Annotated in this window: 92 protein-coding genes, 1 tRNA gene and 15 pseudogenes (2 of these 108 only partly in view); 65 read left to right on the forward strand and 43 right to left on the reverse strand. The window is 66.3% G+C overall.

What is annotated here, in order from left to right; all coding sequences use genetic code 11:
- A protein-coding gene (glgP, locus tag G6N54_RS26210) for an alpha-glucan family phosphorylase (protein ID WP_163793343.1) crosses the window boundary here: on the forward strand, window positions 1-2,536 show its 3' portion. The gene continues 80 nt to the left of window position 1, outside the view; only the last 2,536 of its 2,616 coding nucleotides appear in the window; its start codon lies off the left edge, out of view; it ends in the stop codon at window positions 2,534-2,536.
- Here glgP and G6N54_RS26215 read toward each other — a convergent pair.
- Both G6N54_RS26215 and G6N54_RS26220 read right to left on the reverse strand, forming a co-directional pair.
- A complete protein-coding gene (locus G6N54_RS26215) occupies window positions 2,533-4,575 on the reverse strand; it encodes an ATP-dependent DNA helicase (RefSeq protein WP_163794991.1) in 2,043 nt (680 codons plus the stop codon). The two genes, glgP and G6N54_RS26215, sit on opposite strands and share 4 nt — an antisense overlap.
- Before the next feature lie 7 nt (window positions 4,576-4,582).
- Window positions 4,583-5,947, reverse strand: coding sequence for a nicotinate phosphoribosyltransferase (locus G6N54_RS26220; RefSeq protein ID WP_372513300.1), 1,365 nt, complete (start codon window positions 5,945-5,947; stop codon window positions 4,583-4,585).
- On the opposite strand from G6N54_RS26220, the gene clpS reads away from it, so the two are divergent.
- The 8 genes from clpS to rdgB all read left to right on the forward strand — a co-directional run bounded on the left by clpS (window position 5,946) and on the right by rdgB (window position 11,853).
- Window positions 5,946-6,251 carry an ATP-dependent Clp protease adapter ClpS gene (clpS, locus tag G6N54_RS26225; RefSeq protein WP_163793348.1) on the forward strand — a complete coding sequence of 102 codons (306 nt, stop codon included), beginning with the start codon at window positions 5,946-5,948 and terminating at the stop codon, window positions 6,249-6,251. The two genes, G6N54_RS26220 and clpS, sit on opposite strands and share 2 nt — an antisense overlap.
- 26 nt (window positions 6,252-6,277) lie before the next feature.
- Complete coding sequence (aosR, locus tag G6N54_RS26230; protein WP_163793350.1) at window positions 6,278-6,871, forward strand: oxidative stress transcriptional regulator AosR; 594 nt, start codon at window positions 6,278-6,280, stop codon at window positions 6,869-6,871.
- A complete protein-coding gene (locus G6N54_RS26235; protein ID WP_163793353.1) occupies window positions 6,868-7,905 on the forward strand; it encodes a P1 family peptidase in 1,038 nt (345 codons plus the stop codon). Before aosR ends, G6N54_RS26235 begins: the two co-directional genes overlap by 4 nt.
- A gap of 125 nt (window positions 7,906-8,030) precedes the next feature.
- Window positions 8,031-8,699 carry a rhomboid family intramembrane serine protease gene (locus G6N54_RS26240; RefSeq protein ID WP_179969127.1) on the forward strand — a complete coding sequence of 223 codons (669 nt, stop codon included), beginning with the start codon at window positions 8,031-8,033 and terminating at the stop codon, window positions 8,697-8,699.
- Window positions 8,696-9,511: a glutamate racemase gene (murI, locus tag G6N54_RS26245; protein WP_163793355.1), complete on the forward strand. Its 816-nt coding sequence runs from the start codon at window positions 8,696-8,698 to the stop codon at window positions 9,509-9,511. The genes G6N54_RS26240 and murI overlap by 4 nt, the downstream gene beginning before the upstream one ends.
- Before the next feature lie 71 nt (window positions 9,512-9,582).
- Window positions 9,583-10,368, forward strand: coding sequence for a cyclic nucleotide-degrading phosphodiesterase (locus tag G6N54_RS26250; RefSeq protein ID WP_163793357.1), 786 nt, complete (start codon window positions 9,583-9,585; stop codon window positions 10,366-10,368).
- Window positions 10,369-10,423: 55 nt separating this feature from the next.
- Window positions 10,424-11,203, forward strand: a complete 780-nt coding sequence (gene rph, locus G6N54_RS26255; protein ID WP_163793359.1) for a ribonuclease PH — start codon at window positions 10,424-10,426, stop codon at window positions 11,201-11,203.
- A 2-nt stretch (window positions 11,204-11,205) separates the two neighbouring features.
- A complete protein-coding gene (gene rdgB, locus G6N54_RS26260) occupies window positions 11,206-11,853 on the forward strand; it encodes an RdgB/HAM1 family non-canonical purine NTP pyrophosphatase (RefSeq protein ID WP_179969128.1) in 648 nt (215 codons plus the stop codon).
- A 16-nt stretch (window positions 11,854-11,869) separates the two neighbouring features.
- On the opposite strand, the gene G6N54_RS26265 is transcribed toward rdgB, so the two are convergent.
- Together G6N54_RS26265 and G6N54_RS26270 are read right to left on the reverse strand one after the other, a co-directional pair.
- Complete coding sequence (locus G6N54_RS26265; RefSeq protein ID WP_163793362.1) at window positions 11,870-12,220, reverse strand: DUF3817 domain-containing protein; 351 nt, start codon at window positions 12,218-12,220, stop codon at window positions 11,870-11,872.
- A complete protein-coding gene (locus G6N54_RS26270; protein ID WP_163793364.1) occupies window positions 12,217-12,609 on the reverse strand; it encodes a hypothetical protein in 393 nt (130 codons plus the stop codon). Before G6N54_RS26270 ends, G6N54_RS26265 begins: the two co-directional genes overlap by 4 nt.
- Window positions 12,610-12,760: 151 nt before the next feature.
- On the opposite strand from G6N54_RS26270, the gene G6N54_RS26275 reads away from it, so the two are divergent.
- The 5 genes from G6N54_RS26275 (at window position 12,761) to mbtN (ending at window position 18,193) form a co-directional block, all read left to right on the forward strand.
- Complete coding sequence (locus G6N54_RS26275; protein WP_163793366.1) at window positions 12,761-13,888, forward strand: ferredoxin reductase; 1,128 nt, start codon at window positions 12,761-12,763, stop codon at window positions 13,886-13,888.
- A gap of 11 nt (window positions 13,889-13,899) precedes the next feature.
- Window positions 13,900-15,132: a fatty acid desaturase family protein gene (locus G6N54_RS26280; protein ID WP_163793368.1), complete on the forward strand. Its 1,233-nt coding sequence runs from the start codon at window positions 13,900-13,902 to the stop codon at window positions 15,130-15,132.
- 67 nt (window positions 15,133-15,199) lie between these two features.
- Entirely contained in the window at window positions 15,200-15,448 is a 249-nt protein-coding gene (locus G6N54_RS26285; protein WP_163793370.1) for an acyl carrier protein, read from the forward strand.
- Window positions 15,448-17,022, forward strand: a complete 1,575-nt coding sequence (mbtM, locus tag G6N54_RS26290; RefSeq protein ID WP_163793372.1) for a long-chain-fatty acid--ACP ligase MbtM — start codon at window positions 15,448-15,450, stop codon at window positions 17,020-17,022. Before G6N54_RS26285 ends, mbtM begins: the two co-directional genes overlap by 1 nt.
- Window position 17,023: 1 nt before the next feature.
- The gene (gene mbtN, locus G6N54_RS26295; RefSeq protein WP_163793374.1) at window positions 17,024-18,193 is read left to right on the forward strand and encodes a mycobactin biosynthesis acyl-ACP dehydrogenase MbtN; all 1,170 of its coding nucleotides are present in this window, start codon (window positions 17,024-17,026) and stop codon (window positions 18,191-18,193) included.
- On the opposite strand, the gene G6N54_RS26300 is transcribed toward mbtN, so the two are convergent.
- Complete coding sequence (locus G6N54_RS26300; protein ID WP_163793376.1) at window positions 18,160-18,792, reverse strand: GNAT family N-acetyltransferase; 633 nt, start codon at window positions 18,790-18,792, stop codon at window positions 18,160-18,162. The genes mbtN and G6N54_RS26300 overlap by 34 nt on opposite strands.
- A 307-nt stretch (window positions 18,793-19,099) precedes the next feature.
- Between G6N54_RS26300 and G6N54_RS26305 the strand changes: the two genes are divergently transcribed.
- The 4 genes from G6N54_RS26305 to G6N54_RS26320 all read left to right on the forward strand — a co-directional run bounded on the left by G6N54_RS26305 (window position 19,100) and on the right by G6N54_RS26320 (window position 24,830).
- Window positions 19,100-19,181 (forward strand) — tRNA-Leu (locus tag G6N54_RS26305).
- Between the two features lie 142 nt (window positions 19,182-19,323).
- Entirely contained in the window at window positions 19,324-21,924 is a 2,601-nt protein-coding gene (locus tag G6N54_RS26310) for an ABC transporter ATP-binding protein/permease (RefSeq protein ID WP_163793377.1), read from the forward strand.
- Complete coding sequence (locus tag G6N54_RS26315; protein ID WP_163793379.1) at window positions 21,921-23,615, forward strand: ABC transporter ATP-binding protein; 1,695 nt, start codon at window positions 21,921-21,923, stop codon at window positions 23,613-23,615. The genes G6N54_RS26310 and G6N54_RS26315 overlap by 4 nt, the downstream gene beginning before the upstream one ends.
- A 138-nt stretch (window positions 23,616-23,753) precedes the next feature.
- Complete coding sequence (locus G6N54_RS26320) at window positions 23,754-24,830, forward strand: phosphotransferase family protein (RefSeq protein WP_163793381.1); 1,077 nt, start codon at window positions 23,754-23,756, stop codon at window positions 24,828-24,830.
- A 6-nt stretch (window positions 24,831-24,836) separates the two neighbouring features.
- Here the strand turns inward: G6N54_RS26320 and G6N54_RS26325 are convergent, their stop codons facing one another.
- The 3 genes from G6N54_RS26325 to G6N54_RS26335 all read right to left on the reverse strand — a co-directional run bounded on the left by G6N54_RS26325 (window position 24,837) and on the right by G6N54_RS26335 (window position 28,967).
- Window positions 24,837-26,687 carry a fatty acyl-AMP ligase gene (locus tag G6N54_RS26325; protein ID WP_163793383.1) on the reverse strand — a complete coding sequence of 617 codons (1,851 nt, stop codon included), beginning with the start codon at window positions 26,685-26,687 and terminating at the stop codon, window positions 24,837-24,839.
- A 268-nt stretch (window positions 26,688-26,955) separates the two neighbouring features.
- Window positions 26,956-27,777 carry a mycofactocin-coupled SDR family oxidoreductase gene (locus G6N54_RS26330; protein WP_163793385.1) on the reverse strand — a complete coding sequence of 274 codons (822 nt, stop codon included), beginning with the start codon at window positions 27,775-27,777 and terminating at the stop codon, window positions 26,956-26,958.
- Window positions 27,777-28,967 carry an acyl-CoA dehydrogenase family protein gene (locus G6N54_RS26335; protein WP_163793387.1) on the reverse strand — a complete coding sequence of 397 codons (1,191 nt, stop codon included), beginning with the start codon at window positions 28,965-28,967 and terminating at the stop codon, window positions 27,777-27,779. Before G6N54_RS26335 ends, G6N54_RS26330 begins: the two co-directional genes overlap by 1 nt.
- Before the next feature lie 108 nt (window positions 28,968-29,075).
- Here G6N54_RS26335 and fabG point away from each other — a divergent pair, with 108 nt between their 5' ends.
- From fabG to G6N54_RS26365, 6 genes are all read left to right on the forward strand, one after another.
- Complete coding sequence (gene fabG / locus G6N54_RS26340) at window positions 29,076-29,828, forward strand: 3-oxoacyl-ACP reductase FabG (protein ID WP_163793390.1); 753 nt, start codon at window positions 29,076-29,078, stop codon at window positions 29,826-29,828.
- A complete protein-coding gene (locus tag G6N54_RS26345) occupies window positions 29,825-31,045 on the forward strand; it encodes an acetyl-CoA C-acetyltransferase (protein ID WP_163793392.1) in 1,221 nt (406 codons plus the stop codon). Before fabG ends, G6N54_RS26345 begins: the two co-directional genes overlap by 4 nt.
- On the forward strand, window positions 31,038-32,231 hold the full coding sequence (locus G6N54_RS26350; RefSeq protein WP_163793394.1) for a CoA transferase: 1,194 nt from the start codon (window positions 31,038-31,040) through the stop codon (window positions 32,229-32,231). The genes G6N54_RS26345 and G6N54_RS26350 overlap by 8 nt, the downstream gene beginning before the upstream one ends.
- Before the next feature lie 11 nt (window positions 32,232-32,242).
- Window positions 32,243-33,436 carry an acyl-CoA dehydrogenase family protein gene (locus G6N54_RS26355; protein ID WP_163793397.1) on the forward strand — a complete coding sequence of 398 codons (1,194 nt, stop codon included), beginning with the start codon at window positions 32,243-32,245 and terminating at the stop codon, window positions 33,434-33,436.
- Window positions 33,437-33,440: 4 nt separating this feature from the next.
- The gene (locus tag G6N54_RS26360; RefSeq protein ID WP_163793399.1) at window positions 33,441-34,130 is read left to right on the forward strand and encodes a GntR family transcriptional regulator; all 690 of its coding nucleotides are present in this window, start codon (window positions 33,441-33,443) and stop codon (window positions 34,128-34,130) included.
- 72 nt (window positions 34,131-34,202) lie between these two features.
- Window positions 34,203-34,571, forward strand: a complete 369-nt coding sequence (locus G6N54_RS26365) for a hypothetical protein (protein WP_163793401.1) — start codon at window positions 34,203-34,205, stop codon at window positions 34,569-34,571.
- Here the strand turns inward: G6N54_RS26365 and G6N54_RS26370 are convergent.
- From G6N54_RS26370 to G6N54_RS26395, 6 genes and pseudogenes are all read right to left on the reverse strand, one after another.
- Window positions 34,568-36,097, reverse strand: a complete 1,530-nt coding sequence (locus tag G6N54_RS26370; protein WP_163793402.1) for a class I adenylate-forming enzyme family protein — start codon at window positions 36,095-36,097, stop codon at window positions 34,568-34,570. The genes G6N54_RS26365 and G6N54_RS26370 overlap by 4 nt on opposite strands.
- On the reverse strand, window positions 36,090-37,655 hold the full coding sequence (locus tag G6N54_RS26375) for a class I adenylate-forming enzyme family protein (RefSeq protein ID WP_163793403.1): 1,566 nt from the start codon (window positions 37,653-37,655) through the stop codon (window positions 36,090-36,092). Before G6N54_RS26375 ends, G6N54_RS26370 begins: the two co-directional genes overlap by 8 nt.
- Window positions 37,645-39,089 (reverse strand): annotated as a pseudogene (locus G6N54_RS26380) (class I adenylate-forming enzyme family protein). Before G6N54_RS26380 ends, G6N54_RS26375 begins: the two are co-directional and overlap by 11 nt.
- Window positions 39,089-39,892, reverse strand: a pseudogene (locus G6N54_RS26385) (enoyl-CoA hydratase/isomerase family protein). The pseudogenes G6N54_RS26380 and G6N54_RS26385 overlap by 1 nt, the downstream one beginning before the upstream one ends.
- Window positions 39,883-40,695, reverse strand: coding sequence for an enoyl-CoA hydratase/isomerase family protein (locus G6N54_RS26390; protein ID WP_163793404.1), 813 nt, complete (start codon window positions 40,693-40,695; stop codon window positions 39,883-39,885). Before G6N54_RS26390 ends, G6N54_RS26385 begins: the two are co-directional and overlap by 10 nt.
- A 41-nt stretch (window positions 40,696-40,736) precedes the next feature.
- Window positions 40,737-41,556, reverse strand: a pseudogene (locus tag G6N54_RS26395) (enoyl-CoA hydratase/isomerase family protein).
- Window positions 41,557-41,686: 130 nt separating this feature from the next.
- On the opposite strand from G6N54_RS26395, the gene G6N54_RS26400 reads away from it, so the two are divergent.
- Complete coding sequence (locus tag G6N54_RS26400) at window positions 41,687-42,364, forward strand: hotdog family protein (RefSeq protein WP_163793406.1); 678 nt, start codon at window positions 41,687-41,689, stop codon at window positions 42,362-42,364.
- A complete protein-coding gene (locus tag G6N54_RS26405) occupies window positions 42,361-43,245 on the forward strand; it encodes an enoyl-CoA hydratase/isomerase family protein (protein WP_163793408.1) in 885 nt (294 codons plus the stop codon). Before G6N54_RS26400 ends, G6N54_RS26405 begins: the two co-directional genes overlap by 4 nt.
- Before the next feature lie 14 nt (window positions 43,246-43,259).
- Here the strand turns inward: G6N54_RS26405 and G6N54_RS26410 are convergent, their stop codons facing one another.
- A complete protein-coding gene (locus G6N54_RS26410) occupies window positions 43,260-44,057 on the reverse strand; it encodes a TetR/AcrR family transcriptional regulator (RefSeq protein WP_163793410.1) in 798 nt (265 codons plus the stop codon).
- 252 nt (window positions 44,058-44,309) lie between these two features.
- On the opposite strand from G6N54_RS26410, the pseudogene G6N54_RS26415 reads away from it, so the two are divergent.
- Together G6N54_RS26415 and G6N54_RS26420 are read left to right on the forward strand one after the other, a co-directional pair.
- Window positions 44,310-44,762 (forward strand): annotated as a pseudogene (locus G6N54_RS26415) (SDR family NAD(P)-dependent oxidoreductase); the annotation flags it as partial.
- 12 nt (window positions 44,763-44,774) lie between these two features.
- Complete coding sequence (locus G6N54_RS26420; protein ID WP_163793414.1) at window positions 44,775-45,782, forward strand: dihydrodipicolinate synthase family protein; 1,008 nt, start codon at window positions 44,775-44,777, stop codon at window positions 45,780-45,782.
- Window positions 45,783-45,868: 86 nt separating this feature from the next.
- On the opposite strand, the gene mbp1 is transcribed toward G6N54_RS26420, so the two are convergent.
- Together mbp1 and G6N54_RS26430 are read right to left on the reverse strand one after the other, a co-directional pair.
- Window positions 45,869-46,087 carry a microaggregate-binding protein 1 gene (gene mbp1 / locus G6N54_RS26425; protein WP_163793416.1) on the reverse strand — a complete coding sequence of 73 codons (219 nt, stop codon included), beginning with the start codon at window positions 46,085-46,087 and terminating at the stop codon, window positions 45,869-45,871.
- A gap of 97 nt (window positions 46,088-46,184) precedes the next feature.
- On the reverse strand, window positions 46,185-46,400 hold the full coding sequence (locus G6N54_RS26430; RefSeq protein ID WP_163793418.1) for a hypothetical protein: 216 nt from the start codon (window positions 46,398-46,400) through the stop codon (window positions 46,185-46,187).
- A gap of 326 nt (window positions 46,401-46,726) precedes the next feature.
- Here G6N54_RS26430 and G6N54_RS26435 point away from each other — a divergent pair, with 326 nt between their 5' ends.
- The 11 genes and pseudogenes from G6N54_RS26435 (at window position 46,727) to G6N54_RS31215 (ending at window position 58,333) form a co-directional block, all read left to right on the forward strand.
- Window positions 46,727-47,587, forward strand: a complete 861-nt coding sequence (locus G6N54_RS26435) for an enoyl-CoA hydratase (protein WP_163793421.1) — start codon at window positions 46,727-46,729, stop codon at window positions 47,585-47,587.
- Window positions 47,588-47,606: 19 nt separating this feature from the next.
- Window positions 47,607-48,809, forward strand: a pseudogene (locus tag G6N54_RS26440) (amidohydrolase family protein).
- Between the two features lie 12 nt (window positions 48,810-48,821).
- The gene (locus tag G6N54_RS26445; protein WP_163793423.1) at window positions 48,822-50,477 is read left to right on the forward strand and encodes an acyl-CoA synthetase; all 1,656 of its coding nucleotides are present in this window, start codon (window positions 48,822-48,824) and stop codon (window positions 50,475-50,477) included.
- Window positions 50,474-51,302 (forward strand): annotated as a pseudogene (locus G6N54_RS26450) (amidohydrolase family protein). Before G6N54_RS26445 ends, G6N54_RS26450 begins: the two are co-directional and overlap by 4 nt.
- A 21-nt stretch (window positions 51,303-51,323) precedes the next feature.
- Window positions 51,324-52,382 carry an acyl-CoA dehydrogenase family protein gene (locus G6N54_RS26455; protein ID WP_163793425.1) on the forward strand — a complete coding sequence of 353 codons (1,059 nt, stop codon included), beginning with the start codon at window positions 51,324-51,326 and terminating at the stop codon, window positions 52,380-52,382.
- A 14-nt stretch (window positions 52,383-52,396) separates the two neighbouring features.
- Window positions 52,397-53,599, forward strand: a complete 1,203-nt coding sequence (locus tag G6N54_RS26460) for an acyl-CoA dehydrogenase family protein (RefSeq protein ID WP_163793427.1) — start codon at window positions 52,397-52,399, stop codon at window positions 53,597-53,599.
- A 182-nt stretch (window positions 53,600-53,781) separates the two neighbouring features.
- The gene (locus G6N54_RS26465; RefSeq protein WP_090604920.1) at window positions 53,782-54,051 is read left to right on the forward strand and encodes a metal-sensitive transcriptional regulator; all 270 of its coding nucleotides are present in this window, start codon (window positions 53,782-53,784) and stop codon (window positions 54,049-54,051) included.
- Window positions 54,052-54,385: 334 nt separating this feature from the next.
- Window positions 54,386-54,817, forward strand: coding sequence for an MmpS family transport accessory protein (locus G6N54_RS26470; RefSeq protein ID WP_163794997.1), 432 nt, complete (start codon window positions 54,386-54,388; stop codon window positions 54,815-54,817).
- A complete protein-coding gene (locus tag G6N54_RS26475; protein WP_232073027.1) occupies window positions 54,814-57,813 on the forward strand; it encodes an MMPL/RND family transporter in 3,000 nt (999 codons plus the stop codon). The genes G6N54_RS26470 and G6N54_RS26475 overlap by 4 nt, the downstream gene beginning before the upstream one ends.
- Window positions 57,803-58,153, forward strand: coding sequence for a hypothetical protein (locus G6N54_RS26480; RefSeq protein WP_163788003.1), 351 nt, complete (start codon window positions 57,803-57,805; stop codon window positions 58,151-58,153). The genes G6N54_RS26475 and G6N54_RS26480 overlap by 11 nt, the downstream gene beginning before the upstream one ends.
- 48 nt (window positions 58,154-58,201) lie before the next feature.
- The gene (locus G6N54_RS31215) at window positions 58,202-58,333 is read left to right on the forward strand and encodes a hypothetical protein (protein ID WP_264078380.1); all 132 of its coding nucleotides are present in this window, start codon (window positions 58,202-58,204) and stop codon (window positions 58,331-58,333) included.
- Between the two features lie 22 nt (window positions 58,334-58,355).
- On the opposite strand, the pseudogene G6N54_RS26490 reads toward G6N54_RS31215, so the two are convergent.
- The 6 genes and pseudogenes from G6N54_RS26490 to G6N54_RS26515 form a co-directional block, all read right to left on the reverse strand.
- Window positions 58,356-59,504 (reverse strand): annotated as a pseudogene (locus tag G6N54_RS26490) (thiolase family protein).
- Window positions 59,501-60,718, reverse strand: coding sequence for a CaiB/BaiF CoA transferase family protein (locus G6N54_RS26495; RefSeq protein WP_163794998.1), 1,218 nt, complete (start codon window positions 60,716-60,718; stop codon window positions 59,501-59,503). Before G6N54_RS26495 ends, G6N54_RS26490 begins: the two are co-directional and overlap by 4 nt.
- Window positions 60,719-60,772: 54 nt before the next feature.
- Entirely contained in the window at window positions 60,773-61,978 is a 1,206-nt protein-coding gene (locus G6N54_RS26500; RefSeq protein WP_163793429.1) for a cytochrome P450, read from the reverse strand.
- 165 nt (window positions 61,979-62,143) lie between these two features.
- Complete coding sequence (locus G6N54_RS26505) at window positions 62,144-62,305, reverse strand: hypothetical protein (RefSeq protein WP_163788004.1); 162 nt, start codon at window positions 62,303-62,305, stop codon at window positions 62,144-62,146.
- Between the two features lie 8 nt (window positions 62,306-62,313).
- Window positions 62,314-62,934, reverse strand: a complete 621-nt coding sequence (locus tag G6N54_RS26510) for a PaaI family thioesterase (RefSeq protein ID WP_163793430.1) — start codon at window positions 62,932-62,934, stop codon at window positions 62,314-62,316.
- Window positions 62,931-63,082, reverse strand: a pseudogene (locus G6N54_RS26515) (cysteine hydrolase); the annotation flags it as partial. The pseudogene G6N54_RS26515 and the gene G6N54_RS26510, both read right to left, overlap by 4 nt.
- Before the next feature lie 93 nt (window positions 63,083-63,175).
- Here G6N54_RS26515 and G6N54_RS26520 point away from each other — a divergent pair.
- From G6N54_RS26520 to G6N54_RS26535, 3 genes are all read left to right on the forward strand, one after another.
- Window positions 63,176-63,442, forward strand: a complete 267-nt coding sequence (locus tag G6N54_RS26520; RefSeq protein WP_163793432.1) for a hypothetical protein — start codon at window positions 63,176-63,178, stop codon at window positions 63,440-63,442.
- Between the two features lie 10 nt (window positions 63,443-63,452).
- Window positions 63,453-64,589, forward strand: a complete 1,137-nt coding sequence (locus G6N54_RS26525; RefSeq protein ID WP_163793433.1) for an alpha/beta hydrolase family protein — start codon at window positions 63,453-63,455, stop codon at window positions 64,587-64,589.
- A gap of 108 nt (window positions 64,590-64,697) precedes the next feature.
- Entirely contained in the window at window positions 64,698-65,765 is a 1,068-nt protein-coding gene (locus tag G6N54_RS26535; protein WP_163795000.1) for a TIGR03857 family LLM class F420-dependent oxidoreductase, read from the forward strand.
- Here the strand turns inward: G6N54_RS26535 and G6N54_RS26540 are convergent.
- Window positions 65,762-67,257: pseudogene (locus G6N54_RS26540) on the reverse strand (acyl-CoA carboxylase subunit beta). The gene G6N54_RS26535 and the pseudogene G6N54_RS26540 overlap by 4 nt on opposite strands.
- Before the next feature lie 86 nt (window positions 67,258-67,343).
- On the opposite strand from G6N54_RS26540, the gene G6N54_RS26545 reads away from it, so the two are divergent.
- Together G6N54_RS26545 and G6N54_RS26550 are read left to right on the forward strand one after the other, a co-directional pair.
- Window positions 67,344-68,366, forward strand: coding sequence for an LLM class F420-dependent oxidoreductase (locus G6N54_RS26545; protein ID WP_163793436.1), 1,023 nt, complete (start codon window positions 67,344-67,346; stop codon window positions 68,364-68,366).
- 11 nt (window positions 68,367-68,377) lie between these two features.
- Window positions 68,378-69,598 (forward strand): cytochrome P450, encoded by a 1,221-nt coding sequence (locus tag G6N54_RS26550; protein WP_163795002.1) that lies wholly within the window; start codon window positions 68,378-68,380, stop codon window positions 69,596-69,598.
- A 4-nt stretch (window positions 69,599-69,602) separates the two neighbouring features.
- Here the strand turns inward: G6N54_RS26550 and G6N54_RS26555 are convergent, their stop codons facing one another.
- Complete coding sequence (locus G6N54_RS26555) at window positions 69,603-70,574, reverse strand: quinone oxidoreductase family protein (protein WP_163793438.1); 972 nt, start codon at window positions 70,572-70,574, stop codon at window positions 69,603-69,605.
- Between the two features lie 145 nt (window positions 70,575-70,719).
- Here G6N54_RS26555 and G6N54_RS26560 point away from each other — a divergent pair, with 145 nt between their 5' ends.
- From G6N54_RS26560 to G6N54_RS26570, 3 genes are read left to right on the forward strand one after another with little or no spacing between them, the layout of a single operon-like run.
- Window positions 70,720-71,346 carry a TetR/AcrR family transcriptional regulator gene (locus tag G6N54_RS26560; protein WP_163793440.1) on the forward strand — a complete coding sequence of 209 codons (627 nt, stop codon included), beginning with the start codon at window positions 70,720-70,722 and terminating at the stop codon, window positions 71,344-71,346.
- Between the two features lie 10 nt (window positions 71,347-71,356).
- A complete protein-coding gene (locus tag G6N54_RS26565) occupies window positions 71,357-72,034 on the forward strand; it encodes a hypothetical protein (protein ID WP_163793442.1) in 678 nt (225 codons plus the stop codon).
- A gap of 2 nt (window positions 72,035-72,036) precedes the next feature.
- Window positions 72,037-73,941: a YhgE/Pip domain-containing protein gene (locus tag G6N54_RS26570; RefSeq protein ID WP_163793444.1), complete on the forward strand. Its 1,905-nt coding sequence runs from the start codon at window positions 72,037-72,039 to the stop codon at window positions 73,939-73,941.
- A gap of 8 nt (window positions 73,942-73,949) precedes the next feature.
- Here the strand turns inward: G6N54_RS26570 and G6N54_RS26575 are convergent, their stop codons facing one another.
- Together G6N54_RS26575 and G6N54_RS26580 are read right to left on the reverse strand one after the other, a co-directional pair.
- On the reverse strand, window positions 73,950-75,107 hold the full coding sequence (locus G6N54_RS26575; protein WP_163793446.1) for a Zn-dependent alcohol dehydrogenase: 1,158 nt from the start codon (window positions 75,105-75,107) through the stop codon (window positions 73,950-73,952).
- Window positions 75,104-76,330: a cytochrome P450 gene (locus G6N54_RS26580; RefSeq protein ID WP_163793447.1), complete on the reverse strand. Its 1,227-nt coding sequence runs from the start codon at window positions 76,328-76,330 to the stop codon at window positions 75,104-75,106. Before G6N54_RS26580 ends, G6N54_RS26575 begins: the two co-directional genes overlap by 4 nt.
- Window positions 76,331-76,512: 182 nt before the next feature.
- Here G6N54_RS26580 and G6N54_RS26585 point away from each other — a divergent pair, with 182 nt between their 5' ends.
- The 6 genes from G6N54_RS26585 (at window position 76,513) to G6N54_RS26610 (ending at window position 82,714) form a co-directional block, all read left to right on the forward strand.
- The gene (locus G6N54_RS26585) at window positions 76,513-76,872 is read left to right on the forward strand and encodes a Rieske (2Fe-2S) protein (RefSeq protein ID WP_232073029.1); all 360 of its coding nucleotides are present in this window, start codon (window positions 76,513-76,515) and stop codon (window positions 76,870-76,872) included.
- A gap of 5 nt (window positions 76,873-76,877) precedes the next feature.
- On the forward strand, window positions 76,878-77,924 hold the full coding sequence (locus tag G6N54_RS26590; protein WP_163795004.1) for an amidohydrolase family protein: 1,047 nt from the start codon (window positions 76,878-76,880) through the stop codon (window positions 77,922-77,924).
- A complete protein-coding gene (locus G6N54_RS26595) occupies window positions 77,921-79,084 on the forward strand; it encodes an amidohydrolase family protein (protein ID WP_163793451.1) in 1,164 nt (387 codons plus the stop codon). Before G6N54_RS26590 ends, G6N54_RS26595 begins: the two co-directional genes overlap by 4 nt.
- Window positions 79,085-79,230: 146 nt before the next feature.
- Window positions 79,231-80,196: an alpha/beta hydrolase gene (locus G6N54_RS26600; RefSeq protein WP_163793453.1), complete on the forward strand. Its 966-nt coding sequence runs from the start codon at window positions 79,231-79,233 to the stop codon at window positions 80,194-80,196.
- A 119-nt stretch (window positions 80,197-80,315) separates the two neighbouring features.
- Complete coding sequence (locus G6N54_RS26605; RefSeq protein WP_163793455.1) at window positions 80,316-81,482, forward strand: acyl-CoA dehydrogenase family protein; 1,167 nt, start codon at window positions 80,316-80,318, stop codon at window positions 81,480-81,482.
- On the forward strand, window positions 81,479-82,714 hold the full coding sequence (locus tag G6N54_RS26610) for an acyl-CoA dehydrogenase family protein (protein ID WP_163793457.1): 1,236 nt from the start codon (window positions 81,479-81,481) through the stop codon (window positions 82,712-82,714). The genes G6N54_RS26605 and G6N54_RS26610 overlap by 4 nt, the downstream gene beginning before the upstream one ends.
- Window positions 82,715-82,721: 7 nt before the next feature.
- On the opposite strand, the gene G6N54_RS26615 is transcribed toward G6N54_RS26610, so the two are convergent.
- The 5 genes and pseudogenes from G6N54_RS26615 to G6N54_RS26635 form a co-directional block, all read right to left on the reverse strand.
- The gene (locus G6N54_RS26615; protein WP_163793459.1) at window positions 82,722-84,686 is read right to left on the reverse strand and encodes a SpoIIE family protein phosphatase; all 1,965 of its coding nucleotides are present in this window, start codon (window positions 84,684-84,686) and stop codon (window positions 82,722-82,724) included.
- Between the two features lie 160 nt (window positions 84,687-84,846).
- Window positions 84,847-85,277: pseudogene (locus G6N54_RS26620) on the reverse strand (anti-sigma factor antagonist).
- Window positions 85,278-85,423: 146 nt separating this feature from the next.
- Window positions 85,424-86,629, reverse strand: a pseudogene (locus G6N54_RS26625) (amidohydrolase family protein).
- A gap of 76 nt (window positions 86,630-86,705) precedes the next feature.
- Window positions 86,706-87,728: a hotdog fold thioesterase gene (locus tag G6N54_RS26630; RefSeq protein WP_163793461.1), complete on the reverse strand. Its 1,023-nt coding sequence runs from the start codon at window positions 87,726-87,728 to the stop codon at window positions 86,706-86,708.
- Window positions 87,729-87,852: 124 nt separating this feature from the next.
- Window positions 87,853-88,212 carry a hypothetical protein gene (locus G6N54_RS26635; protein ID WP_163793463.1) on the reverse strand — a complete coding sequence of 120 codons (360 nt, stop codon included), beginning with the start codon at window positions 88,210-88,212 and terminating at the stop codon, window positions 87,853-87,855.
- A 180-nt stretch (window positions 88,213-88,392) separates the two neighbouring features.
- Between G6N54_RS26635 and G6N54_RS26640 the strand changes: the two genes are divergently transcribed.
- Both G6N54_RS26640 and G6N54_RS26645 read left to right on the forward strand, forming a co-directional pair.
- Window positions 88,393-92,838, forward strand: coding sequence for a cation-translocating P-type ATPase (locus G6N54_RS26640; protein ID WP_163793465.1), 4,446 nt, complete (start codon window positions 88,393-88,395; stop codon window positions 92,836-92,838).
- A gap of 27 nt (window positions 92,839-92,865) precedes the next feature.
- Window positions 92,866-93,273, forward strand: coding sequence for a hypothetical protein (locus G6N54_RS26645; protein ID WP_163793467.1), 408 nt, complete (start codon window positions 92,866-92,868; stop codon window positions 93,271-93,273).
- Here the strand turns inward: G6N54_RS26645 and G6N54_RS26650 are convergent.
- The 6 genes and pseudogenes from G6N54_RS26650 to G6N54_RS26675 all read right to left on the reverse strand — a co-directional run bounded on the left by G6N54_RS26650 (window position 93,270) and on the right by G6N54_RS26675 (window position 100,569).
- Window positions 93,270-94,697 carry an HNH endonuclease signature motif containing protein gene (locus G6N54_RS26650; RefSeq protein ID WP_163793469.1) on the reverse strand — a complete coding sequence of 476 codons (1,428 nt, stop codon included), beginning with the start codon at window positions 94,695-94,697 and terminating at the stop codon, window positions 93,270-93,272. The two genes, G6N54_RS26645 and G6N54_RS26650, sit on opposite strands and share 4 nt — an antisense overlap.
- Before the next feature lie 33 nt (window positions 94,698-94,730).
- Window positions 94,731-96,230, reverse strand: a complete 1,500-nt coding sequence (locus G6N54_RS26655; RefSeq protein WP_163793470.1) for a class I adenylate-forming enzyme family protein — start codon at window positions 96,228-96,230, stop codon at window positions 94,731-94,733.
- A 73-nt stretch (window positions 96,231-96,303) separates the two neighbouring features.
- Complete coding sequence (locus tag G6N54_RS26660) at window positions 96,304-97,239, reverse strand: acyl-CoA dehydrogenase family protein (RefSeq protein WP_163793473.1); 936 nt, start codon at window positions 97,237-97,239, stop codon at window positions 96,304-96,306.
- Window positions 97,236-98,384: pseudogene (locus G6N54_RS26665) on the reverse strand (acyl-CoA dehydrogenase family protein). The gene G6N54_RS26660 and the pseudogene G6N54_RS26665 overlap by 4 nt, the downstream one beginning before the upstream one ends.
- 2 nt (window positions 98,385-98,386) lie before the next feature.
- Entirely contained in the window at window positions 98,387-99,496 is a 1,110-nt protein-coding gene (locus tag G6N54_RS26670) for an acyl-CoA dehydrogenase family protein (protein ID WP_163793474.1), read from the reverse strand.
- Window positions 99,493-100,569, reverse strand: coding sequence for an acyl-CoA dehydrogenase family protein (locus G6N54_RS26675; RefSeq protein WP_163793476.1), 1,077 nt, complete (start codon window positions 100,567-100,569; stop codon window positions 99,493-99,495). Before G6N54_RS26675 ends, G6N54_RS26670 begins: the two co-directional genes overlap by 4 nt.
- 59 nt (window positions 100,570-100,628) lie before the next feature.
- On the opposite strand from G6N54_RS26675, the gene G6N54_RS26680 reads away from it, so the two are divergent.
- Window positions 100,629-101,507 (forward strand): LLM class flavin-dependent oxidoreductase, encoded by an 879-nt coding sequence (locus tag G6N54_RS26680; protein ID WP_163793477.1) that lies wholly within the window; start codon window positions 100,629-100,631, stop codon window positions 101,505-101,507.
- Here G6N54_RS26680 and G6N54_RS26685 read toward each other — a convergent pair.
- Both G6N54_RS26685 and G6N54_RS26690 read right to left on the reverse strand, forming a co-directional pair.
- Window positions 101,470-102,189 (reverse strand): SDR family oxidoreductase, encoded by a 720-nt coding sequence (locus G6N54_RS26685; protein ID WP_163793478.1) that lies wholly within the window; start codon window positions 102,187-102,189, stop codon window positions 101,470-101,472. The two genes, G6N54_RS26680 and G6N54_RS26685, sit on opposite strands and share 38 nt — an antisense overlap.
- Window positions 102,190-102,206: 17 nt before the next feature.
- Window positions 102,207-103,040 (reverse strand): FadR/GntR family transcriptional regulator, encoded by an 834-nt coding sequence (locus tag G6N54_RS26690; RefSeq protein WP_163793480.1) that lies wholly within the window; start codon window positions 103,038-103,040, stop codon window positions 102,207-102,209.
- Between the two features lie 124 nt (window positions 103,041-103,164).
- Here G6N54_RS26690 and G6N54_RS26695 point away from each other — a divergent pair, with 124 nt between their 5' ends.
- Both G6N54_RS26695 and G6N54_RS26700 read left to right on the forward strand, forming a co-directional pair.
- Entirely contained in the window at window positions 103,165-105,555 is a 2,391-nt protein-coding gene (locus G6N54_RS26695; protein WP_163793482.1) for a CaiB/BaiF CoA-transferase family protein, read from the forward strand.
- Window positions 105,556-105,566: 11 nt separating this feature from the next.
- Window positions 105,567-105,758, forward strand: coding sequence for a ferredoxin (locus G6N54_RS26700; RefSeq protein WP_163793483.1), 192 nt, complete (start codon window positions 105,567-105,569; stop codon window positions 105,756-105,758).
- A 57-nt stretch (window positions 105,759-105,815) separates the two neighbouring features.
- Here the strand turns inward: G6N54_RS26700 and G6N54_RS26705 are convergent.
- Window positions 105,816-106,861: pseudogene (locus G6N54_RS26705) on the reverse strand (IS30 family transposase).
- Between the two features lie 331 nt (window positions 106,862-107,192).
- On the opposite strand from G6N54_RS26705, the gene G6N54_RS26710 reads away from it, so the two are divergent.
- Window positions 107,193-107,633 carry a nuclear transport factor 2 family protein gene (locus G6N54_RS26710; RefSeq protein WP_163793485.1) on the forward strand — a complete coding sequence of 147 codons (441 nt, stop codon included), beginning with the start codon at window positions 107,193-107,195 and terminating at the stop codon, window positions 107,631-107,633.
- A 1-nt stretch (window position 107,634) separates the two neighbouring features.
- Here the strand turns inward: G6N54_RS26710 and G6N54_RS26715 are convergent.
- Window positions 107,635-108,933 (reverse strand): annotated as a pseudogene (locus tag G6N54_RS26715) (cytochrome P450).
- 83 nt (window positions 108,934-109,016) lie between these two features.
- Here G6N54_RS26715 and G6N54_RS26720 point away from each other — a divergent pair.
- From G6N54_RS26720 to G6N54_RS26740, 5 genes and pseudogenes are all read left to right on the forward strand, one after another.
- The gene (locus tag G6N54_RS26720) at window positions 109,017-110,123 is read left to right on the forward strand and encodes a Rieske 2Fe-2S domain-containing protein (RefSeq protein ID WP_232073037.1); all 1,107 of its coding nucleotides are present in this window, start codon (window positions 109,017-109,019) and stop codon (window positions 110,121-110,123) included.
- Window positions 110,124-110,132: 9 nt separating this feature from the next.
- Window positions 110,133-111,713 (forward strand): annotated as a pseudogene (locus G6N54_RS26725) (AMP-binding protein).
- A gap of 61 nt (window positions 111,714-111,774) precedes the next feature.
- Window positions 111,775-112,200 (forward strand): nuclear transport factor 2 family protein, encoded by a 426-nt coding sequence (locus G6N54_RS26730; protein ID WP_163793489.1) that lies wholly within the window; start codon window positions 111,775-111,777, stop codon window positions 112,198-112,200.
- A gap of 70 nt (window positions 112,201-112,270) precedes the next feature.
- Entirely contained in the window at window positions 112,271-112,741 is a 471-nt protein-coding gene (locus G6N54_RS26735; protein WP_276056873.1) for an FAS1-like dehydratase domain-containing protein, read from the forward strand.
- Complete coding sequence (locus G6N54_RS26740; RefSeq protein WP_163793493.1) at window positions 112,738-113,184, forward strand: MaoC family dehydratase; 447 nt, start codon at window positions 112,738-112,740, stop codon at window positions 113,182-113,184. The genes G6N54_RS26735 and G6N54_RS26740 overlap by 4 nt, the downstream gene beginning before the upstream one ends.
- 263 nt (window positions 113,185-113,447) lie before the next feature.
- Here the strand turns inward: G6N54_RS26740 and G6N54_RS26745 are convergent, their stop codons facing one another.
- Window positions 113,448-114,914, reverse strand: a complete 1,467-nt coding sequence (locus G6N54_RS26745; protein ID WP_163793495.1) for an aldehyde dehydrogenase — start codon at window positions 114,912-114,914, stop codon at window positions 113,448-113,450.
- Between the two features lie 101 nt (window positions 114,915-115,015).
- On the opposite strand from G6N54_RS26745, the gene G6N54_RS26750 reads away from it, so the two are divergent.
- Window positions 115,016-115,071 carry the beginning of a carotenoid 1,2-hydratase gene (locus tag G6N54_RS26750; RefSeq protein ID WP_163793497.1) on the forward strand. The gene runs 1,297 nt beyond the window's last position, so the window shows 56 of its 1,353 coding nt (coding positions 1-56); it begins with the start codon at window positions 115,016-115,018; its stop codon lies off the right edge, out of view.

Raw genomic sequence — 115,071 nt, forward strand, 5'->3', positions numbered from 1 at the left:
GCGATGGTCCTGGGACAAGGCGACGCAAGACTTGTTCGCGACCATCGATCCCACGCTGTGGGCCAATTGCGGTAGCGATCCGGTGGCGCTGCTGGGCGCGGTCAAGCCCGCGCGCCTCGACGAATTGGCGCTCGACGAGGACTTCTTGCGCTGGCTCGACGAGCTGTCCGCCGACTTGAACGACTACCTGAGTCGGCCGCTGTGGTACCAGCAGCAGCAGGAAGCCGGTGTCGAGATGCCGACCGCTATCGCGTACTTCTCGATGGAGTTCGGCGTCGCCGAGGTGTTGCCCAACTACTCCGGTGGCCTGGGCATCCTGGCCGGCGACCACCTCAAGTCCGCGTCCGATCTGGGCGTGCCGCTGATCGCCGTCGGCCTGTACTACCGCTCCGGGTATTTTCGGCAGTCGCTGAGTGCCGAAGGCTGGCAGAACGAGACCTATCCGTCTCTGGATCCGCAGGGGCTGCCGCTGCGATTGCTCACCGACGCCGCCGGGGATCCGGTGCTGGTGCAACTGTCGCTGCCCGACTCGGCGCAGCTGACCGCCCGCATCCTGGTAGCGCAGGTGGGCCGGGTCCCGCTGCTGTTGCTCGACTCCGATGTGCCGGAGAACGAGCACGATCTGCGTAGCGTCACGGACCGGCTGTACGGCGGCGACCAGGAACACCGGATCAAGCAGGAGATCTTGGCGGGCATCGGCGGGGTGCGGGCAATCCGTGCGTTTACCGCCGTCGAAGGCCTGCCCGCGCCCGAGGTGTTCCACATGAACGAGGGGCACGCGGGGTTCCTCGGCGCCGAACGCATTCGGGAGCTGATCACCGACGCGGGCCTGGACTACGACACCGCCCTGACCGTGGTGCGGTCCAGCACCGTATTTACCACGCACACGCCGGTGCCCGCCGGCATCGACCGCTTCCCGGTGGACATGGTGCGGCTCTACTTCGACGACCATTCCGACGAGGACCTCGACGATCAGGAGCTCGCCTTGCTGCCGGGCGTGCCGCTCGATCGGGTGATCGCGCTGGGCGCCGAGGAAGACGAGACGAAATTCAATATGGCGCACATGGGTCTGCGGCTCGCGCAACGCGCCAACGGCGTCTCGCTGCTGCACGGCCGGGTGAGCCGGACCATGTTCAACGAGCTCTGGCCGGGATTCGACCGTGCCGAGGTGCCGATCGGGTCGATCACCAACGGTGTGCACGCCCGCACCTGGGCGGCGCCGCAATGGTTGCAGCTGGGCCGCGAGCTGGCCGGGCCGGACGACTCGGCGTTCAGCGACCCGGGCGTGTGGCTGCGGCTGCGAGAAGTCGATCCCGGTCACCTGTGGTGGATCCGCTCCCAACTGCGCGCGCTGCTGGTCGACGACGTCCGGCGCCGTCTGCGTCGCTCGTGGTTGGAGCGCGGCGCATCGGACGCTGAATTAGGCTGGATTGCAAAGGCTTTCGATCCGGACGTGCTAACGGTCGGTTTCGCCCGCCGGGTGCCGACCTATAAACGGTTGACGTTGATGCTGAGCGACCCCGATCGGTTGGAACGATTGCTGCTCAACAAGGAACGGCCGATCCAGCTGATCGTCGCCGGGAAGTCGCACCCGGCCGACGACGGGGGCAAGGCCCTGATCCAGCAGGTGGTGCGGTTCGCCGACCGGCCCGAGGTGCGTCACCGCATCGCGTTCCTGCCCGACTACGACATGTCCATGGCCCGGCTGCTGTATTGGGGCTGCGACGTCTGGCTCAACAATCCGTTGCGGCCGCTGGAGGCTTGCGGCACTTCGGGAATGAAAAGTGCGCTCAACGGCGGGTTGAACCTGTCCATCCGCGACGGCTGGTGGGACGAATGGTATGACGGCGAAAACGGTTGGGAGATACCGTCGGCCGACGGGGTGAGTGACGAGGAACGCCGCGACGAGCTGGAGTCCAGCGCCCTGTACGGCCTACTCGAACAGGCGGTGGCCCCGAAGTTCTACGAGCGCGACGAACACGGGGTGCCGCCGCGCTGGATCGAAATGGTCCGGCACACCCTGCAAACGCTCGGGCCTAAGGTGCTGGCTTCGCGGATGGTGCGCGACTACGTCGAGCAGTACTACGTGCCGGCGGCGCAGTCGCTGCGCAAGACCGTCGCCGACACCGGTGAGGGCGCGTTCGGCGCCGCGCGTGAGCTGGCCGACTACCGGCGGCGCGCCGTACAGGCGTGGCCCATGGTCAAGATCACCGACGTCGACTCCACCGGTCTGCCCGATACGCCGGTGCTCGGCTCGAAGCTCACCCTCACCGCGACCGTGCAGCTGGCGGGGCTGGCACCCGACGAGGTCACCGTGGAGGCGGTGGTGGGCCGGGTCGATTCCGGTGATGTGCTGCAGGACCCGGTCACCGTCGAAATGTCTTACACCGGAACGGCCGAAGGCGGCAACCAGGTGTTCTCGACGACGACCTCGCTGCCGGTGGCCGGGGCGGTCGGGTACACCGTCCGGGTGCTGCCGCATCACCCGATGCTCGCGGGCGGCAACGAGCTCGGCCTGGTCGCCCTCGCCGGTTAGCCCGCCTCCGACAGGCCGTCGGTCGCGGTGCGCAGTCGCCGCAGCGCGCCGCGGACCTGCTCGGCGTTGGTGGTCTGCCAAAACGGCGGCAGCGACGCGCGCAGGTAGCCTCCGTAGCCGGCGGTGACCATCCGCGAGTCGAGCACCGCGACCACGCCGCGGTCGGTGACGCGGCGCAGCAGCCGCCCCGAGCCCTGCGCCAGCAGCAGCGCCGCGTGACTGGCCGCGACGGCCATGAAGCCGTTGCCGCCGCGGGCGGCCACCGCGCGCTGCCGGGCACCCAGCAGCGGATCGTCCGGCCGCGGGAACGGGATGCGGTCGATCAGCACCAGCGACAGCGACGGCCCCGGCACGTCGACGCCCTGCCACAGCGACAGCGTGCCGAACAGCGAGGTCTCGGGATCGGCGCTGAACTGCTCGACCAACGCCGAGGTGCTGTCGTCGCCCTGGCACAGCACCGGTGTGGACAGCCGTTCGCGCATGGCGTCGGCGGCGGCCCGGGCGGCGCGCATCGACGAGAACAGACCCAGGGTGCGCCCGCCGGCGGCGGTGATCAGTTCGGCGATCTCGGTCAGCTGTTCGGCCGAGCCGGTGCCGTCGCGGCCCGGCGGAGGCAGATGCGCCGCCACGTATAGGATTCCGGCCTTGGCGTGCTCGAACGGCGATCCGACGTCCAGGGCACGCCACGCTGGGCCGTCCGTTGCCTCGTCTGGTCCTTTGAGTCCCCATGCCGAGGCCATCGCGTCGAAGGAGCCGCCGACCGTCAGTGTGGCCGAGGTCAGCACGGTCGTCGACCGCGTGAACACGTGATTGCGCAGCAAGCCGGCCACCGTCAGCGGTGCCACCCGCAGCACGGGTCGCGGCGAGCCCCGGTTGTCCTCGTGGTCCAGCCACACCACCTCGGTACGATCGGGGATCGCGGGCCCGAAAGACGTCAGGATCCGCGACGCGGTATCGGAGATCTCGCTCAGTGCCGCAATGGCTTCGGCGCGGGCCGCGGCCGCCTTGGAGTCGCTGGTGGTGTCGATGTCGGCGCGCGCCGCGCCGGCCACGTCGCGCAGCGCCCGCAGGTAAGTCGCCAGCTCGTCGTCGAGATGATCGATGCGGCCCGGCGTGGCGTCATGGATCGCCGCCGCGAAGGTCGCGGTCGTCGCCTCCAGTCGTTGGACCAGTTCTGGATTCACCAGTCGGGTGATCCGCCGCGCCGCGACCCCCAGGGCGGCCGACGTCAACTCCGCGGTGGCCACCGACGTCACCCGGTCGACCAGCTCGTGCGCCTCGTCGACGACCAGCAGCGAATGTTCGGGCAGCACTGCGGATTCCGAGACGGCGTCGATGGCTAGCAGGGCGTGATTGGTGACGACGACATCGGCCACACCGGCGCGGGAGCGCGCGCGTTCGGAAAAGCACTCAGTGCCGAACGGGCAGCGCGCCACCCCGAGGCACTCCCGGGCGGAGACGCTGACCTGTGACCAGGAGCGGTCCGGCACACCGGGTTTGAGGTCGTCGCGGTCACCCGAATCGGTCGTCGAGGCCCAGGCGGTGAGCCGTTGCACGTCGCGGCCCAGGGCGCTGGCCGCCATCGGATTGAACAACTCCTCCTGCGGCCGTCCCTCGTCGGCATCCGGTTCCTCGGTTGAGCCTAAAACACCTCCGTGAATCTTGTTCAAACACAGATAATTTCGTCGTCCTTTGAGCAGCGCGAACTGCGGGGGATGGGGCAGCGCGTCGGCCAGCGAGTCCGCCAGCCGCGGCAGGTCGCGGTCGACCAGCTGGCGCTGCAAGGCGATCGTCGCCGTCGACACCACCACCGGTGTCTCGTCGGCGATCGCGTGCACGATCGCGGGAATCAGGTAGGCCAGCGACTTGCCGGTTCCGGTGCCCGCCTGCACCGCGAGGTGCTCACCAGTGTCGAATGCTCGCGCGACCGCGGTCGCCATCTCCAGCTGGCCACTGCGCTCGGTGCCGCCGAGTGCGGCCACGGCGATGGCCAACAGCTCGGGTACGGATGCGGACACGTCGTCGACGTTATCTGCAATCGGGCGCTCAGACCGGAAAGTGCATCGTCGGAATCGCCGGTTCGCCGTGCGCCAATTTCAGGCCCTCCCAGGGCAGGCTGTGCAACCCGGACGCGACCAGCTCCCGGGCGGCGGCCAGGGCCGCGTGTCCTGTGCCGGCCACCACTTCGCCGCCGCGAACGAGCGGCGTGGTCAGCACCCGGGACGGTTGGCTGATCGACGGTGGCCGGCCCGCCGGATGCACGACCTCTTCGGTGATCGTGCCGGTCGGCCGCGACAGTCGCAGCGCTTCCTTGTGGCCGCCCTGGGACACCTTGTGGCTACTGCGTTTCTGTACCGGTATGCCGTCGACTTCGACCAGCTTGTAGACCATTCCCGCGGTCGGCGCGCCCGAGCCGGTGACTACCGCGGTGCCGGCGCCGTAACTGTCCACCGGCTCGGCCCGCAGCGCGGCGATGGAGAACTCGTCGAGATCGCCGGAGACCACAACGCGGGTGCCGGTGGCGCCCAGCTGGTCGAGTTGTTCGCGCGTCCGGCGGGCCAGCACTCCGAGTTCGCCGGAGTCGATCCGCACCGCCCCGAGTGTCGTCCCGGCGGCGGCCACGGCATTGGCCACTCCGGTCGTCACGTCGTAGGTGTCCACCAGCAGCGTGGTGTCCACCCCCAGCGCGTCGACCTGGGCGCGAAAAGCCGCCAGCTCGTCGGGTCCGTCCGCGCCGGTGTGCAGCATCGTGAACGCGTGCGCGGCGGTGCCTTCGGTCGGTATGCCGTAGCGGCGCTCGGCTTCCAGGTTGGAGGACGCGGCGAATCCGGCGATATAGGCGGCGCGGGCCGCGGCGACGGCGGCGTGTTCGTGGGTTCGCCGCGATCCCATCTCGATCAGCGGGCGACCGTCCGCGGCACTGACCATGCGTGCCGCTGCGGAGGCGATCGCCGTGTCGTGGTTGAAGATCGACAGCGCCAGCGTTTCGAGCACCACGCATTCGGCGAAACTGCCGCGCACCGTCAGCACCGGCGAGCCGGGAAAGTACAACTCGCCCTCGGCGTAGCCGTCGATATCGCCGGTGAACCGGTAATCGCGGAGATAACGCAGGGTTTCAGCGTCGAGGAATCGCGCCAACAGCTCGCACGCGTCGTCGTCGAACAGGAACCGTGGCAACGCTTCCAGCAAACGGCCGGTGCCGGCGACCACACCGTAGCGCCGCCCCTCGGGCAGGCGACGGGCGAACAGTTCGAACGTGGTTCGGCGCCCGGCCGTGCCGTCGCGCAGCGCCGCTGCCAGCATGGTCAACTCGTACTTATCGGTCAACAGCCCGGCCAAGGCAGGCTCGTTCATTCCGCAACGGTAACGGCCGGCGGCCGGTGGCGGGTCTCTCGGTATCCTGGAGGCCATGGTTGTTGCGTCAGCGCCTACCAAGCCCGGCACCACCGGGCAGCGCGAGTCCGCTCCAGTCGAGGTCACGGCCAGTCCATGGGTCACCGTCGTGTGGGACGACCCGGTCAATTTGATGACTTACGTGACGTATGTGTTCCAGAAGTTGTTCGGCTACAGCGAGCCGCAGGCCACCAAACTGATGTTGCAGGTGCACAACGAGGGCAAGGCGGTGGTGTCGGCGGGTAGCCGCGAGTCAATGGAAGTCGACGTGTCCAAGCTGCACGCCGCCGGTTTGTGGGCGACGCTGCAGCAGGACCGCTGAGATTCGAGGGGTATCCGGGATTTCCTGTGCGCAAATGGAAGCGGGTTGAGACCGCAGGTGGTCCCCGTTTCCGGTCCTCCTTGGCCCCGCACGAGGCCGATCTGCTCAAGAATCTGGTCGGCGCGTTGATCGACCTGCTCGACGAACGCGAATCTTCTTCTCCCTCAGATGAACTCGAGGAAATCACCGGCATCAAGACCGGTAACTCGGAGCCGCCCGGAGATCCGACGCTGCGGCGGCTGCTGCCAGACTTCTACCGGCCCGAGGGTGAGGGCGCATCGAGCGTCGGAAGCGAAACGCCCGAGGCTCTCAACGCTGCGCTGCGCAGTCTGCACGAGCCGGAGATTATCGACGCCAAACGTGTTGCGGCACAGCAGTTGTTGCACACAATTCCGGACGGTGGCGGACGGTTCGAGCTGAGCGAGGACGAGGCCAACGCCTGGATCTCGGCCGTCAACGACATTCGGCTGGCGCTGGGGGTCATGCTCGAAGTCGGGCCGGAAGGGCCGGAACGGCTGCCCGCCGACCATCCGATGGCCACCCACTTCGACGTCTACCAGTGGCTGACCGTGCTGCAGGAGTACCTGGTCCTGGTGCTGATGGGAAAGCAGGCCGGATGAACGCGATCACCGACGTCGGCGGCATCCGCGTCGGTCACTTCCAGCGGCTGGATCCCGACGCGTCGTTGGGCGCCGGGTGGGCCAGCGGTGTCACTGTCGTGCTGACACCGCCGGGCACTGTCGGCGCGGTCGACTGCCGCGGCGGCGCGCCCGGCACCCGGGAGACCGATCTGCTGGACCCGGCCAACACGGTGCGCTTCGTCGACGCGGTGCTGCTGGCCGGCGGCAGCGCCTACGGTTTGGCGGCCGCCGACGGCGTCATGCGATGGCTGGAGGAGCGCGAGCGCGGCCTGGTGATGAAGGGCGGATTGGTGCCCATCGTGCCCGGCGCGGTGATCTTCGACCTGCCGGTCGGCGGCTGGGATTGCCGGCCGACGGCGGAGTTCGGCTTTCAAGCCTGTGAAGCAGCGTGCGAGGCCGCCGGCGCGACGGCGGTCGGCACGGTCGGCGCCGGCGTGGGTGCGCGGGCCGGCGTGCTCAAGGGCGGCATCGGAACGGCGTCGACGACGCTGCCGTCGGGCGTCACCGTCGGCGCCGTCGTCGCGGTGAACTCCGCGGGCGATGTCGTCGACCGGGCCACCGGCCTGCCGTGGATGGCGGACCTGATCGAGGCGTTCGCGCTGAGGCCACCGCCGGCCGACCAGATCGAGACGCTCGCGCAGCTCCGGTCGCCGCTGGAACCGCTCAATACGACGATCGCGGTGGTCGCCACCGACGCGGCCCTGAGCTCGGCGGCCTGCCGGCGCATCGCGATCGCCGCCCAGGACGGCCTGGCCCGCACCATCCGGCCGGCACACACCCCGCTGGATGGCGACACCGTGTTCGCACTGGCGACCGGGGCGGTCGAGGTGCCGCCACCGGCCGACGCACCCGCGGCGATGTCTCCGGAGACGCGGCTGGTCACCGAGGTGGGTGCCGCCGCCGCCGATTGCCTGGCGCGCGCGGTGCTGGTCGGTGTGCTGGCGGCCGAGTCGGTCGCCGGAATACCGACCTACCGCGACACGTTGCCCGGCGCATTCGGAATAGGGGGCTGACGTGCCGCTGACGGGCGCGGATGCCGGTAGCCTGGATGATGCCGAGGACACTCGAGAAGGGCAGTTACGGGCATGAGCCGCGCTGGCGACGACGCCGAGCGCAGCGATGAAGAGGAGCGGCGCGCATGAGTGGTGCACAGCAGCGCCTACCCGCTACGCATCCGAAAAAGCGGCCCGACTGGATGGTCGGCGGGGCCACCATCCTCACCTTCGTCGCGCTGCTGTACCTGATCGAGCTGTTCGACCAGCTGTCGCGACATTCGCTGGACGCCAACGGCATCAGGCCGCTGGAAACCGACGGCCTGTGGGGGATCGTCTTCGCGCCCGTGCTGCACGCCAACTGGCAGCACCTGATGGCCAATACCGTCCCGCTGCTGGTGCTCGGTTTTCTGATGACCCTGGCCGGCTTGTCCCGGTTCGTGTGGGCCACCGCAATCGTGTGGATCCTGGGTGGCTTCGGCACCTGGTTGATCGGCAACTGGGGTAGCAACTGCGGGCCGACCGATCACATCGGGGCGTCCGGCCTGATCTTCGGCTGGCTGGCTTTCCTGCTGGTCTTCGGGATCTTCGTGCGGAAGCTCAGCGATATCGTCATCGGCCTGGTGGTGCTGTTCGTCTACGGCGGCGTGCTGTGGGGTGCCATGCCGGTGCTCGGTCAATGTGGCGGGGTGTCGTGGCAGGGCCACCTCTGCGGTGCCGTCGCCGGCATCGTGGCCGCGTATCTGTTGTCCGCTCCCGAACGCAAGGCCCGGGCGAAGCGCAAGGCCGGCAACGCGCCGCGGCTCAAGACATGAGTTCAGCACTGGCGCCCGTCGGGGTCTTCGACTCCGGCGTCGGGGGATTGACCGTCGCCCGCGCGATCATCGACCAACTGCCGGACGAGGACATCGTCTACGTCGGCGACACCGGCAACGGCCCTTACGGTCCCCTGACCATTCCCGAGGTGCGCGCCCACGCGCTGGCCATCGGTGACGATCTGGTCAGCCGCGGCGTGAAGGCGTTGGTGATCGCGTGCAACACCGCCTCCGCGGCCTGCCTGCGCGACGCCCGCGAGCGCTACGACGTGCCCGTCGTCGAGGTGATCCTGCCGGCCGTGCGCCGCGCCGTCGCGACCACCCGCACCGGCCGCATCGGTGTCATCGGTACCCAGGCGACCATCGCCTCGCACGCGTACCAGGACGCGTTCGCCGCCGCCCGCGACACCGAGATCACCGCGGTGGCCTGCCCGCGCTTCGTCGACTTCGTCGAGCGGGGCGTGACGAGCGGGCGTCAGGTGCTGGGACTGGCCGAGGGCTATCTGGAGCCACTGCAGCGCGCTCAGGTCGACACGCTGGTGCTGGGCTGCACGCACTACCCGCTGCTGTCGGGGTTGATTCAACTGGCGATGGGCGAAACTGTGACGCTCGTTTCCAGCGCCGAGGAAACCGCGAAGGAAGTGCTTCGGGTACTCACCGAACAGGATTTGCTGCGCCCGCATGACGCGCCGGCGGCCACCCGCGTCTTCGAAGCTACCGGCGACCCCGAGGCCTTCACGAAACTGGCGGCGCGATTCCTGGGGCCCGCCGTCGGCGGCGTCCGGCCGGTGCAACACTCGCCCATCGGCTAGGCCGCAGAGAGATTCTCATCACATCAATCGTGCGATGTTTTTCTCATGGTGGTTCCGGGCATGGCACAGTAGTGCCTGTGCGAATAACCGTGCTCGGCTGCTCGGGCAGCGTGGTCGGTCCGGACTCGCCAGCGTCGGGTTATTTGCTTCGGGCTCCGGACACTCCGCCGCTGGTACTGGACTTTGGCGGGGGTGTGCTAGGCGCCCTGCAGCGCCACGCCGATCCGGGGACCGTGCACGTGCTCTTGTCGCATCTGCATGCCGACCACTGTCTCGATATGCCGGGGCTGTTCGTGTGGCGCCGCTACCACCCGTCGTCGAAGCCCCTCGGCAAGGCGATGCTGTACGGCCCCAGCGACACCTGGTCGCGGCTGGGCGCCGCGTCGTCACCCTACGGCGGTGAAATCGACGATTGCTCGGACATATTCGACGTCCATCACTGGGTCGACGGCGAGCCGGTCGCGGTCGGTGCACTTACCGTGACGCCACGGGTGGTGGCACACCCCACCGAGTCCTACGGCTTGCGGATCACCGATCCCGGCGGAGCGTCGTTCGTCTACAGCGGCGACACCGGGGTCTGCGATCAGCTCGTCGAGCTGGCGCGCGACGCCGACGTATTCCTCTGCGAGGCGTCCTGGACGCACGCGCCCGACCGTCCGCCCGCCTTGCACCTGTCCGGCACCGAGGCGGGCCGGGTCGCCGCGCAGGCCGGCGTTCGCGAGCTGCTGCTGACCCACATCCCGCCGTGGACCTCGCGTGAGGACGTGATCAGCGAAGCCAAGGCCGAGTTCGACGGTCCGGTGCACGCCGTGGTGTGCAACGAGACCTTCGACGTTCGGCACTCCGAACGAGTCTGATTCGACCGACCGGTTCCCCGACGCCCCGCCGGGCCGGGGTGGCTAGGGTGATTGGGTGTCGAAACGAGAAGACGGTCGCAATGACGACGAGCTTCGCCCGGTAGTCATCACCCGGGGCTTCACCGAGAATCCCGCGGGTTCGGTGCTGATCGGATTCGGTGGAACCAAAGTCCTGTGCACCGCGAGTGTCACCGAGGGAGTACCGCGCTGGCGCAAGGGGTCTGGCCTGGGCTGGCTGACCGCGGAGTACGCGATGCTGCCGTCGGCCACCCATACCCGCTCCGACCGCGAATCGGTGAAGGGCCGGCTGTCCGGGCGCACCCAGGAGATCAGCCGGCTGGTCGGGCGCTCGCTGCGTGCGTGCATCGACCTGGCGGCGCTGGGGGAGAACACCATCGCCGTCGACTGCGATGTGCTGCAGGCCGACGGTGGCACTCGCACCGCCGCGATCACGGGTGCCTATGTGGCGCTGGCCGATGCGGTGACCTACCTGTCGGCGGCGGGCAAGCTCTCGGATCCACGACCGTTGTCGTGCGCGATCGCGGCGGTGAGCGTCGGTGTGGTCGACGGCAGGATCCGCGTCGACCTGCCCTACGAGGAGGATTCGCGCGCCGAGGTCGACATGAACGTCGTCGCCACCGACACGGGCACCCTGGTGGAGGTCCAGGGCACCGGCGAGGGTGCGACGTTCCCACGCTCGACGCTGGACAAGCTGCTCGACATGGCGCTCGGTGCGTGCGACACACTTTTCGCCGCGCAGCGTGCGGCGCTGGAGTTGCCGTACCCGGGCGTGCTGCCCGACGGGCCAACCGCGCCGAAGGCGTTCGGCAGCTGACCGTGCCTGATGGTGACGACCCGCCGCGCCCGGCTTCGCCACCCTCGCGATCGTCACGGCTGCTGGTCGCCAGCCGCAACCCCAAGAAGCTGGCCGAACTGCGCCGAGTGCTCGACGGTGCCGGGCTGTCGGGGCTGACGCTGGTGTCGCTCAACGAGGTGGCGCCGTTCGACGAGGCGCCCGAGACCGGTGCGACGTTCGAGGACAACGCGTTGGCCAAGGCGCGGGATGCGTTCGCCGCTACCGGGTTAGCGACCGTGGCCGACGATTCCGGCCTGGAGGTGACTGCCCTCAATGGGATGCCCGGCGTGCTGTCGGCGCGCTGGGCGGGCACCCACGGCGACGACGCCGGCAACACCGCGCTGCTGCTTGCCCAGCTCCGCGATGTGCCCGACGAACGGCGCTCCGCGGCGTTCGTGTCGGCCTGCGCGCTGGTGTCGGGCAGCGGGGAAGTCGTCGTCCGCGGCGAGTGGCAGGGCGCGATCGCCCGGGTGCCACGCGGCGACGGCGGGTTCGGCTACGACCCGGTTTTCGTTCCGGCCGGCTCCGAGCGATCCGCGGCGCAGTTGAGTCCCGCGGAGAAGGACGCGGCCTCGCATCGGGGTCGCGCGCTGGCCCTGCTGCTGCCCGCCTTACGCGAGCTGGCCTAGCCGCGCGGCAGCGAGCTCACAGCCCGTAGCGGGCCTTGATGTCCTTGGTCTGGAAGTGCTCGACGATGATGCCCAGCAGCGGGATCGTGCCGGCCAACAGCACGCCGATGGTCTTGCCGATCGGCCAGCGGACCTTGATGGCCAGGTTGAAAGCCGTGAGCACGTAAGCGAAATACACCCAGCCGTGCACCACTTCGATCCACCGGATCTCGTGGTGGAACGCGAGGTGCGAGACGATCTCGTAGCACAGTGCGATCAGCCACAGACCCGTCGTCCACGCCATGATTCGGTAGCCGAGCAAGGCTGGGCGGATGCGGTCGGCGGAGACGGCTTCGCTGGTCTCGGAGGGTGTCTCGGGCGTGGTCATGCAGTGGTCCTGTTCTGCTTTTCGGCATCGTTGGCTGCGAGCTGCGCTAGGTAAGCGTTGTACTCCCGCAGGGCGGGGTCGTCGGCGGGCTGCTGTGCGGGCGCGGGCCGCTCGGGTAACAGCCCGTCCGGGATCTCGGTGACCGCGCCCTGGTTGCGCGGTTTCGGCGGAGCCTCTTCGTAGCGGACGAAGTTGCGGTACGCGTAGAGGCAGAACCACGCGAACAGCGGCCACTGCAACGCGTAGCCGAGGTTCTGGAAGGTGCCCGACGCCGATTGAAAGCGGGTCCACTGCCACCAGCCCAAGGCCAGGCAGCCGCAGGCCGAAGCGATCGCCAGGACGATCAGCGCGGGCCGGTGATGGCGCCGCCGAGGGGCTTCGCTGGACACCCCTCGACGGTACCGCGCGGGGGCCTACGCAGCGCCGGCCGCCGTCCATTTCAGCGAACAACTGTTTATTGAATGCTGTCGTGGGGAAGCCGACTGACAACCGTGTTCTCAGCCGACGCACGGAAACCTTAATAGACCACAGGGACAAATGATGGGTTCTACCCTGCGCAGCCTCACTCGATGGAGCACGGCGCCGGCAAGGGGCGTCGAGACCGCCAAGTCCTGGGTCAACGTGCCGCGCGGGCTCGCAGCCCGTGCGACCACGCCGTTGCTCCCCGATGACTATCTCAAAATGCTCAACCCGCTGTGGTCGGCTCGCGAACTGCGCGGCCTGATCGTGGATGTGCATCCCGAGACCGCGGACTCGGCAACCGTGACGATCAAGCCGGGGTGGGGCTTCTCGGGTAAGTACCGGCCTGGCCAGTACGTCGGTATCGGGTTGCGGATCGACGGCCGGTGGCACTGGCGCTCGTATTCATTGACGTCTATTCCACGGCGCGACAACAAGAACATCACGATCACCGTCAAGGCCACCCCCGAGGGTTTCTTGTCGACCCACCTGGTGAACGGTGTGGAGCCGGGGATCATCGTGCGCCTGGCTTCGCCGAAGGGGGAGTTCGCGCTACCCGACCCGCCGCCGGCCAAGATCCTGTTTGTCACCGCGGGCAGCGGCATCACACCGGTGATGGCCATGCTGCGGACGCTCAATGCCCGAAAACAGCACGCCGACATCGTGCACATTCACTCGGCACCCAGCGCTGACGACGTAATCTTCCGCGACGAGTTGCGAGAGCTGGACGAATCCCGGGACGGGTATCGACTCCACTTGCAGCTCACCGAAACCGAGGGTCACCTCGACTTCAACGAACTCGCCGACATCGTGGCCGACTGGCAAGAGCGGTCGGCATGGGTATGCGGCCCCACGGCCCTGCTGGACGCCGCGGAAGACGTTTGGAAAAAAGCGGACGCCGGCGATCTGCTGCACATGGAGCGCTTTACCATTGCCGCTACCGATAAGGGCGGCGAAGGGGGCACCGTCACCTTCGCGATTTCCGACAAAGAAATCGAAATCGATGGCGCCACTTCACTTTTGGAAGCCGGAGAAAAGGTGGGCATTCAGATGCCGTTCGGATGCCGGATGGGCATCTGTCAAACCTGCGTGCTGCCGCTGGAGTCCGGGCACGTGCGCGACTTCAGGTCCGGGACCGAACACGGTGAAGGCGACCGGATCCAAACCTGCATTTCCACCGCATCCGGCAACTGCACACTGAAGATCTGAGGGGGAAACTGATGGCAATCACGGACGTAAAGCGATATGCACACCTGAGCGCCGAGGACGTCGAAGCGCTCGGGCGGGAGCTCGACGCCATTCGTGCCGACATCGAAGATTCTCGCGGCGAGCGCGACGCCCGCTACATTCGACGCTCGGTTCAATTGCAACGCGCTCTGGTAGTCGGCGCTCGAATCGTGTTGATGGCCAGCCGCAATAGGTACGCGTGGGCCGTGGGGACGGCGATGCTCGGCACCGGCAAGATCATCGAGAACATGGAACTCGGACACAACATCACCCACGGTCAATGGGACTGGATGAACGACCCGGAGATCCACTCCACCGAATGGGAATGGGATACCACCTCGCCGAGCGTCCATTGGAAGAAGTCGCACAACTTCATTCACCACAAGTACACCAACATCGTCGGCATGGATGACGACGTCGGCTACGGCATCATGAGGGTGACCCGCGACGAACCCTGGGCGCGGTGGATGATTGGCAATCCGATCTACAACCTGTTGCTGGGCACGCTGTTCGAATGGGGCGTTGCGGCACACGGATTGGAGCTTTCGGCGGTCCGTCGGCATGACAAGGCCTGGGCGCAAGTGCGCAAGGACCTGCGGATCATCGCTAAGAAGGTCGGTAAGCAGGTCGGCAAGGACTATGCCGTATTTCCGGCGTTGGCCGGACGCAATTGGAAGCACACCCTGCGGGCCAATATGGTCGCCAACCTGATCCGCAACTACTGGTCCTACATGGTGATCTTCTGCGGCCACTTTCCGGACGGTGCCGAGAAGTTCACGAAAGAGGAATTCCAGAACGAGTCGCAGGGCGAGTGGTATCTGCGCCAGATGCTGGGGTCGGCGAACTTCAACGCTGGGCCCCTGCTGGCATTCATGAGCGGAAATCTCTGCTATCAGATCGAGCACCACCTCTTTCCGGACCTCCCGAGCAATCGCTACGCGGAGATCTCGGTGCGGGTGCGCGAGCTGTGTGAGAAGTACGACCTGCCCTACACCACGGGATCCCTTGGCCGGCAATACATGCAGTCGTTCTGGACGATCCTCAAGCTCGCGTTGCCGGACAAACTGCTCAAAGGGACGCCGGACGACGCCCCGGAGACCAACTCCGAGTTGAAGTTCCGTGTCCGCGAGGGCCTGCGAGAGAGCTTCGTCGACCCTGCGACGGGGCAGCGCCGGGGCCTGCGAACCGCGCTGCGCGAATTGCAGTCCAGTTCGCACGCGGCATGAGTGGCGTAACTCTCAGCTCGGAACCAAGGCTAGCCTTGCCTTAGCTGACCGTGTAAGGTCCCTCGCCATGGCCTCCTCTTCTTCCGCGGTGACCAGTGCGCTGCAAAGCATTCTTCGCGACGACCTCAACGTCGACATGACCCGGGTCACCCCGGAAGCCAGACTGATCGACGATGTCGGCTTGGACTCGGTCGCCTTTGCTGTCGGCATGGTCGCCATCGAGGAGCGGCTTGGTGTCGCGCTCTCCGAGGAAGAGCTCCTGACCTGCGACACCGTCGGCGACGTGGACGCGGCGATCGCGGCGAAAACACCGTAATGAGCGAACTGGCGGCAGCGGTTACGCGGTCGATGCGGGCCGCGACCTCCGAATTGGCCGTCTTCGACAAGGAGACCTCGGGGTGGCACCGGCGCTCCTGGCCGGAAGTGCACGGGTTAGCCGAGGCAATTGGGGCCTGGCTGCTCGACCATGAACGACCCACCGCGGTCGGTCTCGTGGGCGAGCCGACGATCGAGTTCGTCGCCGCGATCCAGGGTGCGTGGCTGACCGGCGCGGCCATCTCGATCCTGCCGGGGCCGGTGCGTGGCGCCGAGTTACGGCATTGGGCGGAGTCGATACTGGCCCGGTTTGCCGAGATCGGGGTCGGTGCTGTCCTGAGCCATGGCTCGCAGCTGGAAAGTCTGCGAGCGGAAGCGCATCCGGGCATCACGGTCGAAGACCTCGCAACCGCGGCGCGCACCCACCGCTCGGCGTCGGGTCTGCCCCACGCGGAATCCACCGGCTACGCCATTCTGCAAGGAACGGCGGGATCGACCGGATCGCCCAAAACCGCGATGCTGTCGCCGGGAGCCGTGCTCAGCAACATGCGCGGAGTCGATCAACGATTCGGCTTCGACGTCTCCCGTGACGTTGTGTCCTCATGGCTGCCCATGTTTCACGACATGGGGCTCACCTGCGTGCTTTCCTCGATGCTGGCCGGGTTGCCGCTGTGGCTGGCGTCGCCGACGGCGTTCTCCGCGTCGCCCTTCAATTGGCTGAAGTGGCTGTCGGAAAGCCACGCGACGCTTACCGCCGCGCCCAACTTGGCGTACAACATCTTGGGCAAGTACGCCTCGCTGGTGTCCGACGTCGATCTGGGTGCCATGCGGGTGGCGATCAACGGCGGGGAGCCGATCGACTGCGAGGGATTTGGCCGGTTCGCAGAAGCCATGGCGCCGTTCGGATTTGACGCCGGTGCACTGGCGCCGTCATATGGCCTCGCCGAGGCCACCTGCGCGGTATCGCTGCCCGCGGCGGGCACGGGCTTGAACTTCGCCATCGTTTCCGACGACACCGGTTCGCGCAAATACGCTGTCTTGGGCCAGGCGGTGCCCGGCATGGAGATACGGGTCGTGTCCGCAGATCGCTATGCCGGCACGGCCGACCGCGAGATCGGCGAGATCGAGATTCGCGGTACGTCGATGATGGACGGCTACCGGGGTCACCCGGCCATCGATCGCGACGACTGGTTCCCCACCGGCGATTTGGGCTTCTTCGATGACGGTGGCCTGGTCGTGTGCGGCCGGGCCAAGGAAATCATCTCGATTGCGGGGCGCAACATTTTCCCGACGGAGATCGAGCTGATCGCCGCTCAAGTCGACGGCGTGCGGGAAGGCTGTGTGGTTGCCCTGGGCACCGGCGAACGATCTGCGCGCCCCGGCCTGGTCGTCGCGGCAGAGTTCAAGGGCGATGACGAGGGCCAGGCGCGCAGCGAAGTGATTCAGCGCATCGCGTCGGTGTGCGGAATCGTGCCGGCCGATGTGGTTTTCATGTCGCCGGGGTCCCTGCCCCGCACCTCGTCGGGCAAGTTACGGCGGCTGGAAGTGCGGCGAACACTGGAGCTGGTGGACTGAGATGACCTCGACAAGCCAGACCGTCTTCGACGCCGAGTATCGGGCGCTACTCTTCGACGCGTTCGACGACCGCGTAATCGAGTGGACGTCGGAAGCCGAAGCACAGCAACGTTTTCCGCGTAAGCTGATCGAGCACTTGGGCGCGAGCGGTGTCTTCTCCGCGAAGTGGACCGACCAGACTCAGCCCGATGTCAACAAGCTCATCGAGCTCGCACTCGCCCTGGGGCAGCTGGCCTCCGCCGGTATCGGCGTGGGCGTCAGCCTGCACGACTCGGCGATCGCACTGCTGCGCCGCTTCGGCAAGTCCGACTACCTGAAGGACATCTGCGAGAAGGCGATTCGCGGCGAGGCGGTGCTCTGCATCGGTGCCTCGGAAGAATCCGGCGGATCGGATCTGCAGATCGTCGAAACCGAGGTTCGTTCGCACGACGGTGGTTTCGCGGTCCGCGGCATCAAGAAGTTCGTCTCGCTCTCACCCATCGCCGATCACATCATGGTGGTGGCGCGCAGCGTCGACCACGACTCGTCCAGCCGGCACGGCAACGCCGTGGTAGTGGCGGTTCCGACCACGCATGTCAAAGTGCAGCAGCCGTACAACAAGGTTGGTGCCGGGCCGCTGGACACCGCGGCGGTCCACATCGATACCTGGGTTCCGGCCGACGCGATGGTCGCGCGGGCCGGCACCGGGCTGGCGGCCATCAGCTGGGGACTGGCGCACGAGCGCATGTCGATCGCCGGCCAGATCGCGGCTTCGTGCCAGCGGGTGATCGGAATTACTTTGGCCCGCATGGTGACTCGGCGCCAGTTCGGCAACACGCTGTTCGAGCATCAGGCGTTGCGGTTGCGGATGGCCGACCTGCAGGCCCGGGTCGACCAGCTCCGCTTCGCGCTGCACGGCATCGCCGCTCAGGGGCGGCTGGATCTGCGCGCGGCCGCGGGGATCAAGGTCACCGCGGCACGGCTGGGCGAAGAGGTCATCGGCGAGTGCATGCACATCTTCGGCGGGTCAGGCTATCTCGTCGACGAAACACCGCTGGGCCGGGTGTGGCGTGACATGAAGCTGGCCCGGGTCGGCGGTGGCACCGACGAAGTCCTCTGGGAATTGGTCGCGGCCGGCATGAAAGCCGACCACGCCGACTACGAGGACTGGGTCGGACGCTCCAACGCGTAGAGCACCATCCGCCGGTTCGGCGCGTCGTGCTCACCGAGCGAACGGCATCCGACGTACTCGCACAGTCGGCGCACCGTGGTGTTGCGGTGATCGGGGTCGAACATGATCCGGCCGCAGCGTGGTTCCTGGGCGAACGCACTGGCCACGATGCGCGGCAGCAGTCGCGGACCGAAGCCACGGTTGACCAGCCTCAGGTCGGCGATGGCCGCATGCAGGCCGATATCGTAGGGATGCGCGTCGTAATGGTGCGAGATCATGTCCTTTGCCGCCCAATAGATCTCGAGGTAGGCGCATTCTTCGCCGCGCAGGGTTGCGATCAACGGCAGCGAATAGGTCCCGTCGAGCTGCGCCTCGATGTGTTGGCGCCAGCGCGCTGCCGGCCAGGCGTATTCCCACGTCTCGGCGAGGTGCGGGCGGTTCATCCACTCCGCCACCATCTCCGCGTCATCGCTTCTCGCGGCGCGCATCTCGTATGGCGGGTCCAGCGCGGGAACCGGAAGGGGGCCAACGCGCCGTACCTGTTCGGACAGGTCCCTGCGTTCGCGCTTCAGTACCTGGGTCGACGCGTGGTCGGTCTGGGCGCTTGAGGCTCCATTCATCGGTTGCTGACCTTACCCGAGCCCCTTTTCGAGGTTAGGTTAGGCATGCCAAATACTGGTGCGACCAGCTCGCTGACTGCTGCCGACGTAGGACGCACCTATCAGCCGCGTCGGGTGAGCGCCCGCGGGGTTCGGTGTGCGCCGCGGGCGAGAACACGCCGGCCAGGGGCGCCGAAGACGCACGCTCGAATGACCGCGGCACGCGTGCAAGATGCCGCCTAACTGTGGTGGTCGCCCGGGGTGCCCGCCGCAGGCCGCGGCAGTGCCGTTTGCCTGGCCGCCGGAGCGGTAATATCGCAGGGCCCAGGCGCGAGTGGCGGAATTGGTAGACGCGCTGGATTTAGGTTCCAGTGTCTTAGGACGTGGGGGTTCGAGTCCCCCCTTGCGCACTCCGGTGTTTCAGCCGCGAATCTCGTGCACCCCACCATCGCGCCTCGACCGCCCGCCGAACTGTCAGCTATGGTAAGGCAACCCTTAGCTCAGGGGTAATTGGTCGTGGCGGACTTCTCCCGCCGCGGGAGAGGACCACCGATGGCACGCGGGTTCCAGGGCGCGATATTGCGTGGCTTCGGCGCACGCGATCACACCGCAACGGTGCTCGAAACCGTGCAGATCGCACCGCATTTCGTGCGAGTCCGGATGGATTCGGCGACCCTGTTCGAGGACGTCGAGGCCGAGCCCGCCGCGTGGCTGCGGTTCTGGTTCCCCGACCCGGCCGGGTCGGATACCGAGTTCCAGCGCGGTTACACGATCTCCGAGGCCGATCCCGCGACCGGTCGTTTCGCGGTCGACGTCGTGCTGCACGAACCCGCCGGCCCGGCGTCGACGTGGGCGCGCACCGTCGCGCCCGGCACCACGATCGCGGTGATGTCGCTGATGGGCTCGTCGCGGTTCGATCCGCCCCGGGAGCAGCCGGCCGGCTATCTGCTGATCGGCGACTCGGCGTCGATCCCCGGGATGAACGGCATCATCGGCACGATTCCCGACGATGTGCCGATCGAGATGTACCTCGAGCAGCACGACGACAACGACACGGCGATCCCGATCACGCAGCATCCGCGGCTGCGGGTGCACTGGGTTCGTCGCCGCGACGAGAAGTCGCTGGCCGACGCGATCGAGACGCGCGACTGGTCGAACTGGTATGCCTGGGCGACGCCCGAGGCCACCACGTTGAAGAACGTTCGCAAGCGGCTCAAGGAAGCGTTCGGCTTCCCCAAATCCGAGGTGCACGCGCAGGCCTATTGGAGCGCCGGGCGCGAAATGGGCACCACGCGCGGCGGTGCGACGCAGACCGTCGACACCCCCGCCGATGCGAGTGTGCCGGAAAGCGTTGCGCCCCAGCCGCAGACATCGCCGACCGTCGTCGACGAAGCCCCGGCGAACCGCGGCAACTGGCGCGCGCAGGCGGCCGGCCGGTTGCTCGCGCCGCTGCGCTCGGCGCTGATCATCTCCGGCGTATTGCAGGCCGTGATCACGCTGGTCCAGCTCGCGCCGTTCGTGCTGCTCGTCGAGCTGGCGCGGCTGCTGATGTCGGGCGCCGACGCGTCGCGATTGTGGGACGTCGGAATCGCTGCCGTCGCGCTGCTGGGTCTGGGCACCCTGCTCGGTGCGGCGCTGACCCTCTGGCTGCACGTCGTCGACGCGCGGTTCGCGAGCGAGCTGCGCTCGCGACTGTTGAGCAAGATGTCGCGGCTGCCGCTGGGCTGGTTCACCGCCCGCGGATCGGGTGCGATCAAGCAACTGGTGACCGACGACACGCTGTCGCTGCACTATCTGGTCACCCACGCGATCCCGGACGCGGTCAACGCGATTGTCGCGCCGGTGGCGGTGCTGGTCTATCTGTTCACGGTCGACTGGCGGGTGGCATTGGTCTTGTTCGGGCCGGTGCTGGTCTACCTCGTGATGGCGTCGGCGCTGTCGATCCAATCGGGCCCGAAGATCGCGCAATCGCAGCGCTGGGCCGAACGAATGACCGGAGAGGCCGGCGCCTACCTCGAGGGCCAGCCGGTGATCCGCGTCTTCGGCGGGGCCGCGGCGTCGAGCTTCCGGCGCAGGTTAGACGAGTATGTCGGGTTCCTGGTGGCCTGGCAGCGCCCGCTGGCCGGCAAGAAGACCGGGATGGATCTGGTCACCCGCCCGTCCACGTTCCTGTGGCTGATCTCGGTCATCGGCACCCTGTTGGTCGTCACCCACCGGATGGATCCGGTCAACCTGCTGCCGTTCCTGTTGCTGGGCACCACCTTCGGCGTCCGACTGCTCGGCATCGCCTACGGCCTCGGCGGTATCCGCAGCGGAATGCTCGCCGCCCGGCGTCTGCAGATCGCACTCGACGAGCAAGACCTCGCCGCGCAAGCACGGCCGGGTGGTGATGCGACGGCCACGGTGGTGTTCGATCGCGTCGGCTTCAGTTATCGTCCCGGGGTTCCGGTGATCCAGGACGTCTCGCTGGAGCTGCGCCCGGGCACGGTGACTGCGCTGGTCGGCCCGTCCGGATCCGGGAAGTCGACGCTGGCGGCGCTGCTGGCCCGCTTCCACGACGTCGAGCACGGGGCGATACGTGTTGCGGGACAAGATATCCGGTCGCTGACAGCCGACGAGCTCTACACACGGGTCGGCTTCGTGCTGCAGGAAACCCAACTCGTGCACGGCACCGTCGCGGAGAACATCGCGTTGGCCGTCCCGGATGCCACCCTCGAACAAATCCAGGCCGCGGCCCGCGAGGCGCAGATTCACGACCGGGTGCTGCGGCTGCCACACGGCTACGACACCATGCTGGGCGTCAATGCCGCGCTATCCGGCGGTGAGCGGCAACGCCTCGCCATCGCCCGGGCAATCCTCGCCGACACCGCAATCCTGATCCTCGACGAAGCCACCGCGTTCGCCGATCCGGAGTCGGAATACCTTGTGCAGCAAGCACTTAACCGGTTGACTCACGATAGGACCGTGTTGGTGATCGCTCACCGCCTGCACACCATCACCCGAGCCGACCAGATCGTCGTGCTCGATCACGGCCGGGTCGCCGAACGTGGCACGCACGAGGAGTTGCTCGCCGCCGACGGGCGGTATCGCCGGATGTGGGATACCGGACGGGGCAGACCGGTGGCCGTGACGGCGCAAGAGGGCCGGCGATGATCCGCACCTGGATAAGCCTCGTTCCGGCGGACAGCCGCCCGAAGGTGACCGGCTACGCGGTGCTCGCGCTCGTTTCGGTCGTCGTGCGTGCCGTCGGTGCGGTCCTGCTCGTCCCGCTGGTGGGGGCGTTGTTCAGCGACGCACCGCAGCGCGCGTTGGCGTGGCTGGGCTGGCTGTCCGTCGCGACGGTGACCGGATGGATCGTCGACGCCGTCACCGCTCGTACCAGCTTCGATTTGGGCTTCGCGGTGCTCGACCAGTCGCAGCACGACGTGGCGGACCGGCTTCCCGGCGTTCGGCTGGACTGGTTCACCGCCGAAAACACCGCGATGGCCCGTCAGGCGATCGCGGCAACCGGTCCGGAACTCCTCGGGCTGGTGGTCAACCTGCTGACGCCGCTGACGACTTCGGTGCTGCTGCCCGCGGTCATCGGGCTGGTGCTGTTGCCCATCTCCTGGCAACTCGGCGTGGCCGCGTTGGCGGGTGTGCCGCTGCTGCTGGCGGCGCTGTGGGCCACGGTTGCGCTGACGCGGCGGGCCGACGCGGCGGCGGGCGAAGCCAACAGTGCGCTGACCGAGCGCATCATCGAGTTCGCGCGGACCCAGCAGGCGCTGCGCGCGTCGCGGCGAGTCGAGCCGGCCCGCAGCCTGGTCGGCTCCGCGCTGGCCGAGCAGCACAGTGCGATGATGCGGCTGCTCGGCATGCAGATCCCAGGCCAGCTGCTGTTCAGCATTGCCAGTCAGCTGGCCCTGATCGCGCTGGCCGGCGCCACCACGGCGCTGACCGTGGACGGCACGCTGACCGTCGCCGAAGCGGTCGCCCTGATCGTCGTGATCGCCCGCTACCTGGAGCCGTTCACCACCGTCAGTGAGCTGGCGCCCGCGCTGGAGAGCACCCGCGCCACCCTCGACCGCATCCGCGGCGTGCTCACCGCACCGACCGTCGCGGCGGGAGCCGGTGGCTTGCCGGACGCCGTGGTCGCCCCGCGCATCGAGTTCGACGACGTCGTCTTCGGCTACGACGGCGCCAGCACGCCGGTGCTGGACGGGGTCAGCTTCGTCCTGGAGCCGGGAAGCACGACGGCGATCGTCGGGCCGTCGGGCTCCGGAAAGAGCACGATCCTGTCGCTGATCGCCGGGCTGCACCAACCGACCCGCGGCCGCGTCGTCATGGATGGCACCGACGCCGCCGACCTGAACGCCGAGGCGCGCCGCGCGGTCAGCAGCGTCGTCTTCCAGCACCCGTATCTGTTCCACGGGACGATCCGCGACAACATCTCCGCCGGCAACCCCGCCGCCGGTGACGACCAGTTCGGCCGGGCCGTCGCGCTGGCCCGCGTCGACGAGCTGATCGGCCGGTTGCCCGACGGGGCCGACACCGTCGTCGGCGAGGCCGGCTCCGCGTTGTCCGGCGGCGAGCGGCAGCGCGTCAGCATCGCGCGAGCCCTGCTCAAGGCCGCGCCCGTGCTTCTGGTCGACGAGGCGACCAGCGCCCTGGACACCGAGAACGAGGTTGCGGTGGTCGACGCGCTCACCGCCGACCCGCAGGCGCGGACCCGCGTGATCGTGGCGCATCGATTGGCCAGCATCCGGCACGCCGATCGCGTTCTGTTCGTCGACAACGGCCGAGTCACCGAGGATGGATCGATCGACGAATTGCTGGCCGCGGGTGGCCGATTCAGCGAATTCTGACGTCAGCAGCACGAGGCCGCCGACTGGCACATAGTTGCTGAGTAAGCCGCCGAATAGGCCATCGCGGGTGGCTCTTGCCGAATGCCTTACAGTTGATCGGTCGGTCAGCTGGTTGAGTCCCGAAGGCGTGGGTTGCTTATGAGTGCTGTGGTGTCGATTCCGCGATACCCCGGCGATGTGACACCCGCCTGGTTATCCGCGGCACTGAGCGAACGAAACCCGCCGGTCGAGGTGTCCGGAGTCGACGTGGTGGCCATCGGCACGGGCCAGACGGGCGCGACGTATCGCGTGACGGCCCGATACGCCTCGGATCCGGGGGAGTTGCCACAGACCTTCGTGATCAAGCTGCCTGCCCAGGACGACACCGTGCGCGACCGCGTCGCGATCGGCTACCGCAGCGAATGCGCGTTCTACACCGCGGTGGCCGACCGTGTACGGGTGCCGACCCCGAGCTGCTTCTACTGCCAAATCACCGACGATGCAATGGAATACGCGTTGCTGCTGGCAGACCAGGCGCCCGCGGTGCAGGGTGACCAGATCGCGGGCTGCGGCGAGCAGGAGGCGCGGCTGTCGGTGGTGGCGCTGGCCGGCCTGCACGGGCCGAGTTGGTGCGACCCGTTCTGGCTGGACCTGCCGGGGTTGGCGTTTCCGCGTCCGGATGACGACATGGCCAAGGGTCTCGGCGAGGTGGCGAAGATGAGCGCCGACATCACCCTGGAAAAGCTGGGTGACCGGATGAGTGCCGAAGACCGCGAGACCTTCACCGCGACAATGGGTGTGGTCGCGCCGTGGCTGTCGACCCAGCGAGACCGCTTCGCGCTGCTGCACGGTGACTACCGGCTCGACAACCTGCTGTTCGACCCGGCGCACACCCGGGTGAGTGTGGTCGACTGGCAGACGCTCGGCGTGGGACTGCCCACCCGGGATCTCGCGTATTTCACTGCGACGAGCCTGAATTCGGAGCTGCGGTCGGCAATCGAGAAGGACCTGGTCGACGACTACCATCGAGCGCTTCTGGGTTACGGCGTCACCGGCTACGACCGCGAAACATGTTGGCGTGACTACCGATTCGGGATGCCGCAAGCGCTGGTGATCTCCGCCCTGGGATTCGCCTTCGCCACCTCCACCGAACGCGGTGACGATATGGTGCTCGCGATGCTCAGCCGCGGCTGTCAGGCCGTCCGCGATCTGGGGACGCTGGATCTGCTGAGCTGAGTCCGGTCAGCGGTTGAACCGGCCGTCGAGATACTCGGCCCGGCAAGCGTTGCGGGCGAGTTTGCCGCTGGTGGTGCGGGGAATCGTACCGGCGGCAACGAGGCGGATGTCGGCCACCCGCACCTGGTGCTCACGTGCGACCGCGGCCCGCACGGCCGCGGCGATCGCTTCGGGATCCGCGCGCCCGACACCCGCGGCGCGTTCGGCGACGATCACCAGCTGCTCGGGCGAGCCGCCGTCGGAAGCGTCGGCCGGAACCGAGAACGCCGCCACGTAGCCGGTCCGGATGGCCGGCGACGAATGACTGACCGTGGTCTCGATGTCGTGCGGGTAATGGTTGCGACCGTCGATGATGACCAGGTCCTTGATCCGTCCCGTCAGGTACAGATCGCCATCGATGTACACGCCGAGATCGCCGGTGGCCAGCCAGTAGCAGTTGTCCGGCGCGCCCTCGGCATGGCTGCCCCGCTCCAGCCGGGACTGCAGCTTGTTGCCGAACGTGCGTTGCGAGTCTTCCTCGCGTCCGAAATAGCCGCGGGCGATGTTGTTGCCGTGCAGCCAGATTTCCCCGACACCGTTATCCGCTAACTCGGCACCGTCCGGGCTGGCGATCACCGCCCACAGGTCACGGAACGGCTTGCCGCAGGAGACGGAGGCGACCGCGCCGTCGACGTCCGGATCGACGACCACGGCGTGCCCGGCGGCGAGCTGAACGCGGTCGAGGTACACCCAGCGAGCCCCGGCGTCAAAGGGGGTACTCGCCACGCCCAGGGTGGCCTCGGCCATCCCGTAGGCCGGTTTGACCGCGGTCGCGGGCAGACCGAACGGTGCGAACGCCTCGGTGAATTTCTCGATGGCCGCAATGGTCACCGGCTCGGAGCCGTTGAGCAGGCCGACCACGTTGTGCAGATCGATGTTGACGCCCTCGGGGGGCAGCCCGCGCTCGGCGGCCAACTCGAACGCGAAGTTGGGTGCCGCCGCGAACGTCGGGCCGTTGGCGGCCTCCGCGCTCAGTTCCTTGATCCACCGGAACGGCCGGCGCACGAACGCCATCGGGTCCAGCATCGTCAGGTATTCGCCGCCGCACAACGCCGGGAACATGATCATGATCAGTCCCATGTCGTGGTACAGCGGTAACCAGCTGACGCTGTGGGTGTTTCGGTGCAGGTCGGCCGCCAGGATCATCTGCAACACATTGGTGCAGACGGCGCGATGCGTGACCTCCACGCCGGCCGGGCTGCGGGTGGACCCCGACGTGTACTGCAGATACGCGGTGTCGTCGGTGCCGATCGTCGGCTCGGCGAACATCGCGGCCAGCGACCCCGGTATCGCGTCGACCGCGATCAATCGTGGCCGCCCGACCACCGGGTGCGCCCGCAGCGATTCGCGCACGGACTCGGCGGCCGCCGTGGTCGTTAACACCACGGTGGGGCGTGCGTCGGCCAGCACCGCCGTCAACCGCTCGGTATGACCGGCCAGGGTTGGCGCGAACAGCGGGACCGCGATATTGCCCGCATGGACGGCGGCGAAGAACGACGCCACGTATTCGAGACCCTGTGGCGCCAGGATCGCGACGCGATCTCCGGGCTTGGCGACCTGCTGCAGACGGGCGCCGATCGAACGGACCTGGGTCCACAGGTCGTTCCAGCTCAGTTCGAGGACTCGGCCGTCCTGCTCTTTGGCGTAGTCGACGAATCGGTACGACGGACGGTCGCCGAACGAGGCGCGGTTCTGATCGAAGAACGAAGTGAGCGTCAAGCCGTCAGGCAGGTGGATCGTGCCGTCGGCGAGAACGTAATCGTTTATGTCAGCCGCTAGTGGCGTAACAGCATCTATCGACAGATGGGGCCGTCCCATGTTGAGAGAATAAGAGGGTTACTTAGTCTTTTGCTCCACCGGGTGGGTGTGTCGCATCCGACGTTCCATAACGATGTGATGTACCTCACATTACGGAACCGCTTTGCCCAGCGGATTTAGTCGGCGACAACCCGCTGCATCGGCCGTTGTCGGCGCGAAATGCGTTGGCGCGGCTCGTCGCTCGCGACGGTCCTGCGGGTGCTTGCCCGACGGCGTCCGGCATCGGCCGTCGGCGTGGTGCACATCATCGGGTGTACTCGGCCTCGCGTCAGTATTGGCTGGACCCCTGATCCACCCGGATCTGTGCCGCGGTCACCTTGCGTGACTCGTCGCTGGCCAGCCAGCAGACGGCGTCGGCGATCTCTTCGGGCTCGGCAACCCAGTCGGGCAGAAACGGGGTGAGGACGTGCGCCAGCTGGGGGTTGGTTTCCATCGCCCTGGCCACCGCCTCGACCATGTCGCCGGAGCCCATCGCCGTGTTCACCGGGCCCGGGTGCACGCTGTTGACCCGAATCGAGTGCTTGCCCAATTCGGCGGCGAAGGCCCGGGCCAGCCCGGTGACGGCGTGCTTGCTCGCGGTGTAGTGCACCATGAACGGCTGCTGTTTCGCGCCGGCCGCCGAGCTGATCAGGATGATCGAGCCGCCGCGCCCGCCCTCGATGATCTTGTCCGCGCCGGCCATCACGGTGTTCCAGGTACCCGTCACGTTGATGTCCAGCACGTCGCCGAAGTTCTCCGGCGTGATCTCGTTCCACGGCTGGGGAGCCGCGACTCCGGCGTTGGCCACGATGATGTCCAGGCGCCCCAGTGTGGCGACGCCGTCCTCGACCGCCTTGCGCAGCGCTGCCAGGTCACGGGTGTCGACGACCGAGGCGACGATGCGGCGGTCTGTCTCCTCGACCAGGCGAACGGTTTCGGCGAGGTCTTCCTCCGTCGCCGGGTCGTAGGGAACGCACGACGGGAGCTTGCCGGCGATGTCGACGGCGATGATGTCGGCGCCCTCCTGGGCCATCCGCACGGCATGGGCGCGGCCCTGGCCGCGCGCCGCTCCGGTGATGAAAGCCACCCGGCCCTCGAGCTTGCCTGCCATTAGCGCTCCTTCGCTGTCGCCCGCCCCGCCGCCTTGACGAGGTTCGACCCGATGATCAGACGTTGGATCTCACTGGTGCCCTCGTACAACCGCAGCAACCGCACGTCGCGGTAGATGCGTTCGACGGTAACGCCGCGTATGTAACCGCTGCCACCATGGATCTGGACCGCAAGATCCGCGACGTTGCCCGCCATTTCGGTGCAGAAGACCTTCGCGGCCGATGGCGCGATCCGGCGGTCCTCGTCGGCGACCCACAGCCGGGCGGCATCGCGCACCAGCGCCCGGCCCGCCATCACCCCGGTCTGCTGGTCGGCCAGCATCGCCTGCACCAACTGGAAGTCGCCGATCGGCGTCCCGCCCTGGGTCGCGGCGGCGGCATAGGCGACCGATTCGTCGAGGGCACGTGTCGCCGCGCCGACCGCGAGCGCGGCGATGTGGACCCGGCCGCGTGCCAGCGACGTCATCGCGGCCCGATAGCCGACGTCCTCGCTGCCGCCGACGAGCGCATCCGGCCCGACGCGGACGTCGGTGAAGTTGACGTCGGCCGTCCACGCGCCTTCCTGGACCATCTTGGCGTCCTTGGCGCCCACCTCGACGCCCGGAGTGTCGGCGGGGACCAGGAAGACGGCGATGCCCGGGCCCTGGTCGTCGGCCGGCCGGGTGCGCGCGAACACCACGAACAGGTCGGCCACAGGCGCGTTGGTGATGAAACGTTTCTGACCGGAGATCACCCAGTCGTCGTTGTCTCGACCGGCTTTGGTCCGCAGACCGGCGGGGTTGGATCCGGTGCCGGGCTCGGTGAGCGCGAAGGAGGCGACGACGTCGCCGGTCGCGATCGACTCCAGCCACCGGGATTTCTGCTCGTCGGTGCCGAACCCGACCAGAACCTGCCCGGCGATGCCGTTGTTGGTGCCGAACATCGATCGCAGGGCCAGCGACGTGTAGCCCAGCTCCATGGCCAGCTCGACATCCTGCGTCAGGTTGAGACCCAGGCCGCCCCACTCCTGGGGAATCGCGTAGCCGAACAGCCCCATCTTTTTGGCTTCGTCGCGAAGATCGTCGGGGACGCGATCCTCGTCGAGGATTTCCTGCTCGCGGGGGACGACGGCGGTCCTCACGAATTGTCTTGTCTGAGCGAGGATCTCACGGAAATCATCGGCCGAGACTTCCGTGAATTCGGCGGTGGCCATTGGCTCCACACTCCTCTCCGTACCCGGGACACCCCGGTCCAGGGCAGGATCCGATATCAAATATGATATTTGCCTGGAGCGGCCCGGTGGTAGCGAAAACAGTGAAGGATGTGGATTCAGGTGTCGTTGTTGACAGGTCAGACGGCGGTAATCACAGGCGGAGCGCAAGGTCTGGGTCTGGCCATCGCGGAGCGCTTCGTCGCCGAGGGCGCGCACGTGGTGCTCGGCGACGTCAACCTGGAGGAAACCCAGGTCGCGGCCAAGCAACTGGGCGGTGACGATGTCGCCGTCGCGGTCCGATGCGACGTCACCCAGTCGTCCGACGTCGAAACCCTGATTCAGACCGCGGTCGAGCGGTTCGGCGGCCTGGACATCATGGTCAACAGCGCCGGCATCACCCGCGACGCGACGATGCGCAAGATGACCGAGGAGCAGTTCGACCAGGTCATCTCGGTGCATCTGAAGGGCACCTGGAACGGCACCCGGCTGGCGGCCGCGATCATGCGGGAGAACAAGCGGGGCGCCATCATCAACATGTCCTCGGTGTCGGGCAAGGTCGGCATGATCGGCCAGACCAACTACTCGGCGGCCAAGGCCGGCATCGTCGGCATGACCAAGGCCGCCGCCAAAGAACTGGCCCACGTGGGTGTCCGGGTCAACGCGATCGCCCCCGGTTTGATTCGCTCCGCGATGACCGAGGCCATGCCGCAACGCATTTGGGATTCGAAGGTCGCCGAGGTTCCGATGGGCCGGGCCGGTGAGCCCAGTGAGGTCGCCAGCGTGGCGCTGTTCCTGGCATCCGACCTGTCGTCGTACATGACCGGCACCGTCATGGAGATCACCGGCGGCCGCCACCTATGAGCGCGCTCCGCGAGGTCGTCATCTGCGAGCCCGTCCGGACGCCGATCGGCGGCTACGGCGGCATGTTCTCCTCACTCAGCGCCGTCGACCTCGGCGTCACCGCGCTGAAAGGGTTGCTCGACCGGACCGGGCTGGCTCCCGATGCCGTGCAAGACGTGATTCTCGGCCACTGCTATCCCAACAGCGAGGCGCCCGCGATCGGACGCGTGGTGGCGTTGGACGCCGGGCTGCCGGTGACGGTGCCCGGCATGCAGGTGGACCGTCGCTGCGGGTCGGGTCTGCAGGCCGTCATTCAGGCGGGCCTGCAGGTGGGCGCCGGTGACAGCGACCTCGTCGTTGCCGGGGGATGCGAAAGCATGAGCAACGTCGCCTTCTACTCGACCGACATGCGCTGGGGAGGGGCCCGCAGCGGCGTCCAGGTGCACGACGGGCTGGCCCGCGGGCGCACCACCGCCGGTGGCCGCCACTACCCGGTTGCCGGCGGGATGCTCGAGACCGCCGAGAACCTGCGCCGCCAGTACGGCATAACACGCCAGGAGCAGGACGAGCTCGCCGTGCGCTCGCATCAGCGCGCCGTGGCCGCGCAGAAGGACGGTGTGCTGACCTCGGAAATAATCCCGGTGACCATCCCCGGTCGACAGGGCGACGACGTGATCGACACCGACGAGCATCCCCGCGCCGACACCTCCGTGGAGTCGTTGAGCAAGCTCAAACCGGTTCTGCGCAAAGATGATCCGGAAGCGACGGTCACGGCCGGCAACTCCAGCGGCCAGAACGACGCCGCGTCGATGTGTGTGGTGACCACGCGGGACACGGCGGTCGAGCATGGGCTGACCCCGCTGGTCCGCATCGTGTCGTGGGGGATGGCGGGGGTGGCGCCCAACATCATGGGTATCGGCCCGGTGCCCGCTACCGAGGTGGCGCTGGCCAAGGCCGGCCTGCAGCTGTCCGACATCGATCTGATCGAGCTCAACGAGGCCTTCGCCGCGCAAGCATTAGCGGTGACCCGCGAATGGAATTTCGGCACTGGCGATTTCGACCGAACCAACGTGCACGGCTCGGGCATCTCACTCGGTCACCCGGTCGGCGCGACCGGCGGACGAATGCTCGCCACATTGGCGCGCGAGCTCAACCGTCGCCAGGCGCGCTACGGGCTGGAGACCATGTGCATCGGCGGTGGGCAAGGGCTGGCCGCGATATTCGAAAGGATTGCCTGACGTGCGACCGCTCAGCGGGATTACCGTCATCGAGATATCCAGCTTCGTCGCCGCTCCACTGTGCGGTGTGACGCTGAATCAGCTTGGCGCACAGGTAATCCGCGTCGATCCGATCGGCGGCGCCTCGGACGTCAAGCGCTGGCCGCTGGCCGCGGACGGCACGTCGATCTACTGGACCGGGCTGAACAGGGGGAAGCGCTCGGCCACCATCGACGTCCGCTCGCCCGAAGGGCAAGAGCTGGTCCAACGTCTGGTCACCGACGGTGACGGCATTGTCGTGACCAACGCGGTGCTGCCCTGGCTTAGCCATGATGTGTTGGCGGCCAAACGTTCCGATGTCATCCACGTGCAGCTGCTCGGGCGCGGCGACGGGTCGACCGGGGTCGACTACACCGTCAACGCCGCCGTCGGCTATCCGCTGGTCACCGCTCCCGCCAACCAGGCCGGTCCGATCAATCACGTGCTGCCCGCCTGGGATGTGTGCTGTGGGCTGTATGCGGCGTTGGCGGTCGTCTCCGCGGTGCACCGCCGAGAGCGCTCGGGCGAGGGCGCGCGGATCACCCTCGCGCTGGAAGATGTCGCGCTGGCCACGGCGGGCAATCTGGGCTTGCTGACCGAGCCTCAGGTGATCGGTACCCAGCGCGAGCGGCTGGGCAATGCCATCTACGGCCAGTACGGCCAGGACTTCACCAGTTCCGACGGGGTGAGGTTCATGGTTGTTCTCTTGACTCCCAGGCATTTTCGCGACATGGTCGAGGTGACCGGAACCGGGTCCGCGCTGGCCGCGCTGGCCGAGGCGCTGGGTGCGGACTTCAACACCGAAGGCGACCGGTACCGATACCGCGACGTGCTGTCCGGGTTGTTCGCCACGTGGTTCGCCGATCATCCTGCCGAACAGGTCACCGCGGCGCTGTCGAAGACCACCGTGCTGTTCGAGCGCTACCGTACCTTCGCGCAGGTGGTCGAAGACCCGAAAGTGACTGACAATCCCCTGTTTTCCCGGCTGGACCAACCGGGCGTCGGCGAATATCTGGCCACCGGGCTGCCGGCCGCGTTCGACGGGGCTCATGCCTACAGCCAGCCCGCGCCCACGCTGGGCCAGGACACCGCCGATGTCCTCGGCCAGCGCCTGGGATTGACGCCCGCCGACATAGAGCGGCTCGCCAGCGCCAAGACGATCGGCTGAAGGGACCGCGCATGACCAGGCTCGCCCAAACCCTCGGGCTGACCGAGATTCAAACCGAAATCGTGACCACGGTACGGCAATTCGTGGAGAAGGAAGTCATCCCGCACGCGGCCGAACTCGAACGTGCCGATACCTACCCGCAGGACATCGTCGATCAGATGCGCGACATGGGCCTGTTCGGCCTGATGATCCCCGAAGAGTACGGCGGGCTGGGGGAGTCGCTGCTGACCTATGCGCTGTGCGTCGAGGAGCTGGCGCGCGGCTGGATGAGCGTGTCCGGTGTGCTCAACACCCACTTCATCGTCGCGTACATGCTGCGCCAGCACGGCACCGACGAGCAACGGCAGCGCTTCCTGCCCCGGATGGCGACCGGCGAAACCCGCGGCGCCTTTTCGATGTCGGAGCCGGAGCTGGGTTCTGATGTGGCCGCGATCCGTACCCGGGCCCGGCGCAATTCCGACGGCACCTACACGATCAACGGCCAGAAGATGTGGCTCACCAACGGTGGCAGTTCCACCCTGGTGGCAGCGCTGGTACGCACCGACGAGGGCGCCGACAAGCCGCACCGGAACTTGACCGCCTTTCTCGTCGAAAAGCCAACGGGCTTCGGCGAAGTCATTTCCGGCCTGCGAATTCCCGGCAAGATCGACAAGCTGGGCTACAAGGGCATCGACACGACCGAGATGATTTTCGACGGGTATGTGGCCAGCGCCGACGATGTGCTCGGCGGTGTCACCGGGCAGGGCTTCTTCCAGATGATGGACGGCATCGAGGTCGGTCGGGTCAACGTGTCGGCGCGCGCGTGTGGAGTCGGGATACGTGCGTTCGAGCTCGCGGTGCGCTACGCGCAACAACGTGAGACGTTCGGCAAGCCGATCGCCGAACACCAGGCCATCGCCTTCCAGTTGGCCGAGATGGCGACCAAAGTCGAAGCCGCGCACCTGATGATGGTCAACGCGGCACGGCTGAAGGATTCGGGCGAGCGCAACGACGTCGCCGCCGGCATGGCGAAATACCTGTGCAGCGAGTACTGCACCGAGGTCACCCAACAAAGCTTCCGGATCCATGGTGGCTACGGCTACTCCAAGGAATACGAGATCGAGCGGCTGATGCGCGACGCGCCGTTCCTGCTGATCGGTGAGGGAACCAGCGAAATTCAGAAGAGCATCATCAGCAAGCGACTACTCGCCGAATACCAGGTGTGAAGCGATGAGAGTTCCGGATTTCGCTGCGCGGCCTCAACTTTCCGAGGACGTCGCGCGGATTATCCGCGGGCGGATATTCGATGGCGCCTACGCCGCGGGGTCTTACGTTCGCCTGGATCAGCTGGCGGCCGAGTTGGGGATCAGTGTGACTCCGGTCCGCGAGGCGCTGTTCGCGTTGCGAGCGGAAGGGCTGATCGCCCAGCAGCCTCGCCGCGGCTTCGTGGTGTTGCCGGTCACCAGTCGAGACGTCACCGACGTCGCAAGCGTGCAGGCGCACGTCGGTGGGGAGCTGGCCGCGCGGGCCGCGGTCAACATCAGTCCCGAGCAGCTGCGTGAGCTCAAGGACCTCCAGGCTCAGCTGGAACGGGCCTATTCCGGCGACGACCACGAGCGGATTGTGCGGCTGAACCATGAGTTTCACCGGGCCATCAACGTGGCGGCGGACTCACCCAAGCTCGCACAGCTGATGTTGCAGATCACCCGCTACGCTCCCGAATCGGTCTTTCCCTCGATCGAGGGCTGGCCGAGCCAGTCGATCAAGGACCATCGGGACATCCTGGCCGCGCTCGAGATTCATGACGACAAACTGGCGCGCGCCGCGATGTCCGAACATCTTGCTGCCGGTGCGGTTCCGTTGATCGATCACCTCGTGTCCCGTGGTGTGGTGTCGGACGAGGGCCGCGCGACCCGTTGACCCGCTTAAGCGGAGCGTGTGCATCTGCTTTGGGAGGTTGTTGCGCAGACCGTCAAGGAATAGGCTGCGGATATGCCCCTCAGGTTCGCTCTGCGCGTGACGGCCGCGTTCGTGACCTGTGCCGTCGTGGTCTCGTTGGCGCCGCCGGCCTTTGCTGACCCGCTCGACCCGATCCCCGGCAACGGCGTCTTCGTCGTCGGTCCCGACATCGCACCGGGCCTGTACCGGACGGCCGGTTCGGCGTCGGTGTTCGGGGTTTGGATCAACAATGTGCCGACCCAGGACTCGATGTGTGCGTGGTTCACCTACAGCACGCCCGACGCGAACAAGGAGCATGTGCTCCAGACGAACATCTCTGTCGGCCCGATGTTCGCGAACATCAACACGTCGGTGAAGGCATTCGAGTCGCAGAACTGCCAACCCTGGACGCGGGTCCCCTAAGGACGGTTCGCTTCGGCCAGCATCTCGCGCAGCCGACGGATGTCGACCTTGCCGGTACCGCCGCGCGGCACGGCGTCCTCGGAGTCCAGCAGTAGCCACACCGTCGGCACCTTGAAGGCGCTCAGCACGGCCCGCGCGGAGTCGCGCACCTGCTCGGCGCTCAGCGCGTGCTGACGGCACACCACCGCCGCGCCCACCCGGTCACCCGCGGCGCCCGGCACATTGGTGACGAAGACGTTGTCGATGCCGTCGACCGTGCGCAGCGCGCGCTCGACCTCGCTCGGGTAGACGGTCGCGCCGCTGACCTTGAACATGTCGTCGGATCGCCCGTGATAGAACAGGAATCCATCCTCGTCGAGATGGCCGAGGTCGCCGGTCGGATAAAAGCCATCGACGGTAAACAGCTCTTCGCGGCTGCGGCCGCATATGCCGCGCAGCGTGTGCGGTCCGCGGAGCTGGATCATGCCGGCTGTTCCGGCGTTCACAGGCTCGCCGCTGTCGGTGTCGACAATGCGAACTTCCATGCCCGCGAACGGCTTTCCGCAGCTACCCCATGCCGACGCGGGCATATCCGTGTCCGCGGGATAGCCGCAGTACGGCCCGAATGTCTCCGTCATGCCGAATAGCGTCGCCCGCGCCCCGGGTTGGGCGCGCTGCTCCGGCGGCAGCAGGGCTTCCAGGCTGCCCGGCCGCAGTGCCGAGAGGTCGACGCCGGCCGAGCTCGCGTGCCGAGCCAGCGCCTCGGCCTGATCGGGCCAGCCGCGAAACAGGTTGACCCGCTCGCCCTCCGGTAGTCGCAGCGTGGTTTCGGGCCGGGGGATCTCTTCGGTGACCAGGGTTGCCCCGGCCAGCAGGGCGGACAGGATTCCGCTGCCGAATCCGCCCACCCAGAAGAACGGCATCGGCAGATACAGGCGGGTATCGGAGCTGATGCACCGTGCCGCGAGACCCGACTGCACGGCACCCAGCGCACTGCCGTGGGAGTGCACGACTCCCTTGGGTGTTCCGCTGCTGCCGGAGGTGAACATGATGACCAGCGGATCGGCGCGGGTGACGGTCGCGGTCATGGCGTCGATGATCTCGCGCGCGCGATCACTCGCCATGGCCTCGTCGAGCTGTCCTGTCGACCAAACCTGGCGCAGCGCGGGCAATTCGGATCGCCGTGGTGCCACTTCGTCCAGATAGCGGTGGTCGCGGAATTCGTCGGCACTCACTAGGAATTGCACGGCCGCGACGCGCAGCTGTGCGACGAGTTCGCCGGCCTGCAACAACGTGCTCAACGGAACCAATACCGCGCCAATGCGGGTCAGTGCCACGGCGACCTGTACCCAGCGGGAGCTATTGGGCATGACCAATCCCACTCGGGTGCCTTTGCCCACGCCGGCCTCGACGAAGGCGGCAGCCAAATCTCGCGTGGTCGAATCGAGTTCGCGGTAGCTGATCCGAGCCGTGGGGTCGATCACCATCGGTTTATCCCCGTCGTGGGCGGCTCGACGCCGCACCAACTGGTCGATGGTGCTAGGCATCGAAGAGCTTCCGCAGTCGCCTCATGTCGACCTTGCCGCTGGACATCAGCGGCACGTCGGCGCGGGCCACGGTGACGAACCGCCTGGGGATCTTGTACACGGACAGTTCGGATTTGAGTCGCTCGCGCAACGCCGCGTCGTCGTACGCCGCGGCACCGTCCGGGCAGACCAATACCGCGGCGACGAGGTGTCCGCGTCGCGCGTCGGGCAGACCGACGACGTAGGCCGGTACCCCGCCGGTGACCTTGGTGATGGCCCTCTCCACCTCGGCGGGCGAGACATTGGCGCCGGCCGTTTTGATCATCGCGTGCAGTCGGCCGACGAAATAGACGAATCCGTCGGCGTCCGTTCGCACCAAATCGCCCGTGTGCAACCAGCCGTCGGCGTCGAAGCACTCTTCCCGCGCACGCTTGTGGTAGCCCTGCATCACATACGGTCCGCGGATGCAGAGTTCGCCGACCTCGCCGATGGCGACTCGTCGACCCGTGTCGGTATCGACCACCATCGTGTCGAATCCGGGTGCGGGCTCGCCGAACGACCCACGTCGCACCTCGGGCTGGTCGGATTCATCGTCGCCAATCAGTACGACGCTGCCGGCCTCGGTCATGCCGAGCATGTTGTGCCGCAGTTCCGGGTCGGCCGGCCTGGTGTCGGGCGCCATGATCGGGTAGAGATTGCCGCGCCGCGTCGACGAGAGATCACGCTCGGCGTAGCTCAGGTGGTCGGCGAGGTGCGCGATGCCGGCCACGAATCCGTTGGTCATGGTTGGCTTTTCGGCTTCCAGCAGGTCGAGTATGGCGCCCGCGTCGGAGGCGTTGGAGCACACCAGTGTCGATCCCGCCACCACGGTGGCGAGCACCCCGAACGCGAACCCGCCGATCCAGAAGAACGGCGAATTGCAGAACAGTTTGTCCGCCGCGGTCAAACCGCGAATCATGTTGAGGTTGCGCTGATGTCCGAGCAGCGCGGTATGTGTGTGCACGACACCCTTGGGGGTGCTGGTGGATCCCGACGTGTAGACGATCGCGAGCGGATCGCAGCCGCAGACGTCGGACTCCATCGCATCCAGGAGTGCGGGATCGACGCTTCCGCCGCGCTCGTATACCGGCCCGTGGGAGATCGCGACGTGGCGCAGTTGCGGGGCGGCGGGGGAAAACACCCGGGACTCGAGATCCGCGTCCGAAAGAATCTCGGCCAGTCGCTGCGCATAGTCGTGGGAGCGAAACGACCTCGCGGCCAACAGGATTTCGGCATCGCTGTCGACCAGCTGCTCGCGCATCTCACGAGCGGTGACGAACGTCGAGAACGGGACCACCACGGCGCCGATTCGCGCGGCGCCCAGCATCGCGATGACGAAGTCGGGGCCGTTGGGATAGAGCACCCCGACATGGGTCCCCTTGCCCGCGCCCAGGGCGACCAGGCCGCGGGCCAGCTCCGCGGACCGGGCATCGGCGTCGGCGTAGCTGATCCGCTCGGCATCGCAGACGAGCAGGGGGTGGCTGCCGCGCGAGCGGGCTTGACGTCGCAGGACTTCGGCGACGGTGAAATCACCGGGCATGGTCGCGCCGTGCCGCTGACTCTTCGAAGAAGCGCCGGATCTCGCCCAGGTCGGCCTTGCCCGACGGGGTGCGCGGGATTGAGCCGACGATCGCGATCTCGGTGGGAATCTCGTAGCGGGCCAGCCGCGTTCGCAGATACCGCACCAACGCGTCGGTATCGGTGACCTCGCGCAGTTCGACCATCGCGACCGGCGTCTCACCCAGCCGGGCGTCGGGCCGCCCGATCACGGCCGCGCCCGCCACCGCGGGGCGGCCCTCCAGCGTGACACGGACGTCGTCGGGCATCACCTTGAACCCGCCCCGGATGATCGCCTGATCAGCCCGCCCGACAATCCAGAGGAAGCCGTCGGCGTCGATGCGCGCCAAATCCGTGGTCCGCATCCACTGCATCGATCGCCCCAGCTGTCCCGGCTTGACCTCCAGCAGCCCGACCCGGTCCGCCTCGAGTGGCGTGCCCGCGTCGTCGACCACTCGCAGCCGCGCGCCGGGGTTGGCCCGCCCGACGCTGCCGCGTTTGGAGGGCCAATACTTCCGGTAGTCGGCCAGGGTCCAGCCCGCCACACCGCCACCGAATTCCGTAGCGGCATAGGAGCTCAAGACGGGAATGCCGTATTTCTCGGTGAACGCGTCGGCGTCGTCGGCCGACAGCGGGGCGGTGCCGCAGGTGACCGCGCGGATGCCCTCCAGGTCGGCCCGCGACAGCTCGGAATGCAACACCGTCCGCAACGCGGCCGGCACCAGCGATACCGCCCGGGCCCGCGCGTTGAGCTCGAAGCGTTCCAGTAACACGAAGGATCTCGCCTCGGTGACACACTGCAGCACTCGGAAGACACCGCCGATGTGCACCAGCGGCGAGTTCATGATCGCAACACCGCGGCGCAGCTCCCGAGGGGGCGGTGCGTGATCGGGCTCCGGACCCAGCACGCTGCGCGCCAGCATGTCGTAGCTCAGGTCGATTCGCTTGGGCGGACCCGTCGTTCCGCTGGTCAGCATTCGCACCGCGACTTCCGTTGCGGCAGTTTGTCCGTCGTAATCGGTCAACGACTGGGCGTGGAGGCTCTCGGAAATCGGTAGGGTCTGCGTGCCGGGGCCGACCAGCGTGGCCAGGTCGTCGGGCTCGCCGACCACCAGGGGCAGTCGCAGCGCGGCGATATCGTCGCGGGTGCGCTCGTCGCCCCGCGCCGGGTTGATGGTGACCACGGTTCCGCCGGCCAGCAGCACGCCGAGGAACGCCGCCACCTGGCCCGGCCGGTTGCGCAGCAGCATCCCGATCGCGGTGTGGTCGCCGTGTTGGGCCGTCTCCGACGCCAGCGCCGGGCCGCATCGCCGATCTGCCCCCACGACAGCCAGCGACCTTCGTACTCGATCGCCGGTGCCCCCGGCTGCAGATCCAGCACCTGCCCGATGCGTCGACTCAGCGGATGACGGCCCATCAGCGGATCTTTGGTTCGGCGCCCTTGCCGTCGGCGGCCCGCTGCGCCGCCAGTTCGGCGGTGCCCAGCGGATTGCCCAGCCGGGTGTAAATCAGCCCCTGCTCGAGCGCGGCGCGGTAGGGCCTGTCCAGCGATTCCCAGATCGCCTTGACGGTGCCCTGGGTCGCCGACGGCGGCTTGGCCGCGATCGCTGCGGCGATCTCATGGGCGCGGCCCCACAACTGACCGGTCGCGACCACCTCGGACACCAAGCCGATCCGCAACGCGGTGTCGGCGCTGACCCGTTCGTCGTTGCCCATCAATGCAATGCGCAACGTCTCGCCCAGGCCGATGCGGCGCATCAGCCCGATCGGCTCCAGCGCGCACACCAGACCGGCCGAGACGTGTGAGTCGAAAAACGTTGCGTCCGCCGAGCAGATGACCACGTCGGATTCGTTGATGAAGTAGAACGCCCCCGCGGTGCACATGCCCTGAACCGCGCACACCACCGGCTTCCACAGCTTCTGCCACTTGGGGCTGAGCAATTCACCGGGATCCTAGTGATTCCACACGTTTTCGGGCTGCCCGTAGGGCGTCTTTATGTCCAGCCCGGCGCTGAAAGCCCGGTTGCCGGCGGCCCGCAGCACCACCGCATGCACCGACTGGTCGAGTTTGACGACGCGCCAGGCCTCGGTCATCTCCTCACACATGGTGCGGTTGAACGCATTGAGCTGATCGGGACGATTCAGCGTGATAGTGGCGACGTGGTCGCCCGCGTCGACGTCGAGGAGAATGGTTTCGAACGACGGGGTACTCAACGGCATTGCCAATTCGGTTGGCGCTTCTCAATGAAGGCCCTCGGCCCCTCGGCCGAGTCCTGGGTCCGTAGCACCCGCTCGCGAAACGTCTCGGCCATGATCTCGGCCTCGTGCAGCGGCACGTTCAGGCCCTTGATGATGGCCAGCCGTGTTCCCCGAACCGCCAGTGGCGCATTGGAGTTCACGATGTCAGCAATCTCGTGCGCCCGCTCCAGCAGGCGGTCGTGCTCGACGACCTCGCTGATCAACCCGAGTTCGTAGGCGCGCCCGGCGCTCATCCTTTCGTGCTTGCCCATCAACGCCATCCGCAGCGCGATCGAGCGGGGCAGCACCCGGGATACCCGCACCATTTCCCGTCCGGCCACCAGGCCGATGCTGACATGCGGATCGAAGAACTGTGCCTGCTCGGACGCGATGACGATGTCGGTGGTGGTGACCCAGTCCATGCCTGCGCCGCAGCACAATCCGTTGACCGCGGTCAGCACGGGCTTGGCCGCCGCGCGAAACGGGGGAGTGCCCTCCTGCGGTGCTTCCCATTGGTCGTAGGTCGACAGGTACGGCCGCTCGTAGATCACCTTGCCGTCCTCGGGGATGGCGCCCACGTCGGCTCCGGTACAGAAGGCGCGGCCGGTGCCGGTGACGATGGTCAGCCACACGTTGTCGTCGTTCTCGGCCTCGTCATAGGCCGACCGCAGTTCGGTGACCATGTGCGGGCTCAGCGCGTTGAGAGCCTGCGGCCGGTTCAGCGTGATCGTGGCGGTATGCCCGTGCACCTCGTAGGTGATCGTGTCGAAGGAGTCAGCAGGCATCCGTATTCCCTTCACACCGGTATGACCGAAAGCCTAGCCGGTCAACGTCCATCGAATTTCGGCGGGCGTCGTTGCCGAAATGCTTCCAAGCCGTCTTTGAAATCGTTTGTCCGACAAGATAATTCCAGGTTGAACAGCTCCTGCGTCATGGACTGGCTCAGCGACGCGTGCTGGCCGTACTGCAGGGCTTGCTTGGCCAGCCCGAGCGCGACGGTGGGACCTTCGGCGAGTCGCGCCAGCAGTCGCTCGACGGGATCGTCGAGTTCGGCCGGGCCGCGAGCCTGGTGAATCAATCCCCAGTCGGCAGCGTCGATCCCGCTCACCTTCTCGCCGAGCAACAGCATGCGCCGCGCGCGCCACCCCAGCCAGTCGGGGCAGCAGCCAGGTGGCACCCGAATCGGGGCTGAAACCCCGTTCGATGAACGGCTCCCAGAACACGGCATCGGTGGCGGCCACGGCGAAGTCGGCGACCAGCGCGAGACTGCAGCCCATCCCGACCGCCCAGCCCCGCACGGTGCACACCACCGGCAGTTGGATGGTTTGCACGAGCTCGATCAACCGGTGAGCGGCGTGTGGAATTCGGCGCACCAGATCACCGGTTCGCGGCCGCTGTCCGCTGCCGCCGTTGGTGGCGACCCAGTCGGCGCCCGCGCAGAAGTCGTCGCCCGCGCCGCGCAGGTGGATCGCGCGCAACGAGTCGTCGGCGGCGGCCTCGGTCAACGAACCGACCAGCGTATCGATCATCAAGTGGGTCAACGAATTACGCCGTCGCGGGCGATCGAGGGTGAGTTGCAGGATCGCGCCATCCCGGCGTGCGGTCACCGACCCCTCGGCGTCGGCCGCATCGGCGTCGTGACTCACCGTCGGATCCGGCCTTTCTCGGCGATACAGTTACCCATACAGTAGGCAATGCGATTGATACGCTGTATAAGTTATCAAGGAAACGCTGCCGACGGAACAACTCCGGTGATACCCGACGGAAGAGGGTCGCATGCCCGATCGCGCACCGGTACGCGCCGATGATGCGAAATTCGGCGAGCCGCCCCTTGCCCAGACGGTGGAGGCCGCCGGCGCGATGCGGCGGCTGAGCTCCCTGCTGCTCTCGCTGGAACATCCGCATCCGACGGTCGACGCGATGCTGGCGAAGTTCGGCGAATGGGAAGCCGAGCTGGCGTTGGTGGCCCCGCGAGACAACGCGCCCCGGATCGGCGACGTCGATGACGATCCGCGCCGGGTATACCTGAATCACGCGACCGATATCGGCGCCTATAACCCGTCCTTTCCCGAGTACTCCTTCGATTACCTCGACGCCGACAAGGCCGAGGGCGACGTGGTCTTCCCGCTCGTCTACGAGGGGCCGCCGGGCCTGGTGCACGGCGGCTTTCTGTGCGTCTTTTTCGACTGCGTGATCCAGCATCACAGTTGCGTGATGGGGCTGTCCGGCAAGACGCGATCGCTGCAGGTGACCTTCCGTCGGCCCACGCCGCTGCTGACCGAGCTGCGTTTCGACATCGCCCGATCGGAGGTCGAGCGCGGCATCGCCTCGACGGCGCGGCTGCGGCACGGCGACGACGTGCTGTGCATCGGCGAGGTCAACACCCTGGCCTCGCAGCCGGACAAGCTGACCGGATACAGATTCGGGAGCGGGCGAAAGGAATCGGCGACATGAGTGCCCCGCACGACGACCGGGTGCTTTTCGAAATCGATCCCGCGCATCGAATCGCGACGATCACGCTGAACAATCCCAAGCAGCGCAACTCCTATGACGCCGCCATGCGCGAGGCCGTCGGCCGCTGTCTGGATCAGGTGGCCGAAGACGACGATCTGACGGTGGTGCTGCTGCGCGGCGCCGAGGGAGTCTTTTCCACCGGGGCTGACATGAACAACGCATACGGCTGGTACGGCGAGAAGGCTCAGGCGCCCGAAGCGGCCAAGCGCCGGCCCAGTCAGCGCAGACGACTTACGGTGGACCGCAAGTCATTTAGCTTCTATCACAACTTCATGGGGTTTCCGAAGGTGACGGTGGGGGAGATCTCCGGCTATGCACTGGGCGGTGGATTCGAGATGGCCCTGATGACCGACATCTCGGTGATCGCCCGCGATACGAAGATCGGCATGCCGGCCACGCGCTTCCTGGGTCCGGCGTTGGGCAGCCTGCACATGTTCTTCCATCGGTTGGGGCCGGTACTGGCCCGCCGCCTGCTGCTGACCGGTGACGTCATCGAAGCGGGTGAGCTCGAGCATCTCGGAATCTTTACCGACACATGTGATTCCGGTGCCGTGACCGCGCGCGCCCGCTACTGGGCCGAGAAGGCGGCGAAGATGCCCGCCGACGGGGTTGTCATCGCCAAGGAGGCATTCCGCCTCGTCGAGCAGAGCCAGGCGTACAACGGTGAGGAAGTCGCGAGCTATCTCTTCCACGCCTACGGCACCAACTTGCAATTCGGGCCGGACGAGTTCAACTTCGTCAAAACCCGGGCACAGCACGGCACCAAGGAAGCATTCCGGCTACGTGACGAGCATTTCCGTGTGCCGAAACCCGAAACATAGCAACCGGATTCGCGCTAGCGGCGCGCGGTCGTCTTGGGTCGCGAAGATGACTTCGTCGCCTTGCGCGGCCGCGACGTTGTCGACTTGGCGGCTTTCGATCCCTCCTCGATCAACCGGCTGGCGTGGTCGAGGATGCAGGTGAGGCCGTACTCGAAATTGGTTTCATCCGGTGCGCCGATTCGGTGACCAATCCGGCTCACCTGGGCGAGCAGCGGGGTCTTTTCGGGGTCGATGGCAACGGTGTCTTCGATGGCGCGCGGGCCGACGTCGGAGGACTGGTTCTTTTCGTACAGCCGTTGCAGCACCACCGAGCCGCGGACGTGCACCGAAACCGCCGAATAGGTGTCGAAGGCGTCTTCGGGCGTGAGGCCGGCCTCGACCAGATTGGAGATCGCCTTCTCCATCTCCACGGCGCCCACTCGGGCCGCCTTGGGGCTCAGCGCGGCGCGAATCAAAATCAGGTCGCACAGAATTGGATTGCCCATGAACGTCTTACGCATCGAGCGCGCGTGATTGCGCAGGGTTTCGCGCCAATCGCTGGCCTCGACATAGGGAGTGGCGAACACATACTTGCTCAGGGCGCGGTCGGTCATCGCGTTGAGCAAGTCGTCCTTCTTGCGGAAGTACCAGTAAATGCTGGTAACGCCGACGCCGAGGTGTTTGCCGAGCAGCGGCATGCTCAAATTGTCGATCGAGACCTGCTCCGCGAGTTCGAATGCGCCGCTGATGATGTCGTCGGGGTTGATGGATCCGCGTTCACGTCTTTGACGCTTATCAGCGGTTGCCTGCTTTGCCACTACGGGCACCTCCATCAAAATGTATCCTGTGCGTACGGTCTGCAACGGTGCCACCGATTGAATCAAATCTACTCGGCAGATATGCTCCCACCTGCGTATATGTAGGCGTGTCGCCATTCTGGCGTGGCCTTCAACCGGCGCCTCGTACGCATTTCCATCTGTTACTGTAATACCTATCGTAGGCTTTTTGGTATATGAAGCTGGACGGGCAAAGATGACCGGACGCAAGCCATTGGCTGCCGCAGCGCATGAGCCGCGGATGTCGCCATGGATCTAGGCCTGGCGAATGCGACAGCGGTAGTTGTTGGTGGTAGTCGCGGTATGGGTTTGGCCGCGTCGCGTTGCCTGGCCGAAGACGGCGCGCGGGTGGCGGTGGTCGGCCGAACTCAAACCTCCCTCGACAGCGCAGTGACCGATCTCACCGACCGTGGCAGTCCGGAGGCCCTGGGATTCGCGGCCGACATCGGTCACTCCGCGGCGGTGGACAAAGTATTCGCCGAAATTTCCGCCCGATGGAACGGCGAACTCAACGTACTGATCAATACGGTCGGCCCGGGAGCGGCGGGCAGCTTCGAAGACCTCACCGACGACCAGTGGCGTCAGTCTGTCGAAGAAGGCGTGATGGGGATGGTGCGCTGCGTGCGCGCGGCGCTTCCCCTGCTGCGTAAAGCGCAGTGGGCACGCGTCGTCGACTTTTCGGCGCACTCGACACAGCGGCAAAAGGAGTGAACTGTGGCGACAGCTGCTGAGGCGCGCACCTGGGCGCGCGGAGCATTGCGCGGAATCGGCGACTCGCTCTACACACCGTTCTGCGGCACCGACGGCGAGGACATCGACTGGGATGCGTACCGGACTCTGGTGCGTTACTGCGTCGGTGATCTCGGGCACCCGATGCTGTGGTGTACCAGCGGAATCGCCGAATTCTGGTCGCTCACCATCGGCGAGCGGAAACGCTTGCTGGAAGTGGCGATCGAGGAAGCCCGCGCCATCAACCCCGACGTCGTGGTGCAGGCCTGTACGGCCGCCACGGCACCCAAGGACTGTCTGGATTTGACGCAGCACGCTGCGCAGGCGGGCGCCGATATCGCCTACATCCAGACCCCGATGATGGAGGCCCACGGGGGCGAAGGCGTGCTGCGATTCTTCAAATACATTGCCGCGCGGACGGATATCGCACTCGGGATGTTCAATTCTCCGTCGTCGGGCTATGTGTTGACCCCGGCCGAAAGCGCCCGGATCTACGAAGAGGTGCCCGCCGTGTGCGCCACCAAGGAGGGCGCCTTCCGACCCGAGGCCAGCCGCCGGCTGCACGAATTGGCGCCCGGTCTGGCGGTATGGGAATGCGACAGGACGGTGTATCGCGCCGGGTGGTTGCGGGCGGGAATCGTCTGCCCGGCCCAATTGGGCACCGCTGGTTATCTTTTCGAGACACCGCAGCGGCGGCAGTTCTCCGAGTATTGGGAACTGATCCTCAACGACAAGCTGCTCGAGGCAATGGACTACGGGCGCGAGTCCGGGATGGACCAATTCGATCTGGACATCGGATCGTGGTGGACCTGCTACCCGGGACGATCCGATTACTTCACTCACTGGGGCGGGGCTTTCAAATACGCCGCCTCGCTGCTGGGCCTGCCGATAGGCGCGTACCCGCATTCGCGGCCTCCGCAGGCGGAATTGCCGGCCGAGGCCAAGGCCCAGATCGAAACGGCATATCGCCGGCTCGGACTCGTCGGCGGGTAGAGACCTGCCGGAAAACCTTGTGCCGCACGCCCACGCGAAGGCCCGGCCACCCAGGGTGACCGGGCCCTGCGCAGCAGGCGCGTTGGCTAGTTTTGCTCGGCGCGCTGGCGTGCCTCGTGAATCTTCGCCTCGGCACGAGCCTTGTCGGCTTGAGCTTCCTTCTTCGTGGCATTGCGCAGCGCCTCGGCTTTGTCCTGCTGCGCCTGACCCTCGGTGATCCAGTCGTTGCGGCCCGCGACGGTGCCGACTACTTCCTTGGCCTTGCCCACGACGTCGTCCACCACGCCTCGGATGATGTCAACCATCGGCGTTTCCCTCCTCCTGCCTAGTGGGTGCCTGACTACCTCTTCCCGATCACCCGATCGCAGAAACCACGATCCGGACGTGGCGCTCGCCACAGAATCAGTGCGCATGCCCGTTGGCAGCGGCGTTCACCGGCGTTTTCGCCGTCGTCGCGGTCGCCTCGGCATCCGCGATGTGCGGCGCCGACTCATCCGTGGGCGCGCGCTCGCCGCTGTTTCGGCGCCGCCGCGCCCACCAGACGAGCGCGATCGCCACACCCGCCGGTCCCAGCGCCAGCAGGAACTGAACACCGGCCAGCGTCGCCTCGATTTTCATTACGGCTGACCGCGCCTGCTTCAGGCGATGCACAACCGCTTTTGCTGTCGACTTCACTAACAAACCCCTCAGCTCCCGGATATCGGCGTTCTGTTGTCGGTAACCCGGGGAGTCGCCATCCCAAACACGGGCTGCGAATTCGTTGCTGGGATTTCCGCAGCCAGTCGCCGTCGCCGATGGGCGTTCAGCATCGGTGAAATTCGCTGTTTGGCCTGGGTTCACGGGGTCGCACGAACAGTTGTGGAATGCAGTACCGATAGGTATACAGTATGGGTACAAAGCCCACTGAAATCCGTCGTCACAAGCATGAGGAGGTGTCGCGGAGAATGTCCGGCAACGACGGTGCCTCCCAGGACTGTCGAGCCGACGATGCGGTGCTCTACGAGGCCACGGACAGCGGCGTCGCGATCCTGACGTTCAATCGGCCGGACCGCCTCAACGCGTGGGGCCCCGACATCGCCGCCGGCTTCTATGCCGGTATCGACCGCGCCGAATCCGATCCCGCCGTCCGGGTGGTCGTGCTGACCGGTCGGGGCAGAGGGTTCTGCGCCGGTGCGTATTTGGGCGCACCGGGCGGCGGGGCGGCGAAGGTCAGCGAATCGATGGAGAATGCCGGGCAGACGAATCTCGCTGACTTGGTCGGCGAACGGCCGCCGCATTTTGTGACCACGTTGCGCAAGCCGGTCATCGCGGCCATCAACGGTGCCTGTGTCGGCATCGGCTTGACCCAGGCGTTGATGTGCGACGTCCGGTTCGCCGCCGCCGGGGCCAAGTTCGGTGCGGTGTTCGCGCGCCGGGGCCTGATCGCAGAATTCGGCATCTCGTGGATCCTGCCCCGCCTGACCAGCATGGGAATCGCGCTCGACCTCTTGCTGAGCGCGCGCACGTTTCTCGCCGAGGAGGCCGCCGAGCTGAGATTGGTCAAAGAGGTGGTGGCGGCCGACGACCTGATGAAGCGTGTCCTGGAGTATGCCGAGGACATGGCCGCCAACTGCTCGCCGGCGTCGATGGCGGTGGTCAAACGGCAGGTCTACGCCGACGACATCCGCGATGTCGTGGACGCGCACAATCGCTCCGAAATCCTGGTGCACGAAGCGATGTCGCGGCCGGATGTCATCGAAGGGATCACGTGCTTTCTCGAGAAGCGGACCCCGCAGTTTTCTGCGCTGCGCCCAACAGACGCTTAGCGCCTCCGAAGGGATGATCATGAGTAGCTTGAGCTACAAGGCGATTGACGTCGACAACCACTACTACGAACCGCTGGATGCCTTCACCCGCCACCTCGACAAGGCGTTCAAGACTCGCGGCGTGCAGATGGTCACCCAAGGCAAGCGCACCTTGGCCGTGATCGGAGGCCGGGTCAACAACTTCATTCCGAACCCGACCTTCGACCCGATCATCGTTCCTGGCTGCCTGGATCTGTTGTTCCGCGGCGAGATTCCCGAAGGCGTCGACCCGGCCTCACTGATGAAGGTCGAGCGGCTCTCCGAACACCCCGAGTACCAGAACCGTGACGCCCGCATCACGGTGATGGACACCCAGGACGTCGAAACGATGTTCATGCTCCCGACATTCGGGTGTGGGGTCGAGGAGGCGCTCAAGCACGACATCGATGCGACGATGGCGTCGGTGCACGCGTTCAACCTGTGGCTCGACGAGGACTGGGGTTTCGATCGGCCCGACCGCCGGATCATCAGCGCGCCGATCATCTCGCTGGCTGATCCGGCCAAGGCGCTCGAAGAGGTCGACTTCGTGTTGGCCCGCGGCGCCAAACTGGTGCTGGTGCGCCCGGCGCCGGTGCCCGGCGTGGTCAAGCCGCGGTCGTTGGGACATCCCAGCCATGACCCGGTGTGGGCGCGGTTGGCCGAGGCGGGCGTGCCGGTCGGTTTTCACCTCAGCGACAGCGGCTATTTGCACATCGCGGCGGCATGGGGCGGCAAGTCGACGTTCGAAGGGTTCGGCGCTAAGGATCCGTTGGACAACGTGCTGCTCGACGACCGCGCGATCCACGACACGATGGCCTCGATGATCGTGCACGGCGTGTTCACCCGCCATCCGGAACTGAAGGCGGTCAGCATCGAAAACGGTTCGTACTTCGTGCATCGTCTGGTCAAGCGGCTGAAGAAGGCGGCTAACACCCAGCCGCGCGATTTCCCCGAGGATCCGGTGGGGCAGTTGCGCATCAACGTGTGGATCGCCCCGTACTACGAGGACGACCTGCCGGAGCTGGCCGAGGTCATCGGTGTCGACAAGATCTTGTTCGGCTCGGACTGGCCACACGGCGAAGGCCTCGAGTCGCCGGTGTCGATCACCGGGGAACTGACCGCTTTCAGCGAATAGGATATCCGGAAGATCATGCGCGACAATGCGTTAGATCTGCTCGGCGCCAAAGCCGTCGTGGCGGCCTAGGCGGCCCCGCCAGTGAGCGAATGGACCGTCGGAGCGGCTTTCGACGCCATCGCCGACGTTATCGGCGACCGCGTGATGACGGTATGCGGGGCCCGTCGCAGCACCTTCGCCGAATCGGCGAGCCGAACCAGCCGGCTAGCAAACGTTTTGAGCGCCAACGGCTTCGGCGTGAACCGCGAGCGGGACACGCTGAACCGTTGGGAATGCGGTCAGGATCGTGTCGCGCTGCTGATGTACAACGACCTGTACCCGGACGCGGTAATCGCGTGCCTGAAAGCCCGGGTGGTCCCGGTCAATGTGAACTACAGCTATTCGCCTCGGGAGATCGCCGACCTGTTCTCCCATGTGCGGCCCCGCGGCATCATCTATCACTCCTCGCTCGGCGCGCGGTGTGCCGAGGTACTGCCGTCGGACGGTGCCGAATTGCTGATCTCGATCGACGACGGCAGCGGTGCAGCCGAACTACCCGGCGCGGTATCGCTGGAAGATGCTCTGGCGCAAGGCGGTTCGGGAAACCCGGCTCCGGGATCGCCGGACGACCTGATCATGGTGTGCACCGGCGGTACCACCGGCCGTCCCAAAGGAGTGTTGTGGCGCCAAGCCGACATGTACGTGGCGTCGATGGCCGCAGCAGATCATGCCAGCGTCGACGAGATCCACGCGAAGGTGCGCGGGGGCGGCCAGGCGTGGTTCGCGGTCTCGCCACTGATGCATGCCGCCGGCATGTGGACCGCGTTCTCGGCGATCATGAACGGATACACGGCCGTGCTCTACGACGGCCGGGGCAAACTCGACGTGCGCTCGGTGTGGCAGACCGCCGAGCGTGAACGGGTCGGCATGATGACGATGGTCGGCGATGCCTATGCCGGCCCGCTGGTCGCCGAGTTGCAACGAGGCACCTACGATCTGTCGTCGTTGTACGCGATCGGCACCGGTGGGGCCGCAACGAATCCGAAGTTCAAGCGTGCGTTGATGGACAAGCTGCCCCAGGTCACCATCATCGACGGCTACGGCTCGTCGGAATCCGGGAACATGGGGTTCGGGCACAGCCAGCGCGGTAAACAAAGTGAGACTTTCGTGCTTCGCGAGGGCGGAGCGGTGGTCTCGGATGATCGCACCAGGTTCTTGGCACCCGGTGATCCCGAGATCGGCTGGGTAGCGCGCAGTGGCCGGATTCCGTTGGGCTACTTCGACGATGCCGACGCCACCGAGCGCACCTTCCCCGAGATCGACGGTACCCGGGTGGTGATCGCCGGCGACCGGGCGAGCATCGAGTCGGACGGGTCCCTTCGCCTGTACGGACGCGATTCGTTGGTGGTGAACACCGGCGGCGAAAAGGTCTTCGTCGAAGAGGTCGAAGAGGTGCTGCGCAACCACCCCGGCGTCGCCGACGCGTTGGTGGTCGGGCGGCCCAGCGAGCGGTGGGGCCAGGAAGTCGTCGCGCTGGTCGCCGTGGCGCCCGAGGCCGGCGTCGTCGACGAAGTCGAGTTGGCCATCCTGTGCAAATCGCAGCTGGCTCACTTCAAAGCACCCAAGGCAATCCTGCTGGTCGACCAGATCCAGCGACTCGGCAATGGCAAACCGAACTACCGCTGGGCCAAACAAACTGCTGCGGGACAGCTTCCGGCTGCCGTGCTGGCCGGCGCCGAAGCAGAAGGATCCGCATGACCGACAAAGCGATTGACTGCCTGGTCAATGTGCACTTCGGTGAGGTCGACTCCCAGCCCACCTGGATGCTCAAGGTCCGCGACGACTATTTCAAGGGCCCACAGTCGATGTTCGCGCCCGCCGACCTGTCCGAGCTGCTCAACGAGATGGATGAGCAGGGAGTGCAGAAGGCCATCCTGATGGACAACCTGGCCAGCCCGTCGACCACCGCACGCAAGTTCGTCGAGGCCAAGCCGGAACGGTTCGCGCTGGCCATGGGGGGCGTCAATCTGCTGCGTCCGGTGGGGCCGTTGCGGGAACTGGCCGCCCTCGTGCGCGACCTGCCGGTCGCGTATGCCGTAGTGGGACCCAGCTTTTGGGGCGACGGCCAGTACCCGCCCAGCGATGCCGTCTACTACCCGTTGTACGCCAAGTGTGCGGAGCTGGGCTTGCCGCTGTGCGTGAACACCGGCATTCCGGGGCCGCCGATCCCCGGCGAGGTGCAGAACCCCATCCATCTCGACCGGGTGTGCGTGCGGTTTCCGGAACTCAAGCTGTGCATGATCCATGGCGCCGATCCGTGGTGGGATGTCGCGATCCGGCTGCTGCTCAAATATGCGAACCTTCGGCTGATGACCTCGGCCTGGTCGCCCAAGCGGTTACCCGAAAGTCTGCTGCACTACATGCGCACCCGCGGCCCTAACAAGGTCATCTACGCGTCGGACTGGCCGGTGTTGCGAATGCGTCGAGTGCTGCCCGAAGCGCGCGCTCGACCTGCCCGCAGAGGTGCTGGGTAACTACCTGTACAACAACGCACAAGAGTTTTTCTTCGGCGACCGAGCCTGAGATACGACAGGAGCAACTGAGATGGACCGCTTCGAGCTGCGCAGACTGGACTACAGCCTGTCCGATCATCATGTGGATCTGCAGAATGCGTACAAGCAATTCTTCAAGACCCACTGCTCCATCGAAACAGTCCGCGCCGCGGAGGCTTCCGGGTTCGACAAGAACCTGTGGGAGCGGTTGTGCGCGATGGGTGCGACGACGATGGCGCTGCCCGAGTCCTGCGGCGGCGACGGCGCGACACTCGTCGACCTCACGTTGGTGGCCGAGGAGATCGGGCGCTGTATCGCGCCGGTTCCGTGGGTCGATCACGTGTGCGCCGCGCGGCTATTGGGCCGCCTCGGAGCCCTGGGCGCCGACACCGCCGGCATCGCGGACGGCGAACAACTCGCGGGGATCGATGCGCGCATCGACGGCGCACCGGGCCTCCGCCTGATCCCGACCGGATCGATCGCCGACCACATCGTCGTTCGCGATGGTGACGAGGTGGCGCGCCTGACGTTCGGGACCCGGCCGACCAAGGTCGACAATCTCGGTCGGCTGCCGATGGCCTGGGTCGATCCGGCCAACGCCGACACCCGCACCGTCGTCGCGAAGGGGCCCGAGGCGATCGCGAACTATGAACTCGCGCTGGATGAATGGCGGTTGCTGACCGCGTCGGCCCTGGTCGGCCTCGTCGAGGAGACGATGACGATCGCGGCCGAATTCTCCAAGACACGTTACACATTGGGCGTCCCGATCTCGACGCTGCAGGCTATTTCGCATCCGCTGGCCAACATGGCCATCACCGTCCAGGGCGGACGCAACCTGGTCCGGCGGGCGGCCTGGTTCCTGGACAACGAACCCGGCGAGCGAGCCGAGTTGGCGCCGTCGGCGTTCGTGTTCATGGCCGAAGAGGCCGCCAAGGCGGCCACGATGGCAGTGCATATCCAAGGTGGGCTTGGTGTTTCGGCCGAAGCTGCAGCGACGGCCTACCTGGTGCGGGCCCGTGGATGGCCGCTCGCGGCCGGGGACCCGGGTGCCACCGCCAAGCGGGTCGCCGAGATCGTGACCGCGCGCGAGAGCGCGGCCGTGGGCGTCTAGGACAGGAGTAACACATGGACTTCTCCCGGGTGGAGCTATCCGACGAGGACACCGCGTTCCGCGACGAAGTGCGTGAACTTCTCAAAACCCTGGTGACCGAGGATGTTCGGCGCCGCGATCGCGAGACCGGTGACAACTTCGACGAGGGCGTGCACCTGGCCCTGGGAGCCGCGGGTTATCTGGCGTGCGAATGGAAACCGGAATCCGATGGCGGATTCACCCGGCTGCGCCGGCGCATCTGGGAACTGGAGAAGCGCCGCGCCCACGTGCCGTGGGTGACCTGGGGCACGACCGCCATGGTGGCGCGCTCGGTCGCGAGATTCGGATCGGCCGAGCTGCAGGACGAGGTGATGCCGCGAGTCTTCACCGGCGAGGTCCGGCTCTGCCTCGGTTACACCGAACCCGAGGGCGGCTCCGACGTCGCGACCTGCAAGACCCGCGCAGTGCGCGACGACTCAGGAGATGGAAGCTGGGTGATCAACGGTTCGAAGATGTTCACCACCGGTGCGCACAACTGCCAGTACGTTTTGCTGATCACCAACACCGCTCCAGATGCACCAAAGCACAAGAGCCTGACCATGTTTCTGGTGCCGTTGGACTTGCCGGGCATCGAGATCCAGGGCATCCGCACTGTCGACGGCGATCGGACCAACATCGTGTACTACAGCGATGTCCGCGTCGACGACAAGTACCGGCTGGGCGAGGTGAACGCCGGCTGGACCGTGCTGCGCGAGCCGCTCAACACCGAGCACGGCGCGGTCGCCGCCGCGCCCGACGGATTGCAGGACACCTCGATCATGATGCACCAGGCTGGTTCGATGTCGACAGCCGTCGACCACGCCGTGGCGGCCGTGACCCGGCAGGATCCCAACGGGCGCAAGCTGGTCGACGATGGTTCGATCGCGTATCGGCTGGGTCGCAGCATCGCCCGCTTGGAGGCGGCGTTGTCGTCGCCGAACATCTACGGGCGGGTGGCCATCGCCCAGACGATGCGCGACATCTCCCCGGACCTGATGGACATCCACGGCGCGGCATCGACACTGCCGTTCGGCACCGACGGGGCCGCCGATGACGGCAGCGCCGAATACGCCTACCGTTTCGCGCCTCTGGTCGGAATCTACGGCGGCACCCTCGAGGTGTTCCGGAACATGATCGGGCAGTACACGCTCGGGTTGGGCAAGCCCAACTACTCACCGCCGGTGAAGCAGGTCTCGTAATTTCCTACCCTGGTGCCGAACGTGCACTGCTGGCGGTGTTGTCCGGCGTGCCCCGCCACCAGTGCACGCTCGGCGACATACGGCGTCCGGTGCCGGGTGTGAAGCCGCGACGACCCGGCGTCCGGAAATACCCCCAGGGGGATAATGCTCTATATTGTGGTGTAACAGGTAAGGGGACGGTAATGGTTGGTGACGAAGACAGTATTGCCGCGGTACTCAATCGGTTGCGCCGTGCGCAGGGACAGCTGGCGGGCGTGATCTCGATGATCGAGCAGGGCCGGGACTGTAAGGACGTGGTCACGCAGCTCGCCGCCGTGTCGCGCGCGCTCGATCGCGCCGGATTCAAGATCGTCGCCACGGGTATGCGCGAATGCACAACCGGGAAAGCCGCAAAGGGCAAAAAGCCGTTGACGGAAGACGAGCTGGAGAAGCTCTTCCTCGCGCTGGCCTGACAAATCCATCGATTAGCGCAGCCGTGTGACGTCCGGACGTCACACGGCTGCTTGCTGCGCGTCAGGGTGTGCTAGGTCCATCCATTGATGTGTCGACGGCGACCGGCGATTGCTATACTATACCCCGTAGGGTATAAATGGCTTCTGATCTGCGGGTGAGCGAGGAGGTTGACGTGCGTGGGGCCCGGAGTTTTCGCTTCCCGCCAGTTGCGCGCGGGTACGGCGCCGTCTCGATGGACCCGAAAGACCATTCAAATCGAGGCCGAACGGCCCTGCTTGCTGCACCGACCCGGCCCGAAACTGATAGCACGCGGCAATGAGAGCGAAGACACCGATGTTGACCTTTCTGAAACGAACGTGGGTACCGATCGTCGTCGTGGTCGCGATCGCGTTCGGCGGCATCGCCGTCGAGCGCCTGCGCGGGGTTTTCGGCTCCGACGCGATTTTCGGGGAAACGGGTCGTAGTGCCGAGCCCCTGGAGCCATCGCACGTCAAGCGGGTGACCTACGAGGTCTACGGACCCAGCGATGCGTCGGGGAGTGTGAGTTACCTCGACAACAAGGCCCAGCCCGAACGGGCGGACTTCACCAGCTTGCCCTGGACCGTGGCGATCACCACGACGGTGCCGGCGGTGCTCGCAAGCGTGGTGGCGCAGGGCAACAGCGACAACATCGGGTGCCGCATCACGGTCAACGGCGAGGTCAAGGACGATAAATCCGCTACCGGGCGCGACGCACAAACATCCTGTTTGGTGAAAGCCGCATGAGCGCCGATAGCGATACTCGTCCGAGATTCATGCGGTTCGTCCGCAGGTTTGCCTGGCCCATCATCATCGGATGGCTACTTCTGACCGTCGCGCTGAATGTGCTTGTGCCGCCGATCGAGTCGGTCGCGCGAAACCACGCGGTGACCATGTCCCCCCAAGATGCTCCGGCGATGATCGCCGCCAAGCGCATCGGTGCGACGTTCCACGAGTCGGACTCCGATAGCATCGTGATGATTGTCCTGGAGAGCGACAAAGATCTCGGCGACGAGGCGCACCGCTATTACGACGGCTTGGTGAAAAAGCTGCAGGCCGATCCTCAGCACGTGCAGCATGTCCAGAACGTGTGGGGAGATCCCCTGACCGCCGCCGGAGTCCAGAGCCGCGACGGCAAGGCCGCTTACGTCCAACTCAATCTGGCCGGCAACCAGGGCAGCACCCTGGGCAACCAGTCCGTCGACGCGGTGCGGAAGATCGTCAATGGGTCAGAGCCCCCCAAGGGGCTCAAGGTTTACGTCACCGGCCCGGCACCGCTGACGACGGACATGAACGAAGCCGCCGACAAAAGCATGTTCAAGATGATGGGCGTCACGGGTGTGGTCATCATGATCGTGCTTTTCATCGCCTACCGCTCGATCAGTACGGTGCTTCTTGTTCTCGTGATGGTCGGTTTCGAGATGGGCACGGCCAGAGGGCTTGTCGCACTGCTCGGGAACAACGAATTGTTGGGATTCTCGACGTTCGTCGTCGCCATGCTGTCTTCGTTGGCGATCGCGGCGGGAACCGATTACGCGATATTTCTCATCGGGCGGTACCAGGAAGCGCGCCAAGCAGGCCAGGATCGAGAAACGGCCTGGTACGCGATGTTCCGCGGGACGTCTCACATCATCTTGGGCTCGGGGTTGACCATCGCTGGAGCTACCTTCTGTCTCTACTTCGCGCGGCTGTCGTATTTCAAGGCGCTGGGCATTCCGTCCGCTCTGGGGCTGCTCGTCGTCGTCGCTGGAGCCATGACCGCCGCACCGGCCGTGGTTGCCGTGGCTTCCCGGTTCGGTTTGCTCGACCCGAGAAGGATGATCAAGACGCGCGGGTGGCGGCGCATCGGCACCGCTACCGTGCGCTGGCCCGGACCGGTGTTCGCGGCCTCGCTGGCCGTCGCAATCGTCGGCATCCTAATCATGCCGAGCATGAAAATCAGCTACAGCGACCGCTACTACATACCCGGAAACCTGCCGTCGAACGTCGGGTACGCGGCCGCAGAGCGCCATTTCAGTGCCGCGACAATGAATCCCGACATCCTCATGATCGAAAGCGGCCACGACATGCGGAACAGCGGCGACATGATCATCCTGGACAGGCTCGCCAAAGACGTCTTTCGTTCGCCCGGTATCGCGATGGTGCAGAGCATCACCCGGCCGTTGGGTGGGCCGATCGAGCACACCTCCATACCGTTCCAGATCAGCGCCCAGTCGATTACGATCCAGCAGAACATTCAGTTCATGAGGGACCGCACGGCGGACATGCTCAAGATGAGCGACGATCTCGGCGCCATGATCGTCTCGATGCAGCGAATGCAGGGCTTGCTTGCGCAGATGAGCGGCGCGACTCATCACATGATCGGCGACATGCACGAGATGCAGGCCACCCTGGACGAGATGCGCGACCACCTGGCGGACTTCGACGATTTCGCGAGGCCGTTTCGCGGCTATTTGTATTGGGAGCCACATTGTTTCAACATCCCGGTGTGCTGGGCTTCCAGGTCGGTGTTTGAGGCGATCGACGGTGTGGACAAGTTCAGCGGGAACATGAGCACGCTGATCAACGACATGGGCGATGTCGACGCGATAATGCCACAGATGCTGGCGCAGTTCCCGCCGATGATCGCCGTCGCGACGTCCATGCGGGGCACTCTGCTCACGATGCACAGCAGCTTCTCTGGTCTGGTCACACAGATGGCGCAGATGACTGATACAGCGAGCGCGATGGGCCAGGCCTTTGACGCTTCCAGGAGTGGCGACTACTTCTACCTGCCGCCAGAAGCGTTCCAGAATGCCGACTTTCAGCGCGGATTGAAACTCTTCCTGTCGCCGGACGGCAAGGCGGCGCGCTTTATCATCACCCACGACGCCGACCCGGCAACCCCGGCAGGCATTGCCGCGGTCAAGCCTGAGCTGAATGCCGCGCATCAGGCGGTGAAGGGCACGACGTTGACCGACGCCAAGTTCTCCCTCGCCGGGACCGCGGCGATATACCGTGACATCCAGGCGGGCTCCCGGTATGACTTGTTGATCGTCGGAATCGCCGCTCTGACATTGATTTTCGTAGTGATGGTGATTATCACTCGAGCCCTGGTGGCGTCGCTGGTGATCGTCGGGACGGTGCTGCTGTCGCTGGGCGCCGCGTTCGGACTGTCGGTACTGGTGTGGCAACACCTCTTCGGCCTGGACTTGAACTGGATCGCTCCGGTGTTCGGATTCATCATCCTGCTGGCTGTGGGATCGGACTACAACCTGCTGCTGGTGTCACGGTTCCAGGAGGAGATCGGGGCGGGGCTCAGGACCGGCATCGTCCGGTCGATGGGGGAGACCGGCGGTGTCGTCACGGCGGCGGGGCTGGTTTTCGCCTTCACCATGATGTCGATGGCCGCCAGCGACCTGCGCTCGATCGGCCAGGCCGGCACCACGATTGGCCTCGGCCTGTTGTTCGACACGCTGGTCGTCCGCTCGCTCATGACACCGTCGATTGCGGCGCTGCTGGGGCGGTGGTTCTGGTGGCCGCACATAGTGCGCCCACGTCCGGCCAGCTCTATGCTGCGGCCTTTCGGACCGCGTCGCCTGGTTCGCTCTCTCCTTCTGGGGGAGGCCGCCGACGCGCCCAAGTGCCAGGAACGTATCGGGGTGGCAAAGACGCCGGTCCCGGCGATGGGGAGCAGTTTTAGGGCCGATGGTCCCTACCGTGAAGACGCAACCGTGCGCCATCATTCGAATCATGACGGATGAATCTGAATTGGAGGCCGGGCGCGGCGCCAGCGCGACGGACCACCTTCATCCCGCTGATCGGCACGACCGGCCCAGCCGGCTTGGTCAGGCCGCTGCCTGGGTACTCATCGCTGCCGGTGTGGTTTTCGTCGTTGCGGTGATTTTCTTCTCGGGCGTCATATTTGGTTGGTCCTCGGGCCGCGATCACGGCTGGGACCGTGATGGATGGCCGATGCATCCCGGGACGACGGGGTGTCCCATGATGGGGCCGGGCGGGATGATGGGCCCGGGCGGCATGATGCGACCCGGCGGCCCGGGTCCGTCCCTGCCGCCATCCGCACCCGTTTTGCCACACCCGTAGCGCGCCGCCTGGGGCATACCCCTGCGGGTATAGGAGTCGCACCCGAACATGAGCGATCACAACCACTATCACGATGTGCTGGATGACCTGAACCCGCGGCATCGTGCGCTGCGGAACATGATCCCGGGCGTGTACCGGGGCTTTGGCGAGGTGAGCAAGGCGGCATTGATCTCTGGCTGAACTCAGCCATCGAATGGTCCCGTCAGGTCGTCAGGATGGTCGCCGCGGCGGTGCCGGGGGCGCCGTACAACTGGGTGAAGCCCACCTTCGGATTTCCGGGCACCTGGCGATCGCCCGCCTCACCGCGGAGTTGGCGGACGATCTCGTGGACCTGTCGCAGACCAGAGGCGCCGATGGGCTCGCCGTTGGCGATCAGCCCGCCGTCGGTGTTGACCGGCATCGGGCCGTTGATCTCGGTGGCGCCGTCGGCCAGCAGCTTCTGCTGGTCGCCGTGCTCGCAGAACCCGCACTCGGCCATGTGGATGATCTCGGCGCCGGCATCGGTGTCCTGCAACTGGATCACGTCGACGTCGCCGGGAGCCACACCGGCCTTCTCGAATGCGGAGCGGGCAGCGTAAACCGTTGGTGCCACGTCCTCTTCGACCGGGGCGCAGGTGGTGTTGACCTCGTAGGCGCCGTAGCGGCGGGTGCGGACTTCCACTGCTCGCAGATAGACCGGCTTGGCGGTATAGCGGTGCGCGATGTCGGCCCGACACATCACCGCCGCCGCGGCGCCCTCGTCGGGCGCGCAGAACATGTACTGCGTCAGCGGATAGTTGAGCATCGTCGAGTTGAGGATGTTCTCTTCGGAGATCGGCTTGCGGCGAAATGCGTTCGGGTTCAAGGCTCCATTGCGGAAGTTCTTGGCTGCCACCTTGGCCAGCGTCTCCTGGGAGATATTGTGGTCGTGCAGCTAGCGGTTGGCCTTCATGCCGAAGAACTGGGTGGTCAGATATTGTCCGTTCTCCGCGTACCAGGTCGGCATGCCCACCAGTGCCGGGTCTTCGGTGAACGCTCCGCGCGGGTGCTTGTCCAAGCCGATCGCGATACCGATGTCGTAATCGCCTAACCGGATCCCGTCGGCGCAAGCCTTGACAGCACTGGCTGCTGTCGCGCAAGCGTTGAACACATTGGTGAACGGGATGCCGGTGAGCCCGACCATCCCGACGATCGCGTCCGGATTGGCGACCGTCCAGCTGCCGCCGGTGGCGAATTGGACGTCTTGCCAAGCGATACCGGCGTCAGCGACCGCGGCGAGGATGGCGTCGACGCCCATCTGCATGGCCGACTTGCCCTCGAATCGGCCGAACGGATGCAGGCCCGCCCCGATGATCGCCACGCCGTTGGTCATGCAATGGCTCCTGCGTTCTTGAGTTCTTCGATGCGGTCCCAATCCATGCCGATCTCCATCAAGACGATCTCGGTGTGCTCGGAGGCCTGCGGTGCCCGGGTGGTTTTCAGCGGCTCGTGGTTGAACTGGACCGGCCCGCGCACGACCTTGAACGGTGCACCACCCGCGGCGACCTCGACCTCGGCGATCATGTCGTTGGCGATGGCCTGCTCGTCGCTGGCCAGGTCGATCAGGCTCTGGAACGGCGCCCACTGGCCCTTCATCGTCTTCAGATGCTGGCGCCAATACTCGAAGGTCTTGACGGCGAAGGCTTTCGCGATCAGCTCGGCGGCCGCGCTGGCGTTCTGAATCAACGGCAGCACCTCGGAGAAGCGTTCGTCGTCGGCGGCTTCGGGGATGCCGAGATGCTCGAAGGTGTCGCGGATCAGGCCCGTGGGACTGATGATGCACAGGTTGATCGTGCCGCCGTCCGACGTCTCGTAGTTGCCCATGAACGGATTCACCGATATCGCGGAGGCAGAACCCGGCATCGGCGTACGCATCACCTCTCCGGTCTCCATGCCTTGGGTCATGCTGGCGCCCGCGGCCCACCAGGCGGTGCTCAACAGCGACACGTCGAGTTCAACCGCCTCCCCGGTGCGTTCGCGATGCAATAGGGCGGCCGAGATGCCGCCGGCGATGAACATGCCGCCGATGGAATCGCCGAATGCGGGAATGCCCTGTCCCAGTGCGCCGCCCAACTCCTCCGGAGTCAACGCATAGCCGATGCCACTGCGGGTCCAGAACGCGGTCCCGTCGTAGCCGCCGACATTGCGTTCGGGGCCCTTGTCCCCGTAAGCCGAACCGCGAGCGTAGATAATGTTCGGGTTCACCGCGCGAATGTGCTCGACGTCGAACTTGTGTGCCTGTCGCTGAGATGGCTTGTAGTTGGTCAGAAGCACATCGGAGGTTTTGGCCAGTTCGTAGATCACTTCCTGACCGCCCGGCGTGGACACGTCGATGCCGACGCTGCGCTTGCCGCGGTTGGGATGCTCCATCAGCGGATGCCGGTCCGGGTTGACCTGAATGCCGCCCATGTTCAGGAAGCCGCGCTGAGTATCGCCGCGCAGCGGGTGTTCGACCTTGATCACGTCTGCGCCCCAGTCGGCGAGGATCGCGCCCGCCGCCGGGACGAAGGTGAACTGAGCAACCTCGAGGACCCGAAAGCCCTGCATTACCTTGACCATTTCTCCCACCAACTCCGTCTTGACGTTTCTTAACCGCGGACGCTACTTGGCCCCGAACGTCACGGGAAGGGCCGTCGGCGAGCGGAAGGGCTGGCCGAAGATATGCGGGTCGTCGTCGGTGAGCAGGTTGATCTCGGCCAACCGATTCAGCAGGCATTCGACCGCGACCCGGGTTTCCAGCCGTGCCAGGTGCAGACCCAAGCAGGTGTGCTCACCGGCGGCGAAGGAGATGTGCGGCGTGGACTTGCGGAAGATGTCGAATTCCTCCGATCGTTCCCACCGCGCCTCGTCGCGATTGGCGGAGCCGACGCACACTCCGATCACCGAGCGTGCCGGTATCGTCACGCCTTCCAGAACGGTGTCCTCGGTGGTGAACCGCTGCACGGTGGTCAGCGGCGTCTCGACGCGCAGGCCTTCCTCGATCGCCAAGCCGATCAGCTCGCGATCGGCTTGTAGCGCGACGAACTGCTCGGGATGGGTGAGCAGCAGATACAGCAGGTTTCCCGAGGAGCGGTAGGTAGTTTCCAGCCCCGCGGGCAGCAGCAACCGCAGGAACGAGTAAATGGCCTCGTCGCTGAGCTTTTCGCCATCGATCTCGGCGGTCACCAGATCGCCGATGATGTCCTGGGTGGGTTTGGATTTGCGCTTGTCGATCTGTTCGACGAAGTAATCCTTCAGCGCCGCCGACGCCTCGAACGCCTTCTCGTAGTTGACGTGATAGCTGATCAACTGCACGGCGCGCTTGCGGAACATCGGCAGATCTTCGTCCGGCAATCCCAGCAGCCGGGCGATCACGCGGGTGGGGAATTCGAAGGTGTAATTGCGGACCAGGTCGGCGGTTCCGGCATCGATGAATTCGTCGATCAACGCGTTGCAGATCGGACGGACGATCTCGGGCTCCCAGCGGGCCAGCGCTCTGGACTTGAATGCCGCCGACACCAGGTTGCGGTGTTCGCGGTGCTTCTTTCCCTCCATCGCCAGGATGGTTGGACCCATGAACAGGCCGATCGTCTTGTCGTACGGCTCGGAGCTGAACACCCGTCCGTCCCGGAACACCGTGTTGACCGCGTTGAACGACACCGCGGAGTATTCGTTCTTGGGCAGCAAGGACTCGGGAGTCTTGGTGTAATCCATGACTGTCCCGCGGAACACGCCGGACTGACGACGCTTGTGTGCGAAGTACGGATAGGGGTCACGCAGATCGACGGTTTCCTCGCCGGTACCGGCGGTGTGAACGTCGGTTGTCACCTAAATCTCCAGCATCTGCGCGCGAACGGGCGGTCGTTACATGAGATCGTACTGTAATTATTACAGTAGACAACATGGGGCTTAGGATCCGCATCAGCACAGTCGAACACGCGTGGACCCCGCAGCCGGTGGAATCATCTGCGCGGCAAAGTCGCCCGCTGTTGCCTAGCGGGAGTGCAGATACGCCGCGAGGCGGTGAGACCGCTCGATGATCTGCGCGTAGCTGAATCGCCGATCGCCCTGGATCAGCAGGTCGCGGTCGCCGATCGTCGCCGCGACGGCGTTCGCGACGGTAGGGATCGTGAATTGTGTTGCACTATCAGACATTATGCCTCTCACGGCTGGTGGGGTAGCAGACGGACCATCAGGCCATTGGCCTCGGTCAGCAGCGATCCGTCGGCCGCGGTCATTGTCGCGGAGATGAAGACTTTCCTGCCGTCGATCTCGGCGATGCGGCCCTGGGCGGTCAATGGCTCGTCGATCGGCGTGATCTTGCGGTAGTCGGCGTGGAGGTACCCGGTGCGTGTCAGGCGAATTCCGGCGCTGGTGACCACCATTCCGAACAGCCAGTCGTAGAGCAGCGGGATCATCCCACCGTGCACGGCGTTGTTGCCGCCCACGTGAGACCGGGTGAAGTGACCGTTCATCGTGACGCCGTGGGTTCCGGCGTCGGTCACCGTCCACGGCGGCATCAGCGGATGGGCCAATCCGGGCAGGCTCAGTACTCGGCCGGCTTGGACCTCGGTTTCGGGAACCTGATGACCGTCTAGTAGCGCGCAGGCGCTGTCGAGGTGCGCGGTCGCGGCGGCCCACAGCGAGCTGTCCGGGTTGGTGGAGACGGTCAGATCCTGTAAGCGGCGCAGTGCCGCCACGAATGGGCCCAACTCTTCGGGTGCGTCTTCGACCGTCCTGACGTCGGGAAATCCTCCGCGTGTTCCGGGCGCCGTGTCGGTCATGACGTCCTCCAAGCGGTCAACAGATCGTCGGTCGTGGTGATCGTCGCCAGTGACGACAGCGTGCTGGCAATCACCGCGGCACCGTACTCGGCGGGATGCCCGCCGCGGCGTCGGCGGGGACGACGACGCGGTAGGCGGGGTTCACCGCAGCTTCTCACAAGTTCTGCTAGATACTAAACCCGTTACAGTATAGATTTCAGCAGGTCCGCAGAAGTTGTTCCAGGGATCGGCAGGGAGCGTGATGACGCGAGCGGGTATCTCGGCGGCCGACGAGCTGGAAGAGCTTGGGAAATTGAAGGCGCGGTACTGCTGTTTGCCGGACACCAAGGACGTCGAAGCCTGCGTGTTCACCACCGACATGGTCGTCACCCCGGAGCCGACCCTCACCTCGGCCACCACTGCGACCGGTAGCTGGGCGATGCAAGATCTGCCGATCTTCGCCGGCGGCCGCGAGATGCACGGCGCGGAGATCGCCGTCGGCGGATATGCCGGTTTCAAGTTGGCTTAGGGTGAGCGCCATGTCATGGGCGACACGCGGGATTGACATCGGCCGTGAATTGGGCTTGGTGCTGCCGCGCACGGTGGCCGGCCTCAACGAATCGACGGGCTGGGTCCCGGCGTCACCGCGGGGACTGCGCCAGTTCGGCGAGGTCATGCTGGACGAACTTGTCCTGAGTGGCTTTTCGCTGCTGGGCGGAAACCTGAGCGAGCGGGTGCGTCCGCTGAGCGAATGCGAGCCGGCCGCCGAGCAGTTGTCGACGCTGGGTGTCGACGGCGCGCACGCCGCACCAAAACCCTTGCATGCGACATCGATACGGCGACACCGCATCGGCGGACTGGCCTACGAGCGGATGACGTTCGAACACGATCCGGAGCTGCCGGAGGCGCTGGCGGCCGGGGGCCTCGGTGGTCCGGCCAGGGCGTTGGTGCACCTGTGTCGCCACCGCGACCGTCCCCGTCCGTGGCTGGTCTGGGTGCACGGAGCCGGCCAGGGCGGCACCGAAGATCTGCTGCTGTCCCGCATCGGCCGCATTCACCACACGCTGGGGTTCAACGTGGCGATGCCGGTGCAACCGGGTCACGGGTGCCGTCGCCGCGAATGGCCGGCCTATCCGGACCTGGATCCACTCGGCAACGTCGCGGGCATGATGCGCTCGGTCTCCGAGGTGCGTGCGGTCGTGCGCTGGGTGCAGCCGCAAGCGAGTGCCGTTGTGGTGTCCGGTATTTCGATGGGAACACCCGTTGCCGCGCTGGTTTCACATCTTGAGCGGCAGATCGACGCGGTAGCGCTCTACACCCCGATCCTGGGCCTCAACGGGATGATCGCGCGGCACGTGTCACGCTTCGGGACCGGCCGCGGCGAATTCCGCGAGCTGCTGGGGTCGCCGGTGGTCGCGCGGCTGACCTCGGTGATCGACCCGCTGGCGGTCGATCCGGCGCCGCCGCAGCGAAGGCTGATCGTCGGGGCATGGCACGATCGGATGGCGATGCGCGAGCCAACCGACGCTTTGCAGCAACGCTGGGGCGGCCAGCTCTATTGGTACGACGGCAGCCACGTCGGCCACATCTTCTCTCGCCGCGTGCAGAAGGTTTCCGAGCGTTTCCTGCGCGAAGTGGTCTGGCAAAACGGGCCAGAAAAGGTGTCTCGGCGATGACGGCCATCCGGACGGCACGCGAAGTCGTCGAACTGTACAACCTGGCGGCGAAGTCGAAATCGCCAGGATGGAGATCTTCCGCGTCGTCGCCGGGAAGATCACCGAAGTCTGGAATTGTGGCTACCAGCAAGGAGTCTGGAGTTGACCAACACACTTGACGAATTGGGCTACTACCTGCTGGCCGGGGCCGGAGGTGATGGTCCGGCGACCTTGATGGACGAGGCTCGCCGCGGCGAGGAGCACGGCTTCGGCACCGCCTGCATCTCCGAGCGCTGGAACGTCAAGGAGGCGTCGTCTCTGGTCGGGGCGGCGTGCGCGGTGACCAACCGGATGCAGATCGCCACCGCCGCAACCAATCACAACACGCGGCATCCGCTGATCACCGGATCGTGGGCGACCACGATGCACCGGCTCTCGCGTGGACGGTTCACCTTGGGCATCGGCCGGGGCATCGCGGCGATCTATGGCGCCTTCGGCATCCCCGCCGTCACGACCGCGCAGATGGAGGATTGGGCCCAGGTAATGCGTCGTCTGTTCCACGGCGAGCTGATCTTCAACCATGAAGGTCCGATGGGTAAATACCCGCTCCTCTTCCTCGACCCGGACTTCAACGAGGACATCCGATTGGCGCTGGTCGCGTTCGGGCCCAACACGCTTGAGCTCGGTGGCCGCGCCTTCGATGACGTCATCCTGCACACCTACTTCACTCCGGAGACTTTGCAGCGCTGTGTCGCAACCGTCAAGAACGCAGCGGAGAAGGCCGGCCGTGACCCCGGCAGCGTGCGGGTGTGGTCGTGCTTCGCCACGGTCGGCGACCACCTTCCCGAGCAGCTACGGCTGAAGAAGACCGTCGCCCGGCTGGCCACCTACCTGCAGGGTTACGGCGACCTGATGGTCAAGACCAACGACTGGGATCCCGCCGTGCTGCAACGGTTCCGGGCCGACGCCGTCGTCACCTCGATTGCCGGCGGGATCGACCACAAGGCCACGGCCGAGCAGATCGAGCACATCGCGACGCTGATTCCCGACGAGTGGCTGGAACCGTCGGCGACCGGGTCGGCAAGTGCGTGTGCGGACCGTATTCGCAAGGAATTCGAGTACGGCGCCGACGCGTTGATCATGCACGGCGCGACACCCGACGAGCTGGAGCCGGTGGTCACCGCCTATCGCGCTTAGGGCAGGATCGCCGTCCGGCTGACCGGCTCGGCGGCGGCCTGCCGGGCCGACAGGCTTCGAAGCAGGGAGGCCAGCAAGGCGTCACGGGTCTCGCGGGGATCGATTAGTTCGTCGAATCCCATGCTTTCGGCCGAGCGATACGACGCCTGCAGCTCGGCGTCACGCAACTTGGCGGTGACGTCCTCGCCGGCGTGCGTCGCCCGGCCCAGCGCGGCCGCGCTCATGGCACCCATCGTCGCGCCGGGGTAGGCGAAGGTTGCCGATTGGCTGTCGAAACCCAACAGCGACATGACCATCGAGCCGAACCCGTACGCCTTGCGCAGCGTTACGTGCAGCTTGACGGTGGTGGCCGCGGTCTGGGCAGCGAACATCCGCGCGCCGGCGCGCAGCACGCCGCTGCGCTCGGACCGGCTGCCGGGCAGCATGCCCGGATTGTCCGCGAAGAAGATCAGCGGCAGGTGGAACGAGTCGGCCACCATGATGAAATGCGCCGCCTTGTCCGCGGCGTCGGCATCGATCGAGCCGGCCAGCACGTTGGGTTGGTTCGCGACGACCGCGACGGGGTGGCCACCGAGATGGGCCAGCGCGCAGATGATCGCCTTGCCGTACTGCGGCTGCACCTCGAACCAGTCGGGCCGGTCGAAGACCACGTCGAGCACGGCGCGCATGTCGTAGACGCGGCGGTTGTCGCGCGAAACGATGTCGAGCAGTTCCGGTGTCGGCCGTGGCTCGCTGTACTCGTCGGGGGGCAGCGGCGACGGATACGACCATGCGCTGGCCGGGAAGTAGGACAGGTAGCGGCGGATGTCGGCAATGACGGCCCCGTCGTCTTCGGCGACGTTGTGGATGACCCCGCTGGGCAACGCGGTGACGGGGCCACCGAGGTCCTCCTTCGAAATGTCTTCTCCGGTCGACTCTTTGACGACCGGCGGCCCGGCGGTGAAGATGGCGCCCTGAGTGCTCATGATTCGGAAGTCGCACACCGGTGCCACCAGCGCGCCGTGTCCGGCCGACGGGCCGAGCACGGCCGCGACGGTCGGCACCTTGCCCGAGCATTGCGCCTGGGCGAGCAGGTCGGTGGGGGCGCGCCCGTAGTGCCCGCCGCCGGGGCGAAAGCCCGCACCTTCGAGCAGCATCACCAGCGGCGTCTTGTCGCGCAACGCCAGCTCCGCGATGCGGTAGCGCTTGGAGTTGCCGCCTGGGCCGATGCTCCCGGCCAGGGTGGTGAAGTCCTCGGCGCCCAGCATCACCGGTGAGCCGCTGATCGAGCCCGAGCCGACCACCAGCCCGTCGGCCGCGATTTCGCCCCGACGAGCGTGCCGATTTCGCGGAAGGTGCCCGGGTCGAGAAGTAGGTCGATGCGTGCGCGGGCGTCGAGCTTGCCCTTGCCCCGATGTTTGTCCAGCCGCTCCGGTCCGCCCATGCCCCACGCGTGCCGACGCCGACGGTCGAGGTCGGTGAGCGTCTCCTCCCAGTCCGGGGGTTTTGTCATGCTTCTTTCCTACCTCTGTGGGGAAATGGTCGCGCGTCCAGATCAGCAGGGTCACATACTGGATTGCTTACTGTAAAGTTACCCGCATGCTTGACGGCCCCCGCCTCAAGATCGACGGCGGCATCCCCAATCGACTCGATCGCGTGGTCGAAGCCGTCGGCAACCTGGAACATCAGGGGTATGACGGTGGCTGGACCGCCGAAACCAGCCACGACCCGTTCCTGCCGCTGCTGCTGGCCGCCGAGCACACGTCGCGACTCGAGCTCGGCACCAACATCGCCGTGGCGTTCGCGCGCAATCCGATGATCGTCGCCAACGTCGCCTGGGACTTGCAGGCGTATTCGCAGGGCCGCTTCATCCTGGGGCTGGGCACCCAGATTCAGCCTCATATCGAGAAACGATTCAGCATGCCGTGGAGTCATCCGGCTCGGCGGATGCGCGAATTCGTCTCCGCGCTGCATGCCATCTGGTCCGCCTGGAACGGCGAGGCCAAGCTGAGTTTCGAGGGCGACTTCTATACCCACAGGATCATGACGCCGATGTTCACCCCGGAACAGCACCCGTATTCGGTGCCGAAGGTGTTCGTCGCGGGGGTCGGCGAGGTGATGACCGAGATGTGCGGTGAGGTCGCCGACGGCCACCTCGGTCACCCGATGGTCTCGAAGCGCTACCTCAACGAGGTGACGGTGCCGGCGCTGTTGCGCGGGATGGCGCGCAGCGGCCGCAGCCGCGGCAACTTCGAGGTGTCGTGCGAGGTGATGGTGGCGACTGGAGAAAACGACGCCGAGTTGGCGGCGGCCATGACGGCCGCGCGCAAGCAGATCGCCTTCTACGGATCCACGCCCGCCTACAGCAAGGTGCTCGCGCTGCATGGCTGGGGCGACCTGTACGCCGAGCTGAATCGCCTTTCCAAGCAGGGGGAGTGGGACGCGATGGGCTCGCTGATCGACGACGAGATGCTGTCGGCCTTCGCCGTCGTGGGCCCCGTGGACCAGGTCAGCGCCGCCCTGAAAAGCCGGTGTGAGGGCGTGGTCGACCGCGTGTTGCCGATCTTCTACAACGCTTCCCGGCCCTGTATCACCGCAGCAATGAAGGAGTTTCGCCAGTGAGCACAGCGACGATGGACGACGCCGGAAGGGTGCTGGGGGATCCGTTGGCGTACACCGACGAGAAACGGCTACACGAGGCGCTGACTCATTTGCGCGCCACCGCGCCGGTAGCCCGGGTCGAGGTGCCGGACTACAAGCCGTTCTGGGCGATCACCAAACACGCCGACATCATGGACATCGAGCGCGAGAACATGTTGTTCACCAACTGGCCGCGGCCCGTCCTGACAACCACCGTGGGCGACGAGCTGCAAGCCGCCGCCGGGGTACGCACGTTAATCCACCTGGACGACCCGCAGCACCGGGTGATACGCGCGATCGGTTCGGACTGGTTTCGGCCAAAGGCGATGCGCGCGTTGAGGATGCGCGTCGACGAACTCGCCAGGATCTACGTGGACAAGATGCTCGCCGTCGGGCCGGAATGCGACTTCGTCCAGCAGGTCGCGGTGAACTACCCGCTGTTCGTGATCATGTCGCTCCTGGGCATCCCGGAAGCCGACTTCGCCCGGATGCTCAAGCTCACCCAGAAGCTATTCGGCAGCGACGACTCGGAGTTCAAACGCGGCAGCACGAATGAGGATCAGATTCCGGCGTTGCTCGACATGTTCGGTTACTTCAACGGCGTGACCGCGGCCCGCCGCGAGAATCCGACCGAGGATCTCGCCTCGGCGATCGCCAACGCCCGCGTCGACGGCGAGCCGCTGTCCGACATCGACACCGTGTCCTACTACCTGATCGTGGCGACGGCGGGCCACGACACCACCAGCGCGACCATCTCCGGCGGCCTGCAGGCGCTGATCGAAAACCCGGACCAGCTGGACCGGCTACGCAACAATCTCGACCTGATGCCATTGGCCACCGAGGAGATGATCCGCTGGGTCACCCCGGTCAAGGAGTTCATGCGGACCGCCAACGAGGACACCACCGTGCGCGGAGTACCGATCGCCGCAGGGGATTCCGTGCTGCTGTCCTACGTGTCGGGCAACCGCGACGAGGATGTCTTCGGCGACCCGTTCCGCTTCGACGTATCGCGTGATCCCAATAAGCATCTCGCCTTCGGCTACGGCGTGCACTTCTGCATGGGTGCCGCGCTGGCCCGCATGGAAGTCAACAGCTTCTTCTCAGAGTTGGTGCCCAGGCTCAAATCGATTGAGCTGACCGGTGATCCGGAATTGATCGCCACGACGTTCGTCGGTGGTCTCAAACACCTGCCGGTGCGCTACTCGCTGGTCTGAGTCACTAGGGTGTGAGCACCACCGATCCGACGGTCTTGCGCGCCTGGAGGTCTCGGTGCGCGTCGGCCGCTTGCGCAAGCGGGTAGCGGGCGCTCACCGTCACCGTGATGACGCCGGCGGCGATTGCCTCGAACAATTCCCCTGTTCGCCAGGCGAACTCGGCGCGGCCGCGCACGAAGTGGGCCCGCGACGGCCTGGTGAGGTACACCGAGCCGGCCGCGTTCAGTCGCTGGGGATCCAGCGGCGCGACCGGCCCGCTGGCGGCGCCGAAGAGTGCGAGTGTTCCGCGCACGGACAGGCTGGCCAGGCTGGCGTCGAAGGTGGATTTGCCGACACCGTCGTACACGGCCTCCGCACCGCCGTCGGTCAGCGCACGGACTTTCGCGCCGAACTCCTGCGGGTCGTCGGGATAGTCGAGCACCTCGACCGCGCCGGCTTGGCGCGAAAGCTCCGCTTTGGCCGGGGTGGACGCCGTGGTGATGACGCGCCCGCCCAGGCTGGTTGCCCACTGCGTCAGGATCAGGCCGACCCCGCCCGCACCGGCGTGCAGCAACACGGTGTCGCCGGGCTGCACTGGATACACCGACTTGACCAGCAAGTGCGCCGTCATGCCTTTCAGCAAAGCCGCGGCCGCGACATCGGAAGCAACATCGTCGGGCAACACGGCAACGAGATCTGCTGGCGCAATGCAATATTCGGCGTAGGAGCCGATGGCGTCCGCGGTAGCGACCCGGTCGCCCACCCGAAATCCGGTGACGCCGGAACCCGTTGCTGCCACGGTGCCGGCCACCTCCGCGCCTAGCACGAATGGCAACTCGTGCGGATACAACCCGGTCCGGAAGTAAGTGTCTATGAAGTTCACGCCGATCGCCTCGGCCTTGATCAACACCTCACCGGGGCCGGGGGAGGGTGGTGAGATCTCAATGTAGGAAAGAACTTCCGGCCCACCCAGCTCTCTGACTTCGATTGCATGCATGGCCACAGTGTGCGTCACGGGCGTGAGCCTGTCGACGTGGTTGTGATCGAGTACACCGGACGCCGTCCCACGCTGCGCAGGATTTCCCAAAGTCGGCATGGGGCCTCTTTCGATACTGATTAGTATCTAATCGATACCGAGGAGTATGCTGCTGGACATGTCGCCGGTCAAGCCACCTCGAACGCGCCCCACTCGTGGCGAGGTGCGCGACCGGATCCTGGATGCGGCCTCGAAAGTATTCGCCGCTGACGGATTCGCGGGTGCCACCATCGATGCGATCGGTCAGGCGGCGGGCTTCACGAAGGGTGCGGTCTACTCGAACTTCGAGTCGAAGGACGAACTGTTCCTCGCCCTGGTCGACCGCGAATTCGAGCTACGCGGCGAGCAGATCGCGACGGTGCTGGACAACAGCGGCGGTGACACCGGCGCGGCCGCAAACGAGTTGAGCCGATCGGTGCTCGACTCGGTTCGTGACCATTCCGACTATTACGTCCTGCTGGTCGAGTACTGGCTGCGCGCACAACGCGATCCGCAGCTTCGCGAGCGACTGATCGAACGCCGTCGTTCCGCCGCCGACCAAGCGGTTCACATAGTCAGATCGACCGACACCGGGCCGTCGGACCGGCGGCTGGCCGACGTCGCCCAGCTCGTCGTCACCCTTAATTTGGGCGTCGCGATGGAAGAGGTCTTGCGCCCCGGAACCATCAACGCTGACCTGCTCACGCAACTGATCACCGCGCTGCTGGAATCGGTTCCGGATTCTGGCGATTAGGAGAGCCCACATGGATACGACAGACGAGCCGGACGCCGCTGAACCGGTGATCACCGCCGCCGGATTGGGGGTCGACGGCGAGCACGGACCCTTGTTCTCGGGCGTTGATCTCACGCTTACGCCGGGCTTTCACGCGATTCAGATGCCTGGCGGACCGGGACAGACCACGCTGCTGTTGACCCTCGCGGGGCGCTTCAAGCCCAGCCACGGCTCGCTGACCGTGCTCGGCGAAACGACACCGCACGCGATTCGCCGGCACTGTTCCATCGCCGCCTTCGACGATATCGACGACCTGGAGGAGTCGGTGACCGTGGCGACGGTGCTCGCCGAACAATGCCGGTGGTTGGCGCCGTGGTATTCGCTGGTGCCGCCGCAGGCCGGCCAGGCCGAGCTGACCGAGGTCTTCGGTGAAACGCCGCCGCCGCCCTCGGGTGCCTACATCGTCGAATTGTCCGATCTGGAACTGCTTTTGCTGCGCATCACGTTGGCCGTGCTGTCGAACCGACCAGTGCTGGTGGTCGGCGACCTCGAGCAGGTTCGTGACAATGCGCGGCGGGCGATCGCGGTGCAACGGCTAGGCGCTCTCGCGAAGCAGCGCACTGTCGTCGTCGGCGTCACCAACCCGCTCGGCACCGACGCACCCGACCACGAACTTCACGATCACCGGATCTTGACCGAAGGGGATTGACGATGCTGGCTGGACTCGCATTCGGTTCGGAGCTAAAGCGTTTCGGTCGCAACCGGCTGACGCGGGTGGCGATCGTCGTGCTGATGCTGTTGCCGTTGGTGTATGGGGCGCTCTACCTGTGGGCATTCTGGGATCCTTTCGGCCACACCAACAAAATGCCGGTGGCACTGGTCAATTCGGACCGTGGCGCCATGATCAACGGGGAGCAGTTCAACGCCGGCGCAGAGATCGCCAAAAGCCTGACCGCGGACGGCGGCTTGGACTGGCACGTCGTGGACTTATCGGAGGCGCGCAGGGGGGTCGACCACGGCAAGTACTACTTCATGGTCGAATTGCCGCCCGACTTCAGCGAGTCGATCGCGTCGCCGGTGACCGGGCAACCCAAGAAGGCCAACCTGATCGCCGTCTACAACGACGCCAACAACTACATCTCGACGAGCATCGGTCGCACCGCGATCAGCCAGGTGCTCAACGCCGTGTCCGACCGGATCTCCGGACACGCAGTCAATCACATGCTCTCGGTGGTGGTTTCGTCCGGGGCGGGTATCAAGCAGGCAGCCGACGGGGCGGCTCGACTCGACGACGGCGCGGGTCAGCTGTTGAGCGGTCTTGACTCCGCGAGGTCGGGCTCGGCGAAGCTCGCCGACGGCGCCCGGCAACTCTCGGACGGAATCAACCAGGCCACCGACCCGCTGCTCGCGATAACCGGTGCGCTGTCGCAGATCAGCGGCAATACGCAGCAACTGCAACAGGGTGCCAGCGCGCTGCAGCAGGCCAACGATCAGATCGGTGCGATCGCCACCGCGCAGGACGCCGCCGCCAACTCGCTGTCGTCGGTGATCGATCAGCTTTCCGCGCGACAGGATCCGCTGGCGAACAACCTGCGCGGCGTTCAGGATCAGCTTCGGGGACATCAGTTCACGCCGCAGATCCGCCAGCAGCTCACCGACGCGCAAAACGCCGCGATCGCGATGACCTCGGCCCTGCGCGGACCGGGCAGCCCGCTGGGGTCGGCCCTCGACCAAGTCGGCAATCGGGGGCGGGAGCTGACGAGCAAGCTCACCCAGCTCCGCGACGGAGCTCAGCAGCTCGCCGCCGGTAACGCCGAATTAGCCGGCGGCATAGCCAAACTCGACGACGGAGCACGGCAGCTCAAGGCGGGATCGGCCGAGCTGGCGACCAAACTTGCCGACGGGGCCAAGCAGTTACCCAACTGGACAACCCAGCAGAAGGACGCGGTCGCGGACACCATCGGTGGTCCGGTGCAACTCGAAGCTTCACACGAGAACGCCGCGCCCAACTTCGGTACCGGGATGGCGCCGTTTTTCCTGACGCTGGCCCTGTTCTTCGGCGCGTTGGTGCTGTGGATGGTGCTGCGGCCCTTGCAGAGTCGTCCGATCGCCGCAGAGGTGCTCGCGCTCCGCGTGGTGCTGGCCAGTTACCTTCCTGCGGCTGCCATCGCGCTTTTCCAGGCGGTCATTCTGTATTGCGTGGTTCGATTCGCCCTCGGGATGCACGCGGTGCATCCGGTGGCCATGTTGGGTTTCATGGTGCTGATCTCCGCGGCATTCGTGGCCGCGACGCAGGCGATCAACGCGCTGGTCGGTCCGGCGGTGGGCCGGGTGCTGATCATGGCCCTGCTGATGCTGCAGCTCGTCAGCGCCGGCGGCATGTACCCCGTGGAGACCACGTCACGGCCCTTCCAGATTTTGCATCGCTTCGACCCGATGACCTACGGCGTCAACGGGCTGCGGCAGCTCATCCTCGGCGGTATCGACGTCCGGCTCTGGCAGGCGATCGTCGTGCTGGTGGTGATAACGGCCGTCTCCCTGGCGATTTCATCGGTGTCCGCACGAAGAGACCGAACCTGGAATGTCAGCAGGCTGATCCCGGCGATCAAGATGTAGCTACTGACCTATTCGATGCCGAAATCGATGACGCCCCGGACGATCTTGCCGTTGCGCAGATCGTCGTAGGCTTCGTTGATGTCGTCGAGCCGGTATCGCCGGGTGATCATCTCGTCGAGCTGCAGCTGGCCGGTCTGGTAGAGCCGGGCCAGCCGGAAGACGTCGGCCCTCGGGTTGCACGAACCGAATACGGTGCCGGCGAGCGACTTGTTCGACAGGATGAAGTCCTGCAGGTCGATGTTCACCGAGCTGGTCAACTGCGAGGTCATGCCGGTCAGCACGCAGGTTCCGCCCTTGCGGGTGAGTCGCACCGCGTCGCGGACATCCTCGGGCGTGATCAGTGACGGCGAGACCACGACGGCGTCGGCCATCACGCCGTAGCTCAGCTCGCGCACCAGATCGATTGCCTCGACCGCGGTTGCGGCGGTGTGAGTGGCGCCGAACCGCAACGCCGACTTCTGTTTGAATTCCACCGGATCGACCGCGACGATGTGCGCGGCACCGCCTACCCGGGCGCCCTGGATCGCGCCCGTACCGATTCCACCGACACCGATCACGACGACGGCGTCACCCGGTCGCATGTTGGAGCGGTTGGTCACCGAACCGAACCCGGTCGGTATCGCGCAGGACAACAGCGCGCTGGGCACCAGCGGCAGGTGTGGCTCGATCTTCACCAGCGAATTCATTGACACCACAGTGTGTTTGGAAAACGCTCCCACCTTGGCCAGGTGGCCCAGCGGCTTACCGTCGGCGGTGTGATGGCGGTAGGTCCCGTCGGTCGGCATGCCCGGCGTCAGCACGCTGGCACCCATGTCGCAGATGTACTCCATACCGCTCGCGCACCAGCGGCATTGGCCGCACACCGCGACGAACGACATCACCACGTGGTCACCCGGCACGAATTCCGTTACGCCGTCCCCCACTTCGCGCACGACACCCGAACCTTCGTGACCGCCGATCATCGGGAACATGGTGGGCAATCCGAGCGAGCGCAGCATCTCGTTGGGCGCCGACATGTCGCCCTTGAGTATGTGATCGTCGGAGTGGCACATCCCGGCCGCGGCCATCTCGACCAGAACCTCGCCCGCGCGCGGCGCGTCCAGTTCGAAATCCTCGACAGACCAGGGCCCGCCGACGTCGTGCAGGATCGCCGCCCGGCTTTTCATGCGGCGGGGGTGAACGTGACGGGGAGCTTGTTCGGCGACCGGAAGGTGAGACCGATGATCCTGGACTCCTCACCGGTGCCGTCGTCGGGAACGAACGCGAGATCCGAAACCCGGTCGAGCAGACTGTTCAACATGACCCGGGTTTCCAGCCGGGCCAAATGCATTCCCAGGCACATGTGGATGCCGCCGGCGAACGCGATGTGCGCCTGGCGCGGCCGGTGGATATCGAAGCGATTGGCGTCGGGCCAACGACTTTCGTCTCGATTGGCGGAGCCCATGCACATGTCGATCTGCGCGCCCGCGGGGATTGTCTTGCCGCCGATTTCGACTTCCTCGGTGGTGGTGCGCATGACCATGGTCAGTGGCGTCTCGACTCGCAGGCCTTCCTCGATCGCGGCCGGGATCAGCGACCGGTCCTGCCGGACCATCTCCAGTTGCTCGGGGTGGGTCAGCAGCAGGTACAACAGGTTGTCCGACGACCGGTAGGTCGTCTCCAGCCCGGCAGGCAGCAGCAGGCGCAAGAACGCGATGATCGCGTCGTCGGTGAGTTTCTCGCCGTCGATCTCGGCGGCGACCAGGTCGCCGATGATGTCGTTGGTGATCCGGCGCCGGCGCTGCTCCACCTGCTCGAGGAAGTAGCCATGCAACTCGGTCGCGGCGTTGAGCCCCGCCATGATGTCGGTCGGAATCGAGATGAGGTCAAGCGACAGCCGCCGGAACATGTCGAGATCCTCCGGGGGCAGCCCGAGCAGCACCGAGATGATCCGGGTCGGGAACTCGAACGTCAGCGCCTTCACCAGGTCGGCGTGACAGTCGTGCTTGATTTCGTCGATCAGCTGGTCGCACACCGGACCGATGACCGACGGCTCCCATCGTTCCAGCGCGGCGGCTCGAAAAGCCTTGGCCACCAAGCTGCGATGGTCGTGGTGTTCCTTGCCGCCCATCGCCAGGATGGTGTGACCCATGACCAAACCGATGGTCTTCTCGTAGGCGGCCGACGTGAACACCCGATCGTCGCGGAAGGCTTGGAACACACCGTCATAGCCGAACAGCGCCCACTCGTCGCTCGGCCGCAGCTCCTCCGGCATCTGAGAGTGATCCCCGAGCGCGCCGTGCCAGACCGGATCGGTACGCCGCATGTACTCGTAGAACGGATAGGGACTGGTCTCACCGGTGAAATCGAGGGTGACGGGCTGGCCGACGGGGTCGGTGCTTAACGGCATCAGCGCTCCTCCTGAGCAACCGGTAAGGCCGTTGACGCGGGCCGGTCCTGACCGCCCCGGCGTCTTCGGCGGGTGTGTCCGAGTGGATTTTCGCTATCATAGTATAAATAGCAAGGCTTGTGATGGTTACCGTAACGGGCTCAGTATTGATCTTGGTAGGTTCAGGAGGCGGTGATTCTCAAGTGGCCCAGCGGCGATTCGTGTGCTTCCTCGACGAGCTGCCGCCCGGCGAGATGAAACTCGTCGACATCGGCAAGTTCGGCGTGGGCGTGTACAACGTGCGCGGCGCCCTGTACGCGATCGTGAACTACTGCTCGCACGAAGGCGCCCCGCTCTGCCTGGGTCTGCTCGGGGGCACCACCGAGTCGGCGCCGGAGGCACCCGGCGGGATACGCCGGGTGCGCGACGGACAGATCGTCCGATGCCCTTGGCACAACTGGGAATTCGATATCACCACCGGGCAGAACCTCGCCGACCCAAAGCGCCGCGTGCGGACTTACCCGGTCGACGTCACCGACGAAGAAGTGTACCTCACCGCATGAGCCCCATGGTTATAGATACCAATGTGCAGCCGCACTTCCGCTACAACGCCGAGATCCGGCGCTACCTCCCCGACGTCCATCGACTGCGCGCGATCCCCGATGTCGAGCAGCAGTGGTATCAAGCCCCGGGCGGCGACTACCGACAAGACCTCTACGGCGAGCACTACCCGGGATCGGATCCCGAAACCCTGAGTCGCCACGTGCTTGAAGACTCCGGGGTTGACTACGCAATCTTGAACCCGTTGACGCGCGGCAACATCGCCGATTACCTGCTCAACAGCAGGATCTGCGCCGCGGTCAACGACTGGCTGCTCGATCGCTGGCTCGAGCCCGACACCACCGACCGGTTTCGGGGCACCATCCGGGTCAATCCCGAAGACCCGCGCGGCGCGGTCGCCGAGATCGAACGGCTGGCCGATCATCCGAAGCTGGTGCAAGTCGGTGTTCCGATGCAGTCGCGCGAGCCGTACGGCAAGCCGATGTTCGAGCCCATCTGGGAGGCCGCCGCGGCGCACGGACTGCCCGTCGCGGTGCACATCAACGGAGGCAACGGCGTCGACTTTGCGCCCACCTTCGCCGGACACGCGCACACCTACCCCGGATACGCGGCCTTCATGCCGCTGAACTACTTCGTGCATCTGTCCACGCTGATCGTCGAGGGCGTGTTCGGCCGGCTCCCCGGACTGAAATTCGTCTTCGCCGACGGCGGCTACGACATCCTCACCCCGTTGCTGTGGCGGCTCGACACGTTCTGGCTGTCGATGCGCGACCAGACCCCGTGGGTAGACCGCTATCCCAGTGAGTACCTGCCGGGCCATGTCCGGTTCTGCTCGTCGGCATTCGACGGGCCACCCGAGGCGAGCCACACGCAGCGCTGGATGGAGTTCAGCGGCAAGTCGGAGCTGTTGATGTACGGGTCGAGCTATCCGCACTGGTCCGCGTCGCCGCCGGCGGCGCTGGCCGAAAACCTCGATGAAGCCCAGCGCGAGAAGGTGTTGTGGCGAAACGCGAGTGAGCTTTACGGGCTTGGAGCAAGGGAGCGAGCGCAATGACCACGATCGAACGAGTCGAATCGCAAAACGGCCATGACGACCACTTCGCGGTCACCATCGTCGACACCGACGTGCACCCCTTGCCGGTCTCGACCGATGTGCTCAAGTCGTATGCACCGGCGGAGTGGGTGGATCAGATCTGGCCGACCGGGAATGCGGTCAGCCCGATGTCGTATTTCTACGACACCCCGGATTCATTCAAGACGTCGTCGCTGCGGATGGACTCGTGGCCGCCCAACGGGGGAGTCGCGGGCAGTGACCCGGACTACGCCGCCCAGCAGCTACTGGTCGATGCCGGCGTCAGCATCGCGTCGCTGGAGCCGATGTGCGACGCGCAGCTACCGCAGGCCGAGCACGTGCTGAAGTCCACGTACAACGATTGGCTCGCCGACGTCTGGCTGGACAAGGGCAACACCCACGGCCGCTGGCGCGGCTCGATCAGCGTCAGCGCGCAGACGCCGGAATACGCCGCCCGCGAAGTCGAACGCTGGGCCGGACATCCCTACATGTCCCAGGTGCTGATGACGCCGCAGACCCGCGGAATCCCTTTCGGCAACCCGCATTTCGATCCGCTCTACGAGGCCGCGTCGCGCAACGGGCTGCCGATCTCCACCCACCTGATGGGTCAGACACCGTTCGAATTGATCCCGCTGTATCCGGTCGGCAATCCCGCGCACTGGCACGACTTCTTCGCGTCGTGGCCGCTGCTATATGTGTCGCATCTGATGAGCCTGGTGTTCGACGGCGCGTTCGACCGGCACCCCGATCTGCGGGTGGTGTTCATCGAGGGCGGCTTCACCTGGGCGATGCCGGTGATGTCACGAATGGACCGGATCTGGGAAGCCTGCCGAGCCGATTTGCCGCAGGTGCGACGCCGTCCGTCGGACTATGTGCGCGAGCACGTTCGCTTCACCACGCAGCCTCTGGAAGACGTCGACACCGTCGAGTTCCGCGAGTATCTGGACATGATGGACCTCGGCGACAATCTCATGTTCTCGACCGACTACCCGCACTGGAGCTATGACTCGCCGACGTACGCGATCAACCGGTTCCCCGCCGACCAGCGGGAGCGGATCATGCGCGGCAATGCGATGGCCCTGTACGGGTTGCCGGCGACCGTGCGGGCACTGCCGGGCGAGACCGTCAGCCGGGACGGCTGAGTCGCCCGGGCGGTTTGCTCGCCGGGCCTAGGGCTCTGCGTGAGACCGGGTGGCCGGTCAGGTCTACCGTAAATATGGTTTCCGACATGGCCTCCCGCCAGCCCCGGACGACCGCCCGCACCATGAGCCCCGGAAGTTGAGAGGGTATGACACAAACGGATCTGACCCGCCCGCAAGGTATTAACCGCCTCGACCCGGTGCTGCGCGACGCCGCGAGCGAGCTGGGCATCGTCGAATTCCGTGCCGAGACACTGGCCGACGAGCGGGAGCGGGCCGACCGGTCGGCCGCCGAGCGGGCCGCGGCCGTCGACACCGAGGGAGTGTCGATCGAATCTCGCTCGATCTCCGGCGCGGGTGGCCAGCAGCTGAACCTGCGTTTCTACCGGGGCCGCATCGAAGGCGGCGCGGGGGCGCCGTTGCTGGTCTGCGCCCACGGCGGCGGGTTCGTCAGCGGCAACCTCGACACCGACCACGCCCAGTGCGTGGAGCTGGCTCGCGAGGGCGGTTGTCTGGTGGTTTCGGTCGACTACCGGCTGGCGCCCGAGAATCCGGCCCCGGCGGCACTCGACGACGTCGAGGCGGGGATGTACTACGCGATCCGGAACTGCGCGGAGCTGAACATCGATTCGAGCCGCCTGGCCGTGATGGGCCGGGATGCCGGGGCCGCCCTGGTCGCGAGCCTGGCCCAGCGGATGTTCGACAACGAGGGGCCGCAGATCCGGATGCAGATCCTGCATCAGCCGATGCTGGACAGCGATGCGACGCCGTCGCGGCGCGAGTTTCAGCGCACCCCGGGGCTCAACGGCCCGGCGGTCAGCCGGGCGTGGGGTCACTACCTCGGCCCGGCCAGCGCCAGCGGTCAGCACGTCCCCTCGCACCGAGCGAATCTGGAGGGCCTGCCGCCGACGTTCATCAGCTGCTCCGAGATCGACCCGTGCCGCGACGAAGCCATCGACTACGCCAACCGGCTGCTGCATGCCTTCGTCCACGCCGAATTGCATGTCATCGCGGCGACATTCAATGGTTTCGATTCGATGGTGCCGGATTGGGTTGTCTCGCGGGAGAACCGGGCCCTTCACGCGCAATCGGTTCGCCGCGTATTCGGGATGTAGCTGCTCGACCGGGTTATCGACCCAGCGCCGGTAGCGCCTGCGGTATCGTCATTTGCTAATATCGAGAACGTGATTCTTGGCGGCGGCGACCTGGTGTCGCGGAAGGGTTTGTCGGCACCATGACCGTCGTCGACTCACCCGAGAAGGCACTCTTCGTCTCGACTACCCAGTCGTTTTTGCAGAAGGAAATGCCGCTGGCTCGCGTCCGTGAGCTGCATGCGGCGGGGACTTCCTTCGACCCGGCCTGGTGGCAGCGCGCCGCACAACTTGGCTGGACGGGCCTGCTCGTTCCGGAGGAGTTGGGCGGCGGCAGCGTCTCGGAGAGCGGGGTCGCGGACTTGGCCGCGATCGCGGAATTGCTCGGTAAGACCCTCGCGCCCGGGCCGTTGTACCCGGTCGCCGTCGTGCTCACCGCGCTTGCCGAGTGCACCGATGCGCAGGCACACGCGGCCGTCATCGAGTCGCTGATCGCCGGCGAGGCCGTGGCATCCTGGGCGGTCTCGGAACCCGGCCGCGGTTGGGAGCCGCTGGACCCATCGGTGACGGCCACCCCGACCGCCGCCGGCTACTGTCTTGAAGGCACCAAGGACCGCGTCGAGGCCGGCGCCCAGAGCAGCCTGCTGCTCGTGGTGGCGCGCTGCGGCCCCGATGGTTCGGAGATCCGTCAGTTCTTGGTCCCGACCGACGCGCCCGGCGTTCGGGTCGAGCCCCAGCAGTCCGTCGATCTGGTCAAGCAATACGCGCGAGTGCATTTCGACGGCGTGGTCGTGGACTCGGCCGCGGCCGTCGGCAGCGCCGCGGAGACCGCCGCGCTGATCGACCGGCAGAGCCAGATCGCCCAGGTGCTGCAGTGCGCGGAGGTGGTCGGCGTCGTGCAAACGGTGTTCGACTTCACCGTCCAGTGGGCGCTGGACCGGCACACGTTCGGCCGCCCGCTGGCGTCCTACCAAGCGCTCAAACACGGCTTCGCCGACATGAAGTTGTGGCTGGAGGCGTGCCGCGCCACCACGGCCGCGGCGGTCGCCGACGTCGCCGACCGCTCACCCGCGGCAGGCCTGTCGGCCAGCATCGCCAAGTCCTACGTCTCAGAGATGGCAGGGCGCATCGTCCAGGGATGTGTGCAGATGCATGGCGGGATCGGCGTCACCTGGGAACACGACCTGCACCTCTACCTGAGGCGAGTGACGTTGTACCGCGCGCTGTTCGGCACTCCGGAGGAACACAACCTGCGGGTGTACGAGGCGGAGAAGGCCGACCGCTGCGCGGCCGGGCGTGCGACGACATGACGCCGACGGAATCAGTGGCGGAGTTCGCCGCCCGCGCCCGAGTGTGGTTGGCCGACAACATGCCGCCCATCGACCCGGAGTTGCCGCCGCCCGCGCCGCGCGACGACGAGGACGCCTGGAAACGGGCCCGCGAACTGCAAAAGTTGCTCTACGAAGGCGGATTCGCCGGCATCTGCTTTCCGCGTGAATACGGCGGCCTGGGTCTGGACTATGCCTACCAGAGGGCATTCGACGACGAATCCCTGCGCTACGAAATGCCGTTGATTCTCAACATTCCGACGTTCACCATCTGCTGCGCGACCTTACTCGACACCGGTACCGAAGAGCAGAAGAAGCGGCACATCGCCGCGGCACTGCGCGGTGACGAGGTGCTGGTGCAGCTGCTCAGTGAACCCAGCGGCGGATCGGATCTGGCCGGCGTCATCACCGGGGCCGAACGGCGCGGTGATCGCTGGGTGATCGACGGCGCCAAGACCTGGAGCACCAGTGCGTTCGCCGCCGACTACGGACTGTGCCTGGCCCGCACGGATTGGGATGTGCCCAAGCACGAAGGCCTCACCATGTTCCTGGTACCGATCAAACATCCGGGAATCACGTTGCGCCACATCACCATGCTCAGCGGCTCCACCGAGTTTTGCGAGGAGTTCTTCGACGGCGTGGACGTCGGCGACGACGCGGTTGTGGGCGAAGTCAACGGCGGCTGGGCGGTGGCCTCGCGGCAGCTGTATCACGAGCGCCGGGCGGTCGGTCAAGGCTCGGAGTTCGCCAGCGGTAGCGGCAGCGAGGGCGGCAACGCCAATCCCGTTGACTACGTTGCCCTTTTGGAGAAGACGGGCCAGGCCGGCAACGAACGCGCGCGGGAGATGGCCGGTCGGGCGCTGGTGCACCGGGCGGTGGCCGAGCAGCTGATCGACCATGTTTCCCGCAACGTCCGCGACGGTGCGCTGCCGCCCTCGGCGGGAACGCTGATTCGGCTGTTCCACGCCGAGGCCGTGCAAACCGACGTCGACACCGCGATGGCGATCGCGGGAGCGGCCGGCGTGGTCGGCGAGATCGGCGACGGCCTGGAGACCGGACTGCGCTACCTGGTGCGCCAAAGCGTCGCCATCGGTGGCGGCACAACGGAGATGGCGCGCAACGTGATCGGAGAGCGGGTGCTGGGATTCCCACGCGAATACGCCGCCGACCGCGGGGTGCCGTTCAATCGGGTCCGGCACGGCCAGACCCGATGATCGCGGGCTAGTCTTCCGCGAACACGTTCGCGCTGTCGTCGCTGCCTACCGGGATCTGGACCATCGACAGGATGTGATGCGCGGGGCTTCCCGGCGGGGCGATCAACGTGCAATCACCGCCTTGCCGCAGCGCCCGGTCGCGGGCGGCCGCCAGGGCGCTGACACCCGCGGAGCCCAGGTGGGTGACGGCACTCAGGTCGATCTTCAAAGGTGCGATGCCCGAACGGCTTTCGACCGCGATCAGCCGGTCCAGCGTGGACGCGGTGGTGGAATCGACGTCGCCGCTGACCACGATGTGGCCGGGCGCGCGTACCGTCGCGACGAATTCGTTGTCGACGGCCTTGCGGTGGGTTGCCCGGCTGATGATCGTGTCGGTGACGAAATTGGCCGGTCGCGACAAACGGTGCGTCACGCTGGCCGTGGTGCCATTGTCGCTGCGCGTGATCAGGGCGTGGGACACCAAAGCCTCTGCCATCGCCAGCCCGCGCCCGCGGCCCTGCTCGCCCTCGCGGTGATCCTTCCACCGCCCGCGGTCGATCACCGCGGCACGTAGATAGCCGTCCCCGGACAGCGATGCCTCGACGACGACACCGTCGGAAACCTCGGCGCCGTAACCGTGTTCGACCGCGTTCTCGACGAACTCCGAGATCGCGTGCACGACGTCGGAGATATCGTCGGCGCCGGCACCGATCTCCGAGAGCCATCCGCGAAGCCGGGAGCGTACGGCGCGGGCGGCGTGGATCGTCGCGTCCAGCGTCATGTGCAGCGGTGCCGGGGGATTGCGGCGCTGCGCGGCAAGCAGGGTGACGTCGTCGCTGTAACCGGTTGAGCGGAGCAGCAATTCGAGCGTCTCCGAACAGATGCGGTCGATGGTTCGCGTCGGTGCGTCGAGGACGAACCCGCCGACGCCGGCGGCGATGTTGGTGGCCAGCTCGGCGAATTCTGCGGTGCTCGCGCCCAGCGGGCGCCCGGGCCGCTCGATCAGGCCGTCGGTATAGAACAGGATGGAGTCGCCGATGTCGAGCATTTCGCTGCGTACCGGAAACCCGACGCGGCTACCGAGCGGACCCGCGCCGGAGGGCTCGACATAGCGGGCGCTCGACGCGGCGGTCACCACCAGTGGCGGCGGATGTCCGGCCGTGCAGTACTGGAATTCACCCGTGGCGTAGTCGAGCGACCCGACGCACAACGTGGCCGAATTCGATCCCGGCACGTGCTCATGGAAGCGGTCGACCGCCTCGAGGGCTTCGGTGATGGTGTGACCCTGCGAGATCTGCATCCGCAGTGCGGTGCGCAACTGCGACATGACCGCCGCGGCTTCGACGCCGTGACCGACCACGTCGCCGACGACGAGCACCAACCGGTCCCCGAGAGGTATCGCGTCGAACCAGTCGCCGCCGGCCGCGGTGTCCTCGGTGGCCACGAGGTACTGCGCGGTGATGTCGGCGCCGGGGATCACCGGTACGGACGAGGCCAGCAGTGCCTGCTGCATGACGATGGCGGAATCGCGGACGTTGCGGTACCGCTGCGACAGCTCCTCGATTCGTGCTTCGGCGGCCAACCGCGCCTGCACGCGCTTGGTGACGTCGTCGAAGATGACCTGCACGCCCTCGATCGCTCCGCCCGGTCGGCGCCGTGGCGTGACAAGGAAGTCGAAAAAGCGCTCCACGAGTCCCGAGCCCTCGAAGTCGGCCTGCAGCCGCCATTCCGCACCGGATTGCGGATCGCCGGTCTCATAGACGCGGTCGAGCATCTGAAAAATTTGCTGGCCAGTCAGTTCGGGGTAGATCTCGCTGAGCAGCATCCCGATTGGGCTGAAGCCCGGATTCAAGGCGCGGTAGGCCGCATTGGCCGCGACGACAACATGCTCCGGCCCTTCCAGGCCGATCAACATCGCGGGGACCTTTTCGAAGATGCGGCGCACGTCGTCAGCCGTACCGACAATCGTGTCCCAGTCCTTTTCGGCCACCATATGGCCGTCCCTCCTGAGCCTCCCTGCGGGCCTATTTATGGACCGAGAAATCTAGCAATGCGACGTTCTATTCGACACACGCAAGTAATCAGATTAGCAATGGCTCGGGGTTGGCTGCTGGATCAGTTTGCTAACGGCCTGTGACATTGCCGACAGGCGCTCAGGCGACGGCGGTGGCCAACGCGGTGTCGACGGTCGGGTGGAGCGGCAAAACCGCGCTGAGGTTGCAGGCCTGGATGACTCGGGCGACCGCGGGGTCGCAGCTCACCAGCCGCAGCGCGACGCCGCGAGCGCGGCACCGCTCGGACTCGGCGGCGAGGACGGCGAACGCACAGCAACCCATGAAGTTAAGGCCGTTGATGTCGACGATGAAGGGGCCCGGGGACGTGGCCACGGCGGCGGACTCCTCGACCAGCGCCGCCATGTGTGCTCGTTGACGGCGTCGACCTCGCCGCCCGCGCGGATGATCACGACCGCGCCGCTGCGCTGGGTTGCCGCGCGCAACGTGCTATGCGGATCGCCCAGTTCGGAAACCAACCTTGGGCTCAGCGCCACCCGGGTTACTGATGACTCGACCGGGGCCAGGTTCATCGTGCACTCCTAACCGGCCGCTTCAACGAGACCGTACTGAATGTCGCTGACGACATCCGCGTTCGGAGGGAAGCTTCTTTTCGATAGCAAGGCCGAAGGCCGCGTCTATAGTCCCGCGGCCGACCAGCACATATAAAGCGCCCGGATCAGGCCGAGACCGGCTTCTTGGCCGGCTCGGCGACCTTCATCAGCTTCATCAGGTTGCCGCCCATGATCTTGGCAATGTCTTCCTGGCTGAAGTCGGTGAGCTCGTCGACGAAAGTGATCGGGTCCTTCAGGCCTTCGGGGTGCGGCCAGTCCGAGCCGAACAGCACCCGGTCGGTACCCACCATGTTGACGATCTCGGTGAACCGGTCCTCCCAGAACGGGGTGATGTAGACGCACCGCTTGAACGCCTCGACCGGATCCTCGGTGAACGACTGCGGCATCTTCTTGTAGACGCCCTTGAGGCCCTTGAACAGGTCCGGCACCCAGTCGGCGCCGTTCTCGATGGACAGGATGCGCAGCTCCGGGTTGCGCGACAAGGCGCCGTGGCAGACCAGGGCACCCATTGCGTCCAAGATCGGTCGATGGCCCATCGCGAAGCTGCGGAAGGCCGTCGGCTTGAACGGCAGGAACTCGTCTCCGGGCTCCCACACGTTGGCGAATTCCGAGTAGCCGCTGTCCGACGCGTGCATCGAGACCGGTATCTCGGCCTTGATTCAGGCCTGCCAGAACGGGTCGAATTCCTCCAGGCCGAACGACCGGCTGCCCTTGTATCCGGGCACCGGGGCCGGGCGGACCAGCACGGTCCGAGCGCCGCGCTCCAGGCACCACTGCAGTTCCTCGAGGGCGCGGTCGACGATCGGCAGGGTGATCACCGGGGTGGCGAAAATGCGGTCCTGGTAGTTGAACGACCACTGCTCGTGCATCCACTCGTTGAGCGCGTGGATGACGTCGTGGGTCATCTCCGGGTCGTCCTTCATGCGCTCTTCGACCAGGCTGGCCAGCGTCGGGAACATCAGCGCGTAGTCGATGCCCAGCTCATCCATCACTTCGAGGCGCGCACCCGGCTCGCGGAAGGCGGGGATGGCCTTCATCGGCTCGCCGAGGATCTCGCGGTAGCTCTTACCCTGGGCGCCGTTGCGGAAGTAGTCCTCTTGGGAGCCGGGGCGGGCGACCACCTCGAACGTCGGGTTGGGGATGTACTCGCTGATGTGGCCGCGCACCACGATCTTGGTGCGGCCGCGAACCTGCACGTAGTCGATCACGCGCTTGCGGTTCTCCGGGAGGAACTTGGTCAGCGCCTCCTGCGGCTCGTACATGTGGTTGTCGGCGTCGAAGACGGGGAAGGGAAGCTCGCGCGAGGGCATAGCGATCTCCTTGAGGGCTGGATTCTCATTCGGTGGTAATAACGTTACCACTCCGGCGCCACAACCTGTATCGGCGCTAGTTGTCCGTCCGGAGACCCTTGGGTGTCGCGCCGTTGATGATGGCGAAATTCACCGTCGCGGTGGCGGCGAGTTCGTAGTCGTCGCCGAAAATGTCGACCTGCATGACCATCGCCCGCCGGCCGGCGCGCAGCATCCGGGGCACCGCTCGCGCGCCCTGCCGGATCGGCCGCAAATAGCGGACGAACAGGTCGGCGGTCGTCATCGTGGTGCCTTCTTGCAGGTAGTCCAGGCCGAACTGGCCACCGGCCACGTCGACGAGGGTGGCGATCAGGCCGCCCTGCAAGGCCCCGGAGGAGTTGACCACGTTCGGGCTCACCGGCATCGTCATCGCGAACTCGCCGTTGTGGGAGCCCGCGCGCATGCCGATCTGGGCGAACAGTTCGGCCAGCGACGGCGTGCCGGTTTCGTCGTCGATGTCCCGGATGCCTAACGCGCGGCTGCAGAAGTCGTAGAGCTGGCCGGTGTCGACCGGAGTGCCGTTCAGTTCGGCGCCCAGCCAGTGCAGCCGCTGCGCTCCCATCACCGTCTGCATGACGATCGCGGCCGACGCACCGACATCGAGCGCCGGGTTGAACACCCCCTCGGTGATGCCCTGTCCGACGATGTCGCGAATCAGTTGATACAAGGGGGACAGCACGCGGGCGTATTCGCGGGGCCGCGTATCGGCCAGATGCTGGTTGTAGAGACCCAGCGCCCGGTTGAGGCTGTCCTGGGTGCTCGATTCCGGTTGCTGGCTGATCCGGTCGATCACCAGCTTCAGTGCCGCGGTGCTGTCCAGGCCGGCGGCTTCGGCGCGCCAGGCCAGCACCGACTGCGAGATGGTCCTGTCGAACAGCGCCAGCAGCAGTTCGTCCTTGCTGCCGAAATGCTGGTAGAAGGCCCGCAGTGACGTCTTGGAGCGGGCGACCACCTCCTGCACGGTGAAGTCGGTGCGCCCAGTCTCGCCCAGAATTTCCACGGCCGTCTTGATGAACCGATCGCCGCGGGTCACTTCGGCTTCGTCGCTGGGGGCGGTCATATGCGCTGGGTCCCCTTCCGTCGCGCATTCGCGCGCTTCGAGAATGAGGTTACCGCGCGCGTCACCACGCCGTGCGGGGTCGGCCGCGGACGGCGCGGCCCCGTGCGTCGTGGGATCGGCGTGCCTACTCGGGGCTCGAGGGCTCGAGCTCGGGCTCGGTCTCGGCGTCGATCACCGTGTCGACCTCAAGTTCGGACTGGCTCTCGGACTCAGCCTCCGGGGACCGCTTCTTCAGTTTGCCGGCGAGCACCGCGACACCGCCGGCGGCGAGCAGGACGGGCCACTCGACGACAGCGATCAGCCCGACCGCCGCGGCGACGACCGCGGTCCGGGGGCGGATGTGGCCCTCCCGCATGCCGGCGCGAATGTCCCTTGTCGTAACGACGACGCCCTCCGCGATCGCGGTCCCGATCTGGCTAACTGTTGAAACCGTCTGGTCGGCAACCGAGTTCGCTGATTTTGTGGCTCGTTCGATGAGCGTCACTGTGCCCCCTCAAGATTCGAATTGTTGTGCGTGTGGCCAATAATTTGTCGTCCGTTTGCTTTTCGGATTCTCTAAGTCGCGCTCTTAGATCCTCTCAGTCCTTACGGTGTAGCACGCACGTACTACTTCGACGAGTCTGCTGCGTGAATCTGCCATGTCGAAGCTAACTATCGGGAGAGAGTGAAAAGCACAAATATGGTCATCGGGCCGATCGTCTCGGGGCTTCGAAGGGCGGTCGCAGGCGGCGTGGCCGCGGCAGCTGAGTTGGTGGGCGGGGACCGTCCCCGCCGCCGCTGGGCCGGCAACGGCCGGGGGTGGATCGAGCTGCGCATGCCCGACGAGGATCGGTTGTCCGAGTACGCGACCGTCCTGGAGGACACGATCGGCAGCACCACCGGTGTCGCACGCACCCAGGTGAACTGGCCGCTCTCGCGCCTGATCGTGGACATCGACGAAAACGGACCGACAGTAGACGATTTGGCCCTGATGGTGGAGGCGATCGAGCGGGCCTTCACCGAGAGACCCGAGCCAGACGAGCTATCCGAATTCGAAACGCGATCACCGGCCCGGCTGCCGGTGATCGACATTCCCGGGGACGGCGCGGAGGTCGTCAATCGGATGAGTCTGCTCGGGGCCAAGGCGTTGTCGCTGGGTGTGACGACATTCCTTCAGGTGACACGGATGCCCAGGCTGCCGCGCGCCTTCGCCGCCGCGACGACTTTCGCCGAGGCGCAGCCCGACGTGCGCCGGGTGTTCGAGCGGGCCCTGGGCCGTGGGCGCGCCGACGCGCTGCTCGCGTTGGGCACTGCCATCACGCAGTCGCTCGGCCACACCCCGTCGGTGATCGCCGCCGACATGTGCCTTCGGAGCCTGCGCCTCATAGAAGCGCTGTCGGCCGTCGAGGCGTGGAATGAGCACGAACCTCATTTGGCGCTCAGCGCGGAGTGCGAAGCGTATCCCCAGACGCGACGGCCTCGGCCCGTGCCGGACACGGCATCGGAGAACTACGCCCGCGCAGCAACCGCGGCGGGCCTGGCCGGCGCCATTGCGCTGACGGTCAGCGGCGGGGCCGCACTGGCGAGCGAGGCGGTCATCGTCGCCGCGCCGCGCGCGCTCAACTATGCCCGCGAGTCGTTCGCCACCACGTTCTGCGCCGGCCTGAACCGCTACCACCACACCCTGGTGATGCGGCCCGACGCGATCCGGCGCCTCGACGGTGTCGACGTGCTCATTGTCGAGCCCGCGGTGCTGATCGGTGAGACGCTGCGCGTCGCCGAGATCAGCGGCGTGGACGGGGAACTGCGCACCAAGGTGTGGCAGTGCGCCCAGAACGATGTCAACGACGGTCTGCTCGGTGCCGGCGTGCACACCGGGTGCTCGCTGTCGCCCGCGCACCAGTTGCCGGAGCTGCGCGACCTCGAGGTCGTGGTGGCGCGCAACGCGGATCCCTATGCCAAACCGCTGATGGCGGCCGCGCGTGCCGCCGATCTGAAGCTCATTTCGGTGGACAAGGCCGATGCCGGGCACCTGCGCGGGACGTTCGACGAACTGCTGCCCGTCGAGGACGACGACGTAGATCTCGCTATCTACGGTGCGGTCCGGCAATTGCAGGCTGACGGAAGGATCGTCGCCGTCGTCGGGCGCGACCTTCGACTGGCCTTCGCGGCCGCGGACCTCGCGCTGGCCGTCTGGCCCGCCGGGCGGGCGGCGCCCGCGTGGACGGCCGACGTCTTGATGCCGGATCTCAAGGTTGCCTGCCGGATTGTCGGCGCCATCCCGGCGGCAAAGTCGGCCGCGCGGCGGGGTGTCGAGTTGGCCGCTGCCGGAACGCTTTTGGGCTCGTTGACGCTGTTGCCGGGTGTTCGGGCGGCGGGCGTGCGGCCGAGTATCGCGGCCGCCGCGATCGCGCTGATCCCCGGATACGCGATCGGCCGAGGAGTGTCCAGGCGGCCCGATCCGGCCGCGGCGTCGGACACGGAATGGCATGCGCTGGACGCGGATCAGGCGCAGGAACACATCCGCGCGCTGTGGTCCAATCTTGCCGACACGGTAGCCGCCGCGGCGGCCCAGGTTCCGAAGACGCGGATGCAGGCGCTGGCCGCCGGTTTCGCGGACATCGGCAAGGACGTCGTCGAGGCGATGTGGCACGAGATGCAGGATCCGCTCACCCCGATCCTGGCCACCGGGGCGATGGCGAGCGCACTCGTCGGTTCGCCGATGGACGGTGTTCTGGTCGGGATCGTGCTGGTGGGCAGCGCTGCGATTGCCGCGGCGCAACGCCTCAGCTCGGATCGCCAGCTGAACAAGATGCTCAGCGCCCAGGCGCCGCTCGCCCGCGTCATCACGGGCCGCGACCAGTTCGAGATGGTGGGGACCGAGCACTTGTCGCCGGGGACCATCATCGAGGTCCGGGCCGGCGAGGTCGTTCCCGCCGACGCGCGCGTGCTGAGCGCCGTCGCCGTGGAGGTCGACGAGTCGTCGCTGACGGGCGAATCGCTGCCGGTGACCAAGAACCCTGCCCCGACGCCGGGCCGTCCGCTGGCCGAACGCGCCTGCATGATCTACGAGGGCGCGACGGTACTCAGTGGCGTGTGCCGCGCGGTGATCGTCGCGGTCGGCGACGCGACCGCCGCGGGCCGGGCCATGGCGCTGGCCCCGCGCCGGCGCGACGAGGTCGGCCTGCACGCGCAGCTGGCCGCGGTGACCGCAAAGGTGTTGCCCTGGACGCTGACCGGTGGCGTCGGCGTGATCGCCACCGCGTTGCTGCGCGGCTCGGGCATCAAGGAGGCCGTAACCAGCGGCGTGTACTGTGCGGTCGCCGCCGTGCCGGAAGGTCTGCCGTTGGTGGCGACCCTGGCGCAGCGTGAGGCGGCCCGGCGGCTGACCGAGCGGAGCGTCCTGGTCCGGGCGCCGCGGTCGGTCGAAACTCTGGGCCGCGTCGAGGTGGTCTGCTTCGACAAGACCGGGACGCTCAGCGAAAACCGTCTCGTGGTAACAAACGTTTCCGCACAGCCGGGTTTCGACGAGGACGTCATCCTCGAGCGCGCGGCGCTGGCCACCCCGGTGGCGGTCACCGAGCACGCTCCGCTGCAGGCGACGGATGCCGCCGTCGTCAATCGGGCCGGAAGCCAGCCGAAGCGCGACTGCGAGTTGCCGTTCCGCGCAGGCCGAGCCTACGCGGCCGGGCTGGCCGGCGATACCCTCGCGGTCAAGGGCGGCCCGGAGATCGTCCTGTCGGCCTGCGTGGAGGGCCAGGACGACGACCTGCGCGCGGAGCTGTTGGCGCACGTCCACGAGATGGCGACGTGCGGCCTGCGGGTGATCGCGGTCGCCGACAAGACGTTGACGGACCCCGAACTCGAGATCGCGGCGGACAAGGGGCTGGAACCGTTGTGCCGCAACGGACTACGTCTGCTCGGGTTTCTCGGGATCACCGACACGCCGCGGCCGGACGCGCGGGAACTCCTGCTCGGGCTGGCCAAACGGGACATCGGCGTGCGCGTGATCACGGGGGACCACCCGGCCACCGCACGCGCCATCGCGCGCGAGATCGGGCTCGACGTCCCCCAAGACTGCATCATCACGGGCGCGCGCTGGGAGCGGTTGTCGATCGCAGAGCGGGCCGAGGTCGTCAAGACCAATGTGATCTATGTGCGGATGTCACCCGAGCAGAAGGTCCAGATCGTCCAGCAGATCAGCAATTCCGGCGTCGTGACTGCGATGGTGGGCGACGGCGCCAACGACGCCGCCGCCATCCGTGCCGCGGCGGTGGGCGTCGGCGTGTCCTCGCACGGCAGTGACCCGGCCCGCGGCGCCGCCGACGTAGTGCTGACCGAAGGCCGCGTCGGAAGCCTGCTGGAGGCGATCGAGGAAGGTCACCGGCTGTGGCAGCAAGCGCAGGCCGCGGTCGGAATGTTATTGGGTGGCAACGCCGGTGAGGTTGCGTTCAACATGTACGGGACGATGGTCCGCGGCACGGCGCCGCTGACCGCCAGGCAGATCCTGCTGGTGAACATCCTGACCGACGCGTTCCCGACGACCGCGGTTGCGGTGAGCGCGGTCCGCAACATGCGACCGCCGTCGGAGCGCGGGATCAACATGGACGATCTGATGCAGACCGTCGCCATCCGCGGCGCCGCGACCACCCTTGGCGCGAGCGCTTCGTGGAGCCTGGCCACCTTTACCCGCGCGGCTCCGCAGCGTGCGTCGACGGTCGGTCTGGTGGGCTTGGTCACCACGCAGCTCGGGCAGACGCTGCTGGATTCACGCGATCCGCTGGTGGTCAGCACCGTCGTCGGCACCTTCGTCGCGATGGGCGCGCTGATCACGACCCCGGGCCTGAGCCAGCTCGTCGGTTGCGTGCCGCTGGGTCCACTGGGGTGGATCGAAGGTGTGGCGCCGGCCGTGGCGCTCACCGTGCTCACGGCCACCAAGCCGGACTTGTTGCTGCGGATGGCATCGATGATCGGGAAGCGCGTCTCGAAGTACGGCAACGAGGCCGACAGCGTCTTGACCAACATGGTGGGCTCGCTAACGACGTGGGCCCAGGAAATCCCGGGTATGGACAGTGGCAACGACGTTAAACGCGACCGGGCGCCGAAATTGGAACTGACACCAGCCGGTTAACTGACGACACGACGGAGAGAGACTGACATGACCACGCTGGACCAAGACCAAAATAGCTCGGCTCCAACGAGTTCCGATGCAGACATGCTGCACGAAGATCTACAGGAAGAGCTGCGGTCGGGACCGACCTTCGCGCAGCGGTGGGCGGCCTACGCCGAGGCGCACCCGAACTCTAAGCGCGCCCGGACCCTGGGCACCCTGCGGGAGCTGGAATCACGGGCGATCGAATTGCCGATCATCGGAAAGTTCCACCGGCCCGACAAACACGACATTGTCTATATCGCGGGACTGGCCGCGCTGCTTGCGCTCGGCGCGGTCGAGCTGCCGATCGCACTCGTCGTGCTGGGCGGGCACGTGTTGGTCAAGCAACACTCCAGCCGTTCGCTGGCTGCGGTCGGTGAAGTCATGGAAGACGTCTTCGGCCACCACATCTAGAACCGCGGCGGCTCGCCGTCTGGTGGATGGCCTGATGAGTCGAGTTGTGTTGAAGCCGAAATCAGTTCGCGCACCTTGCGGTTTCGCCGTCGCTCGGCGGTGATGTAGTCGTGGCGGTACTTGGCGCGGGTGCGACGCCGCCTCGGCATCATGGCGGCCCGGTCGGTGCAGCGGTCGGGTCGCACGGGCGAGGCCGCCTCACCAGTGGGCGCGCACAAGTCCGGAAACAGCAGTGCGCTGCCGGGTGCGGTCACATGAGTGTGCCCGGACGGCGCCGTCCAGACGACCGTACCGTCGGGTAGCTGTCGATCTCGCCAGCCCCAAAAGGTCTTGACCAAATGATGAAAGCGGCACAGGCACTTGAGATTCGACGCGTGAGTGCGTCCCCCTAGGGAGTGGGGGATGGTGTGGTCGAGATCGCTTTCGGTGGCCGGCTGGTCGCACCCGGGGAATCGGCAGGTCAGATCGCGGCAACGCACGAACTCGGCCAGGGCCCGCGAGGGGACGTATCCTCGCTCGGCCGGCGCATCTCCGGGATGCGTCAGCTGCTGCAGCTTCGCCGACTCGGCCAGCTGCGTGATCAGCTCGGCGGGGATCAGCACATCGGTGCCGATGACCACACCAGGCTCCGGTGCGTTGCCGTCGACGGTGGACTGGTTGGCGACCACGTGGATGACCACGGGGCTCGGCACCGGCATCGTGCTCGCGACGCACGTCGGCTGACCGCAGCGGCACGTCAGTCGGTCCGCTCCGGCCGCCAATGCGCCCAGGGCGTCGGCCCGGCGCTGCTTGACGGTGCGCGGATCTCGTTCGCACACGGTGCGCGCCAAGGCATTCAATCGCGCGTCCACCCCGCGGGCATCGGTGGTGACGAGTCTGCCGAAGACCTCGGTCAAGCCGTCGCCGCCTTCCCAGAGGGAGAACTCGCGGTCCGCCTGCCGCTCGCGGGTACGCCGAACCGCGTCGCGGTCCACCCTGGCCACCACTCGATCGACCGCGGCGTTGAGTCGGCCCCGGGTCATCGACGGCCACTGTCGCACCTTCGCCGCGAGTTTGGCGTCGACCGCGGCCATGATCTCGGGGTCGGTGATCAAGTCGGTGCGATAGACGATCGCCTGGAATGTCGAGTAACTGATGTCGCCGGCGATAAAGGCAGCACCTATGCGCGGCAGACGGTTTCGCATAGCGCGCGAATAGTTCAGGTAACTCGAAGCCAGCCCTTGACTGATGTGCAACGCCGCGGCGACCTCCGCGGAGATCGCATCCCAGGTGTCGCTCACCCAGGACTCGCGTTCCCCGCACTCGCGCAACCGCAGCAGATCCAGTTCACCGATCGCCGCGAGCCGTGCGCCTGCCGCCTGGTTCTCCGCACGCGACGCCGCCCGGATTCGATCGACGAGCTCCGCCGCCCCAGCATCGAACATACATTCGAGTATGGTGCGGGGGTCCGACAGGTGCTACCCGCCCCGGGCGGCGATCATCGCCGATCGATTGACCTTGGTGGCCGCCGTGCGCGGGATCGTGTCGACGAACTCGACCGTCTTGGGCGCCTTGTAGGGCGCCAGACGGTTCTTGGCGTACTCGATCACTTGGGTCTCATCCAGTGCCGCGCCGTCGGCGGCCTGCACCACCGCGTGCACGCGCCGTCCCCACCGCTCGTCGGCGAGTCCGATCACGACGACATCGGCGATGCCGGGATGGCCGGCGAGGGCCGACTCGACCTCTGCCGGAAAGACATTCGCGCCGCCGCTGACGATCATGTCGACCCGGCGGTCGACCAGATAGAGGAAGCCGTCCTCGTCGAGGTGGCCGATGTCGCCGGCGGAACGAAAGCCGTCGTCGGTCGAGGGCAGCGGCGGTGCACCGCCGAGATAGCGGTAGCCCGCGCTCATCGGCGCCCGCAGATAGATGTCGCCGTCTTGACCGGTGGGCACCGGATTCTTGTCGGCATCCAGAATCCGGATCTCGGTGTCGCGGAAGCCGCGTCCGACGCTGCCGGGGTGCGACAGCCACTCGTCGCCCCGCAGTGCGGTGAGCCCGAGATTCTCGGTCATACCGTACGCAGTCACGATCCGCTCGGGGCTCAGCAGCTCGAACCAGGTGTGCAGCAGCGACGGCGGCATCACCGCGGCGCCCTGCAGAATGAACGCGACGCTGGACAGGTCGCGTTGCCGGACGTCTGGCCGCGCCGCGATGCGGGCCAACATCGTCGGCGTGGCGGTGAAATTGGTGATCCGATGCCGTTCGATTACGTCCAAAACCAATGCGGCATCGAACGTTTCGAGTATCACCAGGTGATTTCCGCCGAGCAGCATCAGGAAGGTCGCGAAACCGTTGGTGTGATACATCGGCGCCGGCACCATGATGGTCTGCGGCATCTGCACCGGTGCCCAGTTGGTGATGAACGGTTCGCCCTGCTCGGGAATCCACAGCGACGGCGCCAGGTTGAGGATCACCTTCGGCACGCCGGTGGATCCGCTGCTGCAGATCCCGTTCGCGGTAGGGGAGATGGCCTCGGGCAGCGGGTCGTCGGACTCGCCGGCCGCGCGTGCGTCCAGCTCCCACCGGGTCTGCTCGTCGACGACGACGGCGGGGTCGATCACCGCGCGCACCCGATCCCGCTCCCACTCCGGCAGATCCCAGCGCATGGGGATCGGGACCGCGCCGATTTTCCAGCACCCCATCGTGGCCAGCACCAGGTGCGCCGAGTTCGGGATTGGCAGTGCGAGAAGGGAACCCGTTTGTGCCCCGGCGGCCGCCAGGGCGCGGCCCCATTGGTTGGCCCGGGCGTCGAGCTCACCGAACGTCAGCGCCGCCGCGGTGCCGTCCAGCGCGACAACCGTCACCGCCGCCGTGTCGCGCTGGTCTTCGGCGAGCCTGGCAAGCTTGGTGCAGAACGGCACTCCGTTTTCGAACGGGTTGGGTGTCACCCCGGCCGTGGCGGACTCTGTGCTCATATGCGCCGCTCTCCCCCGCAAGCGGGAGGTGCCCCCACTTCATCGCTGCGCTCTGCATCGTCGCCGGCGCGCGTCATGCGGATACGGGCTCGCTGAACAACGTCTCGAAAGAGCCGTTCCGCACATCGGAGATCAGGCGCAGTCCGAGCGCCTCGGTGCCCAGGGGAAGGCGGATCAGCGGCTGGGTGTGCCGGTCGAGCACGCTGACGTCGGACTCGTCGCAGAAGCCCAGCGCACCGAGCAACTGGTGGGAGGTGCGCAGCACCTGCCGTGCGGTGTCGGTGGCCTTGAACCGCAGCACCAGCGCGTCGGCGGAATGCACCTGCACCGGCAGCGATTCCGGCCGGCATATGGTGTATTTCGCCAGCTCGTACAGGCCGCGAACCGCGACCGAGGCATCCGCGACGGCGAACCGGACGGCCTGGAAGTCCGCCAGCGGCTTGCGGAACTGGATGCGGGCCTGCACATGGTCGGTGACGATCTGCAGCGAGCGCTGCATTGCTCCCAGAATCCACCATGATCCCAGCACGAGATGAAGATTAACGTCGGCGGCCGCAACTATCCCATCGGGTGCGCTTAACGAGGCCGGCACCAGGAAGGGGCCCAACTTTGCGTTCGTGCGCGACGCGATCTGCAGACGGTAGCGGTTACCGTCCAGGTCCGCGCCGACCCAGTCACCGGGCAGATCGCCGTGGTCGACCCGCGGCGCCTCGGGATTGATCAGGGCCAGGCGGGCCCCGTCGATGGCCAGCAGCTCGTCGACGAGCGGGTAGGGCAACGCGTGCGCGCCGGCGGTTTGACACAGCACCGCCGCGGCCAGCCGGTCGTCGGGTCCGGACCGGACATCGAGCTCGAATGCGCCGAGTTCGTCCAGGGCGGCGCGGGCCGCGTCCCGAACGCTGTGATCTCGCTCGGCGCGCAGCGCGGCCTGCGGCCCGCCCAGCCGGTAGAACCGCTTGGCGGCAACCGTTGCGTAGTCGCTAATATCCTGTGGCAGTGTGGTTTTCATCGGTGCTCTCCCAGTGCATCCCGGGCCACCAGCATGCGTTGGACCTCGATGGTGCCCGATGCCACGGTGGCCGCTTGCGCGTAGCGCCAATGGTCTTCGATCGCCCCGTGCAGTGCCGACGACGCCCCGCTGTCCAGCGCGACCGGGCCCAGCACGTCGAACAGCAACTCGGCCACTTGCTGATCGCACGTGGTGGTGGCGATGCGGGCGGCGCTGGCCGCTGCCCCCGCGGACGGATCGTCCTGCAGCGACACCGCGCGATAGGCCAGCAGCCGGGCCACCCGCAAGTCGACCAGTGCCCGGACCCACCGGGCCCTAAGCGATTCGGGGAGCTCGTCCCACTTCTCGCCGAGCTCGCTTTGCATCCGGTGCAGCAGCGACTCGCAGCGCGCTTAGCGCGCGATACCGACCCGCTCGAAGGCGAGCGCTTCACGCATCACCCGCCAGCCGTCACCCGGCTCACCGAGGACGTCGCCGGGGAATGCCTGCACATCGTCGAGGAACATCTCGTTGAGGTGATGCGGTCCCAGCATCGACGGGATTCCCCGTACCGTGAAACCCTTGCGGTCCATCGGGATCAGAAAAAGAGTGAGCCGCTTGTGCTTTGGGGCGTCGGGGTCGGTGCACGTCGCCAGCACGCACCACGACGCCATCTGCGCGTAAGACGTCCACACCTTCTGACCGGTGATGCGCCAGCCGTCGCCGTCCGGTACGGCGCGGGTCCGCAACGACACGAGGTCGGTTCCGGCCTCCGGCTCGGAAAACCCTTGGCACCAAATGACATCACCGGAGGCGATGGCCGCCAGGTGCTTTGTCTTCTGTTCTTCGGTGCCGTAACGCATCAGTGCCGGACCAACCCAGTTGACGCCCATGTACTGCGGACCACGCGGCTCGTGCTGGGCCCACATCTCCTCGCGCAGCACCGTCTGCTGCCAGACCGAACCACCGCCGCCGCCATGCTCTTTCGGCCAGGCCAGGGCCAGCAGTCCCTCGACGGCCAGCAGCTTGCAGAACGTCTCGGTGGTGGCGAGGTCTTGCGGATCCTCTGTGCAGGCACCCAGAAAATCGGGCGGTACGTGGTGAGCGATCAACTCGCGCAGGCGGTGTCGCAGTTCGACGGCGTCGTCGCCGAGGTCGTAATCCATCACTATCCCTTCGGCAGCCCGAGCAGTCGCTCGGCGATGATGTTGCGCTGCACCTCCGACGTGCCGCCGTAGATGGTGGCGGCCAGCGCGTCCTGGCGTTCGAGCAGCAGATCCGGGTCGCTGGCCGAACGCGGCCCTTCGGCCGCGGCCGCAAGTTCCCAAACCCGTTGTAAGGTAACCGATCCGAGTAGCTTCATAATGTCGGCTTCCGGGCTGGGCCGTCCGGCCAGCTCGTTGCCCAGCGCGCGGTATCCGGTGGCTCGCAGCGCCTCGGCGTCGGCAAGCAGCGACCCGAGCTCGGTGCAAAGGTCCTGATCTTCGGCTCCGGCCTTGCGCACCGCGTTGAGCCCGCGCTTGATCTCGACCCAGTTCATGATCCAGATCATCTGGCGCTCATGGTGCAGCGACGACAGCGCGACGTTCCAACCACCGTTCTCCGGGCCCAGCAGGCTTTCCGCCGGAACCTCGACGTCGTCGAGCAAGACCTCACAGAACGTCTCGTCCGAGATCGACGACATCCGAATGGGCTCGATGCGCACGCCGGGCGAGTGCAGATCGAGGATCAGGCAGGAGATGCCTCGGTGTTTGGGCGCATCCGGATCGGTGCGCGCATAGAGCGTGCACCAACGCGATTCGTGGGCCTGCGTGGTCCAGATCTTGTGACCTTTGACCCGGAAGGCAGCACCGTCGCGTTCGGCGCGGGTGCGCAGTCCGGCGAAATCCGATCCCGCGTCCGGCTCGGACATGCCGAGTGCCCACCATTCGTCGCCGCGCAGCAGTGGCACTAGCAGGCGTTCGATCTGGGCGGGGGTGCCGAACTGGCGGATGCCGGGCGCGGCGACGCCGGGCCCCTGAATGTTGGGCAGCTTGGGCGCCGACCGCACCGCGCCCTCGATCCGCATCTCCATCGCGTCGCGCAGGCCCAGCGATCGCCCACCGTGTTCGCGTGGCCAGGTGGGCTGCAGCCAGCCTGCTTCGAAGGCGGCCCGCTGGTAGTCGCGACGCAGTGGGATGTCCCAGCGATATTCGCTGTAGTTGTCGTAGTAGTCGTTGGGCAGCAACGCGGCCAACCAGTCGACGAACTCGCCGACCGCTTCGGATGCGGTGGTCATGCCGAGATCCCGTCGAAGTCTCCGGCGAAACGGCAGCCCAGCTCGTGATAGAGCGCGCGACTGTCCCCCAACAGTGCTGCGCCCTGCCAGGCGTGCCGGACGTAGAGGTGCGCGTCGTGCTCCCAGGTCTGCCCCAGCGCACCGTGCACCTGGACCGCGGTGCGGGCACAGACTGCCGCGGCGTCGCCGGCCGCCGCCTTGGCCAGTGCCGCGGCGGTCCAGGCGTCCGCGGGTGCGGTGTTTGGATCGGCGAGGCGCGCCGCGGCTGCGTAGGTGAGGCTGCGGGCGCGCTCGACACCGACATAGTTGTCGGCCAGCGCGTGCTTGATTCCCTGAAATGCGCCGATCGGCGTGCCGAACTGATGGCGTGACTTCGCGTGCCCGACGGACAGGTTAAGCGCGGCGCCGGCCATGCCGACCAGATCGGCGGCGACGGCGACCAGCGGAGCGGTCAACGCCGACTCGAGGTCGACGGGCGCGACGGCCAAGGGTTCGGCGTCGATCTCGACGTCGGCCAACGGTTGGGCGGGATCGGTGGACTCGCCCGCGGTGATCGTCACGCCGTCGCCGGTGCGCACCACCACCGCGACGTAGCCGTCGAGGGAATTGGCCAACGTGACGATCAACTCCGCCCGCGACGCGTTGGGGACCGCGACCGCTCGGCCGCGCACGCGTCCGCCGCGCAGCGTCACCGGCGGGCCGGGCAGCCGAGATCCCTTGGCGTGCACCGCCAGGGTGGCAATAACTCCGCGGGCGACGTCGGTGAGCACCTCGTCCAGACCGCCCGACCGCAACACACCCGCGGCCAGACCGACGCTGCTGAGCAACGGAATTGGCGCCAGCGCGGCGCCACACTCCTCGAGAACGACGGAGAGTTCGACGGGCCCGTAGTCACCGCCCGCTGGCGCGGCGAGCTCGGTCCAACCGAGGTCAACTACGGTCTTCCACAGAGCGCGCCAGCGCTCCGGATCCGTCAGGGCCTGACGGGCGGCATCGGGAGGACATTCGGTACGCAGGATGCCACGCACCGCGTCGCGCAGCGACAGCTGATCCGAAGTCAGTCCGACGTCCATAAAGCCCCTAACATAACAAAGATAGTAAACTAGCGACGCGGACGAGCATAGGTGGGCGCATGGTCGAGTGGTATCTGTTCCTGCCGCAAGTGCGGCTGTCCGTGGGTGACATCACCGAGCGGGCCCGTCATGCCGAAGCCACTGGCTTCGATGGCATAGCGTTCATCGATCACCTCGAGGCGCCCGGGTTGCCCGGCGAAAGTATTTGGGAGGCAATGGCCGTCGCGACCTGGGTGGCGGCCAAGACCGAGCGGCTGCGAATCGGCCATCTGGTGCTGTGCGACGCGTTCCGACATCCCGCCGTGCTTGCCAAGCAAGCCGTCAGCCTCTCGGATGCCTCGGACGGCAGGTTCGACCTAGGCCTCGGCTCCGGATCCTGGCCCGCGGAGTTCACCAGATTCGATGTCGGTCAGCAGGATCCGGTGGCCCGGGTTCAGCAGCTCGGCCGCCATTTGGCCTTGATCAGGCAGTACTGGGGCGATGCAGCCGGAGGGGCCGGCGACGGCGCGGTTCAGTTGCCGAAGCGCAACCACCCGATACCGCTGGTTCTGGGTGGCAGCGGTCCCTGCATGATGGAACTCGTTCGCAATTACGCGGATTGGTGGAATCTGCAGGCCAACTACATCGACCGGTTGCCCAAGCTGGCCCCGTCGGCGGGCAGCGCCCGGATTTCGGTCCAGCAGATGATCGGCTTCGTCCGGTCGGGCGCCGATCCCGCCACCGTGCGTGAGCTCAGCACCCGTCGATTCGGCAACCTGGGGGCGGGGCTGGTCTGTGGTGACGCCGACGAGCTGATCCAGTACTTCGCGGATCTGGCCGCCCAGCGGGTCGAGCGCTTCTACGTGTGGTTCGCCGATTTCGCGAACCCGGAGTCGCTGCGTGAGTTCGGCGAAACGGTGATCAAGACGTTCCCTGGCGCCGGCGGCGGGCCTCGTTAGGGACGACCGGCGGTCGGGCATACGGACCGCGCTGCACCGCGGAAAGCCGGATCTCCGGCAGGTCGACCGACGGGTCCACGGTGTCCAGCCAGGCGACGGCCGCGGCCACGTCGGAGATCTGAATCGCGTACATCTCGAAGGGAACGTCCTGCAGCATCTCGGTTTCCACCGGGCCGGGTGTCACGATGTGCACGGCGATGCCGTCGCGGTCGACTTCGAGCGCCAGGGCGCGGGCGAACGCGTTCATACCGGCTTTCGACGCGGAGTAGGCGGTGCGCGCCGGCATCGGCTCGTGCGCGGCCGACGACGAGATGAACACGAACCGGGAGCCCGCGCGCATCCGCGGCAACACCGCCGCGGTCACCACGAAGCACGAATCCAGGTTGGCCGACATGATGGTCTGCCATTGCTCGAAGGTCTGCTTGCGCGCATACGTTCCGCCGAGCGCCCCTGCGGCATGGACGACGAGGTCGATCGTCTCCAAAGTGCTTATCGCGGTGGCAAATCCGTCGGGATCGGAGGCGTCGGCCAGGATGTGACGCGCCCCGATCTCCTCGGCCGCCGTGCGCAGCGGCTCCGCGCGCCGCGCGACCAGCACCACGTCATAGCCCAGTTCGGCAAGCCTGCGCCCGCAGCCCTTTCCGATCCCGCCGCTGCCGCCGGTGACCAACGCGGTTCGCATGCCGATGGGTGGCTTCCTTAGGACTGCCGCAGATCCCGCGGGCGTGGCCCCGAACGAGAAAGAGACTGCGGCGACAACGCATAGATCCGTTGCGCCGGCCGACCGGCCAGCACATAGGTCTGCGTATCGGCGAGGTGACGACCCGCGATGCGCCGAGCCCGGTCGACGTCGCCCTCCGCAATGGTCTCGGCGAGCTTGACATGCGTGTTGAGCACCGCGCGCCGCTGCGCCAGCGAGGGGTAGGTGCCACGCGCCGCGCTCTCGTCGGCCCACTGCTTTTCGTGGCTGCTCCACAGCGTCTCGAGGCTGCCGACGACCGCGATGATGGTGTGATTTCCGCAGCCCTGCACGATGAGATCGTGGAATTGGCGGCCAATCTCGGTGAACAGGCGCCCGTCGTCGAGGTGCTCGGCCATGGAATCGTTGACCTGCTTGAGTTCCGGCACGAGGGTGTCCGCCCGGTCCGGCCGCTGAGCCGCCAGCGCGGCGCACGCGGGCTCGAGCTCCTGCAGTGCCATGCCGAGGTCGGCGACTTGAACGGACTCGCTCTGCAGCAACAGGCCGAGCATGTAGGCCGCGCTGGTCTTGGCGGGTGCGTGCACGACGGCGCCGCCGCGGTTACCGCGGCGCACCGAGACCAGGCCCTCGGTCTCGAGGATGCGCAGCGCTTCGCGCAGCGAGACCAGGCTGACGTTGAACTGTTCGACGAGTACTTCCTGGCGCGGCAGCAGGTCGCCGTCGGCAAGCTCGCCGTCGATGATCTGGCGACGCAATTCGTCGGCTACGATCTCGGCGATCCTCGGCGCCGACAACCGGCGACGGGCATCGGGACCAATTCCCAGAGCGGGCATCCAATCCTCGCAGTCGCGGCAGGGAGAGCTTCGCGGCACCCGGCGCGCGTACTCAGCTGGCTTAGCTATTTTAGCAGTAATGATATAAATAGCATCTCTGATCGCGTGTCGATCGGAAGGGCGGATGCAATTGAGCCAGGGGTCTGACGACCGTCCGACACCGCTGCATGAACTGCGTGTTGTCGAGATCAGCGACCGGATAGCTGGGAGCTACTGCGGCAAGTTGCTGGTCGACGTCGGAGCGCAGGTGCGCAAAATCGAACCGCCGCAAGGAGATTGGCTGCGACGTTATTCGGCGTCCTGCTCGCCGGTGCCGGACGACCAGGCCTCGCCGTTCTACAGCTACCTCAACGCGGGCAAGCGCAGCATGACGTTTGCGCCGGGCTCGGCGCGATTTCGGGCCGAGTTGGCGGCCGCCGACGTGATCATCCTCACCGCCGGCCCGGCGGGCGCGTCGGCGCTGGGCGTCGATCCGCGCGAGCTGCTGGCGGATGCGCCGCGGGCGGTCGTCGTCACGATCTCCGACTTCGGCTGGACCGGGCGGTATGCCGACCGCGCCGCCAGCGAATTCACTTTGCAGGCCTGGGCGGGGTCGCCCGGTTTCCGCGGCGACCCGGCCGGTCCGCCGATCTCGATCGGCGGCGACCTGGGGGAGTACATGGGCGGGGTGTTCGCCGCGTTCGGCGCGCTGGCCGTGCGCCGCCGCGTCGAGCACGGCGGCCCCGGTGAGCATCTCGACCTGTCCATGCTCGAGGCGATGACGTTGATGCAGAGCAGCGAGTGGCTGCATTCGCAGCTACTGCGGGTGCCGCCGATCAGCCGCACCACCGAAGTCCCGTCGATCGAGCCGGCCAAGGACGGTTACGTCGGGATCACCATGGTCACCGGCCAGCAGTGGCTCGACTTCCTGGCGATGGTCGAGTGCCCGCAGCTAGAAGAGATTGAGCAGTTGCGTTTTCAGATCGGCCGTTGGGGCTATCGCGATCTGATCCGCGAGCAGATCGGGCCGTGGCTGGCGCAGCGGACCGTCGCCGAGGTCGTCGAACTCGGCCAGCTGTTCCGGCTGCCGATCGCGGCGCTGGGCAACGGCGCCACGATCCGTGAGATGGAATACGCGACCGAACGCAGGGTATTCCGGCCAAACCCCGCCGGTTTTCATCAGCCCCGCCCGCCGTGGCTGATGTCGGCGTGCGCGGCGCCTCCGGTCGGCGATACCGTCGCCCCGGGCGCCAATAACGACGAATCACCCTGGCGTACACGAGATCACGAGCGCGCGCTGACACGCGGCACTATGCCGTTGGAAGGCGTGAGGATCGTCGACCTGACCGCCTTCTGGGCCGGACCCGCGGCGACCCACCTGCTGGCGGCCTTCGGCGCCGAGGTGATCAAGGTCGAGTCGATCCAGCGCCCCGACGGGATTCGGTACTCCGGCGGGATGCGCAAAGACGTGGACGACTGGTGGGAGTACGGCTGGGTATTCCACGCGATGAACACCAACAAGCGCTCGGTCACTTTGGATTTGGGTTGCGACGAGGGCCGACGTCTGTTCAAGAAACTGGCGGCCGGCGCCGACGTCGTGATCGAGAACTTCTCACCGCGCGTGATGGACCAGTTCGGGCTCACCGCCGACGTGTTGCTCGAGGTCAATCCCAAACTCGTCGTCGCCCGCATGCCCGCGTTCGGGCTGGACGGCCCCTGGCGCGAACGAGTCGGATTCGCCCCCACGATGGAACAGCTCGCCGGGCTGGCCTGGGTGACCGGACTGCCGGATGCCCCGCCGGTGACGCCCCGCGGCGCCTGCGACCCGCTGGCCGGCGTGCACGCCGCTTTCGCGGTGCTGGCCGCGCTGAACTTCGCCGAACGCACCGGAACCGGTCAGCAGCTCGAGCTGCCGATGCTCGAAACGGTGCTGAACGCCACCGCGATACAGGCGATCGAATCCGAGGTCTTCGGAAAGACGTTGAGCCGCCGCGGCAATCGCGGTTTCGGCGGGTTGATCCAGAACCTCTACCGGTGCGCCGGCGATGACGACTGGATTGCGGTCACCGTGCGCGAGGACCCGCAGTGGTCGGCGCTCGTCGAAGTGATGGGGCGACCGGCCTGGTGTGACGAGGACCTGGCCACGGCCGCCGCCCGGCGCGAGCGCGCCGACGACATCGATCATCGGCTGCAGGAGTGGTTCGCCGGGCAGCCCTTGGAGTCGACGGTGGAGCGGTTGGCAAGCGCGGGTGTTCCCGCCGCGCCGGTGGTTTCGCCGTCGTTGGTGACCGAGAACCCCCAACTGCGCGACCGGGGTTTCTTCGAGACGCTGCAGCATTCGAGCATCGGGTCAGCCCTATACCCGCGCCCGCCGTTCGCATTGTTGTCCGGTCAGGACCGGTGGCTACTACGCCCGCCGCCGTTGTTGGGCGAGCACAATGGAGAAATACTGCGCGATCGGTGCGGGCTGACCGACGAAGAACTAGCGAACCTGGCCGCCAGCGGGGTGATCGGAACCCGCCCCAAGGGCCTATAAGGAGGCAACTGATGCGCGTGACCGTCGACGAGACCTTGTGTGAGGCACAAGGCTTCTGTGAATCGCTCGCCCCGGACGTGTTCGAACTCGGCGACGAGGACGTGGTGCAGATCGCGGACGGCGAAGTGGCGCCGGACCGCGAGATCGACGTCCGCGCCGCGGTCGACCAGTGTCCGAAGGCCGCGCTGCGCCTGATCGACTGAGCTAGCGCCGCGCCGATTCGCCGAGCGTGCATTGAGCGCGAAAAATCCGCGGTGGATTCAAGGTTTGGTTGCAACAGTTGTGTCTGTCGGGGTGGACAGTAGCTTGTTGAGGCGGTTGGTGGGGTTGTCCCAGTTGAAGCGTTTTCGGGGTCGTCCGTTGAGTTCGTCGGCGACGTAGGCGAGGTGTTCGGCGTCGTGCACCGAAAGGTCGGTGCCCTTTGGAAAGTATTGCCGTAGTAGGCCGTTGGTGTTCTCATTGCTACCGCGCTGCCAGGGTGAGTGGGGATCGCAGAAGTAAACCTCGATGCCGGTGTCGATGCTGATGCGGGCGTGGTGGGCCATTTCGTGGCCTTGGTCCCAGGTCACGGTGCGGCGCAAGGTGGCGGGCAGGTCTTTGACCGCGGCGATCATGGCCTCGGCGACGGCCTCGGCGCTACGGGTATGGGGTAGGTGCAGCAGTCGGACATATCCGGTGGAACGTTCAACCAGCGTGCCGATTTGAGAGGCCTGGTCCTTGCCGATGATCAGGTCTCCTTCCCAATGGCCTGGCACGGCGCGGTCGTTAGCTTCGGCGGGCCGCTCACTGATGTTGACCATGCCTTGGATACGGCCGCGGCCGTCACCGGCGCGGCCCGTCGGCGCGGTTTACGCAACGCGCGCCCGGTGCGCAGGCATGTCCTCAGTTCCCGGCGCAGTTCTCCGCGCCCTTGCACGTAAAGCGCCTGGTAGATGGTTTCGTGGGACACCTGCATCTCCGGGCGGTCAGGATAGGTCGCGGTCAATACCCCGGCGATCTGTTCGGGGCTGTACTTGTTGACCAACAACGCTTGCACCTCGGCCCGCAATTGCTCACAGCGGCCCAACTTGCCGGTCTTGGGTCGACGCGCCCGTTGCTCGCTGCGCCGCTGAGCGATGCGCGCCGAGTAGCCCGACTTCGCGTCCCAACCGGCCCGGCGGGCCCTGAACCGATACCGGGCGCGATAACGGCCCACATGCCCTCGCATGACACCGTTGTGGGCAATCTCGCGCATGATCGTCGACGGCGCCCGGCCCAACCGGCGCGCCATCGAACGGATCGACTCACCGTGCGCGGTGCCGATCATGATCTGTTCACGCTCATCCGCCGACAGCCGCGGCCGTCGCTGTCCTTGAGGCTTTGACCATCGTGGATTCACACCACCAAACCTGCGAAACCACTTGCTACCGCACGTCGCCGACACGCCGACCGCCACCCCGGCATCCTCCGAGGACCATCCCGCAGCGATCAAATCCCAATACCGCCGCTGCACCACCAACAACTGAGGCTGACCCGTCATCAACACCCCTAACTACGAAGTGTTGCAACCACCCCTTGAACTCAAGCGCTGAAAATTCGCGCTGGCTGCACGTTCGGCGAGCGTGAATCCTGTCGGCGGCGCACCGTAGAGTGCGGACATGCCGCCGAGGGAAATGTCCAAGTACGCCGCCATGCAGCCCTACTTCGAGCTTGTCGTCGGGGGCCTCGACGGTCTGGTCGACGGGACCGACTTTTTCGACATCCACGCCGAGAACGCGGTGGTCGAGTTCGTGATCACCGTCCCGACGTATCCGAGGAAAATCGTCGGGCGCGATGCGTTGGCCGAATTGTATGCCGATTACGGGGATTCGATCGTGCAGAGCCACAGCAGCGACGTGCACCGCTACTTCGACCCCGAGAAGTCCACGGTGATTCTCGAGTACACGATGCACGGCACCGTGGTGCAGACGGGCGGCCCCTACGTCAACCGATTCGTCTCGGTCATCACCATCGAGGACCGAAAGATCGTGCACTGGCGTGATTACCTGGATCCGCTGGCCGTGTTCGCCGCGTTCGGCCAGGGACCCGCCCCGTACTGACTCAACGCCGTGCGGTCAGCGAGATCGCCATCTCGTCGTAGATCGACATGTTGGTGGTCAGGTTGGGATACGACACCGTGGCGGGCCCGATTTCGAGGCGATCGCAGCGCAGCAGCAGCTCATCGAGCACCGCCCGCAGTTCGGCGCGCGCCAGCATCGCACCCAGGCAGTGATGTGGCCCGCCGCCGCCGAACGCGACATGCGGGTTGGGCTACCGGCCGATGTCGAAGGTGAACGGGGACGCGAACACCTCCTCGTCGCGGTTGGCCGAGCGCAGCATCGACACCACCCGATCGCCCGCGGGAATCTGCTGGCCGTCCATCTCGACGTCGACCTTCGCGGTGCGCGTCCAGTACGCCACGGGTGACGCCCAGCGCAGCACCTCCTCGACGGCGCTGGGGCGCAGCGCTTCCTGCTCGCGATAGCGCTCGATCTGCTCCGGGTTGGCGACGAACGCCTGCAGCCCCATGGCCAGTGCGTTTTTGGTGGTGTCACTGCCGGCGAAGGCCAGCACGAAGAAGAAGAACTCCAGCTCGTTTTCGGGCAGGCTGAACTGCTCGCCGTCGTCGCCGGTGATCACCGCGGACGCCAGCGTGCTCCAGATGTAGTCGGTCGGGTTGCCCCGCTTGTCGGCAGTGAGCTCCATCGCGTACCCGAAGACCGATGCGAAGAGCTCGAGTTCTACCTGCCCGCTCGGGCTCGCCTCGGGCGCAAGCGCCTTCAGGATGCGTTCGAAGATGTCGAAGATTCGCGGCCGGTCCTCGTCGGGGATGCCGATGATGTCGCCGATCACCGTCATCGGCAACGCGTCCGCGACGTCCTCGATCCAATCCCCGCCGCCCTTGGCGAGCAGGCCGTCGATCATCTGCGCCGCGCGCGCCCGAATGCCATCCTCCAGCTTGGCGATTGCGCGCGGAGTGAACGCGTTCGAGATGAGCTTGCGGCGCTTGTTCAGCTCCGGCGGGTCCAGCGTGATGATCGTCGGGTACGCCGAAAACATGGCGACGGGCTGGATCAGTGGCCCGTCGCCCGCGGTGAACGACTCGGTGTCGCGGTGCAGCCGAACCGCGTGCCGGTGTTTGGTTGCCACCCAGAAATCGCGGTGTACGGTCTGGGCCACGCCCGGCGTCAGCTCGTGCCGGAAAAGCGGCCTGTCATGCCGTAATTCGGCGAACAAGTCGTCGGGAAAACCGTTACGCCACAAGGCGAAATCGGATAGGTCCTCTGCCGCAGCAGTCATGCGCAACTCCGCTCGCTTTGCCAACACGCGGCGACCGGCTGACGCCGCGTTGACGTTCAATGATTAAAATAGTAAGAATAGACTTTAGTCGTCGAAACGCGGTGAGGTAAGAGCGGCCCGGCCGCGTGGGAAACGGAGTTCTCGTGAATACGATTCCAGAGCCAGACCCGTCGGAACGTGAGTTCGGACCGTCCGGCATCGCGCTGTCCACGTATCGGTTCCCGACGGGGTGGTTCATCGTCGCCTTCGCGAGCGACGTCAAGCCCGGCGACGTCAAGCGCCTGCACTACTTCGGCGAGGAATTGGTCCTGTTTCGCACCGCGTCCGGCAAGGTCAGCGTGCTGGACGCGTACTGCCAGCACCTCGGCGCCAACATGGGTGTCGGCGGCACCGTCGAAGACGAAAACATCGTCTGCCCCTGGCACGGCTGGCAGTGGCGCGGCGACGGCAGCAACGCGCTGATCCCGTACAGCAAGATCGGATGCAAGAACAACGTCCGCATCCGCACCTACCCGACCGTGGAGTGGTACGGCTTCATCCTGGTCTGGCACGAACGCCACGGCCGCGCGCCCTACTGGCAACCGCCGGCGCTGCCCGAACTGGAAACCGGCGAGTACTACCCGCTGCACCCACACAGCCGGATGCTCAACCGGGTCAAGGTGCATGCGCAGATGATCATCGAGAACGCGGCCGACCCCTATCACGTCCAGTACGTGCACAAGGCCGCCAACCCGGCCAACACCGCCTCGTTCGAGGTGGCGGGTTATCACCTGCACGCCACCGTCAACGCCCACTTCGGCGGCGGCCGGGCCAAGACGTGGTTGACCCCCAACGGGCCGGTCGACGCCAAGATCATCTACGACAACTACTCGTTGGGGCTCGGACTCGTCCGGTTCCCGAGTGACCTGGTGGCCACCATCGAGGTCACCGGGCAGACCCCGGTCGACGAGGACTACACCGACTACTTCTACACACAGGCCTCGGTCCGCGAACCCGGCGACACCGGCGACCAGCCGACCGGCCGGGCCGCGAAATTCCTGGCGCTGCAACAAGAGGTCATCAAACAGGACTTCTTCACCTGGGAGAACATGAAGTACCTGGAGAAGCCGAACCTGGCTCCCGAGGAGGCACACGACTACGCGGCCCTGCGCCGCTGGGCGCACCGCTTCTACCCGGGGACGGAGCCCTCACCCAGCGACTTCGGGTACACCGCCGCAGGTGAACCCGACCCGGCGGCCGCGAAAGCCTAAGTGGCACAGATTCATTCGGTTCGTGGCAAGCCCCTTGGGCCGTCCGATTTCGGCGTGGACCGCTTCACCGTCCCGGCCGTGCTGGATCGCCGGGCCCAGCAGTACCCCGATCGCGTGATGATGTCGATCGCCGGCACCGAGGTGACATTCGAGCAGATGCGCCGGCGCTCGCGCGCGGTCGCCGACCTGCTGCGCGAATTCGGGGTGGGGCGCGGCGACGGCGTGGCGTTGTTCACCGGCACCTGCCCGGAATGGGTGTACTTCTGGCTGGGCGCGGCCCGCATCGGCGCGGTGAGCGCGGCGGTCAATGCCGCCAACAAGGGGGACTTCCTCGTGCACACCCTGCGGTTGTCGCGGGCCAAGGTGATTCTCACCGACGCCGAGCGCCGTGCCCGCGTCGACGAGGTCGCCGACCGGCTGGACGCGGTGACCGACATTGTGGTGCTGGATGATTCGCTGAGCCACGCGCTTATGCGCGAGGCCGGCTGTGTCGACGATCCCGGGGAGCCCGACGAGGTCGGGGCGCTGTTCTACACGTCGGGCACCACAGGGCCATCGAAAGCCGTTGCCACGAGCTGGAATTATCTGTTCTCGGTCGCCGCGACCGTGGTGTCGTCCTGGGAGTTGCGGCCGGGGGAGGCGTTGTGGACGGCGATGCCGCTCTTCCACCTGAGCGCCGCGCCGAGCGTGCTGGCCCCAATGCTGACCGGTGGGACAACCGTGCTGGCGCAGTCCTTTCACCCCGGCCAGGTGTGGGACGACATCCGCGCCCACGACGCAGTCGGCTTTGCCGGGGCCGGCGCGATGGTGTCGATGCTGTACAACCTGCCCGCCGATCCGCGCGACGCGCAGCTGCCGCTGCGGTTCATCTCCGCCGCGCCGATCGACGCCGGTTCCTACCACGACATCGAAAAGCGCTACGGCTGACGCATTGTCACGATGTACGGGATGACCGAAGCCTTCCCGATCGCGGTCAAGGGGGTGGCCGACGAGGGCGTTCCCGGAACGTCGGGCCGGCCCAATCCCAACTTCGACGTGCGCATCGTGGACGACGGCGGCAACCCGCTGCCCACCGGCGAAGTAGGTGAGATCGCCTGCCGGCCCAGGCACCCGCACGTGATGAGTGAGGGCTACCTCGGCCGCGACGGCCAGGTGGACCCGCACCCGGAATGGTTTCGCACCGGAGATCTCGGCCGGCTCGACACGGATCAGAACCTCACATATCTGGATCGCATCAAGGATTCGCTGCGCAGGCGCGGTGAGAACATCTCCTCGGTCGAAGTGGAGCGCGTCGTCATGGGTCATCCCGCGGTGGCTGAAGCCGCTGCGGTCGCGGTGCCCAGCGAACTCGGCGAGGACGACATCCTGATCGTGGTGGCGCTGCGCCCGGACGCCGCCCTGGATTGCGCCGAGTTGCTCGACTTCTGCGCCGCCCGGATGCCGTACTTCTGCGTGCCCCGATACGTCGAGCAGGTCAACGAACTCCCAAAGAACGTTATCGGACGGGTGCGTAAAGATTTACTACGAGCCAAGGGTTTGAGTTCCGGGGTCTGGGATCGAGAAGAATACGGATATATTGTTAAGCGCTAAGTAAAGTCGATGTTACGTAGTTCGTTTCTTTTTTCCTTCGGGGAGAGGCTGGCGAGTAGAAATGACGTTGTCCTACCAGCAGGAACAGTTCCTGCAAGCCGCGACCGGACGCGATGCGATCTTGAATTTGAACGCCCGGCACAATCGCGCTTACTCCGACGGCGACCGCGATAGCTGGATCGCGACGTTCCGTCATTCCGGTGCCAGCTTCGTGCGGGGCGGTGAACTGTTTGCCGATCTGCGTTTGGCGTTCGATGGCGGCGAAGGACAGCGCCTGGTGACAATCGATCACGAGATCGCCGTCGAGGGGGTCCACGCGATGCAGCGTTGTGTTGCCGTGCTTTTCTCGGCAGCCTTCGGCGACACCACGTTGCGCGCCACCGGGACATACCGGGATGAGCTGATCTACGAGCGTGGCGGCTGGTACTACACGTCGCGCAACCTCTCCTGGGATCTGGTGCCCAGCCGGCACCCGCTTGTCATGTGAGCGACACCGATACGTGGATCGTGATCTCAGCTACGAATTAGCCTTCGGCACATACGAAGACGCGCTGCGCATGGTCGGTGCGACAAGCGAACCGCGGACCGCGGTGAATCCGGTCAGCGGGGCGCGCATTCAGTTGTATGCCTCGATGATTCACGACGGCAATCGTTCGTACTGGGACCGGGATTTCGCGCGGGAGCGGTGGGGAGGCCTGCTGGCCCCGCTGGGTCTGTTGATGGGCTGGCTGATACCCCCGCCGTGGGAGCCCGGCGGCCGGCGCGCGGCGTCGCTGATCTTGCGTGTGCCGTTGCCGGGCACCACATTCATCAATGCCGCCAATGACGTCGAGTTCCTGGAACCGATCGTTGAGGGTGACGTGCTGACCAGTGTCGAGGAATTGGTGTCGGTCTCACCGGAGAAGCAGACCCGGTTGGGGGTAGGGCATTTCATCGAGACGTTGGAGACCTACCGCCGTGAGGACGGGACCGTCGTCGCCCGATCGCGAAATACGTTGTTTCGCTTCACCCCGGGAGCGCCGGCGTGACCGCTGCGGATCTGGACTGGAACGAGATCACCGTTCCCGTCGAGCTGCCCGAGGTGGTCGATGAGATCGGCTACCAGCGGGTGGTGGAGAACGCCGGAGCGACCTGGGACTATTTTCCGGGCCACTTCGATCCCGAATACGCCCAAAGTCAGGGAAGCCCAACGATTTATCTCAACACCATGCATTTGGCCGGATTCGCCGACCGGGTCGCTACCGATTGGGCGGGGCCGAGCAGTCGGGTGGTGCGCCGGTCTTTAAGGCTGGTGAGTTCCGTCTACGCCGGTGACACGATGATCGGCCGGGGCCGGGCCGTGGCCAAGCGGCGCGACGCATCGGTGGACCCACCGCGCTACCTGGTCGAGATCACGATCGAAGTGACCAACCAGCACGGGGCACTGTGCTGTCCGGTCGAGCTCACGTTGCAACTGCCCGAACGTGTTTGACAGCACAGCCGCGCTGCATTTGGCAGTGTGTCGACGCTTCGGCGAGGCGGTCGTGTCGGCCGAGTGCAAATGGGATCGTCGCACCCCATGCGAGGTATGGGACGCCCGGGCGCCGCTCGAGCAGGTGATCGGCTTTCGTGACGTACTTCTGCTGCGGCCCTTGGGATTAAAGCCCGACCGGCCCGGTGATCCGCAGGTGCTATGGCAACTGACCTATGAAACTGCTTGCGCGCCTTGGCCACAATCCGTTCTGGCCGAGCAGTTCATAGCGGCGGCAGTTGTCCCTTGCACACCAGCGTCTGAAGTTCGACGTACTTGTGGAGGCCCTCCGGGCCGAATTCGCGCCCGATGCCCGACTGCTTGAAACCCCCGAAGGGGGCGCCGATATCGAGCGTGTACATATTGATGCCGTAAGTGCCGGTGCGCACCCCTGCGGCGACCTCCAGGCCGTGCGCGATGTCCGACGTCCACACCGAACCAGCCAGTCCGTAGTCGGTCTCGTTGGCGATCCGGATCGCGTCGGCCTCGTCGCGGTAGCGCAGCACCGTCAGCACCGGGCCGAAGATCTCCTCCCGGGCGATGCGCATGTCGTTGGTGGCGTCGGCGAATAGCGTTGGCCGCACGTACCATCCGCGATCGGTCGGGCTGTCCTCACCGCCCAGCACGACGCGTGCGCCCTCGCGTTTCCCGGACTTGATGTAGTCCTGAACCCGGCGCTGTTGCCGTTGGGCCACCAGCGGGCCGATGTCGGTGGCCTCGTCGGCCGGGTCGCCGACGTTCAGCGACGACATCATGCCGGCCAGCGCGTCGACGACGTCGTCATGACGCTTGTCGCTGACCAGGATGCGGGTCTGGGCGACACAGGCCTGGCCGTTGTTCATCAGGCCGGCCGACTTCAACCCCGCGACCGTCTTGTCGATATCGGCGTCGTCGAGAATGATCGCCGCGGACTTCCCGCCCAATTCCAGGCTCACTCGCTTGAGCTGCTCTCCGCACAGCGTGGCGATGCGGCGCCCGACCGCACTGGAACCGGTGAACGCTATCTTGTCCACGCCGGGGTGGCGGACCAGCGCCTCGCCGATTTCGGGTCCGCCGGGCAGCACCGACACCACGCCTTCGGGCAGGTCGAGCTGCTCGATCATTTCGGCCAACCACAAAGCGTCCAAAGGTGTTTCGGGGGCCGGTTTGAGGATCACCGTGCATCCCGCGATCAAAGCCGGGATCAACTTCGGCATGATCAGGAACTGAGGAACGTTCCACGGCACGATCGCGCCTACCACCCCGACCGGGGCCCTGCGCAGGTGCACCTCACCGAGGACGCCGTGGCGGCGTTCCGTCCAGGGAAACGCGCGGGCGTCCGCGAGGGTGAGATGGATCATCGTCGCCGCGGCCGCCGCTTGGCCGAGTCGGCTGAAGGTGCGCGGGGATCCCATTTCTTCGGTGATCAGGTCGGCCATCTCGTCGATGTGCCCGCCGTAGATCCCGGCCAGCTGTTCGACTTTGGCCATCCGTTCGGCATGGGTCATGCGCGGCCACGGGCCGTGGTCGAAGGCCTGGCGCGCCGCGGTGACGGCGGCGTCGAGGTCCTCGGGCCCGGCCACCTGAACGTGGCCGACCGGTTCCTCCGAATGCGGCGAAATCACGGCCAGCTGCTGCGGATTAGCGGGCTTGCGCCACTGCCCTCCGACGAAGAGTTCGGCATAGGTCCGATGGTCGGATTTTTCTGTCATCGGGGCGCTTCCTTGGGACGGGGATGAGGCCGTGACCGTAACTTCGCTATTGACGCTAACATAGCAAAGAATAAGGATAGCGCCGTGGCAAGGAAGCCGATATGAACACCGATTGGCGCAGGTACCCGTATCAGCTGGTGCCCGGTGACGACCAGCT

This window comes from Mycobacterium stomatepiae (genome assembly GCF_010731715.1).
GTDB classification, from domain to species: domain Bacteria; phylum Actinomycetota; class Actinomycetes; order Mycobacteriales; family Mycobacteriaceae; genus Mycobacterium; species Mycobacterium stomatepiae.

What these genes read in the sequence shown, in the direction of transcription:
- clpS (WP_163793348.1), top strand. Translation starts at nt 5,946, where the DNA reads ATGGTTGTTGCGTCAGCGCCTACCAAGCCCGGCACCACCGGGCAGCGC.
- G6N54_RS26220 (WP_372513300.1), bottom strand. Translation starts at nt 5,947, where the DNA reads ATGGCCTCCAGGATACCGAGAGACCCGCCACCGGCCGCCGGCCGTTAC.
- G6N54_RS26235 (WP_163793353.1), top strand. Translation starts at nt 6,868, where the DNA reads ATGAACGCGATCACCGACGTCGGCGGCATCCGCGTCGGTCACTTCCAG.
- G6N54_RS26240 (WP_179969127.1), top strand. Translation starts at nt 8,031, where the DNA reads ATGAGTGGTGCACAGCAGCGCCTACCCGCTACGCATCCGAAAAAGCGG.
- murI (WP_163793355.1), top strand. Translation starts at nt 8,696, where the DNA reads ATGAGTTCAGCACTGGCGCCCGTCGGGGTCTTCGACTCCGGCGTCGGG.
- G6N54_RS26265 (WP_163793362.1), bottom strand. Translation starts at nt 12,220, where the DNA reads ATGACCACGCCCGAGACACCCTCCGAGACCAGCGAAGCCGTCTCCGCC.
- G6N54_RS26275 (WP_163793366.1), top strand. Translation starts at nt 12,761, where the DNA reads ATGGGTTCTACCCTGCGCAGCCTCACTCGATGGAGCACGGCGCCGGCA.
- G6N54_RS26280 (WP_163793368.1), top strand. Translation starts at nt 13,900, where the DNA reads ATGGCAATCACGGACGTAAAGCGATATGCACACCTGAGCGCCGAGGAC.
- G6N54_RS26285 (WP_163793370.1), top strand. Translation starts at nt 15,200, where the DNA reads ATGGCCTCCTCTTCTTCCGCGGTGACCAGTGCGCTGCAAAGCATTCTT.
- mbtM (WP_163793372.1), top strand. Translation starts at nt 15,448, where the DNA reads ATGAGCGAACTGGCGGCAGCGGTTACGCGGTCGATGCGGGCCGCGACC.
- mbtN (WP_163793374.1), top strand. Translation starts at nt 17,024, where the DNA reads ATGACCTCGACAAGCCAGACCGTCTTCGACGCCGAGTATCGGGCGCTA.
- G6N54_RS26300 (WP_163793376.1), bottom strand. Translation starts at nt 18,792, where the DNA reads ATGAATGGAGCCTCAAGCGCCCAGACCGACCACGCGTCGACCCAGGTA.
- G6N54_RS26310 (WP_163793377.1), top strand. Translation starts at nt 19,324, where the DNA reads ATGGCACGCGGGTTCCAGGGCGCGATATTGCGTGGCTTCGGCGCACGC.
- G6N54_RS26315 (WP_163793379.1), top strand. Translation starts at nt 21,921, where the DNA reads ATGATCCGCACCTGGATAAGCCTCGTTCCGGCGGACAGCCGCCCGAAG.
- G6N54_RS26320 (WP_163793381.1), top strand. Translation starts at nt 23,754, where the DNA reads ATGAGTGCTGTGGTGTCGATTCCGCGATACCCCGGCGATGTGACACCC.
- G6N54_RS26325 (WP_163793383.1), bottom strand. Translation starts at nt 26,687, where the DNA reads ATGGGACGGCCCCATCTGTCGATAGATGCTGTTACGCCACTAGCGGCT.
- G6N54_RS26330 (WP_163793385.1), bottom strand. Translation starts at nt 27,777, where the DNA reads ATGGCAGGCAAGCTCGAGGGCCGGGTGGCTTTCATCACCGGAGCGGCG.
- G6N54_RS26335 (WP_163793387.1), bottom strand. Translation starts at nt 28,967, where the DNA reads ATGGCCACCGCCGAATTCACGGAAGTCTCGGCCGATGATTTCCGTGAG.
- fabG (WP_163793390.1), top strand. Translation starts at nt 29,076, where the DNA reads ATGTGGATTCAGGTGTCGTTGTTGACAGGTCAGACGGCGGTAATCACA.
- G6N54_RS26345 (WP_163793392.1), top strand. Translation starts at nt 29,825, where the DNA reads ATGAGCGCGCTCCGCGAGGTCGTCATCTGCGAGCCCGTCCGGACGCCG.
- G6N54_RS26355 (WP_163793397.1), top strand. Translation starts at nt 32,243, where the DNA reads ATGACCAGGCTCGCCCAAACCCTCGGGCTGACCGAGATTCAAACCGAA.
- G6N54_RS26360 (WP_163793399.1), top strand. Translation starts at nt 33,441, where the DNA reads ATGAGAGTTCCGGATTTCGCTGCGCGGCCTCAACTTTCCGAGGACGTC.
- G6N54_RS26365 (WP_163793401.1), top strand. Translation starts at nt 34,203, where the DNA reads ATGCCCCTCAGGTTCGCTCTGCGCGTGACGGCCGCGTTCGTGACCTGT.
- G6N54_RS26370 (WP_163793402.1), bottom strand. Translation starts at nt 36,097, where the DNA reads ATGCCTAGCACCATCGACCAGTTGGTGCGGCGTCGAGCCGCCCACGAC.
- G6N54_RS26375 (WP_163793403.1), bottom strand. Translation starts at nt 37,655, where the DNA reads ATGCCCGGTGATTTCACCGTCGCCGAAGTCCTGCGACGTCAAGCCCGC.
- G6N54_RS26390 (WP_163793404.1), bottom strand. Translation starts at nt 40,695, where the DNA reads ATGCCTGCTGACTCCTTCGACACGATCACCTACGAGGTGCACGGGCAT.
- G6N54_RS26400 (WP_163793406.1), top strand. Translation starts at nt 41,687, where the DNA reads ATGCCCGATCGCGCACCGGTACGCGCCGATGATGCGAAATTCGGCGAG.
- G6N54_RS26405 (WP_163793408.1), top strand. Translation starts at nt 42,361, where the DNA reads ATGAGTGCCCCGCACGACGACCGGGTGCTTTTCGAAATCGATCCCGCG.
- G6N54_RS26410 (WP_163793410.1), bottom strand. Translation starts at nt 44,057, where the DNA reads ATGGAGGTGCCCGTAGTGGCAAAGCAGGCAACCGCTGATAAGCGTCAA.
- mbp1 (WP_163793416.1), bottom strand. Translation starts at nt 46,087, where the DNA reads ATGGTTGACATCATCCGAGGCGTGGTGGACGACGTCGTGGGCAAGGCC.
- G6N54_RS26430 (WP_163793418.1), bottom strand. Translation starts at nt 46,400, where the DNA reads ATGAAAATCGAGGCGACGCTGGCCGGTGTTCAGTTCCTGCTGGCGCTG.
- G6N54_RS26435 (WP_163793421.1), top strand. Translation starts at nt 46,727, where the DNA reads ATGTCCGGCAACGACGGTGCCTCCCAGGACTGTCGAGCCGACGATGCG.
- G6N54_RS26455 (WP_163793425.1), top strand. Translation starts at nt 51,324, where the DNA reads ATGGACCGCTTCGAGCTGCGCAGACTGGACTACAGCCTGTCCGATCAT.
- G6N54_RS26460 (WP_163793427.1), top strand. Translation starts at nt 52,397, where the DNA reads ATGGACTTCTCCCGGGTGGAGCTATCCGACGAGGACACCGCGTTCCGC.
- G6N54_RS26465 (WP_090604920.1), top strand. Translation starts at nt 53,782, where the DNA reads ATGGTTGGTGACGAAGACAGTATTGCCGCGGTACTCAATCGGTTGCGC.
- G6N54_RS26470 (WP_163794997.1), top strand. Translation starts at nt 54,386, where the DNA reads ATGTTGACCTTTCTGAAACGAACGTGGGTACCGATCGTCGTCGTGGTC.
- G6N54_RS26475 (WP_232073027.1), top strand. Translation starts at nt 54,814, where the DNA reads ATGAGCGCCGATAGCGATACTCGTCCGAGATTCATGCGGTTCGTCCGC.
- G6N54_RS26480 (WP_163788003.1), top strand. Translation starts at nt 57,803, where the DNA reads ATGACGGATGAATCTGAATTGGAGGCCGGGCGCGGCGCCAGCGCGACG.
- G6N54_RS31215 (WP_264078380.1), top strand. Translation starts at nt 58,202, where the DNA reads ATGAGCGATCACAACCACTATCACGATGTGCTGGATGACCTGAACCCG.
- G6N54_RS26495 (WP_163794998.1), bottom strand. Translation starts at nt 60,718, where the DNA reads ATGCAGGGCTTTCGGGTCCTCGAGGTTGCTCAGTTCACCTTCGTCCCG.
- G6N54_RS26505 (WP_163788004.1), bottom strand. Translation starts at nt 62,305, where the DNA reads ATGTCTGATAGTGCAACACAATTCACGATCCCTACCGTCGCGAACGCC.
- G6N54_RS26510 (WP_163793430.1), bottom strand. Translation starts at nt 62,934, where the DNA reads ATGACCGACACGGCGCCCGGAACACGCGGAGGATTTCCCGACGTCAGG.
- G6N54_RS26520 (WP_163793432.1), top strand. Translation starts at nt 63,176, where the DNA reads ATGACGCGAGCGGGTATCTCGGCGGCCGACGAGCTGGAAGAGCTTGGG.
- G6N54_RS26525 (WP_163793433.1), top strand. Translation starts at nt 63,453, where the DNA reads ATGTCATGGGCGACACGCGGGATTGACATCGGCCGTGAATTGGGCTTG.
- G6N54_RS26545 (WP_163793436.1), top strand. Translation starts at nt 67,344, where the DNA reads ATGCTTGACGGCCCCCGCCTCAAGATCGACGGCGGCATCCCCAATCGA.
- G6N54_RS26550 (WP_163795002.1), top strand. Translation starts at nt 68,378, where the DNA reads ATGGACGACGCCGGAAGGGTGCTGGGGGATCCGTTGGCGTACACCGAC.
- G6N54_RS26555 (WP_163793438.1), bottom strand. Translation starts at nt 70,574, where the DNA reads ATGCATGCAATCGAAGTCAGAGAGCTGGGTGGGCCGGAAGTTCTTTCC.
- G6N54_RS26560 (WP_163793440.1), top strand. Translation starts at nt 70,720, where the DNA reads ATGCTGCTGGACATGTCGCCGGTCAAGCCACCTCGAACGCGCCCCACT.
- G6N54_RS26565 (WP_163793442.1), top strand. Translation starts at nt 71,357, where the DNA reads ATGGATACGACAGACGAGCCGGACGCCGCTGAACCGGTGATCACCGCC.
- G6N54_RS26570 (WP_163793444.1), top strand. Translation starts at nt 72,037, where the DNA reads ATGCTGGCTGGACTCGCATTCGGTTCGGAGCTAAAGCGTTTCGGTCGC.
- G6N54_RS26575 (WP_163793446.1), bottom strand. Translation starts at nt 75,107, where the DNA reads ATGAAAAGCCGGGCGGCGATCCTGCACGACGTCGGCGGGCCCTGGTCT.
- G6N54_RS26580 (WP_163793447.1), bottom strand. Translation starts at nt 76,330, where the DNA reads ATGCCGTTAAGCACCGACCCCGTCGGCCAGCCCGTCACCCTCGATTTC.
- G6N54_RS26590 (WP_163795004.1), top strand. Translation starts at nt 76,878, where the DNA reads ATGGTTATAGATACCAATGTGCAGCCGCACTTCCGCTACAACGCCGAG.
- G6N54_RS26595 (WP_163793451.1), top strand. Translation starts at nt 77,921, where the DNA reads ATGACCACGATCGAACGAGTCGAATCGCAAAACGGCCATGACGACCAC.
- G6N54_RS26600 (WP_163793453.1), top strand. Translation starts at nt 79,231, where the DNA reads ATGACACAAACGGATCTGACCCGCCCGCAAGGTATTAACCGCCTCGAC.
- G6N54_RS26605 (WP_163793455.1), top strand. Translation starts at nt 80,316, where the DNA reads ATGACCGTCGTCGACTCACCCGAGAAGGCACTCTTCGTCTCGACTACC.
- G6N54_RS26610 (WP_163793457.1), top strand. Translation starts at nt 81,479, where the DNA reads ATGACGCCGACGGAATCAGTGGCGGAGTTCGCCGCCCGCGCCCGAGTG.
- G6N54_RS26615 (WP_163793459.1), bottom strand. Translation starts at nt 84,686, where the DNA reads ATGGTGGCCGAAAAGGACTGGGACACGATTGTCGGTACGGCTGACGAC.
- G6N54_RS26630 (WP_163793461.1), bottom strand. Translation starts at nt 87,728, where the DNA reads ATGACCGCCCCCAGCGACGAAGCCGAAGTGACCCGCGGCGATCGGTTC.
- G6N54_RS26645 (WP_163793467.1), top strand. Translation starts at nt 92,866, where the DNA reads ATGACCACGCTGGACCAAGACCAAAATAGCTCGGCTCCAACGAGTTCC.
- G6N54_RS26650 (WP_163793469.1), bottom strand. Translation starts at nt 94,697, where the DNA reads ATGTTCGATGCTGGGGCGGCGGAGCTCGTCGATCGAATCCGGGCGGCG.
- G6N54_RS26655 (WP_163793470.1), bottom strand. Translation starts at nt 96,230, where the DNA reads ATGAGCACAGAGTCCGCCACGGCCGGGGTGACACCCAACCCGTTCGAA.
- G6N54_RS26660 (WP_163793473.1), bottom strand. Translation starts at nt 97,239, where the DNA reads ATGAAAACCACACTGCCACAGGATATTAGCGACTACGCAACGGTTGCC.
- G6N54_RS26670 (WP_163793474.1), bottom strand. Translation starts at nt 99,496, where the DNA reads ATGACCACCGCATCCGAAGCGGTCGGCGAGTTCGTCGACTGGTTGGCC.
- G6N54_RS26675 (WP_163793476.1), bottom strand. Translation starts at nt 100,569, where the DNA reads ATGGACGTCGGACTGACTTCGGATCAGCTGTCGCTGCGCGACGCGGTG.
- G6N54_RS26680 (WP_163793477.1), top strand. Translation starts at nt 100,629, where the DNA reads ATGGTCGAGTGGTATCTGTTCCTGCCGCAAGTGCGGCTGTCCGTGGGT.
- G6N54_RS26685 (WP_163793478.1), bottom strand. Translation starts at nt 102,189, where the DNA reads ATGCGAACCGCGTTGGTCACCGGCGGCAGCGGCGGGATCGGAAAGGGC.
- G6N54_RS26690 (WP_163793480.1), bottom strand. Translation starts at nt 103,040, where the DNA reads ATGCCCGCTCTGGGAATTGGTCCCGATGCCCGTCGCCGGTTGTCGGCG.
- G6N54_RS26695 (WP_163793482.1), top strand. Translation starts at nt 103,165, where the DNA reads ATGCAATTGAGCCAGGGGTCTGACGACCGTCCGACACCGCTGCATGAA.
- G6N54_RS26700 (WP_163793483.1), top strand. Translation starts at nt 105,567, where the DNA reads ATGCGCGTGACCGTCGACGAGACCTTGTGTGAGGCACAAGGCTTCTGT.
- G6N54_RS26710 (WP_163793485.1), top strand. Translation starts at nt 107,193, where the DNA reads ATGCCGCCGAGGGAAATGTCCAAGTACGCCGCCATGCAGCCCTACTTC.
- G6N54_RS26730 (WP_163793489.1), top strand. Translation starts at nt 111,775, where the DNA reads ATGACGTTGTCCTACCAGCAGGAACAGTTCCTGCAAGCCGCGACCGGA.
- G6N54_RS26735 (WP_276056873.1), top strand. Translation starts at nt 112,271, where the DNA reads ATGGTCGGTGCGACAAGCGAACCGCGGACCGCGGTGAATCCGGTCAGC.
- G6N54_RS26745 (WP_163793495.1), bottom strand. Translation starts at nt 114,914, where the DNA reads ATGACAGAAAAATCCGACCATCGGACCTATGCCGAACTCTTCGTCGGA.